115 protein-coding genes, 2 tRNA genes, 1 other RNA gene and 1 pseudogene (2 of these 119 only partly in view) are annotated in these 113476 nt (G+C 55.4%); 60 read left to right on the top strand and 59 right to left on the bottom strand.

Translation table 11 applies throughout. The features are described 5' to 3' along the window. From mlaC to murA, 4 genes are all read left to right on the top strand, one after another. Positions 1-78, top strand: the end of a protein-coding gene (gene mlaC, locus L370_RS17590) for a phospholipid-binding protein MlaC (protein ID WP_023333604.1). 558 nt of this gene lie to the left of the window's left edge; 78 of the gene's 636 nt are visible here — the last part of the coding sequence; its start codon lies off the left edge, out of view; it ends in the stop codon at positions 76-78. Continuing rightward, positions 78-371 carry a lipid asymmetry maintenance protein MlaB gene (mlaB, locus tag L370_RS17595; protein WP_023333603.1) on the top strand — a complete coding sequence of 98 codons (294 nt, stop codon included), beginning with the start codon at positions 78-80 and terminating at the stop codon, positions 369-371. The genes mlaC and mlaB overlap by 1 nt, the downstream gene beginning before the upstream one ends. Positions 372-497: 126 nt before the next feature. Then, positions 498-752 carry a BolA family iron metabolism protein IbaG gene (gene ibaG / locus L370_RS17600; protein ID WP_023333602.1) on the top strand — a complete coding sequence of 85 codons (255 nt, stop codon included), beginning with the start codon at positions 498-500 and terminating at the stop codon, positions 750-752. A 50-nt stretch (positions 753-802) separates the two neighbouring features. After that, a complete protein-coding gene (gene murA / locus L370_RS17605) occupies positions 803-2062 on the top strand; it encodes a UDP-N-acetylglucosamine 1-carboxyvinyltransferase (RefSeq protein WP_023333601.1) in 1260 nt (419 codons plus the stop codon). Between the two features lie 60 nt (positions 2063-2122). Here the strand turns inward: murA and sfsB are convergent, their stop codons facing one another. Further along, positions 2123-2410: a DNA-binding transcriptional regulator SfsB gene (sfsB, locus tag L370_RS17610; RefSeq protein ID WP_023333600.1), complete on the bottom strand. Its 288-nt coding sequence runs from the start codon at positions 2408-2410 to the stop codon at positions 2123-2125. Between the two features lie 229 nt (positions 2411-2639). Next, the gene (gene ispB, locus L370_RS17615) at positions 2640-3611 is read right to left on the bottom strand and encodes an octaprenyl diphosphate synthase (protein ID WP_023333599.1); all 972 of its coding nucleotides are present in this window, start codon (positions 3609-3611) and stop codon (positions 2640-2642) included. A 257-nt stretch (positions 3612-3868) separates the two neighbouring features. On the opposite strand from ispB, the gene rplU reads away from it, so the two are divergent. The 4 genes from rplU (at position 3869) to cgtA (ending at position 6709) form a co-directional block, all read left to right on the top strand. Then, positions 3869-4180: a 50S ribosomal protein L21 gene (gene rplU, locus L370_RS17620; RefSeq protein WP_003025032.1), complete on the top strand. Its 312-nt coding sequence runs from the start codon at positions 3869-3871 to the stop codon at positions 4178-4180. A 19-nt stretch (positions 4181-4199) separates the two neighbouring features. Further along, complete coding sequence (gene rpmA / locus L370_RS17625) at positions 4200-4457, top strand: 50S ribosomal protein L27 (protein ID WP_004385076.1); 258 nt, start codon at positions 4200-4202, stop codon at positions 4455-4457. A 95-nt stretch (positions 4458-4552) separates the two neighbouring features. Beyond that, positions 4553-5518: a DMT family transporter gene (locus L370_RS17630; protein ID WP_023333598.1), complete on the top strand. Its 966-nt coding sequence runs from the start codon at positions 4553-4555 to the stop codon at positions 5516-5518. Positions 5519-5533: 15 nt separating this feature from the next. Next, entirely contained in the window at positions 5534-6709 is a 1176-nt protein-coding gene (gene cgtA / locus L370_RS17635) for an Obg family GTPase CgtA (RefSeq protein ID WP_023333597.1), read from the top strand. A gap of 34 nt (positions 6710-6743) precedes the next feature. On the opposite strand, the gene pmrB is transcribed toward cgtA, so the two are convergent. From pmrB to dacB, 3 genes are read right to left on the bottom strand one after another with little or no spacing between them, the layout of a single operon-like run. Continuing rightward, the gene (gene pmrB / locus L370_RS17640; protein WP_023333596.1) at positions 6744-7787 is read right to left on the bottom strand and encodes a two-component system sensor histidine kinase PmrB; all 1044 of its coding nucleotides are present in this window, start codon (positions 7785-7787) and stop codon (positions 6744-6746) included. Continuing rightward, on the bottom strand, positions 7784-8446 hold the full coding sequence (gene pmrA, locus L370_RS17645) for a two-component system response regulator PmrA (protein WP_023333595.1): 663 nt from the start codon (positions 8444-8446) through the stop codon (positions 7784-7786). Before pmrA ends, pmrB begins: the two co-directional genes overlap by 4 nt. A 2-nt stretch (positions 8447-8448) precedes the next feature. Then, positions 8449-9882: a serine-type D-Ala-D-Ala carboxypeptidase gene (dacB, locus tag L370_RS17650; protein ID WP_023333594.1), complete on the bottom strand. Its 1434-nt coding sequence runs from the start codon at positions 9880-9882 to the stop codon at positions 8449-8451. A 228-nt stretch (positions 9883-10110) separates the two neighbouring features. Here dacB and greA point away from each other — a divergent pair, with 228 nt between their 5' ends. Continuing rightward, a complete protein-coding gene (gene greA / locus L370_RS17655) occupies positions 10111-10587 on the top strand; it encodes a transcription elongation factor GreA (RefSeq protein WP_014171793.1) in 477 nt (158 codons plus the stop codon). A 151-nt stretch (positions 10588-10738) separates the two neighbouring features. Here greA and yhbY read toward each other — a convergent pair whose 3' ends face one another. Then, entirely contained in the window at positions 10739-11032 is a 294-nt protein-coding gene (gene yhbY / locus L370_RS17660; protein WP_003861814.1) for a ribosome assembly RNA-binding protein YhbY, read from the bottom strand. A 127-nt stretch (positions 11033-11159) separates the two neighbouring features. Between yhbY and rlmE the strand changes: the two genes are divergently transcribed. The 6 genes from rlmE (at position 11160) to L370_RS17690 (ending at position 16752) form a co-directional block, all read left to right on the top strand. Next, positions 11160-11786: a 23S rRNA (uridine(2552)-2'-O)-methyltransferase RlmE gene (gene rlmE / locus L370_RS17665; protein WP_003861812.1), complete on the top strand. Its 627-nt coding sequence runs from the start codon at positions 11160-11162 to the stop codon at positions 11784-11786. A 102-nt stretch (positions 11787-11888) separates the two neighbouring features. Continuing rightward, a complete protein-coding gene (gene ftsH, locus L370_RS17670; RefSeq protein ID WP_010436002.1) occupies positions 11889-13823 on the top strand; it encodes an ATP-dependent zinc metalloprotease FtsH in 1935 nt (644 codons plus the stop codon). 98 nt (positions 13824-13921) lie between these two features. Further along, complete coding sequence (gene folP / locus L370_RS17675) at positions 13922-14770, top strand: dihydropteroate synthase (protein ID WP_023333592.1); 849 nt, start codon at positions 13922-13924, stop codon at positions 14768-14770. Continuing rightward, positions 14763-16100 (top strand): phosphoglucosamine mutase, encoded by a 1338-nt coding sequence (gene glmM / locus L370_RS17680; protein WP_023333591.1) that lies wholly within the window; start codon positions 14763-14765, stop codon positions 16098-16100. Before folP ends, glmM begins: the two co-directional genes overlap by 8 nt. A 223-nt stretch (positions 16101-16323) precedes the next feature. Next, complete coding sequence (gene secG / locus L370_RS17685; protein ID WP_023333590.1) at positions 16324-16656, top strand: preprotein translocase subunit SecG; 333 nt, start codon at positions 16324-16326, stop codon at positions 16654-16656. 9 nt (positions 16657-16665) lie between these two features. Continuing rightward, positions 16666-16752, top strand: a tRNA-Leu gene (locus tag L370_RS17690). Positions 16753-16903: 151 nt separating this feature from the next. Here L370_RS17690 and argG read toward each other — a convergent pair. Continuing rightward, entirely contained in the window at positions 16904-18250 is a 1347-nt protein-coding gene (argG, locus tag L370_RS17695) for an argininosuccinate synthase (protein WP_023309336.1), read from the bottom strand. Positions 18251-18537: 287 nt separating this feature from the next. Here argG and L370_RS17700 point away from each other — a divergent pair. The 12 genes from L370_RS17700 to mtr all read left to right on the top strand — a co-directional run bounded on the left by L370_RS17700 (position 18538) and on the right by mtr (position 32213). Next, a tRNA-Met gene (locus L370_RS17700) sits at positions 18538-18614 on the top strand. 207 nt (positions 18615-18821) lie between these two features. Next, positions 18822-19274 (top strand): ribosome maturation factor RimP, encoded by a 453-nt coding sequence (gene rimP, locus L370_RS17705; protein ID WP_032639709.1) that lies wholly within the window; start codon positions 18822-18824, stop codon positions 19272-19274. A gap of 28 nt (positions 19275-19302) precedes the next feature. Further along, the gene (nusA, locus tag L370_RS17710) at positions 19303-20805 is read left to right on the top strand and encodes a transcription termination factor NusA (protein WP_003861798.1); all 1503 of its coding nucleotides are present in this window, start codon (positions 19303-19305) and stop codon (positions 20803-20805) included. Between the two features lie 24 nt (positions 20806-20829). Continuing rightward, on the top strand, positions 20830-23517 hold the full coding sequence (gene infB / locus L370_RS17715; RefSeq protein ID WP_023333588.1) for a translation initiation factor IF-2: 2688 nt from the start codon (positions 20830-20832) through the stop codon (positions 23515-23517). Between the two features lie 89 nt (positions 23518-23606). After that, positions 23607-24011: a 30S ribosome-binding factor RbfA gene (gene rbfA, locus L370_RS17720; RefSeq protein ID WP_003024988.1), complete on the top strand. Its 405-nt coding sequence runs from the start codon at positions 23607-23609 to the stop codon at positions 24009-24011. Continuing rightward, positions 24011-24961, top strand: coding sequence for a tRNA pseudouridine(55) synthase TruB (gene truB, locus L370_RS17725; RefSeq protein ID WP_023333587.1), 951 nt, complete (start codon positions 24011-24013; stop codon positions 24959-24961). The genes rbfA and truB overlap by 1 nt, the downstream gene beginning before the upstream one ends. Before the next feature lie 154 nt (positions 24962-25115). Then, a complete protein-coding gene (gene rpsO / locus L370_RS17730) occupies positions 25116-25385 on the top strand; it encodes a 30S ribosomal protein S15 (RefSeq protein ID WP_003861789.1) in 270 nt (89 codons plus the stop codon). A 242-nt stretch (positions 25386-25627) separates the two neighbouring features. Then, positions 25628-27766 carry a polyribonucleotide nucleotidyltransferase gene (pnp, locus tag L370_RS17735; RefSeq protein ID WP_023309332.1) on the top strand — a complete coding sequence of 713 codons (2139 nt, stop codon included), beginning with the start codon at positions 25628-25630 and terminating at the stop codon, positions 27764-27766. A 108-nt stretch (positions 27767-27874) separates the two neighbouring features. Further along, complete coding sequence (gene nlpI, locus L370_RS17740; protein ID WP_023333586.1) at positions 27875-28759, top strand: lipoprotein NlpI; 885 nt, start codon at positions 27875-27877, stop codon at positions 28757-28759. A 107-nt stretch (positions 28760-28866) separates the two neighbouring features. Continuing rightward, positions 28867-28947, top strand: coding sequence for a protein YrbN (gene yrbN, locus L370_RS23355; protein ID WP_097397692.1), 81 nt, complete (start codon positions 28867-28869; stop codon positions 28945-28947). Beyond that, entirely contained in the window at positions 28940-30826 is a 1887-nt protein-coding gene (locus L370_RS17745; RefSeq protein WP_023333585.1) for a DEAD/DEAH family ATP-dependent RNA helicase, read from the top strand. Before yrbN ends, L370_RS17745 begins: the two co-directional genes overlap by 8 nt. A 142-nt stretch (positions 30827-30968) precedes the next feature. Next, positions 30969-32213, top strand: a complete 1245-nt coding sequence (gene mtr / locus L370_RS17750) for a tryptophan permease (RefSeq protein ID WP_023333584.1) — start codon at positions 30969-30971, stop codon at positions 32211-32213. 96 nt (positions 32214-32309) lie between these two features. On the opposite strand, the gene L370_RS17755 is transcribed toward mtr, so the two are convergent. The 3 genes from L370_RS17755 to L370_RS17765 form a co-directional block, all read right to left on the bottom strand. Then, positions 32310-33317 carry a luciferase-like monooxygenase gene (locus tag L370_RS17755; RefSeq protein ID WP_023333583.1) on the bottom strand — a complete coding sequence of 336 codons (1008 nt, stop codon included), beginning with the start codon at positions 33315-33317 and terminating at the stop codon, positions 32310-32312. A gap of 78 nt (positions 33318-33395) precedes the next feature. Further along, positions 33396-34274, bottom strand: a complete 879-nt coding sequence (locus L370_RS17760; protein ID WP_023333582.1) for a U32 family peptidase — start codon at positions 34272-34274, stop codon at positions 33396-33398. 7 nt (positions 34275-34281) lie between these two features. Further along, on the bottom strand, positions 34282-35277 hold the full coding sequence (locus L370_RS17765) for a ubiquinone anaerobic biosynthesis protein UbiU (RefSeq protein WP_023333581.1): 996 nt from the start codon (positions 35275-35277) through the stop codon (positions 34282-34284). Between the two features lie 211 nt (positions 35278-35488). Here L370_RS17765 and L370_RS17770 point away from each other — a divergent pair, with 211 nt between their 5' ends. Both L370_RS17770 and L370_RS17775 read left to right on the top strand, forming a co-directional pair. Then, a complete protein-coding gene (locus L370_RS17770; protein ID WP_023333580.1) occupies positions 35489-36013 on the top strand; it encodes a ubiquinone anaerobic biosynthesis accessory factor UbiT in 525 nt (174 codons plus the stop codon). Continuing rightward, entirely contained in the window at positions 36007-36510 is a 504-nt protein-coding gene (locus L370_RS17775; RefSeq protein WP_023333579.1) for a GNAT family N-acetyltransferase, read from the top strand. Before L370_RS17770 ends, L370_RS17775 begins: the two co-directional genes overlap by 7 nt. Here the strand turns inward: L370_RS17775 and L370_RS17780 are convergent. Further along, entirely contained in the window at positions 36497-36826 is a 330-nt protein-coding gene (locus L370_RS17780; protein WP_023333578.1) for a GIY-YIG nuclease family protein, read from the bottom strand. The genes L370_RS17775 and L370_RS17780 overlap by 14 nt on opposite strands. A gap of 14 nt (positions 36827-36840) precedes the next feature. Here L370_RS17780 and L370_RS17785 point away from each other — a divergent pair, with 14 nt between their 5' ends. Then, positions 36841-37275 carry a YhbP family protein gene (locus tag L370_RS17785; protein ID WP_023309322.1) on the top strand — a complete coding sequence of 145 codons (435 nt, stop codon included), beginning with the start codon at positions 36841-36843 and terminating at the stop codon, positions 37273-37275. On the opposite strand, the gene L370_RS17790 is transcribed toward L370_RS17785, so the two are convergent. Then, entirely contained in the window at positions 37255-37773 is a 519-nt protein-coding gene (locus tag L370_RS17790; protein WP_023333577.1) for a type 1 glutamine amidotransferase domain-containing protein, read from the bottom strand. The two genes, L370_RS17785 and L370_RS17790, sit on opposite strands and share 21 nt — an antisense overlap. A gap of 128 nt (positions 37774-37901) precedes the next feature. Between L370_RS17790 and L370_RS17795 the strand changes: the two genes are divergently transcribed. Both L370_RS17795 and L370_RS17800 read left to right on the top strand, forming a co-directional pair. Continuing rightward, positions 37902-38546 carry an NAD(P)H-binding protein gene (locus tag L370_RS17795; RefSeq protein ID WP_023333576.1) on the top strand — a complete coding sequence of 215 codons (645 nt, stop codon included), beginning with the start codon at positions 37902-37904 and terminating at the stop codon, positions 38544-38546. 40 nt (positions 38547-38586) lie between these two features. Beyond that, positions 38587-39624 (top strand): permease, encoded by a 1038-nt coding sequence (locus L370_RS17800; RefSeq protein WP_023333575.1) that lies wholly within the window; start codon positions 38587-38589, stop codon positions 39622-39624. A gap of 49 nt (positions 39625-39673) precedes the next feature. Here L370_RS17800 and dolP read toward each other — a convergent pair whose 3' ends face one another. Genes dolP through L370_RS17820 form a run of 4 tightly spaced genes read right to left on the bottom strand, consistent with a single transcriptional unit; the run spans position 39674 to position 43392 of the window. Then, the gene (gene dolP, locus L370_RS17805) at positions 39674-40249 is read right to left on the bottom strand and encodes a division/outer membrane stress-associated lipid-binding lipoprotein (RefSeq protein WP_023333574.1); all 576 of its coding nucleotides are present in this window, start codon (positions 40247-40249) and stop codon (positions 39674-39676) included. Positions 40250-40258: 9 nt separating this feature from the next. After that, positions 40259-40849, bottom strand: coding sequence for a DnaA initiator-associating protein DiaA (gene diaA, locus L370_RS17810; RefSeq protein ID WP_003861754.1), 591 nt, complete (start codon positions 40847-40849; stop codon positions 40259-40261). A gap of 21 nt (positions 40850-40870) precedes the next feature. After that, complete coding sequence (locus L370_RS17815) at positions 40871-41266, bottom strand: YraN family protein (protein ID WP_023333573.1); 396 nt, start codon at positions 41264-41266, stop codon at positions 40871-40873. Then, entirely contained in the window at positions 41224-43392 is a 2169-nt protein-coding gene (locus L370_RS17820; RefSeq protein ID WP_023333572.1) for a penicillin-binding protein activator, read from the bottom strand. Before L370_RS17820 ends, L370_RS17815 begins: the two co-directional genes overlap by 43 nt. 62 nt (positions 43393-43454) lie before the next feature. On the opposite strand from L370_RS17820, the gene rsmI reads away from it, so the two are divergent. Next, positions 43455-44318, top strand: a complete 864-nt coding sequence (gene rsmI, locus L370_RS17825) for a 16S rRNA (cytidine(1402)-2'-O)-methyltransferase (protein WP_023333571.1) — start codon at positions 43455-43457, stop codon at positions 44316-44318. A gap of 5 nt (positions 44319-44323) precedes the next feature. Then, on the top strand, positions 44324-45304 hold the full coding sequence (locus tag L370_RS17830) for a Fic family protein (protein WP_023333570.1): 981 nt from the start codon (positions 44324-44326) through the stop codon (positions 45302-45304). Positions 45305-45323: 19 nt separating this feature from the next. On the opposite strand, the gene L370_RS17835 is transcribed toward L370_RS17830, so the two are convergent. From L370_RS17835 to kbaZ, 11 genes are all read right to left on the bottom strand, one after another. Continuing rightward, positions 45324-47213 carry an alpha-galactosidase gene (locus tag L370_RS17835; protein ID WP_023333569.1) on the bottom strand — a complete coding sequence of 630 codons (1890 nt, stop codon included), beginning with the start codon at positions 47211-47213 and terminating at the stop codon, positions 45324-45326. Positions 47214-47228: 15 nt separating this feature from the next. Beyond that, positions 47229-48401, bottom strand: coding sequence for a MalY/PatB family protein (locus tag L370_RS17840; protein ID WP_023333568.1), 1173 nt, complete (start codon positions 48399-48401; stop codon positions 47229-47231). A 12-nt stretch (positions 48402-48413) separates the two neighbouring features. Continuing rightward, the gene (gene malX, locus L370_RS17845) at positions 48414-49985 is read right to left on the bottom strand and encodes a maltose/glucose-specific PTS transporter subunit IIBC (RefSeq protein WP_023333567.1); all 1572 of its coding nucleotides are present in this window, start codon (positions 49983-49985) and stop codon (positions 48414-48416) included. A 116-nt stretch (positions 49986-50101) separates the two neighbouring features. Further along, the gene (kbaY, locus tag L370_RS17850; protein ID WP_023333566.1) at positions 50102-50974 is read right to left on the bottom strand and encodes a tagatose-bisphosphate aldolase subunit KbaY; all 873 of its coding nucleotides are present in this window, start codon (positions 50972-50974) and stop codon (positions 50102-50104) included. A 12-nt stretch (positions 50975-50986) separates the two neighbouring features. Beyond that, complete coding sequence (locus tag L370_RS17855; RefSeq protein ID WP_023333565.1) at positions 50987-52135, bottom strand: SIS domain-containing protein; 1149 nt, start codon at positions 52133-52135, stop codon at positions 50987-50989. Positions 52136-52381: 246 nt separating this feature from the next. Further along, positions 52382-53515, bottom strand: a complete 1134-nt coding sequence (gene nagA / locus L370_RS17860; protein ID WP_023333564.1) for an N-acetylglucosamine-6-phosphate deacetylase — start codon at positions 53513-53515, stop codon at positions 52382-52384. Continuing rightward, entirely contained in the window at positions 53512-53946 is a 435-nt protein-coding gene (gene agaF, locus L370_RS17865) for a PTS galactosamine/N-acetylgalactosamine transporter subunit IIA (protein WP_023333563.1), read from the bottom strand. Before agaF ends, nagA begins: the two co-directional genes overlap by 4 nt. 16 nt (positions 53947-53962) lie before the next feature. Further along, complete coding sequence (gene agaE, locus L370_RS17870) at positions 53963-54841, bottom strand: PTS N-acetylgalactosamine transporter subunit IID (RefSeq protein ID WP_023333562.1); 879 nt, start codon at positions 54839-54841, stop codon at positions 53963-53965. Further along, positions 54831-55610, bottom strand: coding sequence for a PTS N-acetylgalactosamine transporter subunit IIC (gene agaW, locus L370_RS17875; protein ID WP_023309308.1), 780 nt, complete (start codon positions 55608-55610; stop codon positions 54831-54833). Before agaW ends, agaE begins: the two co-directional genes overlap by 11 nt. Before the next feature lie 10 nt (positions 55611-55620). Next, complete coding sequence (agaV, locus tag L370_RS17880; RefSeq protein WP_023333561.1) at positions 55621-56094, bottom strand: PTS N-acetylgalactosamine transporter subunit IIB; 474 nt, start codon at positions 56092-56094, stop codon at positions 55621-55623. Positions 56095-56115: 21 nt separating this feature from the next. Then, positions 56116-57423, bottom strand: coding sequence for a tagatose-bisphosphate aldolase subunit KbaZ (gene kbaZ / locus L370_RS17885; protein ID WP_032666676.1), 1308 nt, complete (start codon positions 57421-57423; stop codon positions 56116-56118). Between the two features lie 239 nt (positions 57424-57662). On the opposite strand from kbaZ, the gene L370_RS17890 reads away from it, so the two are divergent. Continuing rightward, complete coding sequence (locus L370_RS17890) at positions 57663-58472, top strand: DeoR family transcriptional regulator (RefSeq protein WP_023333559.1); 810 nt, start codon at positions 57663-57665, stop codon at positions 58470-58472. 56 nt (positions 58473-58528) lie between these two features. Here L370_RS17890 and garD read toward each other — a convergent pair whose 3' ends face one another. Beyond that, the gene (garD, locus tag L370_RS17895) at positions 58529-60100 is read right to left on the bottom strand and encodes a galactarate dehydratase (protein ID WP_023333558.1); all 1572 of its coding nucleotides are present in this window, start codon (positions 60098-60100) and stop codon (positions 58529-58531) included. Positions 60101-60474: 374 nt separating this feature from the next. Between garD and garL the strand changes: the two genes are divergently transcribed. The 12 genes from garL to L370_RS17940 all read left to right on the top strand — a co-directional run bounded on the left by garL (position 60475) and on the right by L370_RS17940 (position 73866). Beyond that, positions 60475-61245 carry a 2-dehydro-3-deoxyglucarate aldolase gene (gene garL / locus L370_RS17900; protein WP_023333557.1) on the top strand — a complete coding sequence of 257 codons (771 nt, stop codon included), beginning with the start codon at positions 60475-60477 and terminating at the stop codon, positions 61243-61245. Positions 61246-61265: 20 nt separating this feature from the next. Beyond that, entirely contained in the window at positions 61266-62156 is an 891-nt protein-coding gene (garR, locus tag L370_RS17905) for a 2-hydroxy-3-oxopropionate reductase (protein ID WP_023333556.1), read from the top strand. A gap of 59 nt (positions 62157-62215) precedes the next feature. Further along, an RNA gene (gene rnpB, locus L370_RS22340) (RNase P RNA component class A) lies at positions 62216-62592 on the top strand. Between the two features lie 647 nt (positions 62593-63239). Beyond that, a complete protein-coding gene (locus L370_RS0121780; RefSeq protein WP_050582362.1) occupies positions 63240-63758 on the top strand; it encodes a hypothetical protein in 519 nt (172 codons plus the stop codon). A gap of 10 nt (positions 63759-63768) precedes the next feature. After that, entirely contained in the window at positions 63769-65190 is a 1422-nt protein-coding gene (locus L370_RS0121775; RefSeq protein WP_023333554.1) for a PAAR domain-containing protein, read from the top strand. Further along, positions 65183-65587, top strand: coding sequence for a hypothetical protein (locus tag L370_RS17910; RefSeq protein ID WP_023333553.1), 405 nt, complete (start codon positions 65183-65185; stop codon positions 65585-65587). Before L370_RS0121775 ends, L370_RS17910 begins: the two co-directional genes overlap by 8 nt. A gap of 817 nt (positions 65588-66404) precedes the next feature. After that, a complete protein-coding gene (gene tdcA, locus L370_RS17915) occupies positions 66405-67325 on the top strand; it encodes a transcriptional regulator TdcA (protein ID WP_008501504.1) in 921 nt (306 codons plus the stop codon). 101 nt (positions 67326-67426) lie between these two features. Further along, the gene (tdcB, locus tag L370_RS17920) at positions 67427-68416 is read left to right on the top strand and encodes a bifunctional threonine ammonia-lyase/L-serine ammonia-lyase TdcB (RefSeq protein WP_023333552.1); all 990 of its coding nucleotides are present in this window, start codon (positions 67427-67429) and stop codon (positions 68414-68416) included. A gap of 9 nt (positions 68417-68425) precedes the next feature. Then, positions 68426-69757 (top strand): threonine/serine transporter TdcC, encoded by a 1332-nt coding sequence (gene tdcC, locus L370_RS17925; protein ID WP_023333551.1) that lies wholly within the window; start codon positions 68426-68428, stop codon positions 69755-69757. Between the two features lie 30 nt (positions 69758-69787). Then, complete coding sequence (gene tdcD, locus L370_RS17930) at positions 69788-70996, top strand: propionate kinase (protein WP_023333550.1); 1209 nt, start codon at positions 69788-69790, stop codon at positions 70994-70996. A 15-nt stretch (positions 70997-71011) separates the two neighbouring features. Further along, complete coding sequence (gene pflB / locus L370_RS17935) at positions 71012-73306, top strand: formate C-acetyltransferase (RefSeq protein ID WP_023333549.1); 2295 nt, start codon at positions 71012-71014, stop codon at positions 73304-73306. A 149-nt stretch (positions 73307-73455) separates the two neighbouring features. Beyond that, positions 73456-73866 carry a Spy/CpxP family protein refolding chaperone gene (locus L370_RS17940; protein ID WP_023333548.1) on the top strand — a complete coding sequence of 137 codons (411 nt, stop codon included), beginning with the start codon at positions 73456-73458 and terminating at the stop codon, positions 73864-73866. Between the two features lie 75 nt (positions 73867-73941). On the opposite strand, the gene L370_RS22515 is transcribed toward L370_RS17940, so the two are convergent. The 3 genes from L370_RS22515 to L370_RS0121770 all read right to left on the bottom strand — a co-directional run bounded on the left by L370_RS22515 (position 73942) and on the right by L370_RS0121770 (position 75218). Then, positions 73942-74379, bottom strand: a complete 438-nt coding sequence (locus L370_RS22515; RefSeq protein WP_255344041.1) for an Hcp family type VI secretion system effector — start codon at positions 74377-74379, stop codon at positions 73942-73944. Between the two features lie 69 nt (positions 74380-74448). Next, positions 74449-74766: a DUF1493 family protein gene (locus tag L370_RS17945; protein ID WP_023333547.1), complete on the bottom strand. Its 318-nt coding sequence runs from the start codon at positions 74764-74766 to the stop codon at positions 74449-74451. A gap of 2 nt (positions 74767-74768) precedes the next feature. Next, positions 74769-75218 (bottom strand): STM2901 family protein, encoded by a 450-nt coding sequence (locus tag L370_RS0121770; RefSeq protein ID WP_032666546.1) that lies wholly within the window; start codon positions 75216-75218, stop codon positions 74769-74771. A 349-nt stretch (positions 75219-75567) separates the two neighbouring features. Here L370_RS0121770 and L370_RS17950 point away from each other — a divergent pair, with 349 nt between their 5' ends. Together L370_RS17950 and L370_RS17955 are read left to right on the top strand one after the other, a co-directional pair. Continuing rightward, on the top strand, positions 75568-76899 hold the full coding sequence (locus L370_RS17950; protein WP_023333546.1) for an SLC5/6 family protein: 1332 nt from the start codon (positions 75568-75570) through the stop codon (positions 76897-76899). A gap of 20 nt (positions 76900-76919) precedes the next feature. Then, on the top strand, positions 76920-78224 hold the full coding sequence (locus tag L370_RS17955) for an L-cysteine desulfidase family protein (RefSeq protein WP_023333545.1): 1305 nt from the start codon (positions 76920-76922) through the stop codon (positions 78222-78224). Positions 78225-78305: 81 nt separating this feature from the next. On the opposite strand, the gene L370_RS17960 is transcribed toward L370_RS17955, so the two are convergent. Beyond that, positions 78306-79007, bottom strand: coding sequence for a pirin family protein (locus L370_RS17960; RefSeq protein WP_023333544.1), 702 nt, complete (start codon positions 79005-79007; stop codon positions 78306-78308). Between the two features lie 104 nt (positions 79008-79111). On the opposite strand from L370_RS17960, the gene L370_RS17965 reads away from it, so the two are divergent. Continuing rightward, positions 79112-80014 (top strand): LysR family transcriptional regulator, encoded by a 903-nt coding sequence (locus L370_RS17965; protein WP_023333543.1) that lies wholly within the window; start codon positions 79112-79114, stop codon positions 80012-80014. A 41-nt stretch (positions 80015-80055) separates the two neighbouring features. Here L370_RS17965 and L370_RS17970 read toward each other — a convergent pair whose 3' ends face one another. The 11 genes from L370_RS17970 to L370_RS18020 all read right to left on the bottom strand — a co-directional run bounded on the left by L370_RS17970 (position 80056) and on the right by L370_RS18020 (position 87549). Beyond that, positions 80056-80421 carry a DUF805 domain-containing protein gene (locus tag L370_RS17970; protein ID WP_023294635.1) on the bottom strand — a complete coding sequence of 122 codons (366 nt, stop codon included), beginning with the start codon at positions 80419-80421 and terminating at the stop codon, positions 80056-80058. A gap of 231 nt (positions 80422-80652) precedes the next feature. Further along, positions 80653-81639 (bottom strand): glutathione S-transferase family protein, encoded by a 987-nt coding sequence (locus tag L370_RS17975; protein WP_023333542.1) that lies wholly within the window; start codon positions 81637-81639, stop codon positions 80653-80655. Between the two features lie 71 nt (positions 81640-81710). Then, positions 81711-82103, bottom strand: coding sequence for a DoxX family protein (locus L370_RS17980; protein ID WP_023294633.1), 393 nt, complete (start codon positions 82101-82103; stop codon positions 81711-81713). 232 nt (positions 82104-82335) lie between these two features. Next, the gene (locus L370_RS17985; protein WP_023333541.1) at positions 82336-82632 is read right to left on the bottom strand and encodes a YqjK-like family protein; all 297 of its coding nucleotides are present in this window, start codon (positions 82630-82632) and stop codon (positions 82336-82338) included. A 2-nt stretch (positions 82633-82634) separates the two neighbouring features. Then, positions 82635-83027, bottom strand: coding sequence for a phage holin family protein (locus L370_RS17990; protein ID WP_023333540.1), 393 nt, complete (start codon positions 83025-83027; stop codon positions 82635-82637). 1 nt (position 83028) lies between these two features. Then, entirely contained in the window at positions 83029-83334 is a 306-nt protein-coding gene (locus L370_RS17995; protein WP_008503141.1) for an ElaB/YgaM/YqjD family protein, read from the bottom strand. Between the two features lie 31 nt (positions 83335-83365). Continuing rightward, positions 83366-83734 carry a DUF1090 domain-containing protein gene (locus L370_RS18000; RefSeq protein WP_008503142.1) on the bottom strand — a complete coding sequence of 123 codons (369 nt, stop codon included), beginning with the start codon at positions 83732-83734 and terminating at the stop codon, positions 83366-83368. Between the two features lie 142 nt (positions 83735-83876). After that, the gene (gene mzrA / locus L370_RS18005) at positions 83877-84260 is read right to left on the bottom strand and encodes an EnvZ/OmpR regulon moderator MzrA (RefSeq protein ID WP_023333539.1); all 384 of its coding nucleotides are present in this window, start codon (positions 84258-84260) and stop codon (positions 83877-83879) included. A gap of 2 nt (positions 84261-84262) precedes the next feature. Beyond that, entirely contained in the window at positions 84263-84925 is a 663-nt protein-coding gene (gene yqjA / locus L370_RS18010; protein ID WP_023309289.1) for a DedA family general envelope maintenance protein YqjA, read from the bottom strand. 344 nt (positions 84926-85269) lie between these two features. Further along, a complete protein-coding gene (gene exuR / locus L370_RS18015) occupies positions 85270-86046 on the bottom strand; it encodes a transcriptional regulator ExuR (protein WP_023333538.1) in 777 nt (258 codons plus the stop codon). A gap of 204 nt (positions 86047-86250) precedes the next feature. Then, positions 86251-87549: an MFS transporter gene (locus L370_RS18020; protein WP_023333537.1), complete on the bottom strand. Its 1299-nt coding sequence runs from the start codon at positions 87547-87549 to the stop codon at positions 86251-86253. Positions 87550-88024: 475 nt separating this feature from the next. Here L370_RS18020 and uxaC point away from each other — a divergent pair, with 475 nt between their 5' ends. Beyond that, a complete protein-coding gene (gene uxaC / locus L370_RS18025) occupies positions 88025-89437 on the top strand; it encodes a glucuronate isomerase (protein WP_023333536.1) in 1413 nt (470 codons plus the stop codon). Between the two features lie 17 nt (positions 89438-89454). Continuing rightward, positions 89455-90942 carry a UxaA family hydrolase gene (locus L370_RS18030; RefSeq protein WP_023333535.1) on the top strand — a complete coding sequence of 496 codons (1488 nt, stop codon included), beginning with the start codon at positions 89455-89457 and terminating at the stop codon, positions 90940-90942. Between the two features lie 85 nt (positions 90943-91027). Here L370_RS18030 and sstT read toward each other — a convergent pair whose 3' ends face one another. From sstT to L370_RS18050, 4 genes are all read right to left on the bottom strand, one after another. Next, the gene (gene sstT, locus L370_RS18035) at positions 91028-92269 is read right to left on the bottom strand and encodes a serine/threonine transporter SstT (protein ID WP_023333534.1); all 1242 of its coding nucleotides are present in this window, start codon (positions 92267-92269) and stop codon (positions 91028-91030) included. 210 nt (positions 92270-92479) lie between these two features. After that, on the bottom strand, positions 92480-93445 hold the full coding sequence (locus tag L370_RS18040; RefSeq protein ID WP_023333533.1) for a TerC family protein: 966 nt from the start codon (positions 93443-93445) through the stop codon (positions 92480-92482). Between the two features lie 251 nt (positions 93446-93696). After that, positions 93697-94695: a Gfo/Idh/MocA family protein gene (locus L370_RS18045; RefSeq protein ID WP_023333532.1), complete on the bottom strand. Its 999-nt coding sequence runs from the start codon at positions 94693-94695 to the stop codon at positions 93697-93699. A gap of 70 nt (positions 94696-94765) precedes the next feature. Next, positions 94766-95269: a YgjP-like metallopeptidase domain-containing protein gene (locus L370_RS18050; RefSeq protein ID WP_023333531.1), complete on the bottom strand. Its 504-nt coding sequence runs from the start codon at positions 95267-95269 to the stop codon at positions 94766-94768. An 83-nt stretch (positions 95270-95352) separates the two neighbouring features. Between L370_RS18050 and rlmG the strand changes: the two genes are divergently transcribed. Beyond that, the gene (gene rlmG, locus L370_RS18055; RefSeq protein WP_023333530.1) at positions 95353-96489 is read left to right on the top strand and encodes a 23S rRNA (guanine(1835)-N(2))-methyltransferase RlmG; all 1137 of its coding nucleotides are present in this window, start codon (positions 95353-95355) and stop codon (positions 96487-96489) included. Positions 96490-96627: 138 nt separating this feature from the next. Here the strand turns inward: rlmG and L370_RS18060 are convergent, their stop codons facing one another. From L370_RS18060 to lsrR, 3 genes are all read right to left on the bottom strand, one after another. Beyond that, positions 96628-98649: an NADPH-dependent 2,4-dienoyl-CoA reductase gene (locus tag L370_RS18060; RefSeq protein ID WP_023333529.1), complete on the bottom strand. Its 2022-nt coding sequence runs from the start codon at positions 98647-98649 to the stop codon at positions 96628-96630. A 185-nt stretch (positions 98650-98834) separates the two neighbouring features. Then, a complete protein-coding gene (lsrK, locus tag L370_RS18065) occupies positions 98835-100415 on the bottom strand; it encodes an autoinducer-2 kinase (RefSeq protein ID WP_023333528.1) in 1581 nt (526 codons plus the stop codon). Between the two features lie 33 nt (positions 100416-100448). Next, on the bottom strand, positions 100449-101420 hold the full coding sequence (gene lsrR / locus L370_RS18070; RefSeq protein WP_023333527.1) for a transcriptional regulator LsrR: 972 nt from the start codon (positions 101418-101420) through the stop codon (positions 100449-100451). Between the two features lie 215 nt (positions 101421-101635). Here lsrR and lsrA point away from each other — a divergent pair, with 215 nt between their 5' ends. Genes lsrA through lsrG form a run of 6 tightly spaced genes read left to right on the top strand, consistent with a single transcriptional unit; the run spans position 101636 to position 107321 of the window. Next, positions 101636-103123 (top strand): autoinducer 2 ABC transporter ATP-binding protein LsrA, encoded by a 1488-nt coding sequence (gene lsrA / locus L370_RS18075; protein WP_023333526.1) that lies wholly within the window; start codon positions 101636-101638, stop codon positions 103121-103123. Further along, positions 103120-104151, top strand: a complete 1032-nt coding sequence (lsrC, locus tag L370_RS18080; protein ID WP_023333525.1) for an autoinducer 2 ABC transporter permease LsrC — start codon at positions 103120-103122, stop codon at positions 104149-104151. Before lsrA ends, lsrC begins: the two co-directional genes overlap by 4 nt. Then, positions 104152-105129 carry an autoinducer 2 ABC transporter permease LsrD gene (gene lsrD / locus L370_RS18085; protein WP_023333524.1) on the top strand — a complete coding sequence of 326 codons (978 nt, stop codon included), beginning with the start codon at positions 104152-104154 and terminating at the stop codon, positions 105127-105129. Between the two features lies 1 nt (position 105130). Continuing rightward, positions 105131-106132, top strand: coding sequence for an autoinducer 2 ABC transporter substrate-binding protein LsrB (gene lsrB, locus L370_RS18090; RefSeq protein ID WP_023333523.1), 1002 nt, complete (start codon positions 105131-105133; stop codon positions 106130-106132). Positions 106133-106143: 11 nt separating this feature from the next. Further along, on the top strand, positions 106144-107031 hold the full coding sequence (gene lsrF, locus L370_RS18095) for a 3-hydroxy-5-phosphonooxypentane-2,4-dione thiolase (protein WP_023333522.1): 888 nt from the start codon (positions 106144-106146) through the stop codon (positions 107029-107031). After that, on the top strand, positions 107028-107321 hold the full coding sequence (lsrG, locus tag L370_RS18100) for a (4S)-4-hydroxy-5-phosphonooxypentane-2,3-dione isomerase (RefSeq protein WP_023333521.1): 294 nt from the start codon (positions 107028-107030) through the stop codon (positions 107319-107321). The genes lsrF and lsrG overlap by 4 nt, the downstream gene beginning before the upstream one ends. 91 nt (positions 107322-107412) lie before the next feature. Here the strand turns inward: lsrG and L370_RS18105 are convergent, their stop codons facing one another. The 5 genes and pseudogenes from L370_RS18105 to L370_RS0121765 all read right to left on the bottom strand — a co-directional run bounded on the left by L370_RS18105 (position 107413) and on the right by L370_RS0121765 (position 110875). After that, positions 107413-108261: a dihydrodipicolinate synthase family protein gene (locus tag L370_RS18105; protein ID WP_023333520.1), complete on the bottom strand. Its 849-nt coding sequence runs from the start codon at positions 108259-108261 to the stop codon at positions 107413-107415. After that, positions 108209-108401: pseudogene (locus tag L370_RS23800) on the bottom strand (hypothetical protein); the annotation flags it as partial. The gene L370_RS18105 and the pseudogene L370_RS23800, both read right to left, overlap by 53 nt. A gap of 170 nt (positions 108402-108571) precedes the next feature. After that, complete coding sequence (locus L370_RS18110; protein ID WP_023333519.1) at positions 108572-110020, bottom strand: alpha/beta hydrolase; 1449 nt, start codon at positions 110018-110020, stop codon at positions 108572-108574. A 123-nt stretch (positions 110021-110143) separates the two neighbouring features. After that, a complete protein-coding gene (locus L370_RS18115; RefSeq protein ID WP_023333518.1) occupies positions 110144-110437 on the bottom strand; it encodes a hypothetical protein in 294 nt (97 codons plus the stop codon). A 12-nt stretch (positions 110438-110449) separates the two neighbouring features. Then, the gene (locus L370_RS0121765) at positions 110450-110875 is read right to left on the bottom strand and encodes a hypothetical protein (protein WP_032666545.1); all 426 of its coding nucleotides are present in this window, start codon (positions 110873-110875) and stop codon (positions 110450-110452) included. Positions 110876-110955: 80 nt separating this feature from the next. Between L370_RS0121765 and L370_RS18120 the strand changes: the two genes are divergently transcribed. Then, positions 110956-111501 carry a YfaZ family outer membrane protein gene (locus tag L370_RS18120; protein WP_023333516.1) on the top strand — a complete coding sequence of 182 codons (546 nt, stop codon included), beginning with the start codon at positions 110956-110958 and terminating at the stop codon, positions 111499-111501. Positions 111502-111598: 97 nt separating this feature from the next. Here L370_RS18120 and pagP read toward each other — a convergent pair whose 3' ends face one another. From pagP to L370_RS18135, 4 genes are all read right to left on the bottom strand, one after another. Next, positions 111599-112240 carry a lipid IV(A) palmitoyltransferase PagP gene (gene pagP / locus L370_RS18125; protein WP_023333515.1) on the bottom strand — a complete coding sequence of 214 codons (642 nt, stop codon included), beginning with the start codon at positions 112238-112240 and terminating at the stop codon, positions 111599-111601. 167 nt (positions 112241-112407) lie between these two features. Further along, positions 112408-112776, bottom strand: a complete 369-nt coding sequence (locus tag L370_RS0121760) for an SHOCT domain-containing protein (RefSeq protein WP_032666544.1) — start codon at positions 112774-112776, stop codon at positions 112408-112410. A 145-nt stretch (positions 112777-112921) separates the two neighbouring features. Next, positions 112922-113392 carry an outer membrane lipoprotein gene (locus L370_RS18130; protein ID WP_023333514.1) on the bottom strand — a complete coding sequence of 157 codons (471 nt, stop codon included), beginning with the start codon at positions 113390-113392 and terminating at the stop codon, positions 112922-112924. Positions 113393-113404: 12 nt separating this feature from the next. Next, positions 113405-113476, bottom strand: the final stretch of a protein-coding gene (locus L370_RS18135; protein ID WP_023333513.1) for an arginine deiminase. 1188 nt of this gene lie beyond the right edge of the window; only the last 72 of its 1260 coding nucleotides appear in the window; the start codon falls outside the window, past its right edge; its stop codon occupies positions 113405-113407.

Here is a 113476-nt window from a genome sequence, read left to right as displayed (position 1 = left end):
ACCAAGGGCATCGATGGCCTGACCGCACAGCTGCAGTCTATCTCTCGCCAGAAAATTAGCCTGGATGAGAAGAAGTAATGTCACAGCAACTCAGCTGGTCGCGTGAAGGCGAGACATTAAAGCTGTCCGGTGAGCTGGATCAGGATCTGCTGAACCCACTGTGGGGCAAACGCCATGAAGCAATGCAGGGCGTGACGCTCATCGACTTAACCGACGTCACGCGGGTGGATACGGCGGGTGTTGCGCTGCTGGCCCATCTGGTTGCGGTAGGGAAAAAGCAGGGGGCTAGCGTCACGCTTCACGGCGCGAGCGATAATGTCGTGACCCTTGCGCAGCTCTACAATCTCCCTCAGGACGTACTGCCTCGTTAATATTTTCAGTGCGTTACTTCCGAAAGCCCTGACAGTTTCATCGTCGGGGCTTTTTGCTTGTTTAAGACAACGCCACTTTGCTCTAAGATGTTGGGCTTGTTTTCACTATCAGATGATTAAGAACCCATGGAAAATCATGAAATCCAGACAGTGCTGATGAATGCACTCTCCCTTCAGGAAGCCCACGTCTCTGGCGATGGCAGTCACTTCCAGGTTATTGCTGTGGGTGAGATGTTCGACGGTATGAGCCGTGTGAAGAAACAGCAGGCTGTGTACGCGCCGCTGATGGAATATATTGCGGATAACCGCATCCACGCCCTGTCGATTAAAGCGTTCACCCCGCAAGAATGGGCACGCGATCGCAAACTAAACGGTTTTTGAGCTGAGGGCGACAGGCCCGCAGCACGGTTGAATTTATAAGAGAGCACACAATGGATAAATTTCGTGTACAGGGGCCAACGCGTCTCCAGGGCGAAGTCACAATTTCTGGCGCGAAAAACGCCGCGCTGCCAATCCTCTTTGCTGCGCTGCTTGCGGAAGAGCCGGTAGAAATTCAGAACGTACCGAAGCTGAAAGATATCGATACCACCATGAAGTTGCTCACCCAGTTGGGCACGAAAGTCGAGCGTAACGGTTCCGTCTGGATCGACGCCAGCAAGGTGAATAACTTTTCAGCCCCATACGATCTGGTGAAAACCATGCGAGCATCCATCTGGGCGCTTGGCCCGCTGGTGGCGCGTTTTGGTCAGGGTCAGGTCTCTCTGCCGGGCGGCTGCGCCATCGGTGCGCGTCCGGTTGACCTGCACATCTTTGGTCTGGAGAAACTGGGCGCAGAGATCAAGCTGGAAGAAGGTTACGTTAAAGCGTCTGTTAATGGCCGTCTGAAAGGCGCGCACATTGTCATGGACAAAGTGAGCGTGGGCGCAACGGTCACCATTATGTCTGCAGCGACGCTGGCAGAAGGGACCACTGTTATCGAAAACGCCGCGCGCGAACCGGAAATTGTGGATACCGCCAACTTCCTCGTGGCGCTGGGGGCGAAGATCACCGGCCAGGGTACTGACCGTATCACCATCGAAGGCGTTGAGCGTCTGGGCGGTGGTGTCTATCGCGTACTGCCGGACCGTATCGAAACCGGTACCTTCCTGGTCGCTGCGGCGATCTCTGGCGGTAAGATTGTGTGTCGTAACGCGCAGCCTGATACCCTGGATGCGGTACTCGCGAAACTGCGCGATGCGGGTGCGGATATCGAAATCGGTGAAGACTGGATCAGTCTTGATATGCACGGTCAGCGTCCAAAAGCGGTCAATGTGCGTACGGCACCGCATCCGGCGTTCCCAACGGACATGCAGGCGCAGTTCACCTTGCTGAACCTGGTCGCAGAAGGGACTGGCTTCATCACTGAAACTATTTTCGAGAACCGCTTTATGCACGTACCGGAGCTGATCCGTATGGGTGCGCATGCTGAGATCGAAAGCAATACCGTGATTTGCCATGGCGTTGAGAAGCTGTCAGGTGCTCAGGTGATGGCAACCGATCTGCGTGCGTCTGCAAGCCTGGTGCTGGCGGGTTGTATCGCGGAAGGCACAACGATCGTGGATCGTATTTATCACATCGATCGTGGTTATGAGCGTATCGAGGATAAACTGCGCGCGCTGGGTGCCAATATCGAGCGTGTGAAGGGCGAGTAATCGTTCCGGCAGCCCCCTGCCAGCAATGACCGGGGGGTTGCTGTTCCCGTCAAAAAAACGTTATTCCTTTGGTTCTTTCTTTGCCTTTCTCTGGCGAATCATGCGCGTTCTGTCGATAAACTCATGGGTAATCGGATCGTGGTAACGCGAAGGCCAAATCACCCACGGATGCGTATCCAGCGCCGTCGCGATAATTAATTCTCCCTTGGGCCAGGGGCGGGTGAGGGCGTTTGCCAGTGTTGAAGAGCTCAGTCCATGGCGGCGGGACTCCGCTGCCAGCGAAGTGCCTCTTTTGCGCAGTGCGGCAATAATATCAGCCGTGTGCCAGTCGATAAATTTCGTATCCATAACGCTGTCCTTAAGTTCGGATTCACCTACGCCGTTTCCTCTGAAACGACGAGGTTACTATACCCATTTCAAACTCTTGTTCTAAAAAGTTCGCGTTACTTGAAGGGATATTCAGAATAAGACACGCCTTTATTCATGCGGTCTCTAAACCGATGAATTTACATGAACGCGGAATTTACAGGTGTGTACTGGAATCTCCCCGCTATGGTCGCGGGGAGACACAAAGGGATTAACGATCGCGCTGAACGGCGATGTGGGCAAGTCCAATCAGCGCCTCGCGCCATGGGCTGTCGGGAATGACCTGGAGAGCTTCGATGGCTTTGTCGGCTTCTTCTTCCGCACGCTGACGCGTCCATTCCAGCGAGCCGCAGATAGCCATGGTTTCCAGCACAGGTTCCAGAAGATGGCGGCCATTTCCCTGTTCGATCGCTTCACGGATCATTTTCGCCTGATCGGCCGTTCCGTTGCGCATGGCGTGAAGCAGCGGCAGGGTAGGTTTACCTTCGTTCAGGTCATCACCCACGTTTTTGCCGAGCGTCTCGCCGTCCGCACTGTAGTCCAGCAAATCATCAATCAGCTGGAATGCCGTACCCAGATAGCGGCCATAGTCCTGCAGGCCCTTTTCCTGTGCTTCGGTACAGCCAGCCAGAATGCCGGAACACTGGGCCGCCGCTTCAAACAGGCGCGCGGTTTTGCTGTAGATGACGCGCATATAGTTTTCTTCGGTGATGTCCGGGTCGTTGACGTTCATCAGCTGTAGCACTTCGCCTTCAGCAATAACGTTTACGGCTTCGGACATCACTTCCAGCACTTTCAGGGAGCCCAGGCTGGTCATCATCTGGAAGGCGCGGGTATAGATAAAATCCCCCACCAGTACGCTGGCTGCGTTCCCGAACGCGGCGTTTGCCGTGGCTTTGCCACGACGCATATCCGATTCATCCACCACATCGTCATGCAGAAGCGTCGCCGTGTGAATAAATTCGATGAGCGCTGCGATACTGATGTGAGCATTTCCCTGATAGCCAACGGCTCTGGCAGCCAGAATGGCGATCATCGGACGAATGCGTTTACCGCCGCCGCTAACGATGTAATAGCCCAACTGATTGATCAGCTGAACGTCAGAGTTGAGTTGCTCCAGGATTGCTGCATTCACACCCGCCATATCTTGCGCGGTTAACTCGTTGATTTTTTCTAAATTCATCGCAAAAGCCGGGCTTTTTATCCTGTTGATCCCATCTTCAATGGGGTAACGAAGGGTTTCGGTTTATCAATAGTAGTGCTGATTGTACTGAAAAAACGGCACAGATAAACGTTACCGTACGTGTTGTGTTTTTTTTCTTCATGTATTGACGGTAGCACTTGTCAAAGGCTCGCGTTTTGCGTAATATTCGCGCCCTATTGTGAATATTTATAGCGCACTCTGATTCATACGAGGACGTGCGCGGAAGCGGAGTTTATATGTACGCGGTTTTCCAAAGTGGTGGTAAACAACACCGAGTAAGCGAAGGTCAGACCGTTCGCCTGGAAAAGCTGGACATCGCAACTGGCGAATCTGTTGAGTTCGCAGAAGTTCTGATGATCGCAAACGGTGAAGAAGTCAAAATCGGCGTTCCTTTCGTTGATGGCGGCGTTATCAAAGCTGAAGTTGTTGCACACGGTCGTGGCGAGAAAGTTAAAATCGTTAAGTTTCGTCGTCGTAAGCACTACCGTAAGCAGCAGGGCCACCGTCAGTGGTTCACTGATGTGAAAATTACTGGCATCAGCGCCTAAGACCTGAGGAGAGATTTAAATGGCACATAAAAAGGCTGGCGGCTCCACACGTAACGGTCGCGATTCAGAAGCTAAACGCCTGGGCGTTAAGCGTTTCGGTGGCGAATCCGTTCTGGCGGGTAGCATCATCGTTCGTCAACGTGGTACCAAATTCCACGCTGGCAACAACGTAGGTTGCGGTCGTGACCACACTCTGTTTGCTAAAGCAGACGGTAAAGTGAAATTTGAAGTTAAAGGCCCGAACAACCGTAAATACATCAGCATCGTTGCTGAGTAAGGTTTTCTCGGTCCGGTAACGGATTAAAGCCCCGCAACGTGTTGCGGGGCTTTTTACATTGGAAACCCGGAAAATTTTCTGTAGGGAAAACGGGCATGAAGCAGCAGGCCGGCATGGGTATTCTCTTGGCGCTCACCACCGCAATGTGCTGGGGTGCGTTGCCAATTGCAATGAAGCAGGTACTGGAAGTGATGGAGCCGCCTACGGTGGTCTTTTATCGCTTTCTGATGGCAAGCATCGGCCTTGGGGCTATTCTGGCTATCAAAGGTAAGCTTCCTTCCTTGCGGCTCTTCCGTAAACCGCGCTGGCTGGTATTGCTGGCTATCGCGACGGGCGGTCTGTTCGGTAACTTCATCCTGTTCAGCTCTTCCCTGCAATATCTCAGCCCCACGGCGTCGCAGGTGATAGGTCAGCTTTCACCGGTGGGCATGATGGTCGCCAGCGTCTTTATCCTCAAGGAGAAGATGCGCGGTACGCAGATTATCGGGGCGAGTATGCTGTTGTGCGGTCTGGTGATGTTCTTCAACACCAGTCTGATAGAGATTTTTACCCGCCTGACGGATTACACATGGGGTGTCATTTTCGGTGTGGGGGCAGCAACGGTCTGGGTGAGCTATGGCGTCGCGCAAAAGGTGTTATTGCGTCGACTTGCCTCACAGCAGATCCTCTTTTTGCTGTACACTTTGTGTACAATAGCATTGCTGCCATTAGCAAAGCCGGGCGTGATTACCCAGCTTAGCGACTGGCAACTGGCGTGCCTCGTTTTTTGTGGGCTGAACACGCTGGTCGGTTATGGCGCGCTGGCCGAAGCGATGGCGCGCTGGCAGGCAGCACAGGTGAGCGCGTTAATTACGCTTACTCCGCTGTTTACGCTGTTATTTTCAGATTTGTTATCAATGGCCTGGCCCGATGTCTTCGTCAGACCGATGCTCAACCTGTTGGGTTATCTCGGTGCGTTTGTCGTGGTTGCGGGCGCGATGTATTCCGCCATTGGTCATCGTCTTTGGGGACGTTGGCGCAAAAATGAAGCGGTTGTAGTAGTCCCCCGCTCAGGCGAATGAGTTACGGAGAGTAAAATGAAGTTTGTTGATGAAGCGACGATCCTGGTCGTGGCTGGTGATGGCGGCAATGGTTGCGTGAGCTTCCGCCGTGAAAAGTATATCCCACGTGGCGGACCTGACGGCGGCGACGGTGGGGATGGTGGTGACGTGTGGCTGGAGGCGGATGAGAACCTCAACACGCTGATCGACTACCGTTTCGAAAAATCTTTCCGCGCTGAACGTGGTCAGAACGGCCAAAGCCGTGACTGTACCGGGAAACGCGGTAAGGACGTTACCATTAAGGTTCCGGTCGGTACCCGTGTAATTGACCAGGGGACCGGTGAAACCATGGGTGATATGACCAAACACGGTCAGCGCCTGATGGTGGCGAAAGGCGGCTGGCACGGTCTGGGTAACAGCCGTTTCAAATCTTCCGTTAACCGTACGCCGCGTCAGAAAACGATGGGTACGCCGGGCGATAAGCGCGATCTGCAGCTGGAGCTGATGCTTCTGGCAGACGTGGGCATGCTGGGTATGCCAAACGCCGGTAAATCGACGTTCATTCGCGCTGTTTCTGCGGCGAAACCAAAAGTGGCGGACTATCCGTTTACCACGCTGGTACCAAGCCTGGGCGTTGTCCGTATGGATAACGAGAAGAGCTTTGTGGTCGCCGATATTCCGGGTCTGATTGAAGGAGCTGCGGAAGGCGCGGGTCTGGGTATTCGTTTCTTGAAACACCTTGAGCGTTGCCGCGTGCTGCTGCACCTTATCGATATCGATCCTATCGACGGTTCCGATCCGGTTGAAAACGCCCGCATCATCATCGGTGAACTGGAAAAATACAGCGAAAAACTGGCGAATAAACCTCGCTGGCTGGTCTTCAACAAGATCGACCTGATGGACAAAGCCGAAGCGGAAGCAAAAGCGAAAGCCATTGCTGAAGCGATGGGTTGGGAAGATAAATACTACCTGATCTCTGCGGCAAGCCAGGTTGGCGTGAAAGATCTGTGCTGGGATGTAATGACCTTTATCATTGAGAACCCAATCGTTCAGGCGGAAGAAGCGAAACAGCCTGAAAAAGTCGAATTCATGTGGGATGACTACCACCGCCAGCAGCTTGAAGAGCTGGAAGCTGAAGAGGATGATGAAGACTGGGACGATGACTGGGATGAAGACGACGAAGAAGGCGTCGAGTTCATCTACAAGCACTAACATCTGTCCAAAGCCCCCATTATGGGGGCTTTTTTTATTCCAGCGTCGCAGGCAGCCAGCAGCTGGCGATTAAGCCGCCTTCAGCGCCATTCTCAAGCGTGAGCCTGCCGTGGTGGAGCTGGACGATGCGCTGCACGATGCTCAGGCCCAGACCGCTGCCTCCGTAGCGCTGGTCAAGACGGCGGAATGGCTCAGTAATTGACAGTCGGTGCGCTTCATCAATACCCGGACCTTGATCGATAACGCTGATCTGCGTTCCACCCTCGACCTCGGTTAATGTCACTGTAATCGTTGTCCCTGGTGGGCTGTAACGCCCGGCATTCTCAAGCAGGTTGCGCAGCATCAGGCGCAGGAGTACGGCATCTCCCTGTACCGTGAGTGCACTTTTAGCGGGCCAAATCACCTTATGCTCTTTGGCTTCATGTCCCAGGCCGAGAGGTTCAATGATATTTTCCGTCCAGCCCACGGTTTCGTAGTGGCCGCTCGCCATTGCCTGTCCGGCACGGGCCAGCATCAGCAGCTGTTCGACGGTATGCATGAGCTGATCGATACGGGTAATGAGCGTCGCGGCCTGTGGCGCGCCTGACTGCGCCATAAGCTCCAGATGGAGCCGAATACCGGCAAGAGGCGTTCGAAGCTCGTGTGCGGCGTCAGCGGTGAAGAGGCGCTCCTGCTGAATGGTATTGTCCAGCCGGGCGAGCAGCTGGTTCAGGGAGGTTGTCACCGCACCGATTTCTTCCATGTCGGAATACATGGGAAGCGGAGTTAAGTTATCCGCCGAACGGTTAGCCAGGCTGTCACGGAGTTTATTCAGCGGTCGGGTTATCCAGGTGACCGCCCAGAATGAAAACAGTAGCGTGAAACCGACCATCACCAGAGATGGGACCAGCAGCGAGGCAATCGCTTCGCGGATCTCTTTCTCAACGTGATTGTTGCGCGCTTTCGCCGACAGCGTTTCATTCACCAGAAAACCAATCTGCTCACGGCTTTCATGCCACAGCCAGATGACGCTTATCAGCTGGAAAAATAACAGAATGACCGCCAGCAGCACCATCAAACGCCGACGCATGCTGTTCATTTCTGGCTCTCCAGGCGATAGCCAACGCCACGGACGGTTTTGATTCTGTCCTTGCCGAGCTTGCGACGCAGGTTGTGAATGTGAACTTCGAGGGTATTCGACCCCGGATCGTCCTGCCAGGAGTAGATATCCTGCTGGAGCGTTTCTCTGTGCACCGTTTGCCCGCTGCGCATGATAAGACGCGTAAGCAAGGCGAACTCTTTTGGCGTCACCTCTACCGCCTGATCCTGGCGCAGTACCTGCTGGGTTTGCAGATTCAGCGTAATATCGCCGTCGGTCAGTAAGTTATCACTATGTCCCTGATAGCGGCGAATCAACGCTCGCACCCGAGCCTGCAGCTCCGCAAGCGCAAAAGGCTTCACCAGGTAATCATCTGCGCCTGCATCGAGGCCGGTTATGCGATCCTCAATGGCATCGCGAGCCGTCAGGATCAATACCGGGTTAGCGATACCGCGGCGTCGCCACTGGCTGAGCAGCGTGGCACCGTCTTTATCAGGTAAGCCCAAATCGAGGATCACCAGACTGTATTCGCCGCTCTGAATCAGGGAGTCCGCTTCCGCGGCGGTGCCGGCACAGTCGAGGGCATACCCTTCATTGGCCAGCCCCAGCGCCAGCCCTTCCTGCAATAACAGATCGTCTTCAACTATGAGTAGTTTCATCGCTAGTTATTCTGGTAGATGTCCTTATAAAGCCTGCTTTCGAAGCGAACAAGCGGAATACGACGATTGCGCTGGTCGGTCGGCTCGACGGCATAGCCGGAAAGATACTGCACGAATGCCATGCGTTGTCCGCTGGCGGTAGTGATAAAGCCTGCAAGGTTGTAAACCCCCTGCAGTGAGCCTGTTTTAGCGGATACTTTGCCATCCACGCCGGCAGCGTGAAGCCCGGCGCGGTACTGCAGCGAACCGTCATGCCCGGCCAGCGGCAGCATTGAAATAAAGTTTAGCTCAGTGTCGTGCTGTGCAATGTACTGAAGCACCTGCATCATCGTGGCTGGGGAGATCAAGTTATGTCGCGATAATCCGGAGCCATCGACGGCGATGGTATTACCCAGCTCGATCCCCGCCTGCTGGCGCAGGATCTGACGAACGGCGTCGGAACCCGCGCGCCAGGTTCCCGGCACGCCGAAACGCGCGTGGCCAATCATGCGAAAGACGGTGTCGGCAATCATGTTGTCAGACTTTTTCAACATGATTCGCAGTAGATCGTGCAGCGGCGGAGACTGTTTGCTGGCGATGACCGTGCCGGGCTGGTTGACCTGCGTCTGGCGAAGCAGCGTACCGGAGTAGGTGATTCCCGCTTGTTTCAGTTCATCTTTCAGAATGGCACCCGCATAGCTTGCACCATCCTGTATCGCAAAGGCCAGCGGCAGCGGATCGGCGCGCTGCGTCAGGCAGCCGGTAAGCGTGAAGCGGTTCAGATCGCCGGGCACGACGTCCAGCTCACAATATTGCGCATCCGGGGAACCTTTCGCCAGCGTGCGGACCTGGCTAAACATCGTGACCGGGTAGTAGGACGCTATGCGGATAAACGCTAAATCATCCGGCTTTGGCGCGCTGTAAAGCGAAACCGAGAAGCAGTTACGGTCGACAATCGCGGCGGCTGGCGGGGCGCTAAAGCACTGGGTCATGTCGTTCCACGGCCAGCCAGGCGCTTTATCGTGGCTGGCAAAGATGGAGGTGTCGATCAGCACATTGCCATCAATTTTCTGCACGCCAGATTTTTTCAGCACCGCAACCATATTGCGGATATCCTGACGCTTAAAGGTCGGATCGCCGCCAAAACGGGCGATAAGATCGCCTTTCAGTTCACCACCATCGACGTTACCCCTGGTCTCGAGTGTGGTCGTAAATCGGAAGTCCGGCCCGAGCTGGAGCAGGGCGGCGAGGGCAGTGATCACCTTTTGGGTACTGGCAGGCAGTGCCATCTGTTGACTATGATAGTCAATCTCGGGAGCCTGTGCGCCAACCTTCTGCACCATCAGGGCAAGGTTCGCGCCTGCGGGGAGCTGATTAATGTACTCATCAACATTCGCGGCCTGAGCCGTGAACGTTATACTGGTAGTCAATCCGATGATAAATCTGGAAAATCGCATAATCTCGCGCTAACAACCCGAAAACAAACCGTCATACTACGGTGCATGGCACTGCAAAGTAAACGATGACCCATAGTGAACTTCGCGGTAAAATGCATATCAAATTGAAAAATTGCTGCTGACCTGGGGCATTGCTCCCGGGTCCGTTTTCTTTTTGCTTCTTGTCCGCTTAGGGGGGCAGGAGCAGGGAACACTGCTCCCAACAGGAATGTTTAAGAGGTATAACAAATGCAAGCTATTCCGATGACCTTACGTGGTGCCGAAAAACTGCGCGAAGAGCTGGATTTCCTGAAATCCGTGCGTCGTCCTGAAATCATCGCCGCTATCGCGGATGCGCGCGAGCATGGCGACCTGAAAGAGAATGCTGAATACCACGCCGCGCGTGAACAGCAGGGCTTCTGTGAAGGGCGTATTAAAGATATCGAAGCAAAACTGTCCAATGCACAGGTTATCGATATCACCAAAATGCCTAACAACGGGCGTGTGATCTTTGGTTCTACGGTGACCGTACTGAACCTGGACAATGACGAAGAGCAGACCTATCGCATCGTGGGTGATGATGAAGCAGACTTCAAACAGAACCTGATTTCAGTGAATTCTCCGATTGCTCGCGGCCTGATTGGCAAAGAGCAGGACGATGTTGTCACCATCCGCACCCCTGGCGGTGAAGTGGAATACGAAATTATTAAGGTTGAATACCTGTAATTCGCTTCTCTACTAAGATGTTGATACATTGTAAAGAAAAGAAAAAGGCCGCATAGCGGCCTTTTATCAACTCAAGGAGCATGGCATTTTGCTCGCCTGCTGACAGAAATCCCTCGTTTCACACAGAAAATGTGTTTGATTCAGGATATCCTTAGCGTGGCAGCGAGATTTTACGCTCTTTAGATGGGCGGTAGAGCACCAGCGTTTTACCGATGACCTGTACATTACAGGCGCCGGTTTCGCGCACGATGGCTTCCACGATCAGGTTTTTAGTGTCTCTGTCTTCAGAGGCGATTTTCACCTTGATCAGCTCGTGGTGTTCCAGCGCTTGTTCAATCTCGGCGAGCACCCCTTCGGTCAAACCATTGTTGCCAAGCATCACTACAGGCTTGAGCGGATGTGCCAGACCTTTAAGGTGCTGTTTTTGTTTAGTACTCAGATTCATCGTATATTTTTGCTTACGTTGGGATTGAAAACGGTTCATTCTACCGCCATCTCCCTTATATCGCCAAATAGCTGCGTAGAAATTTACGTCAAAAGTAGGCAACGATGAACCCGGACGGAAAAGTTAAATGACAGGTAAAAAGCGTTCTGCCAGTTCCAGCCGCTGGCTTCAGGAACACTTTAGCGATAAATATGTTCAACAGGCACAGAAAAAGGGGTTGCGTTCCCGTGCCTGGTTTAAACTTGATGAAATACAGCAAAGTGACAAACTTTTTAAGCCGGGGATGACGGTTGTTGACCTCGGTGCGGCACCTGGCGGATGGTCTCAGTATGCGGTCACGCAGATCGGTGGAACGGGCCGAATCATCGCATGCGATCTTTTACCAATGGATCCCATCGTCGGTGTCGACTTCCTTCAGGGCGACTTTCGTGATGAATTAGTGCTGAAAGCGTTACTTGATCGTGTAGGTGACAGTAAGGTCCAGGTTGTCATGTCAGATATGGCACCAAATATGTGTGGAACACCGGCGGTGGATATCCCCCGCGCCATGTATCTGGTGGAGCTAGCGTTAGAAATGTGTCGTGATGTACTAGCGCCTGGTGGTAGTTTTGTTGTGAAGGTGTTTCAGGGCGAAGGTTTCGAGGAGTATCTTAAGGAAATTCGCTCCCTGTTTGCGAAGGTTAAAGTTCGTAAGCCGGACTCTTCCCGGGCCCGTTCCCGAGAAGTGTATATTGTAGCGACCGGGCGAAAATGATAACCGGTAGATTTCAGGCGAAAGTTTGAATGAAACTGGATATAGAGTATCCTGACGCTGTTTTTAACACAGTTGTAATGTGAGGTTAATCCCTTGAGTGACATGGCGAAAAACCTAATTCTCTGGCTGGTCATTGCCGTCGTGCTGATGTCAGTATTCCAGAGCTTTGGGCCCAGCGAGTCGAATGGCCGCAAGGTGGATTATTCTACCTTCCTGCAGGAGGTCAATCAGGACCAGGTTCGCGAAGCGCGTATCAACGGACGTGAGATCAACGTTACCAAGAAAGATAGTAACCGTTACACGACTTACATCCCGGTGAACGATCCTAAGCTGCTTGATAACCTTCTGACCAAAAACGTCAAGGTGGTTGGCGAGCCGCCAGAAGAACCAAGCCTGCTGGCTTCCATCTTCATTTCCTGGTTCCCGATGCTGCTTCTTATCGGCGTCTGGATCTTCTTTATGCGCCAGATGCAGGGCGGCGGTGGCAAAGGTGCCATGTCGTTCGGTAAGAGCAAGGCGCGTATGCTGACGGAAGACCAGATCAAGACCACGTTTGCTGACGTCGCCGGTTGTGACGAAGCGAAAGAAGAAGTGGGTGAACTGGTTGAATACCTGCGTGAACCGAGCCGTTTCCAGAAGCTGGGCGGTAAGATTCCGAAAGGCGTGCTGATGGTTGGCCCTCCGGGTACCGGTAAAACCCTGCTGGCGAAAGCCATCGCGGGTGAAGCGAAGGTACCGTTCTTTACTATTTCAGGTTCTGACTTCGTCGAAATGTTCGTGGGTGTCGGTGCATCTCGTGTGCGTGACATGTTCGAGCAGGCTAAGAAGGCAGCACCGTGCATTATCTTCATCGATGAAATCGACGCCGTAGGCCGCCAGCGTGGCGCAGGTCTGGGCGGTGGTCACGATGAACGTGAACAGACGCTGAACCAGATGCTGGTTGAGATGGACGGTTTCGAAGGTAACGAAGGTATCATCGTTATCGCGGCAACTAACCGTCCTGACGTACTGGACCCTGCGCTGCTGCGTCCAGGCCGTTTCGACCGTCAGGTTGTTGTGGGTCTGCCGGACGTTCGCGGTCGTGAACAGATTCTGAAAGTTCACATGCGTCGCGTACCGCTGGCGCCGGATATCGATGCGGCAATTATTGCGCGCGGTACCCCGGGCTTCTCCGGTGCGGACCTGGCGAACCTGGTCAACGAAGCTGCACTGTTTGCCGCTCGCGGTAACAAGCGCGTCGTATCAATGGTGGAGTTTGAGAAAGCGAAAGACAAAATCATGATGGGTGCGGAACGTCGCTCCATGGTGATGACGGAAGCGCAGAAAGAGTCCACGGCATACCACGAAGCGGGTCACGCGATTATCGGTCGCCTGGTGCCGGAACACGATCCGGTACATAAAGTGACGATTATTCCGCGCGGTCGTGCGCTGGGTGTGACCTTCTTCCTGCCTGAAGGCGACGCGATCAGCGCCAGCCGTCAGAAGCTGGAAAGTCAGATTTCTACCCTATACGGTGGTCGTCTGGCAGAAGAGATTATCTACGGTGTGGAACATGTTTCTACCGGTGCGTCTAACGACATCAAAGTCGCGACAAACCTGGCGCGTAACATGGTGACGCAGTGGGGCTTCTCCGACAAACTCGGTCCGCTGCTGTATGCAGAGGAAGAGGGGGAAGTCTTCCTGGGCCGTTCTGTGGCGAAAGCGAAGCATATGTCCGATGAGACGGCACGTATCATCGACCAGGAAGTAAAATCTCTGGTAGAGCGTAACTATGCTCGTGCTCGCCAGATCCTGAACGACAATATGGACATCCTGCATTCGATGAAAGATGCGCTCATGAAATATGAGACTATCGATGCACCGCAGATTGACGACCTTATGGCGCGCCGTGAAGTGCGTCCGCCAGCAGGCTGGGAAGACCCAGGCGCTTCCAATAATTCTGACAATAATGGCACCCCGCGTGCGCCGCGTCCGGTTGATGAACCGCGTACGCCAAACCCGGGTAATACCATGTCAGAACAGTTGGGCGATAAGTAAGTCACTGCTGTTGATGCGTTCGTTTTTACCTCAAACCCTGGAGCTTGCTCCGGGGTTTTTCATTTTTGTTTAATCAAATAGATATCAGGGATTTCGCCATGAAATTATTCGCTCAGGACACGCATCTCGATCTTTCACACCCCCATGTGATGGGGATCCTGAATGTTACCCCTGACTCCTTCTCTGACGGCGGCGCGCACAACACGCTTATCGAGGCGGTTAAGCACGCGAATTTAATGATTAATGCGGGTGCCACCATCATTGACGTTGGCGGCGAATCGACGCGTCCTGGTGCGGCGGACGTGTCTGTGGAAGAAGAGCTGGCGCGCGTGGTGCCGGTGGTTGAAGCTATCGCACAGCGGTTTGAAGTATGGATCTCCGTAGACACGTCCAAGCCTCAGGTGATTCGTGAAGTGGCGAGAGTGGGCGCTCACATTATTAATGATATTCGCTCACTCACTGAGCCTGGTGCACTTGAGGCCGCAGCAGAGACGGGGTTACCGGTATGCCTGATGCACATGCAGGGTCAGCCGAAAACCATGCAGGAAGCACCGAAGTACGACGATGTCTTTGCTGACGTGAATCGCTTCTTTATTGAGCATATCGCGCGCTGTGAACGTGCAGGTATCCCAAAAGAGAAATTGCTGCTCGACCCGGGGTTCGGTTTCGGTAAAAATCTCTCACATAATTATGCGTTACTTGCGCGCCTGTCGGAATTCCATCACTTTGGCCTGCCGCTGCTGGTGGGGATGTCGAGAAAGTCGATGATTGGGCAGTTGCTGAACGTGGGACCGAGCGAACGCCTGAGCGGTAGTCTGGCCTGCGCGGTGATTGCGGCGATGCAGGGCGCGCACATTATTCGTGTCCATGACGTAAAAGAAACAGTAGAAGCCATGCGTGTGGTGGAAGCCACACTGGCAGCGAAGGAAAACAAACGCTATGAGTAATCGTAAATATTTTGGTACCGACGGTATCCGTGGGCGCGTAGGCGATGCTCCCATCACCCCTGATTTTGTCCTGAAGCTCGGCTGGGCGGCTGGCAAGGTACTGGCGCGTCATGGCTCACGTAAAATTATCATCGGTAAAGACACCCGCATTTCCGGCTATATGCTGGAGTCTGCGCTGGAAGCGGGGCTGGCGGCTGCTGGACTTTCCGCTTCTTTTACTGGCCCAATGCCAACGCCTGCGGTTGCGTATCTGACGCGCACCTTCCGTGCGGAAGCGGGGATTGTCATCTCGGCTTCTCATAACCCGTTCTACGACAATGGCATTAAATTCTTCTCCATTGACGGCACCAAGCTGCCGGATGAGGTGGAAGAAGCCATTGAAGCTGAAATGGAAAAAGAGATCACCTGTGTTGATTCCGCAGAGCTGGGTAAAGCGAACCGTATCGTTGATGCGGCGGGTCGCTATATCGAATTCTGTAAAGGCACGTTCCCGAATGAGCTGAGCCTGGCTCACCTCAAAATTGTGGTGGACTGTGCTAATGGCGCGACCTATCACATCGCCCCGAATGTCTTCCGCGAGCTGGGTGCGAAAGTCATCACCATTGGCTGCGAGCCGGATGGTCTGAACATTAACGAGCAGGTGGGGGCAACTGACGTTCGTGCCCTGCAGGCGCGTGTTCTGGCAGAGAAAGCCGATCTGGGTATTGCGCTGGACGGCGACGGTGACCGCGTGATCATGGTCGACCACGAAGGTAACAAGGTCGACGGCGATCAGATCCTCTACATCATTGCACGTGAAGGTCTGCGTCAGGGCCAGCTGCGCGGTGGTGCGGTGGGTACGCTGATGAGTAACATGGGCCTGGAGCTGGCGCTGAAACAGCTCGGTATTCCGTTTGTCCGCGCGAAAGTGGGTGACCGCTATGTGCTGGAAAAACTGCAGGAGAAGGGCTGGCGTATCGGTGCGGAGAACTCAGGTCACGTGATCCTGCTCGATAAAACCACCACCGGTGACGGTATTGTGGCCGCGCTGCAGGTGGTTGCCGCGATGGCCCGCAACCATATGAGCCTGCACGATCTGTGCAGCGGGATGAAAATGTTCCCACAGATCCTGGTAAACGTACGTTTCACAGCCGGTAAAGGCGATCCGCTGGAAAATGAGAACGTGAAAGCGGTGATGGCTGACGTTGAAGCGGCGCTGGGTAATCGTGGACGCGTGCTGCTGCGTAAGTCCGGTACCGAACCGCTGATCCGCGTGATGGTGGAAGGTGAAGACGAAGCGCAGGTAACCGAGTTTGCGCACCGTATTGCGGATGCCGTGAAAGCTGCATAATCTTGCATGCTAAATGTTTAAAAAGGCGGCGTTTGCCGCCTTTGTTTTAAGCAATTAATGGCTTTTTGCTGTTTTTTTCCGCAGTTGATACAATGCGTCAAAAATGCCCTTGCGAAGGCCATTCGCTTTGGTTAGTATTCACACCCGCTTCAGTGGGAAACAAAAATCCTGCTAATTGGTCGAAGCATTGGTATGCGGCAAATCCGCAAGGAACAGGTTGATTATGTACGAAGCTCTTTTAGTTATTTTCCTTATTGTAGCCATCGCTCTCGTAGCGCTGATTATGCTGCAGCAAGGTAAAGGCGCTGATATGGGAGCCTCCTTCGGAGCAGGCGCTTCCGGTACGCTGTTTGGTTCAAGTGGTTCTGCGAACTTCATGACCCGTACAACGGCGATTCTGGCTACGCTGTTCTTCATCATCAGTCTGGTGCTTGGCAATATCAACAGCAACAAGACTAGCAAAGGAAGCGAGTGGGAAAATCTGAGCGCGCCAGCGAAAACTGAGCAGACTCAGCCAGCTGCACCGGCTAAGCCAACCAGCGATATCCCGCACTAAGTATTCTGTACCGAGGTGGTGGAATTGGTAGACACGCTACCTTGAGGTGGTAGTGCCCTAACGGGCTTGTGGGTTCGAGTCCCATCCTCGGTACCAATATTCCAGAAGAAAGACGTCGAAAGACGTCTTTTTTTCGTCTGTATATTGTGTGGTGGGCAAAATGGCGGGTGGCGCTGCGCTTACCCGTCCTACAAACACCAAACAAAAAAGGCGCCGGTAGGGCGCCTTTTGCATGACTTGCTGTCGATTATTTCTTATCGCTGTGTTCCAGGTTTTCAACCTGTGGCAGACCGTTACCGGAGTTCGCGGAGAGCAGGCCATTCTCAACATAGTTGAACAGCTTCTCGCGAGTATCGGTGATATCCAGGTTACGCATGGTCAGTTGGCCAATACGATCGTCCGGTGAGAACACGGATTCACCTTTCTCCATGGTCAGACGCTCTGCTTTATAGGTCAGGTTGTCCGACACGGTGTTCAGGATGGAGTAGTCGTTACCGCGACGCAGTTCCAGCGTCACTTCACCGGTGATCGCGCTTGCCACCCAACGCTGCAGCGCATCACGCAGCATCAGCGCCTGTGGATCGAACCAGCGGCCCTGATACAGCAGTTTACCCAGCTGACGGCCATGAGAGTGATACTGCTCAATGGTGTCTTCGTTGTGAATGCCGGTCAGCAGACGCTCGTAAGCGATGTGCAGCAGCGCCATACCCGGGGCTTCATAGATGCCACGGCTTTTCGCTTCGATGATACGGTTTTCAATCTGATCGCTCATGCCCAGACCGTGACGTCCGCCAATACGGTTAGCTTCCAGCATCAGCTCAACGTCGTCAGAGAAGGTTTTACCGTTCAGCGCAACCGGATGGCCGCGTTCGAAACGTACGGTCACTTCTTCAGCCTGGATTTTGACGTTCTCGTCCCAGAACTTCACGCCCATGATCGGGTTAACGATCTTCACGCTGGAGTTCAGGAACTCCAGATCTTTCGCTTCGTGCGTCGCACCCAGCATGTTGGAGTCGGTGGAGTAGGCTTTCTCAACGGACATCTTGTAGTCAAAACCGCAGGCAATCATAAACTCGGACATTTCATGACGGCCACCCAGCTCGTCGATGAAGTCGGTATCCAGCCACGGCTTATAGATCTGCAGTTCGGCATTGGTCAGCAGGCCATAACGATAGAAACGTTCGATATCGTTGCCTTTATAGGTACTGCCGTCACCCCAGATGTTGACGCCGTCTTCTTTCATCGCCGCAACCAGCATGGTGCCGGTGACCGCACGGCCCAGCGGGGTCGTGTTGAAATAGGTCAGGCCGCCGGTGGTGTTATGGAATGCACCACACTGAATAGCCGCGATACCTTCCGCGACCAGTTGCTTACGGCAGTCAATCAGGCGCGCGTTCTCAGCACCATACTCTTTAGCGCGACGAGGAATGGCATCATAGTCGTCCTCATCCGGCTGACCCAGGTTCGCAGTATAGGCATACGGAACCGCTCCCTTCTGGCGCATCCACAGCAGTGCAGCGCTGGTATCCAGGCCGCCTGAGAAAGCGATGCCAATACGTTGTCCTACCGGAAGATGCTTGAGAATCGTCGTCATAGAATAAAACCCTGCTTGATTGACTGATTAGAGACCGCTTTCGCTCTCTTGTGCATTTTTATGCAAAATAAGTGAGTATTCATTTAATCATCTTTTGGCGAAGACCGGAAGAGACTCGTGCGTTTTTTGTAAAAATTTTGGTCTGTTTGATCTGGCGGAAGTCGCCTTGACAGGTGGGGTCAACTATCAATATACTAAACGCCGATTTTACGTCCCGTCTTCGGTACCAAATCCCAGCATTATTTGCAAATTCTGTCCAAAACGCGTAGAATTTGCCACGTTTCAGGCGCGGGGTGGAGCAGCCTGGTAGCTCGTCGGGCTCATAACCCGAAGGTCGTCGGTTCAAATCCGGCCCCCGCAACCACTTTCCCATAAAGTTCTTTTTCAAATATACTGTGAAGACTTAGAGCCTTCGTAGCTGGATTTGAAAAAATTCTTTCGGAAAGTGCTCCAGGCCACAGTTGTGGCTATAGGGTTCAGTTATCTAAAGCCCCGATTTATCGGGGTTTTTTGTTATCTGACTACAGAATAACTGGGCTTTACGCCCTTTTTTTATGTCTTGGGGGTGGGCTTGTCCACATTAGAGCAAAAATTAACAGAGATGATTACTGCACCGGTCGAAGCACTGGGCTACGAACTGGTCGGCATCGAATTCGTTCGCGGCCGTACATCGACGCTGCGCATCTATATTGATAGTGAAGATGGCATCAATGTTGATGATTGTGCTGATGTCAGCCACCAGGTGAGTGCGGTTCTTGATGTTGAAGACCCGATTACCGTTGCGTACAACCTGGAAGTTTCCTCACCTGGCCTCGATCGCCCGATGTTCACGGCCGAGCACTATGTGCGCTTTACCGGTGAAGAAGTGGCTCTCGTTCTGCGTATGGCCGTACAGAACCGCCGTAAATGGCAGGGAATTATCAAAGCCGTTGATGGTGAAATGATCACGGTGACAGTCGACGGCAAAGATGAAGTGTTCGCGCTGAGTAATATCCAGAAGGCGAACCTGGTTCCCCACTTTTAACAGTCTGGATTGAGGTGAAAAGCCCGCGATGAACAAAGAAATTTTGGCTGTTGTTGAAGCCGTCTCCAATGAGAAATCACTGCCGCGTGAGAAGATTTTCGAAGCGCTGGAAAGTGCACTGGCTACAGCAACCAAGAAAAAATACGAACAAGAGATCGATGTTCGCGTAGAAATCGATCGTAAAAGCGGTGACTTCGATACATTCCGTCGTTGGGTAATCGTTGAAGAAGTGACCCAGCCGACCAAAGAGATCACGCTGGAAGCCGCCCGTTTTGAAGACGAAAGTCTGAACGTGGGCGATTACGTTGAAGATCAGATTGAATCTGTGACCTTCGACCGTATCACCACCCAGACCGCTAAACAGGTCATCGTGCAGAAAGTGCGCGAAGCCGAGCGCGCGCTGGTTGTCGATCAGTTCCGCGATCAGGAAGGCGAAATCATCACCGGCGTGGTGAAGAAAGTGAACCGCGACAACATCTCCCTGGAGATCAAATCCGAAGGGTTGCCGGGTAACGCTGAAGCCGTGATCCTGCGTGAAGATATGCTGCCGCGTGAAAACTTCCGTCCAGGCGACCGTATCCGCGGTGTTCTGTACGCCGTTCGCCCTGAAGCGCGCGGTGCGCAGCTGTTCGTGACCCGTTCTAAGCCAGAAATGCTGGTAGAACTGTTCCGTATCGAAGTACCGGAAATCGGTGAAGAAGTTATCGAGATTAAAGCGGCGGCTCGCGATCCGGGCTCCCGTGCGAAAATTGCGGTGAAAACCAACGACAAGCGTATCGACCCGGTCGGTGCTTGCGTCGGTATGCGCGGTGCGCGTGTCCAGGCAGTCTCTACTGAGCTGGGCGGCGAACGTATTGATATCGTTCTGTGGGATGACAACCCGGCGCAGTTCGTGATCAACGCAATGGCTCCAGCTGATGTGGCGTCTATCGTTGTTGACGAAGACAAACACACCATGGATATCGCTGTTGAAGCGGGCAACCTGGCGCAGGCAATCGGCCGTAACGGTCAGAACGTACGCCTGGCGTCACAGCTGAGCGGCTGGGAACTCAACGTTATGACCGTTGATGACCTGCAGGCTAAGCATCAGGCTGAAGCCCATGCGGCGATCGATACCTTCACTAAATACCTGGATATTGACGAAGACTTCGCCACTGTTCTGGTTGAAGAAGGTTTCTCTACGCTGGAAGAACTGGCCTATGTGCCAATGAAAGAGCTGCTGGAAATTGACGGTCTGGATGAACCAACCGTTGAAGCCCTGCGTGAACGCGCTAAAAACGCACTGACCACCCTGGCGCTGGCTCAGGAAGAAAGCCTTGGCGATAAGAAGCCGGCTGATGACCTGCTGAATCTGGAAGGTCTTGATCGTGCGATTGCGTTCAAGCTGGCTGCCCGTGGTGTTTGTACGCTGGAAGATCTCGCTGAGCAAGGCGTTGATGACCTGGCTGATATCGAAGGTTTAACCGACGAGAAAGCCGGCGAGCTCATCATGGCCGCACGTAATATTTGCTGGTTCGGCGACGAAGCGTAATAAACTGTAGCAGGAAGGAACAGCATGACTGATGTAACTGTAAAATCGCTGGCTGCTGAGATTCAGACCTCCGTGGACCGCCTGGTACAGCAATTTGCTGATGCAGGGATCCCGAAGTCCGCTGATGACTCGGTGACCGCGCAAGAAAAACAAACCTTGTTAACGCATTTGAACCGTGAACACGGTTCTACGCCTGACAAGTTAACGCTGCAGCGCAAAACGCGTAGCACGTTAAACATCCCTGGTACCGGTGGCAAAAGCAAATCGGTACAAATTGAAGTCCGCAAGACGCGCACCTTTGTAAAACGTGATCCGCAAGAGGCAGAACGCCTTGCCGCGGAAGAGCAGGCACAGCGTGAAGCGGAAGAACAAGCTCAGCGTGAGGCGGAAGCAACCGCCAAACGTGAAGCAGAATTAAAAGCTGAACGTGAGGCCGCAGAAAAAGCGAAACGCGACGCAAGTGATAAAGTGAAGCGTGACGCTGCGGAAAAAGACAAAGTGAGCAATCAACAGACAGACGAAATGACAAAAACCGCCCAGGCTGAAAAAGCCCGCCGTGAAAATGAAGCTGCCGAGCTGAAGCGTAAAGCGGAAGAAGAAGCCCGCCGTAAGCTGGAAGAAGAAGCTCGCCGCGTCGCAGAAGAAGCGCGCCGTATGGCAGAAGAAAACGAGAAGAACGGTGTGAATACCGCTGAACCGACTGAAGATACCAGCGATTATCACGTGACCACTTCTCAGCACGCGCGTCAGGCTGAAGACGACAACGACCGTGAAGTTGAAGGTGGTCGCGGCCGTACTCGCAGTACTAAAGCTGCGCGTCCAGCGAAAAAAGGCAATAAGCACGCTGAATCCAAAGCTGACCGTGAAGAAGCACGCGCTGCTGTTCGCGGCGGTAAAGGCGGTAAGCGTAAAGGTTCCGCTCTGCAGCAGGGCTTCCAGAAGCCGGCTCAGGCAGTTAACCGTGACGTCGTGATTGGCGAAACCATCACCGTTGGCGAACTGGCGAACAAGATGGCGGTTAAAGGCTCTCAGGTCATCAAAGCGATGATGAAGCTGGGCGCTATGGCAACCATCAACCAGGTCATCGATCAGGAAACCGCACAGCTGGTTGCTGAAGAGATGGGCCACAAAGTTATCCTGCGTCGTGAAAACGAGCTGGAAGAAGCAGTAATGAGCGACCGTGATACTGGCGCTGCGGCAGAACCGCGCGCACCAGTAGTGACCATCATGGGTCACGTTGACCATGGTAAAACCTCTCTGCTTGACTACATTCGCTCTACCAAGGTTGCCTCTGGTGAAGCGGGTGGCATTACCCAGCACATCGGTGCTTACCACGTAGAAACCGAAAACGGCATGATCACCTTCCTGGATACCCCAGGCCACGCAGCGTTTACCTCAATGCGTGCCCGTGGTGCTCAGGCGACGGATATCGTTGTCCTGGTTGTTGCTGCGGACGATGGCGTGATGCCTCAGACCATCGAAGCTATCCAGCACGCGAAAGCGGCGCAGGTGCCTCTGGTTGTTGCAGTCAACAAAATCGATAAGCCAGAAGCCGATCTGGACCGCGTGAAGAATGAACTGTCTCAGTACGGCGTTATGCCGGAAGAGTGGGGCGGTGAAGCGCAGTTCATCCCAGTATCTGCTAAAGCGGGTACCGGTATTGACGACCTGCTGAACGCGATCCTGCTGCAGGCTGAAGTACTGGAGCTGAAAGCGATCCGTAATGGTATGGCGAGCGGTGCGGTGATCGAATCCTTCCTGGATAAAGGACGTGGCCCGGTTGCTACCGTTCTGGTTCGTGAAGGTACGCTGCATAAAGGCGATATCGTTCTGTGTGGCTTCGAATACGGCCGCGTTCGTGCGATGCGTAACGAACTGGGTCAGGAAGTTCTGGAAGCGGGTCCGTCCATTCCAGTGGAAATCCTGGGTCTGTCCGGTGTTCCGGCTGCCGGTGACGAAGTGACCGTTGTGCGTGACGAGAAGAAAGCGCGTGAAGTGGCACTGTATCGTCAGGGCAAATTCCGTGAAGTTAAACTGGCTCGTCAGCAGAAATCTAAACTCGAGAACATGTTTGCCAACATGACCGAGGGCGAAGTTCACGAAGTGAACATCGTTCTGAAAGCTGACGTTCAGGGTTCTGTGGAAGCGATCTCCGACTCCTTGCTGAAACTGTCTACCGACGAAGTGAAAGTGAAGATCATCGGTTCTGGCGTAGGTGGTATCACCGAAACCGACGCGACCCTGGCTGCTGCGTCCAACGCTATCCTGGTCGGCTTCAACGTTCGTGCGGATGCATCTGCGCGTAAAGTGATTGAAGCTGAAAGCCTGGATCTGCGCTACTACTCCGTCATCTATAACCTGATCGACGAAGTGAAAGCAGCGATGAGCGGCATGCTGTCTCCTGAGCTGAAACAGCAGATCATCGGTCTGGCTGAAGTACGTGACGTGTTCAAATCACCGAAATTCGGTGCGATCGCGGGCTGTATGGTTACCGAAGGTAACATCAAGCGTCACAACCCAATCCGCGTACTGCGCGACAACGTGGTTATCTACGAAGGCGAGCTGGAATCCCTGCGCCGCTTCAAAGATGACGTTAACGAAGTTCGTAACGGCATGGAATGTGGTATCGGCGTGAAGAACTACAACGACGTTCGCGTTGGCGATATGATCGAAGTGTTCGAGATCATCGAAATTCAGCGTACCATCGCTTAATTACCGATTGTAAGCCGGGATCGCCTCGCGCCACCCGGCAATAATTTTAAAAGGGGCTTTTAGCCCCTTTTTTGTCTGGAGAATTTATTATGGCGAAAGAATTTGGTCGCCCTCAGCGCGTAGCGCAGGAAATGCAGAAAGAGATCGCACTCATTCTGCAACGTGAAATTAAAGACCCGCGTGTCGGCATGATGACCACCGTTTCCGGTGTCGAAATGTCCCGCGATTTGGCCTATGCAAAAGTGTTCGTCACTTTCCTGAACGATCAGGACGAAGCGGCAGTGAAAAACGGCATTAAAGCGCTGCAGGAAGCCTCAGGTTTCATCCGCTCTCTGCTTGGCAAAGCGATGCGCCTGCGTATCGTTCCTGAACTGACCTTCTTCTACGACAACTCGCTGGTCGAAGGTATGCGTATGTCCAACCTGGTGACCAGCGTGGTGAAACATGACGATGAGCGTCGTGTGAACCCAGCGGACGACAGCAAGGAGGACTGATGAGTCGTCCTCGTCGTCGTGGTCGCGACGTGCATGGTGTGCTGCTGCTGGATAAACCCCAGGGCGCATCCAGCAACGACGTGCTGCAAAAAGTTAAGCGTATTTATAACGCCAACCGTGCGGGCCATACGGGCGCGCTCGATCCGCTGGCAACCGGCATGCTGCCGGTCTGCCTGGGAGAGGCGACAAAGTTTTCCCAGTATCTGCTCGACTCCGATAAACGTTACCGCGTTATCGCTAAACTGGGCCAGCGCACGGATACCTCCGACGCGGATGGACAGGTGGTTGAAGAGCGCCCGGTGGCCTTCAGTGCAGAGCAGCTTGATGCGGCGCTGGAAAGCTTCCGTGGCGACACGATGCAGGTGCCGTCGATGTATTCGGCGCTGAAATATCAGGGCAAGAAGCTCTACGAATATGCGCGCCAGGGCATTGACGTCCCGCGTGAAGCCCGTCCGATAACCGTCTATGAGTTGCTGTTTATTCGCCATGAAGGCGATGAGCTGGAGCTGGAAGTGCACTGTTCGAAAGGGACCTATATTCGCACCATCATCGACGATCTCGGTGAAAAGCTGGGCTGCGGCGCGCATGTAATTTACCTGCGTCGTCTGGCGGTGAGCAAGTACCCGGTGGAGCGGATGGTAACCCTGGAACATCTGCGCGAGCTCGTAGAACAGGCGGAAGCACAGGGGATCGCGCCGGCAGATTTGTTGGATCCACTGCTGATGCCGATGGACAGTCCGGCAGCAGACTTCCCGGTTGTTAATCTTCCTTTAACATCGTCCGTTTACTTTAAGAACGGCAACCCGGTTCGTACGGCACAAGCGCCGCTGGAAGGACTGGTACGCGTGACCGAAGGTGACGAAGGGAAATTCATCGGTATGGGCGAAATGGATGGCGAAGGGCGCGTTGCGCCGCGTCGTCTGGTCGTCGAATATCCGGTCGACGCGTGACGGTGATAACGGCCCACCTTGCGATAAGCAGGGGAGACGAGTAGAATATCGCCGCTTAACGCCTGGTAAATTGTTTAACAATCTGCGGGGCGTACATGGGATTGCTGAATTAGAGATCGGCATCCTTACATTCTTTATACTTTGGAGTTTGAAAATGTCTCTAAGCGTTGAAGCTAAAGCTAAAATCGTTTCTGAGTTTGGTCGTGGTACTAACGACAGCGGTTCTACCGAAGTTCAGGTTGCACTGCTGACTGCACAGATTAACCACCTGCAGGGTCACTTTGCAGAGCACAAAAAAGATCACCACAGCCGTCGTGGTCTGCTGCGTATGGTTTCTCAGCGTCGTAAACTGCTCGACTACCTGAAACGTAAAGATGTTGCACGCTACACCGCGCTGATCGAGCGTCTGGGTCTGCGTCGCTAAGTCTTGCGAGTTTCAGAAAAGGGGGCCTGATGGCCCCTTTTTTCAACCAGACGGCAGCAATTCACTGGAAACTATTGTATTGTTGCTATAAATGATCTTCATTGCAGAGGTTCGCGCGGCTAATGAGAGGCTTCACCCATGGGGGTGTTGGTTGTCATTAGTCGCGAGGATGCGAAGAAGGTCGGGTTAAATCGACAGCACACCGGTGGTGTGCTGTCAAACATTTAAGAAAGGACAGAACTTTGCTGAATCCGATCGTTCGTAAATTCCAGTACGGTCAACATACCGTCACGCTGGAAACCGGCATGATGGCACGTCAGGCTACTGCTGCCGTTATGGTAAGCATGGATGACACTGCGGTATTCGTTACCGTTGTTGGCCAGAAAAAAGCTAAACCAGGTCAGGACTTCTTCCCGCTGACCGTTAACTACCAGGAGCGTACCTACGCTGCCGGTAAAATCCCGGGTGGTTTCTTCCGTCGTGAAGGCCGTCCAAGCGAAGGCGAAACCCTGATTGCGCGTCTGATTGACCGCCCGGTTCGTCCGCTGTTCCCGGAAGGCTTCGTTAACGAAGTACAGGTTATCGCGACCGTTGTTTCCGTTAACCCACAGGTTAACCCGGACATCGTTGCGATGATCGGCGCATCCGCTGCCCTGTCACTGTCTGGTATTCCATTCAATGGCCCAATCGGTGCCGCGCGCGTTGGCTACATCAACGACCAGTACGTGCTGAACCCAACTCAGGAAGAGCTGAAAGAAAGTAAGCTGGACCTGGTTGTAGCGGGTACTGAAGCCGCTGTGCTGATGGTTGAATCCGAAGCTGAACTGCTGAGCGAAGACCAGATGCTGGGCGCTGTGGTATTTGGCCACGACCAGCAGCAGATCGTTATCCAGAACATCAACGACCTGGTGAAAGAAGCCGGTAAACCACGTTGGGACTGGCAGCCAGAAGCGGCAAACGACGCGCTGAACGCACGCGTTGCAGCCCTGGCAGAATCTCGTCTGAGCGATGCATACCGCATCACTGACAAACAGGAGCGTTACGCTCAGGTTGACGTGATCAAGTCTGAAACTATCGCGACGCTGGTTGCTGAAGACGAAGCGCTGGACGCTAACGAACTGAGCGACATCCTGCACGCTATCGAGAAAAACGTTGTTCGTAGCCGCGTACTGGCAGGCGAGCCGCGTATTGATGGCCGTGAAAAAGACATGATCCGTGGTCTGGATGTGCGTACTGGCGTTCTGCCACGTACTCACGGTTCCGCGCTGTTCACCCGTGGCGAAACGCAGGCGCTGGTTACCGCGACCCTGGGTACGGCACGTGACGCACAGATCATCGACGAACTGATGGGCGAGCGCACCGACAGCTTCCTGTTCCACTACAACTTCCCTCCGTACTCCGTAGGCGAAACCGGTATGGTTGGCTCGCCGAAGCGTCGTGAAATTGGTCACGGTCGTCTGGCGAAGCGCGGCGTGCTGGCAGTCATGCCAGAAGCAGACAAATTCCCGTACACCGTACGTGTGGTGTCTGAAATCACCGAATCCAACGGTTCTTCTTCCATGGCTTCCGTGTGTGGTGCCTCTCTGGCGCTGATGGATGCAGGCGTGCCAATCAAAGCCGCCGTTGCGGGTATCGCAATGGGTCTGGTGAAAGAAGGCGACAACTTCGTTGTTCTGTCTGACATTCTGGGTGACGAAGACCACCTGGGCGATATGGACTTCAAAGTAGCGGGTTCCCGCGAAGGTATCTCTGCGCTGCAGATGGATATCAAAATTGAAGGTATCACCAAAGAGATCATGCAGGTTGCCCTGAACCAGGCTAAAGGTGCGCGTCTGCACATCCTGGGCGTGATGGAACAGGCGATTAACGCGCCGCGTGGCGACATTTCTCAGTTCGCTCCGCGTATCCACACCATCAAGATCAATCCAGACAAGATCAAAGATGTTATCGGTAAGGGCGGTTCCGTAATCCGTGCGCTGACCGAAGAGACTGGCACCACGATCGAAATCGAAGATGACGGTACTGTGAAGATCGCAGCAACCGACGGCGAGAAAGCGAAATTCGCGATCCGCCGCATCGAAGAAATCACTGCAGAGATCGAAGTGGGCCGCGTCTACGCAGGTAAAGTGACCCGTATCGTTGACTTTGGCGCGTTCGTTGCCATCGGTGGCGGTAAAGAAGGTCTGGTTCACATCTCTCAGATCGCTGACAAGCGCGTTGAGAAAGTGACCGATTACCTGCAGATGGGTCAGGAAGTACCGGTTAAAGTTCTGGAAGTTGATCGCCAGGGCCGTATCCGTCTGAGCATTAAAGAAGCAACCGAGCAGTCTCAGCCAGCTGCTGCGCCAGAAGCACAGGCAGCAGAACAGCAAGGCGAGTAAGTTGCCATTTGCCCTCCGCTTTGCGGAGGGCCTATTATCAGGCAGGACGCCTTGTTAAGCCGCCGGGGGACAGGACGTTCATCCAATAGTTGTCTTCGGGAGTGGGAAATGAAGCCTTTTTTGCGCTGGTGTTTCGTTGCGACAGCTTTAACGCTGGCAGGATGCAGCAACTCTGCCTGGCGTAAGAGCGAAGTCCTCGCAGTGCCATTGCAACCGACTTTGCAGCAGGAAGTGATTCTGGCACGCATGGAACAAATACTTGCCAGTCGGGCTTTAACCGATGAAGAACGCGCACAGCTTTTATATGAGCGCGGAGTGTTGTATGATAGTCTCGGTCTGAGGGCATTGGCGCGAAATGATTTTTCACAAGCGCTGGCTATCCGACCTGATATGCCTGAAGTATTCAATTACTTAGGCATTTATTTAACGCAGGCAGGCAATTTTGATGCTGCCTATGAAGCGTTTGATTCTGTACTTGAGCTTGATCCAACTTACAACTACGCGCACTTGAATCGCGGTATCGCATTGTATTACGGCGGTCGTGATAAGTTAGCGCAAGATGATCTGCTGGCGTTTTATCAAGACGATCCTAATGATCCTTTCCGTAGCCTGTGGCTTTACATCGTTGAGCGGAAGCTCGATGAGAAGCAGGCAAAAGAGGCACTAAAACAGCGCTTCGATAAATCGGACAAGGAACAGTGGGGATGGAACATTGTCGAGTTCTACCTGGGCAACATTAGCGAAGCAACGCTGATGGAACGCCTCAAGGCGGACGCAACGGATAACACCTCGCTCGCTGAGCATCTCAGTGAAACCAACTTCTATTTAGGTAAGTACTACCTAAGTCTGGGGGATATGGACAGCGCTACGGCACTGTTCAAATTAGCGGTTGCTAACAACGTACACAACTTCGTTGAGCACCGTTATGCATTGTTGGAATTATCGCTCTTGGGCCAGGAGCAAGACGACCTGGCAGAATCGGACCAGCAATAGCTGACGACATAAACATCAGCCCGTAATCTTTTGATTGCCATCACCTTCACTGGTGAGGGCGTTGTTGTTCGTCAATACACCTACTTTGAGCCGGTTCACACTTTTCAATGAAAATTGCTAATCATTTTCACGATGAGCTAAGTAGACTGGCCGCCATTAATATCGAGGCACTTGTACTACATGGCTGAATTCGAAACCACTTTTGCAGATCTGGGCCTGAAGGCTCCTATCCTTGAAGCCCTTAACGATCTGGGTTACGAAAAACCATCTCCGATCCAGGCTGAGTGTATCCCACACCTGCTCTCTGGTCGTGACGTGCTGGGCATGGCCCAGACTGGTAGCGGTAAAACTGCAGCATTCTCGCTGCCGCTGCTGAACAACATTGATCCGGACCTGCGTGCACCGCAGATCCTCGTCCTGGCTCCAACCCGTGAACTGGCTGTTCAGGTTGCAGAAGCCATGACGGAATTCTCTAAACATATGCGCGGCGTAAACGTGGTAGCCCTGTACGGCGGCCAGCGTTATGACGTGCAGTTACGCGCCCTGCGCCAGGGTCCACAGATTGTTGTCGGTACGCCGGGCCGTCTGCTGGATCACCTGAAGCGCGGTACTCTGGACCTCTCTAAACTGAGCGGTCTGGTACTGGATGAAGCAGATGAAATGCTGCGTATGGGCTTCATCGAAGACGTCGAAACCATCATGGCGCAGATCCCGGACGGTCACCAGACCGCGCTGTTCTCTGCCACCATGCCAGAAGCGATTCGTCGTATCACCAAACGCTTCATGAAAGATCCTCAGGAAGTGCGTATTCAGTCCAGCGTAACTACTCGCCCGGACATCAGCCAGAGCTACTGGTCTGTGTACGGCATGCGCAAAAACGAAGCGCTGGTACGTTTCCTGGAAGCGGAAGATTTTGATGCGGCGATTATCTTCGTTCGTACCAAAAACGCGACCCTGGAAGTGGCTGAAGCCCTGGAGCGTAGCGGCTACAACAGCGCAGCGCTGAACGGCGACATGAACCAGGCCCTGCGTGAGCAGACTCTGGAACGTCTGAAAGATGGTCGTCTGGATATCCTGATTGCAACCGACGTGGCAGCACGTGGTCTGGACGTTGAGCGTATCAGCCTGGTTGTGAACTACGACATCCCGATGGATTCCGAGTCTTACGTTCACCGTATCGGCCGTACCGGTCGTGCGGGCCGTGCTGGCCGCGCGCTGCTGTTCGTTGAGAACCGCGAGCGTCGTCTGCTGCGTAACATTGAACGCACCATGAAGCTGACCATTCCAGAAGCTGACCTGCCAAACGCAGATCTGCTGGGTAAACGCCGTCTGGAAAAATTCGCCGCGAAAGTACAGCAGCAGCTGGAAAGCAGCGATCTGGATCAGTACCGTGCGCTGCTGTCGCAGATTCAGCCTACCGCTGAAGGCGAAGAGCTGGACATGGAAACCCTGGCTGCAGCACTGCTGAAAATGGCTCAGGGCGAACGTAGCCTGATCGTGCCACCAGATGCACCGATGCGTCCTAAGCGTGAATTCCGTGACCGTGACGATCGCTTCGAACGTCGTGGCGACCGTAATGACCGTGGCCCACGTGGTGACCGTCCAGAGCGTGGTGGTGAAGACCGTCCACGTCGTGAACGTCGTGACGCGGGTGATATGGAACTGTACCGCATTGAAGTGGGCCGTGATGATGGCGTTGAAGTTCGTCACATCGTTGGCGCGATCGCTAACGAAGGCGACATCAGCAGCCGTTACATTGGTAACATCAAGCTGTTCGCATCCCACTCTACCATCGAGCTGCCAAAAGGCATGCCGGGCGAAGTGCTGCAGCACTTTACGCGTACCCGCATCCTGAACAAGCCGATGAACATGCAGCTGATGGGCGATGCACAGCCACGTCCTGACCGCGGTGGTGAACGTCGTGGCGGTGGTCGCAGCTTCGGTGGCGAACGTCGTGAAGGTGGTCGTAGCGAAGGTCGTGGTGAACCACGTCGTTTCTCCGGCGAGCGCCGTGAAAGCCGTGGCCCACGTCGTGACGAAGGCACCAGCCGTCGCCGTGACGCGTAAGCCTTACGCAACTGACGTAAAGTAAAATATACAGCCCCGATACACGCTATCGGGGCTTTTTTTATTTCTTTTGTACTCTTGTACTGGTACAGTGCGTCACATTAAAATGCAGAACCGCATGATTGACTGGAGAAAAGGCTGTATGGCGACACTAACCACCACCCAAACGTCACCTTCGCTGCTTGGCGGCGTGGTGATTATCGGCGGAACCATCATTGGTGCCGGGATGTTTTCCCTGCCAGTGGTCATGTCCGGTGCGTGGTTTTTCTGGTCGCTGGCCGCACTGGTTTTTACCTGGTTCTGTATGCTCCATTCCGGGCTGATGATCCTTGAGGCGAACCTGAACTACCGCATTGGCTCCAGCTTCGACACCATTACCAAAGATCTGCTGGGTAAAGGCTGGAACCTGGTGAACGGGCTATCCATCGCGTTTGTACTCTATATCCTGACCTACGCGTACATTTCAGCGAGTGGCTCGATTCTGCATCACACCTTCTCGGAGATGTCGCTGAACGTTCCGGCGCGTCTGGCGGGGCTGTGTTTTGCGCTGGCTGTGGCGTTTATCGTCTGGATGAGTACCAAAGCGGTGAGCCGCATGACGGCGATCGTATTAGGCGCTAAGGTCATCACTTTTTTCCTGACCTTTGGCAGCCTGCTGGGGCACGTGACGCCCGCCACGCTGTTTAACGTCGCCGAAGTGAATACCTCCTACACGCCGTACCTGCTGATGACGCTGCCGTTCTGTCTGGCGTCGTTCGGTTACCACGGTAACGTGCCGAGCCTGATGAAGTACTACGGCAAAGATCCCCGCACCATTGTAAAGTGTCTGGTCTACGGCACGCTGCTGGCGCTGGGTCTGTATGTGATTTGGCTGCTGGGGACGATGGGCAACATCCCGCGCCCGGAATTTATCGGCATTGCCCAGAAGGGCGGTAACATCGACGTGCTGGTGCAGGCGCTGAGCGGCGTGCTGAACAGCCGCAGCCTGGATCTGCTTCTGGTTATCTTCTCTAACTTTGCGGTGGCGAGCTCTTTCCTCGGCGTAACCCTGGGTCTGTTTGACTACCTGGCGGATCTGTTTGGCTTTGATGATTCTGCGATGGGGCGCTTCAAAACCGCGCTGCTGACCTTCCTGCCGCCGATTGTGGGCGGTCTGCTGTGGCCGAACGGCTTCCTGTACGCCATCGGCTATGCCGGCCTGGCGGCGACCATCTGGGCGGCAATTGTGCCGGCGCTGCTGGCACGTAAATCACGTAAACGCTTTGGCAGCCCGAAATTCCGCGTCTGGGGCGGCAAGCCGATGATTGTACTGATTCTGGTATTTGGTGCTGGCAATGCCCTGGTACACGTGCTGTCGAGTTTTAACCTGCTGCCTGTTTACCATTAAACCGTGCGGCCTGATCCCCTCACCCCGCCCCTCTCCCGAAGGGAGAGGGAGAAAACCGTAGGCCGGGCAAGGCGAAGCCGCCACCCGGCAAAAAGGCTACCCCACCAACTCTTCTTTCACCTGCATCGCCAAATCAAACGAATGCAAACGCGCCTGGTGATCGAAAATCTGGCCGTTAACCATAATCTCATCCGCCTGCGTTTCGCGCAGCACCGCCTCCAGCCCGTGACGCACTTTTGCCTTATCGCCTACCAGCGACATACTCAGCGCCTGCTGAACGCCATACTGTTCTGAGGCTGACCACAGCTGATGCATATTCTCCACCGGCGGCGGAAGCTGGCCCGTCTCACCGCGACGCAGCTTCACAAACGCCTGCTGCACGGAGGTAAACAGGAATTCCGCGTCGCGGTTGCTGTCGGCGGCAATGATGTTGATACATACCATCGCGTACGGCTTCTCCAGACGCTCGGACGGTTTGAAGTTCGTGCGGTAAAGATGCAGCGCCTGATGCAGCATATCCGGCGCGAAGTGCGAGGCGAACGCAAAGGGCAGCCCCAGCTGCGCGGCAAGCTGTGCGCTGTAGAGGCTTGAGCCCAGCAGCCAAACCGGGATCTTCTCACCGTAGCCCGGTACCGGGCGAACGTGCGGGTTCGGATCGCGCGCGTCGAACCAGTCCACCAGCTCGGCCACGTCGCGCGGGAAGTTGTCGATATCGCCGCTCATATGGCGACGCAGGGCACGCATCGTCGGCTGGTCGCTGCCCGGCGCACGACCAAGGCCCAAATCAATGCGCCCCGGATAGAGGGTATTCAGGGTGCCAAACTGCTCGGCAATCACCAGCGGGGCGTGGTTTGGCAGCATCACGCCGCCGGAGCCCAGGTGCAGGGTAGTGGTATTAGCTGCCAGATAGCCAATCAGTACCGAGGTGGCGGCGCTGGCGATGCCCACCATGTTGTGGTGCTCGGCCAGCCAGTAGCGGTGATAGCCACGCTTTTCGGCCAGCTTAGCCAGATCCAGCGAGTGCGAAAAGGCTTCTCTTGCCGAGGCGCCTTGTGGGATCGGCGCCAGATCCAGCACCGAAAACGGAATGGTTTTGTCAGTCATAACAGCTCACTTTGTCGACGGTGAATCTTTAATACTGCATTAAAAAATGATAACCGTTGTTAACAAAGTGAGCCTTTTTTACGCCTGCAACTCCAGCCCGGCGAGACGCTTCCAGTAGCCATTGCAGTCGCTGTTTGCCGTCAGCGGCAGCGGAGCGGCTCCGTTTTCGTTGGCGCGGAAGGCGTCCAGCATCGCGAACACGCCGGTATCGAGCGGCGACAGCCGAACCATATCTACCAGCCCCTCCATCGACGCCAGCTCGTTGCCGAGGTTATAGACATAGCCGCTCATGGTCTGAATGCCGTTGAGGACAAACACCTGCTGATTCTCCTGCGACAGCATGCTGCGCCCGTTCGGGTACTTAATGCAGCAGGTTTCACACTCGTCTTTCGGGCGGTCTTCCGAGCGCGCGGTAAAGCAGCGGGCGGAGTAGGCCAGCGGCAGATGGCCGTAGCTCAGTACTTCCACTTCAAACTGATTGCGTATGCCCAGCTCGTCGCACTGGTTAAGCAGGTTAGCCAGCCAGTCGCGGGAGAGTTCTACCGGCATGCACCAGCGCGTCATCCCCTGTTTGAGCAGCAGGCGCAAGGTCACGGCGTTATAGCAGTTCAGGGCATGGCCCGCGACAAACGGCAGCCTGCGTTCGGCGCACATGTTTACCACGCCGAGATCGCTCGCTTCCAGCAGGAATTCGCCGTTTTCGACGTAGCGCTTCAGCTCGCCCAGTTCGGAAGACGCCTGCACCAGCGCGAGCGTCGAGAGCACCACCTGCTTGCCGCTGCCGGCCAGGCTTTTCGCCATATCCAGCCAGTCGCCCACCTTGGTGGCGCGGCGCTTGCTGCACACCGCTTCACCGAGGTAAATCACATCGGCGCTGCTGGTGGCGGCCTGTTGGTAAAAATCTTCCAGCGTCTCTTTTGGCCAGTAGTAGAGCACCGGTCCTAATGAATATTTCATGATGATCTCACTGCCATTTACGGTGATACGCGCCAAGCGTGGTTTGCGTGCCTTCGGACATCGACCCGAGCGTCTCCATCCAGGCCTGCTGTGGAGCGTAGTTCTGCGGATCCGCCATGCAGCGGTCGATGGCCTGACGCCATACTTTCGCCACCTGGCTCACGTAGGCCGGGCTGCGTTGGCGACCCTCGATTTTCACCGAGGCAATATTGGCCGCCAGCAGTTCCGGCAGCAGTTCCAGCGTGTTGAGGCTGGTTGGCTCCTCCAGTGCGTGGTAGCGCTCGCCGTCGACCAGATAGCGGCCTTTACACAAGGTTGGATAACCGGCGTTTTCACCGTCCTTGTAGCGGTCAATCAGCACCTCATTCAGGCGAGACTCCAGCCCCTGCGGCGTTTGCTGCCAGCGAACAAAGCGGGCAGGGGAGCAGGCCCCGACGGTATTCGGCGATTCACCGGTTAAATAAGAGGAAAGATAGCAACGGCCTTCGGCCATGATGCACAGGCTGCCAAAGGCAAAAACCTCCAGCGGTACTGGCGTGACGCGCGCGAGTTGCTTAACCTGATGAATAGAGAGCACGCGCGGCAGCACCACGCGGGCCACGTCAAAGTGCTGATGGTAAAAACGCACGGCCTCTTCGTTGGTGGCAGATGCCTGAACAGAGACGTGGCGCTCAATATGGGGATAGCGTTCTGCCGCATACTCAAGCATGGCGAGGTCGGCCAGGATCAGCGCATCGGCACCCAGCTGTGCTGCCATATCCACCGCGCGCTGCCAGCGGGCATAGCCGTCAGGATGAGCAAAGGTATTGATGGCGATATGCAGCTTGCGGCGGTGCTGGTGAACGAAGTTAACGGCTTCCTGAAGCTTTTTCTCCGTAAAGTTGAGGCCAGCAAAATGGCGGGCGTTGGTGTCATCTTTCAGCCCGATATAGACCGCATCGGCCCCATTTTCGATGGCCGCCTTAAGCGCCGGAAGATTTCCGGCAGGGCAGAGCAGCTCCATAATTTATCCTGATGTAGTCGATCGCAAAATTGTTAACGAGCTGGGATTTTAATTAACCCATACGCGACAATTTTTGATTTAAGGCAGCTAATGGCGTATTGATGGCACCAATAATGAGGTACGGCTGACGACGGTTTGTTGATTTACGCCGCTATGTTGCGCTTCGGATATGGCAAAATAGCAGGACTATAGATATCAGGGAGTAAAGCTCGTGCTGGATAAACTGCGTTCACGTCTCGTACAATTTGGTCCATCAATGCTGAGCGTGCCGGTCAAGCTGGCGCCGTTCGCGCTTAAACGCCAGGTGCTGGAGCAGGTCCTGAGCTGGCAGTTCCGCCAGGCGCTGCAGGACGGCGAGCTGGAATTCCTCGAAGGCCGCTGGTTAAGCATTGAAGTGCGTGACATCGGGCTGCGCTGGTTTACCTCCGTTGAGAATGACCAGCTGATCGTACGCGAATCCGCCGAGGCGGATGTGAGTTTTAGCGCCAACGCCAGCGATCTGCTGATGATCGCCGCGCGCAAGCAGGATCCGGATACGCTCTTCTTCCAGCGCCGTCTGGTGATTGAAGGCGACACGGAGCTGGGCCTGTACGTTAAGAATTTAATGGATGCCATTGAGCTGGAGCAGATGCCGAAAGCGCTGCGCGTGATGTTAATGCAAATGGCAGATTTCGTTGAGGCCGGGCTGAAAACCCCGCCGGACGGTAAACACACTTCAGTAGGTGAGCCATGCTGATTCGAGTCGAAATTGGGATTGATGCGCCGGGGATCGATGCGTTGTTACGCCGCGCCTTTGCGAGCGATGCCGAAGCCCAACTGGTCCACGGCCTTCGCGAAGACGGCCTGATTACGCTGGGGCTGGTTGCCACCGATGACGAAGGTCAGGTGGTGGGCTATGTTGCCTTCAGTCCGGTCATCGTTCAGGGCGAAGAGCTGCAGTGGGTAGGCATGGCGCCGCTGGCGGTAGATGAAAGCTATCGCGGGCAAGGTCTGGCGCGCCAGCTGGTCTATGAAGGGCTGGATTCGCTCAATGAGTTTGGTTATGCGGCCGTTGTCACGCTGGGCGATCCGGCGTTCTATGGCCGATTGGGCTTTGAGCAGGCCGCGCATTACGATCTGCGCTGCCGCTGGCCGGGTACAGAATCCGCTTTCCAGGTCCATCGTCTGGCGGACGACGCGCTCAACGGCGTGCATGGCCTGGTCGAGTACCACGACCATTTCAATCGCTTTTAATCAGGCTCTCGCGTAGCGCCTCAAAGGAGCCGTCTCCGGTCACGAGGCGCTCTTTCTGGCGCTTCGTCAGCTGTTTGATGCGGTATTCCAGCCTGAGCGCCAGCGAACGGTCGCCGACGGGCGCTGAGAAGGCGAGCTGTAATTCCCCTTTCCCCCGCAGCGCCTTTGCCCCTTTTCCCGTTTGATGTTGTAAAAAACGCCGCGCTACATCGGTGGTGATCCCGGTGTAGAGGGCGTTATCAGAGGTTCGGACAAGATAGAGAAACCAGCACACGGTAAACGGATTCAGTATGTTAAGGTGAACGCACCATAGCATGAGAGAGAACGAAAATGGAAACACTGGCCGCCATTAACCGCTGGCTGGCGAAGCAGCATGTTGTCACCTGGTGCGTCTATGACGAGGGTGAGATGTGGTGCGCAAATGCGTTTTACTACTACGATCCTGAGCGCGTGGCTTTTTATGTCATGAGTGAAGACAAAACGCGTCACGCGCAGATGACCGGACAGCAGGCAAAGGTGGCGGGCACGGTAAACGGCCAGCCGAAAACGGTCGCGCTGATCCGCGGCGTGCAGTTCAAAGGGGAGATCCGTCGTCTGGATGGTGAAGAGAGCGACGCGCGCCGTAAGCTCTACACGCGCCGCTTTCCGGTAGCCGCTGCGCTAAAAGCCCCGGTGTGGGAAATCCGCCTCGATGAGCTGAAATTTACCGACAACACCCTGGGCTTTGGCAAGAAGCTTCACTGGTTACGCGCCGAGCAGGCGTAGCGCTTCGCGGTTAAACGCCGGGAGATCGTCCGGGGTTCGGCTGGTGATCAGCTGGTCTTTGTCGTTAACCACCTCCTGATCGTAAAACTCGGCCCCCGCATTTTTCAGATCGATGACGATCGGCTTCACGGCGGTAAGCTTACGCCCGCGGACCACTTCTGCGCTGATGAGCAGCTGCGGGCCGTGGCAGATGGCAAAGACCGGTTTGCCGGTGGAGACAAAATCCCGGGTGAAGGTCACGAAGCGCTCGTCCCCGCGCAGGGAATCCGGGGAATGGCCGCCGGGTAACAGCAGAGCGTCGAAATCTGAGGGGCTCACGTTATCAATGGTCTCGTCGATGGTCACGGTCGCCTCGCCCTTATGGCCTGTCACCGTTTTGCCCGCCTCTTTCTCAATGGTAATGACCTCATGTCCCGCTTTGCGGAACGCCTCTGCTGGAGAGGTGAATTCTGAATCTTCAAACTCGTCGGTAATCAAGACTGCGATTTTCTTGCCCATGCTTCCTCCGTTGTTTTGGCTTCAGACTGATTTTTCTCCGCTTGTGGTAAATACTTACCTGTAACAGACTTCTAAGTGTGGTCGACGACGCTGAGTTCGCAAACGGACAATTCTGTAAAGGGGATAAGATGAGTCAGGTATTGATTACGGGTGCTACCGGGTTAGTGGGCGATCATCTGCTGCGGCTGCTGATTCAGGATCGCCGCGTGAACTATATCGCTGCCCCGACGCGTCGACCGCTGGCAGATTTATCTGGCGTCTTTAATCCGCACGATCCTCAGCTGACGGACGCGCTGGCGCAGGTCCAGGATCCTATTGATATCGCCTTTTGCTGTCTGGGCACCACGCGGCGGGAGGCGGGCAGCAAAGAGGCATTTATCCACGCCGACTATACGCTGGTGGTGGATACCGCACTCACGGCGAAAAAGCGGGGGGCCAAACATTTTCTGGTGGTCAGCGCGCTGGGTGCCAGTGCCGGATCGCCTTTCTTCTACAACCAGGTGAAGGGCAAGATGGAGGATGCGCTGATTGCGCAGAAATGGGAGCAGCTGACGATTGTGCGCCCGTCGATGCTGATAGGCCACCGGGACGAACGCCGATTTAACGAGTCGATACTGGCCCCGCTGTTTCGCATTCTTCCCGGCAACTGGAAATCCATCGAGGCGCGGGACGTCGCCCGCGCGATGTTAAAAGAGGGGCTGGCCCCGTCGAAAGCGGGCGTTAACATTATCCCCTCGGCAAAACTGCGTGAAATCGCGCAGGGCGAGGCGTAAACTCCCCCGGCTAATAACCTAATACTCTCCGGGGAATGCTATGACTGGTCAGTCTTCATCTCAGGCGGCAACACCTGTTCAGTGGTGGAAGCCCGCACTCTTCTTTCTCGTGGTCATTGTTGGCCTCTGGTACGTGAAATGGCAGCCGTACTACGGCAAAGCCTTCACCGCCGCCGAAACGCACAGCATCGGTAAATCTATTCTCGCGCAGGCTGATTCCAGCCCGCTGCAGGCGGCGTGGGACTACGCCATGGTCTACTTCCTTGCCGTCTGGAAAGCCGCCGTCTTAGGTGTGATCCTGGGCTCGCTGATTCAGGTGCTTATCCCCCGCAACTGGCTGGTGAAAACCCTCGGGCAGCCGCGCTTTCAGGGCACGCTACTGGGAACGGTTTTCTCCCTGCCGGGCATGATGTGCTCCTGCTGTGCCGCGCCCGTGGCCGTAGGGATGCGCCGTCAGCGCGTGTCGATGGGCGGCGCGCTGGCGTTCTGGATGGGGAACCCGCTGCTTAACCCGGCAACGCTGGTGTTTATGGGCTTTGTGCTGGGCTGGTATTTCGCGTTTATCCGCCTGGTCGCCGGGCTGCTGACCGTGCTGGTGGTGGCGACGCTGGTGCAAAAACTGGTTAAGGATACTGCCGCAGAACCCGCAGCCGTTGAGCTGGACGTCAGCGAGCCGCAGGGTGGCTTCTTTGCGCGCTGGGGCAGGGCGCTATGGCAGCTTTTCTGGAGCACTATCCCGGTCTATATCCTGGCGGTACTGGTTCTGGGGGCGGCGCGCGTCTTGCTCTTCCCGCATGCGGATGGCGCTATCGATAACACGCTGATGTGGGTCATTGCGATGGCCGTTGCAGGCTGTCTGTTTGTGATCCCAACGGCGGCGGAGATCCCGATTGTTCAGACCATGATGCTGGCCGGCATGGGCACCGCGCCGGCGCTGGCGCTGCTGATTACGCTGCCGGCGATCAGCCTGCCGTCGCTGATTATGCTGCGTAAGTCATTCCCGGCGAAAGCGCTCTGGCTGACCGCGGGGCTGGTGGCGTTGAGCGGGGTGATGGTGGGAAGTATTGCGTTGATGTAAAAAAAGCCCGGTGGCGCTAGCGCTTACCGGGCCTACAGTCAGGTGTGGCTTACTTAATGTAAGTAAACGCGGTGGTGACGTGCTTCACGCCGCTCACCCGGCTGGCGATATCGGCCGCCGCTTTCCCTTCACGGTCGGTCACCAGGCCCAGCAGGAACACTTCGCCGTTTTCAGTCGTCACTTTCACGTTGGATGATTTCACCTGGTCCGAACCCAGCAGCTGGGAACGCACTTTGGTGGTGATCCAGGTATCGGAAGAGGCGTCACCCAGGCCAATTGGCTTGCCCTGACGTACTTCGTTAAACACCTCTGTGGTCCCTTCGACGCCCATCGCAATCTGTTTCGCGCGAGAGGCGAGCTCCATATTCGGCGCCTGGCCTGCCAGCAGCACTTTGCCCTGATAAGCCGTTACGTTGATACGCGCTTCTTTCTTGATTTGTTCGTCTTTCGACAGCGCACTGTTGACGCGCAGCTCCAGCGTACCGTCATCCACCTGTGTACCCACAGTGCGCGGATCGGTTGCCGCCTTGGTGCCTACCGCTGCGGTACCCACAACGGCCGCAGCGATACATCCCTGAAGCAGTAATGCAGACATAAGGACTGCGAGGGTCGATAAAGCCTTCATAAGAACTCCTTAATCATCCTGGTGAGGGAAAAGCGTGTTATCGATCAAATCACATAAGCAGTTCACCGTGAGCATATGCATTTCCTGAATACGTGCGCTCCGGTGAGAAGGAATGCGGATTTCCACATCCTGCGGCCCAAGCAGACCCGCCAGCTCACCCCCGTCATAGCCGGTTAAGGCCACGATGGTCATGTCGCGGGTGACGGCGGCTTCAACGGCTTTGACAATGTCCCGGCTATTCCCGCGCGTGGAGATGGCCAGCAGCACATCTCCGGCGTGACCCAGGGCTCGCACCTGCTTTGCGTAAATTTCGTCATGCAGACGATCGTTAGCAATCGCCGTTAAGACCACATTATCGGTATTAAGTGCAATGGCGGGTAAACTCGGGCGTTCTGTTTCAAAGCGATTGATCATGCTGGCAGCAAAATGCTGTGCGTTGGCGGCTGACGTGCCGTTGCCACAACAGAGGATTTTGTTGCCATTTAGCAGGGATTGCACCAGCGTCATTGCGGCACGCGAGATAGCATCCGGAAGGGCTTCCGCCGCGGCAATCTGAGTCTGGATGCTTTCTGTGAAGCACACTTTAATTCTTTCGAGCACGTTATCCCTTTTAAATCTTAATTATGCGTCTTCGCCAAAAGCGTTTTTAAGCCATTCGATCTCATTTCCGGTGAAGGCTATCACATCGAACCGGCAATCCACAGTATCAAAGCTCCCATTATGGCGGGCAAGCCACAAGTGGGCAGTCTGTAATAATTTATGTTGTTTGGCGAGCGTCACGCTGGCGGCAGCACCGCCAAAACGGGAGGACTGTCGAAAGCGGACTTCTACAAACACGATGACCTGACCGTCTTTCATGATCAGGTCGATTTCGCCGCCGCGCCCGCGGACGTTAGCGGCGATAAAGCGCAGTCCATTGCCTTCAAGCCAGCGACGCGCCTTTAACTCCCACGCATCGCCGGTCTCTTTACGGCTTAACTGGCCGGGACGATTTGCCCCTGCTGGTATTTGAGCCATGATAACTTCCTGTTGATCACGCAGTCCTGGGTTGCGGTCAGATCGCCGGTGTTGCCGTTAAGCTCAAAGCCCGGCACCTGACGCATCTGGGTAAAGTGGTTCGCCAGCGCCCATGCATCGACACCCATCGCATACAGACGCGCCAGCGAATAATCGTTACGTACGGTACTCAGCGCCTGCTGCATCAGCGCCGGGTTGCTGCCTGCCAGCATCGGGATTTCGCTGTACTGCAGACCGTCCATTTCCAGACGGAAATCCGGGCCTGCGGTGCCCTGCGCGCTGCGTGAGCTGGCGTAGAGCGTTGCGCCGCTCTGGCTGCCGTTACGCATCGCGATCATCGGTTTGATAAAGGCGATCTCCTGCGGTGTGGCAACGATATAGGCCGCATCCACTTTACCGCCACCGCTAATCTGCGCGTCGGTAGGCGGGGCAGGGATCGTCAGGCCGCCAATCGTCACGCTCTGCTGCTGTGGCAGGCTTGCGGTGACAGGGCTGCCGTTAAGCGCGATACCCGCTCCGCCGTTTACGCCCGCGCGCAGTTCAGAGACGGAACCGAATTTCTGCTGCAGCACCACGCCGCCGCCGAGCTTCTGCCACTCGTCGGCAAAGGCATTGGCCACGCGATCGCCCAGCGCGCTGCGCGGGATGAGCAGCAGCGGAGCCTGCTTACCCTGCTCGTGAATATGACGCGCCGCATCGCGGGCTTCATCTTCAGGGGAAAGCGCGAAATAGCAAATATTGGCCCGGTTCTGAACCTGCTCAGGCTGGTTGAGCGCCAGCACGTTCAGCGTGGTATTGCTCTTCATCAGCTCTTCCACATTGTTTTTCAGCAGCGGACCGACAACGATGCTCGCCCCGTCCTGCTGAACCTGCGCCAGAACCTGGTCAAGCGGCTGCGAGCTGGTGTCGTAGATTTTCAACTCAGCGCCCGGGTTGGCGCTGGTGGTTGCCACGGCCTGCGGCTGCGCAGCAGGTTGGGCTGCGGGTTGTGCAGGCTGCGGTTGAGGCTGTTCTGCTGTTGCGTCAGGCGCTGGCGCTGGCGCTGCTTGCGTCTCGGTCGGAGCCTGAGTAGCAGGTGCTGTAGTAGCCGGTGCTGGTGAAGCCGGAGGCGTCGTCGGCGCCGTCACCGGGTTTTGCATCGTACCCTGCGCCGGCGCTTGCGCCGTAGTCAGGTCGCTGGTCTCTGCGGCGGACGGGCTGACAACATCATTTACGTTAGCCGCCTGAGCCGCCTGGGCGGGAACCGCACTGCCGGTTACCGACGTCGTGCCGTTTTTCGCTGCTTCAAAGCCCTGCTGAATAGTTCGGCCAAACACCGCCGCCTGGCCGTTGAGCGGCAGAAGCAGGGCTATTTTGCTGGTGGACGCTGGCTTAAAGTTCTGCACGTTCACCAACTGGGTTGGCAGCATTTTCGCACCCGGGTTTTGCGGGTAGCGCGTCTGCCAGTCCGTAATACCGGCCTTCAGCATCTTTGGATCGCTGCGGTTGTTAAACCACATCTGCTGCAGATCCAGCCAGCCCTGCAGGACGTTTTCATCGGCGTTGATGACCAGCGCCTGCGCTTGTTCCTGGGTCATAGAGGCAAGCGCTTGCCAGGTGGCATCGATATTTTTCTGCTTATCGGCACCGCCAAGCAGCGGCTCTTGCGCGATGAGGGCGCGGAGCAGCGTCAGGGAAGGGCGCCCCTGCTCAGCGGTAATGCCCGCCTGCCAGAAGCGAGCCTGCTGATTTTTATCCAGCGCGCTCACGTCGATGTCACCGAGGATCTTCTTCGCGGAGGCGTAATCTTTCAGCGCGACTTTCAGCTCGGCAGAGAGAAGACTCTGCTCACGACGCTGGACATCGTTAAGATCTTTCGGCAACTGGTTAAACAGTTCGGCAGCCTGCGGGGTTTTACCCTCTTTCAGCAGTGCACGAATGGCGAGTAATTGCCAGTTGGTCTTGGTATCATTTGAACTCTGCGACATTTGTTGCAGATAAAAGCCAGAATCAGCCTGAGCAGAACCCTGAAGATGGGCGGTGCTCTGGTCAGGTGCCTGGGTGCCACAGCCTGCAAAGATCAGGGCTGCCAGCAGAAGCGGCACGCTGCGCGTGGCTTTTTTTCGAAGAAACGTTAACGGTACCATACTGTATCCAGTGATTTTTTTTACGCAATGCTCAATATTAAATCGGCAATACGGACGAAACAATGAAACAACACGAAACGGCAGATAATTCTCAAGGCCAGCTTTATATTGTACCTACTCCTATCGGGAATTTGTCTGATATTACCCAACGTGCGCTCACCGTACTGCAAGCTGTTGATTTAATTGCTGCTGAAGATACCCGCCACACCGGACTACTGCTGCAACATTTCGCGATTAACGCCCGTTTGTTTGCTCTGCACGATCACAATGAGCAACAAAAAGCCGAAACGCTGGTGGCGAAGCTGAAAGAGGGGCAGAACATTGCGCTGGTCTCCGATGCCGGTACGCCGCTGATCAACGATCCTGGCTATCACCTGGTGCGTACCTGTCGCGAAGCCGGTATTCGCGTTGTGCCACTGCCGGGGCCGTGCGCCGCAATTGCTGCGCTGAGCGCCGCGGGTCTGCCGTCGGACCGTTTCTGCTATGAAGGCTTCCTGCCAGCCAAATCCAAAGGTCGTCGCGACGTGTTAAAAGACCTGGAAGCGGAACCGCGCACCCTTATTTTTTACGAATCCACGCACCGCCTGCTGGAAAGCCTGGAAGACATGGCGACCGTCTGGGGAGAAGCCCGCTACGTGGTGCTGGCGCGCGAGCTGACCAAAACTTGGGAGACTATCCACGGCGCGCCGGTGGGTGAACTGCTGGCTTGGGTGAAAGAAGATGAAAACCGCCGCAAGGGCGAAATGGTGCTGATTGTCGAAGGGCATAAAGCGCAGGAAGACGCGCTGCCTGCCGACGCGCTGCGCACGCTGGCGCTGCTGCAGGCGGAACTGCCGCTGAAGAAAGCGGCGGCATTAGCGGCGGAGATCCACGGCGTGAAAAAAAATGCGCTGTATAAGCATGCGCTGGAGCAGCAGGGGGAGTAATCCAGATGAGCCGCTATCAGCCTCCGTTCACCATCACACCCTTTATCCTCAATCAGGTGGTTGAGATTGGTGAGCTATTGGGGCACTGGGCGGCACATTCAGGTAGAGCTTCGCCACTTCTCCGTAAAGAGAACCGTATTCGAACCATTCAGGCCTCGCTGGCCATTGAGCATAACTCGCTGACGACAGGGCAGGTGACGGCAATCATGGATGGCAAACGCGTGCTTGCACCTGAAAAAGATATTCAGGAAGTACGTAATGCTATCCTGGCATATGAAAAATTGCCCGAATGGAAGCCCTGGAAGCTCAATGACTTACTCAGCGCGCACCGATTATTGATGATGGGTCTGGTCGATCATCCCGGAAAGCTCAGAAATGGGGACGTAGGGGTGTACCGTGGAAACCAGTTAGTCCACATGGCTCCGCCTGCCTCGCAGATGAACCGCCTTATCGACGATCTTCTTTCCTGGCTTAAGCAAACCGATCTTCACCCGCTGATTGCCAGCTCGGTATTTCATTACGAGTTTGAGTTTATTCATCCCTTTTCGGATGGAAATGGCCGCATGGGGCGGCTGTGGCAAACGCTGATCTTAACCCAGTGGCGTGCAGAGCTTGCATGGCTGCCCGTTGAGACACTCATTCACTTCCAGCAAGCGCGCTATTACCAGATTTTAGGACAATGCGATCGGGCCAGTGATTGCACGGCATTCGTGGCGTTTATGCTGCAAAATTTGGCCGAAGCTTTGCGGGAAAGCATCGATATGACATCCATTATGTCGGAAAAAGTGTCGGAAGAAATGTCGGAAAAGGAAAACACTATCCTTGAGCTTCTTACCGTTCAACCGCAAATGACTGCGGTGATGTTGGCCTCTGTATTGGGCGTGACTTCCCGCACCGCGGAACGCTATCTCCATTCTTTGCAAACAAAAGGTAAATTAAAACGCCTGGGGGCAAGGAAAGGGGGAAGCTGGCAGGTTATGGCTTAACCTGCCAGCCGAACACTTTTTATTTTCCTGGCACCGCCTCAAACACCAGCGTTTCCAGCGGCTGCAGCGTAATCACCACCGCGTTTTTATACTCCTCCGGTACGGTTGAATTACTGCCGTACACCGCTTTCAGACTAAACTGCGCCGCGTTTCCCGTCGGGATTTCGAAATCTTTCGCCAAATCCAGGTAGTAGCTCTGCGGCTTATCCGACGGGTTACGCAAGCCGAGAATCGCTTTGTCCTTGCTCCAGGATGCCCAGCCGTAAACCTGCAGCGCGGTTGGATCGCCACCAATCCAGTGCGTATCTACCAGCACGCTGGCGTTATCCCGGGACCACTTCGCCGCCTGCGCAAGGGTATCCCACTTCGCCTTGTTCAGCATTGAAGGGGTGATATACAGCTCCTGCAGCTGCGTGCCGGTCGCGAAGTAGCTCCAGACCTGATCGGCAAAATCGCTGTCCGTTTGTACTTTCTCCAGTCCGTAATAGGCATTTTCCGCGCTGACGATCCCGTGGTACATCAGCGAGTTCAGCGGGAACAGCGGGCCTTTACGCACGATGGAGCGGTATGTTTCCGCATCGCGGTAGGTCATCCACTGCTGCACCGGCGTGCCGGGGCCGTACAGGTTGATGTCATCCCCCTGGCGCCAGATTGAATCAGCGTAGAATAGCCAGGACGGGCTGGCGTTGGTACCGGTCGTCAGGTTGATAAACAGATTCGGGTTGGCGCTGCGCATGTTATGCAGCAGAGCGATAGAGGCGTCAAAATCCGAGGCGAACGGGCTGCCTTTAATGTGTGAGTTGGCATTACCCATGCCGTCCAGCTTGAATGAGGTAATGTGTTCGTTTTTGATAAGCTTAACGATCTGCTCATTGAAGTTCTTAAAGTAGTTCGGCCCTGACAGCGCCAGCTTTCCATCGACGGTTTCGAACCCATACTCTTTTGCATGCGAGACGCGCACGTCGCGCGGTTTGTTATATCCGCCCCACGGCGAGAGCCACAGTCCGACCGAGCTGTGCAGGCTGTCGGCTTTTTCCCGTACCTTGCCAAAACCGTTGCTGAATGCCGGGCCAAACAGCCAGCGCCCGGTAAGGTCGTCCCAGCCGTCATCCAGCAGGAAGGCGTCCAGCGCCACGCCGCGCCCGGAAATAAACTCTTTATTCCACTCGTCCATCCGTCTCAGCACATCCTGCTCGGTGTACGGATTGAAAAAGCCGATATCCATCCAGCTGTTGTAGTGCAGGTAAGGCTTGTACGGCCGCGGACGCACGGCATCAATAAACTGGTTCACGCTGCGGCGCAGCTGGCTGATTTCCGGGAAGGTGCCGAACCAGGTGGTAAAGCTGACCGGCGACTCTGGCTGGATCGGCGTTTTCAGCTCTACGTTGAGATTGGTGGTCGCCTCATAGGCGTACGTGTTAACGATGGGCTTGTCCGGCAAAATAAAGAATGAATCAGCCACGATCGGCGAGCTATTGATCGCGCCGTCAACATAGGGCGCCTGAGACTGCTTTTTCGTCGGGAAGAAGGTAATTTTCGCCACCTCTCGCGGCTGGCCGACTGCGGCAACGGTGTAGTCGATGCTAGCGTATTTTCCCTTCACCAGGTTCAGCTTCACCGTCACGTTAAAGTCCGGATGGGTAAAGTCAATGACAATCACGTGGTCCTGCTTTTCGACGTGCTTAATGGTGAAATCCGCGGTGTGGATTTTTGTCTCGTCCGGCAGCGTCAGAAAAAACAGCTCCTGCGGCGTGAGTGGATGGTTTGCCTTATTGTCCTTAACCACTACCGTTGAGTTTGCATCATCAAACGACAGAGCGATATTGTCGTTATTGAGCGCGTAGTTGGCGGCCAGAGCACTATGAGAAACAGAGAGAGCCAGCAGCGAGAGAGTGAGCACTTTTTTCATCGGTTAAGATCCTAATCAGTAATGCTTCAGCATTCGGTTGATGGATTGTTCCAGCCAGTAGCGCTGGGTGCCGAAGTTAATCCGCAGGTAGTTTTCGCCGTTTTGCACGTAGTGGCTGCCGTCTTCAATCACGACACCGGCCTGTTGGGCGAAATGTTGGGTCAACTCTGTGGCGCTGCGGTCGTCGGCGCTTACGTCTATCCAGGCCAGATACGATGATTCCGGGTTCATCATCTTCCACGCCGGGAAGTGGGTCTGAATAGCGTCCGCAAGGTAGCGGGCGTTCCCTTGCAGATACCCGTTCAGCGCGTCGAGCCACGGCAGACCGTGCTGGTAGGCGAGAATAATCCCCCATACGCCGAACATATTGGGTGAGGTAATCGAGTTCTTTTCAAGCTGCTGGCGGAAGCGCTGGCGTAGCGAATCGTCCGGGATCATGGAGTAGGACGTTTTCAGCCCGCCCAGGTTGAAGGCTTTATTTGGCGACGTCAGCACGATCAGGTTGTCCAGTGCGGCACAGCCCGAGGTCAGACAGCTGACGAATGTGCCGTCCAGAATGTGCTCAGCGTGAACCTCATCGACAACCAGAATCGTGCCGTAGCGTTTACAGAGATCGGAGACCTGGCGTATCTCATCCGCGCGCCAGATCCTGCCCGAGGGGTTATGCGGCGAGCAGAAGAACCACAGTTTTGGACGGTGGGTTTTGAGCTGATCTTCAATCAGATTAAAATCCAGCTGATAGCGGTTATCCTTCACGCACAGCGGGTTGGCAAGCACCCGAACGCCCTGGCGCTGCGCCGCCATCGCAAACGGATCGTAGACCGGCGTGTTCATCATCACGCTGTCGCCAGGCGAGCAGAACGCCTGGACCGTGTAATGCAGCGTGGAGACGGTGCCGTAGGTCAGCGTGATCCACGACTTCTCCACCTCAACCTGATGACGCGTGCGCTGGAAGGTCATCACCGCGTCGTAAAATTCGTCGAAGCACCAGGTATAGCCAAAGGTGCCGTGCTCAACGATGCGCTGGAAGCCTTCAATAACCGCCGGCGGTGAGGTGAAGTCCATATCTGCGATCCACAGCGGGATAAACCCCTGCGGGACATCACCAAAGCGTGAGCAGACAAACGCATGATCCCATTTACGGCACTTATCGCTTTTACGCTCGATGATTTTGTCGAAATCAAACACAACAACCCCCTGTTAGATTAAGGCTTCAATGCCGGTTTTGACGCTCTGCACCTGCGGACCGATGATCACCTGAACGCTGTGAGCATCCAGCACCACCACCGACAGGGCGCCCGCCGCTTTCAGCGCCTGCTGATCGATAAGCCCCATCTCCTTCACGACCAGGCGCAAGCGGGTGATGCAGTTGTCGAGCGACTCGATGTTCTCTTTGCCGCCGAGCGCGCGCAGGATAAGCCCGTGATCGTATTTCGATTTCCCACGCGCGCGGGTGTTGGCTTCGACGGCCTGCTGCGCACCCTGCGCGTCCACTTCACGTCCCGGCGTCTTGATATCGTGTTTGAGGATGTACCAGCGGAAGACGAAGAAGTAGATGGCAAACCAGGCGATACCGACCGGGAACAGCAGATACCATTTGGTCGACATCCCCTGCATCACGCCGAAGATCAGCAGATCCAGGATCCCGCCGTCGGTGTTGCCGATGGTTACCCCCAGCAGCGCCATCACCATCAGCGCCAGGCCAGACATCACGATATGGAAGGCGTAAAGCGCGGGGGCAATAAACAGGAACAGAAACTCAATCGGTTCTGAAATACCGGTGACGACGGAAACCAGCACGCCGGAAAGCAGCAGCCCCTTAATCACCGGGCGGTTTTCCGGGCGCGCGGTGCGGTAGATGGCGTACGCCACGGCAGGCAGGCCAAAGATAAAGGTCGGCATAAAGCCTTGCGACAGAAACGCGGTAACGTGCGGGCTAAACGGCAGTCCGGCTTTCAGCTCGGCGTAGAAGATATTCAGCGCGCCGGCCACTTCATGACCGTTGACCATCTCAATGCCGCCTGCCGGCGTGAAGCGCACCATCGCCAGCAGAATATGGTGCAGACCAAAGGGTTTAAGCAGCAGCACGCCTACGCCGTACAGGAACGGTCCGAAAACGCTGGTGCTCTGGATGATATGGCCAATTCCGGCAATCCCCAGCGCGACGTATTCCCACAGCAGCGGGATAAACAGCCCGACCAGCGACAGCGTGAGGGCAGTAATGATGGGCACAAAACGAATGCCGCTAAAGAAGGCAAAGGCGTCATGCAGCACCGTGTCCTGAAAACGCTCGTGCAGAAAGTAAGTGATCACCCCTACCACGATGCCGCCCAGCACGCCCATCTCCAGGGTCTGGATCCCCAGCACGATCGATTGTCCTACCTGTCTCATGGTGGCGGCGTCGGCAAGCTGGTGGGTGGCGGTCAGGTAGTAGTTGATGCTCATGTTCATCAGCATATAGCCAACAAACCCGGCAAAGGCGCCCACGGCCTTGTTGCGTTTGGCAAGACCCATCGGGATCGCCATGGCAAACATCAGCGGCAGATAGGTAAAGGCGAACCCGCCCACCATGGCGATAAAGCCAAAGGTCAGCTGCGTTAACTCACCGCCCAGAAAGGGAAAGCTTTTAATAGTAGAAGGGCTGGTGACGGAGCTACCGATACCCAGCAGCAACCCCATAAAGGCCAGCAGAGAGACCGGGAACATAAACGTCTTTCCCAGGCTTTGGAAAAATTCCCACGCTTTCGATTTAAACGACTTTTCCTGTGTCATGTAGGGACTCCTCGGATTTTTAGGATAATGGAAGGCGCTGTCCGGCTTAAGGACGCGCCTTCATATTTGCGAGGCTTATAGTTATTTTTTAGGTATTGACGTAATGCGCGATGGGATCAGGCTTCGGCAGGAAGCAGGAGCCGGTTTGCCGAGCCGCAAACGGCGATCTTGCTTCTGACCACCTCTTTCATGGCGTCCATGCCGACCCGCATGTAGAAGCGCGGATCGTTGCCCTGCGGGTTTTCGGCAAACCAGGCTTTAACCGCGTCAGAGAAGGCGATTTTCAGCTCGGTGGCCACGTTGACTTTGCACACGCCCAGCTCGATGGTGCGGCGAACAAACTCATCCGGCACATCGCTCGCGCCGTGCAGCACCAGCGGCACGGTGACCACTTCGCGGATTTCCGCCAGCCGCTGGAAGTCAATTTTCGGGCGTTTGGTATACAGGCCGTGCGCGGTGCCGACGGCGACGGCAAGGCTATCGACGCCGGTCAGTTCGACGAAGCGTTTCGCCTCCTGCGGATCGGTGAGGAACGCGCTTTCGGCGTCCACGCTCATGTCATCTTCCACGCCGCCCAGGCGGCCCAGCTCGGCTTCGACGCTGCAGTCGTTGAGGTGGCAGAAATCGACCACCGACTTCACCAGCTTCACGTTTTGTTCAAACGGATAGTGGCTGCCGTCGATCATCGCGCTGCGCACGCCCGCGTTCACCTTGCGGCGAATATCGTCCAGCGATTCGTGGTGATCGAGGTGCAGCGCCAGCGGCATGTCGTAGGTGTGGGAGTATGCGCTGCACAGGGCGTAGATCTCTTCCAGCGCAATATGCTTAAAGGTGCCCGGCGTGCCCGCGAGGATCACCGGCGATCGCATTTCGCTGCACGCTTCGAGGATCGCCTGGATCGTCTCCGCGTTGTGGATGTTGAACGCCGGCACCGCGTAGCCTTTTGCCTGCGCGTCCTGCAGAAGATATTTCGTTGAGATAATACTCATATTAAGATCCTCTTAAGCCTGCCACGGATGAATAACAACGCCCTGCACCACGCGGTTGACCGTCCCGCTGGCGGATGGCGTATCGGGCGTATTGCCCACGCTGAGGGACTGGGACAGCGCAAAGACCTGGGCATACATCAGGAAGCAGAACGCCTGTTCCATATCGATAAACGGGCGGGAAGGCGGCAGCAGGATGTGCGGACCCGCTTCAATAACCGGATCGTTCTCAGCGGCGATGGCGACGACGCGCAGGGCCTGGCGATCGCGGCGCAGCTCGGCCAGCAGATCCAGATCGTACTGACGCGTATACGGATGGCTGGAGATAAACACCACCACCAGCGTTTCGCTATCAACCAGAGACTTAGGTCCGTGACGGAAGCCCGTCGGGGAATCGTAAAACGCCGCCAGCTTGCCCGCCGTCAGCTCCAGCACCTTCAGCGCCGATTCGCGCGCCGCGCCCTGCAGGCCGCCGCTTCCCAGATACACGATCCGTTTCCATGGCTCGCTGCCAAAGACGCCGTGGCTGAAATCACCGAGCGTAGTGAGGATCGCCTGACAGCGATCTGCCACGTCGCGGAAGGTGTGGCTATTGATCGTTTCCGGCGCGAACACCGCCAGACAGCTTGCCATCATGGTGGTAATGCTGCTGGTCATCGCGAACCCGCGATCGTGCGTTTCGGCAGGCATCAGCAGGGCACAGGCGTTATCGCTGTCGACGGCGTTCTGGTACAGGCTCCCCGCCTCGTTACAGGTAATCGACAGGTGGTAGCACTCCGGCACGAACTGGTTTGCCAGCTCGACGGCCGCGACGCTTTCCGGGCTGTTGCCGGAGCGGGCAAACGAAATCAGCAGCAGCGGATGCGCAGGGCTGAAGTAGTCCATCGGGTTTGTGACCAGATCGGTTGTCGGGACGGCAGTGAAGTTTTTTCCGGTGTAGCTCGAAAGCCATGGCGCAATGATATCGCCGATAAAGGCGGACGTGCCCGCGCCGGTCAGGACGATCCGCAGATCGTCCTTGCGCAGCAGCGGCGTCAGGAAACTGTCGATCGAAGCACGCAGGTTATCAATATTGTTGAGCGAGCGGATCCAGCTGGCAGGCTGCTGGCGGATCTCTTCCTCGGTCCAGGTGCCGGTTGTGGCGGCGGTAGTGGTTTGTGGCATAACTCAGTCCTTAGTCGTGTGAATTCCACATCAGACGCTGGCAATCGTGTCGCTATCTTTCGTTTCGTTTCACTTGTTCTCTTAAGCAGTTAAATAAAATCTATAGAAAAGAAATCGAAACTTCAATGGGAGAAAAGAAATAAAACGAAAAGTGTGATCGTGAAAGGAAAGGGAAAATTTAAGGAAAGGAAAAGAAAGGCCTTACGATCGGGTGCCGTAAGGCCAACAGGAGACACAATGAAAGGGCTAAAGGGGGAGAACCTGGCCCTGAATCCAGATCTGCTGGAGGTGTAAACCCCCGTCCAGCGCAATGATATTGGCGCGTTTACCCCGGGCTAAGGATCCGAGCTGACCGTCAATGCCCAGCAGCCGGGCAGGGTGCAGCGAGGCCATATGGATAGCGTCTTCGGCGGTTACGCCCGCATGCTCCACCATATTCCTGACCGCGGCATCCAGCGACAGCGTGCTGCCCGCCAGCCCGCCGGAGCCGGTTCGAACCACGCCGTTTTGCATTGAGACCTCTTCACCACAGAGCGTATACCGTCCGTCCGGCATACCTGCCGCCTGCATGGCATCGGTAATCAGCACCACGCGATCCTTCGCACAGCAGCAGCATAAGCGCATCGCTCCCGGATGGACGTGGTGCCCGTCGGCAATCAGCTCCAGCCACGCCCGTTTGTCCGTCAGCCCTGCGCCGACCATGCCGGGCTCTCTGTGATGCAGCCCCGTCATGCCGTTGTAGCAGTGAACCAGCCCATCGGCACCCGCATCAAACGCGGCGAGAGTTTGCCGGTACGTGGCAGCGCTGTGGCCCAGCATCACGCGTATACCGCGCTGTTTAAGATGGTGAATCGCCTGCAGCGCGCCGGGCTTTTCTGGCGCGAGCGCCACTACCCGCAGCGTGCTCTGTGAAACGTCAACCAGCCTGTCCAGCTCGGCGATATCCAGCTCCCGGAACAGCTCCGGCGGATGCGCCCCTTTGTTCTGCGGCGTAAAGTACGGTCCTTCCAGATAACTGCCCAGGACCTGCGCGCCGGGTCCGCCGGACTGACTGCGCCGGGCGATACGCATCAGCGCGGCGTAAATACTTTCCAGCGGCGCGGTCACGGTGGTGGGCAGAAATGCGCCCACGCCTTCGCGGGCTTTATGCATCGCCAGAGTGTCCAGCACGCCGGGCGCATCATCCATGACGTCCACGCCCGCACCGCCGTGGACGTGCGTATCGATATAGGCCGGGCAAAGCAGCTCCGCATCGCGCGTCGTAACGCCCGCCGGGATGGGTTCAATCGCTGCAACCGCGCCGTTTTCAATGCGTAGCTGGTGGTCGTCCAGCCAGCCCTGTTCGGTAAGGATCCGTCGTGCGCGCAGCACCTGGCTCATATCCCTTCCTCGGCAGGGGCTTCCTCGCGACAGCGCCCCAGCTCGTCCACCAGGCTCGTCAGGCCGCGGTGTCCGCACTCCAGCGCCTGCAGACGAAACGCTTCGCTGCTTAATCCGTCGCGCTCCAGCACCATCTCCAGCAGCAGCTGCAGGTTGGTGCCGGTGATCACTTCGCTGCCCGGCCTTTGCATCGCGAGCGTTGACGCCACGCGAAACGGCGTGCCGCCGAGCAGGTCGGTGAGAAACACAATATCGTGCTGCGCATCAAGTTCGCTCACCGCCTGCTCAAGCTGAGCGGTCAGCCGCGCGGTGGTGGAGGTTTCCGGGAAATCGATGGCGATAAACTGCGGCTGCTCGCCGAGGATCTGCTTCATCGCCTGCTCAAGCCCGCTGGCAAACCCGCCGTGACCCGTCAAAATAATGCCTAACATCGCAACCTCTTTGCTTTTACAGGAAGTGACAGAATTTACCGACAACGCCCAGCAGCACGGTGATACCGATTAGCCGCAGCGGGCTCCAGCCGCGGCGAACCAGCCAGAACATCGTCAGGGTGTAGACCAGCGGCAGGAACGCGGGCATCAGCTTGTCGATGACGTCGGCCTGCAGTTTGACGACCGCATCACCCGCCTTGATTTCCAGCGTGGTATTGAGGCGGACGTAGGTTGCCACCAGCGCGCCGATCACCGTCATCCCGACGATAGACGCCGCGTGGCCGACCTTTTTGGTGTTGGCTTTAATCAGCGGAATGGCCGCGACGCCCATCCGGTAAGCGTAGTGTGCCAGGCCAAAACGCAGGCCGAGGTGTACCACGTTAAACAGCACGATAAAGACCACCGCGCCCAGAATCGAACCCTGCAGCGCCAGGCTGGCACCAATACCGCCGCAGATGGGCAGCAGGGTCAGCCAGAACATGGCGTCGCCAATACCGCCAAGCGGCGCGCCGACGGCAATTTTAGTGCTCTGGATGCTGTTCACATCCTGCTTGGATCGCTCCATCGCCAGAATGATGCCGATAACAAAGGTCACCAGGAACGGGTGGGTGTTAAAGAAGCCCATATGGCCTTTCATCGCCCGCGCCAGGTCCCGCTTGTTGGTGTGGATCTTTTTCAACGCGGGCAGCAGCCCGTACAGCCAGCCGGAGGCCTGCATACGTTCGTAGTTAAACGAGGCCTGCAGCAGCATGGAACGCCAGGCCACGTGGTTGATATCCTTTTTCGTCAGCTCGGCACCGATGTTCTGGTCTTCGTAGACGTTTTCATTCACGCCGGTCAGCAGCGTCTCTTCGCTTTCAGACACGCCCGGCAGGGTGGTGTGGTTAGATGCCATCTTCGAATTCCTCTTTCTGAGCGGCGGGAGCCGTCGGTTCAGGTGATTTACGCATCAGGTCGATCAGCGCCATGGCCAGCGCGGCTGCCGCAATCGCCAGCACCGGAAGCTTGAGCCAGGCGGCGGCGACAAAGCCAATAATGAAGTAAGGGATGTAGACGTTTTTCATCATGATCTTCAGCAGCACGGCGAAGCCGATGGCTGGCATGATGCCGCCCGCGACGCCGAGGCCGTCAATCAGACGCGCTGGCAGAACGTCAATGGCGGTTTTCGCATGTTCCGCACCGAAGTAGATCGGCAGGAACGCGCACAGAAAATAGAAGATGCCGAGCGCCAGCAATGCCAGATAGTTAACCCGTTCAATACCGTTTGTATCTGCATTGGCCGCCATGCGATCGCAGCGTGACATGACGCCGGACATCACCGAGAAGAGGAACGTAATCCCCATCTGAACCGCAACGGCAAACGGCACGGCGACGCCAACCGCAACTTCTGGCTTCACGCCGGTGCTGATGGCAAATGCGGTACCCACGATGGTGCCGATAATGACGTTCGGCGGCTGGGCACCGGCGAGCGGGGCCAGCCCCATCCAGACCAGCTCTAACGTACCGCCGGTCAAAATGCCGGTGTGCAGATCGCCCAGAATCAGGCCGACCAGCGGCCCGAGGACCACCGGGCGGTGCATGTGCGTTAACCCGTTAAACATATCCAGACCGGCGATAAAGGCGAGTATGCCCAACCCCAGCGCCTGCAACAGACTGATTTCCATTGTGAATCCCTCAGAGCAGTTTAAAGAGATCCAAAGCAGTTTCTGTCGGAACGCCCTGAACGAAGCATTCCACTCCGGCCGCTTTCAGGCCGTTGAACGCGGCGATATCGTTCGCGTCGACAGAGACCGTTTTGGCAATTTGTTGTTTGCCACTGGCGTAGTGCATGTTTCCGACGTTAATACGGGTGATGGGCACGCCGCCCTCAACCAGCTTCAAAAAATCGGCGGGTGATTTGCAGACCAGCAGGATTTTCTGGCGGTCAGCGGCGCGGTGAATGTTGTCGATCACTTTTTGCAGCGACCAGAAGCGCACGGCGATCCCTTCCGCGAGCACCATTTCCATCAGGTTCTGTTGAACCGGATCCTCTGCGACCTCATCGTTAGCGACCAGCACCAGGTTTGCCCCCGCAAACCCCACCCACTGTACGCCCACCTGACCGTGGATCAGGCGTTCGTCGATGCGGCATAAAACAATGTTTGGCATAGCGTTTTCCTCATTTTTTAATTATGCGTTTTGAGTCGTTACGCCTTCGCAGGCGGCGTGGTACTGCTGGAGTATGTCCTGAATGTGGTCGATGATGAGTTCCCGTGGCGTTGACTTGAGAGCGCCCTCGCGAACTTTGCCGTACTGCAACGGCAGGTACTGGCTGATCAGCGGCAGAGGAATAGGCTCGTCTGCCAGGTTACGCACCAGCCGTTCAAAGGCGTTGTCGATCTGGCTGTCCGGCCAGTAGTAGCGCACGCGGTCAGAGTAGCTGTAGCCGCGCGCCAGGCGACGCGCGTTGCCGTCACCGTGGTAATGGCTTTGCCAGTATTCCGGGCGATCGAGCATGACGTTTTCCAGCACGTGACGCAGGCCCGAGCTGGCTTTTGCCGGCAGCAGTTCCTCTTCTATGGCGGCCAGCGAGAACAGCGCTTCGCGCAGGGCGAAGGTCAGGGCGGGGCCAACTTTCAGAATCGCAAAGTGATCGTTGACCAGCTGACGCAGCGCCTGCGGCGTCTGGTAGTCGGTGGAGTGGGCTTCAAACACCAGCGTATCGTAGGCTTCAACCATTTTGCTCAGGGCAACGGCTTTCTGCGGCTGATAGTCGCAGACGTGCGCGTGGTCGAACTCCACGCCAGGCTGGACCACCAGACCAATAATGCGCGGCCAGATGTCGCTTAATCCTTCCTTTTCGAACGCGTGACGATGCGCTTCAAGCGTCGCGCGCGTCGCGTCTGGCGTGGTGACCTCAAGCTCGGTGAGCGTGTCGTGCGCGCCACCCGGCACCGGAACCTCCGTGCCGATAACGTAGACCAGATCGGATTCACCAAACTGCTCGCGACAGGTCGCTTCGGCGATCTTCGCCAGGTGTGCGGCGCGTGCGGCAACGATCGCATCGTTCAGGGGAACGGGGTCGTCCTCGCAGGACATGCTGCAGTCGAGGTGGATCTTTTTGAATCCGGCAGAGACATAACTTTTGATCAGATCGTCTGCATTGGCCATCGCCTGTTCCGCAGGGAGATTTTGCCAGCGGTTGGGGCCTAAATGATCGCCGCCGAGGATCAGCTGTGACGTCGGGAAGCCGAGCGACTCGGCCAGCTGGCAGACAAATCCGTGAAAATCCGCAGGCGTCATGCCGGTATAGCCGCCAAACTGATCCACCTGGTTGGAGGTGGCCTCGATCAGCAGCGGCGACTGATGCGAATGCGCGTAACGAATGGCAGCTTCAAGTACCAGCGGATGTGCGGAACAGACGGCATAGATCCCGTTTGCATTCCCTCGTTTATGGTGTTCCACCATTTCTGTCAGATGTTTCACTTTCCTCTCCATTTCGGATGGTAATGACACTTTTCTTTCGTTTTGTTTCATTTAATCCTGCATCATGGTGATATAAAAATAAAACGAAAGATAATGGTTTTCCGATCTGTTTCACAAAAGAAACATAATGAAAGGTTTCAGCGCAGGTTAAGCGAATGTCCGGCGGGCTTTCAGGGCTTGCATTCCCCCAAAAGAAAGGCGTTAATAGGCAAAACGAAATAAAACGAAAGTGTTTTTACTAAGGAGCTCGCATGGGCAGCACCGATCCATCCGCAGAAAAGCGCATCACCGGCACCAGTGAAAGGCGAGAGCAGATCATTCAGCGGTTGCGGGCGCAGGGAAGCGTGCAGGTTAACGATCTGTCTCATCTGTACGGCGTATCGACGGTGACGATCCGCAACGACCTGGCGTTCCTGGAGAAGCAGGGCATTGCCGTTCGCGCTTACGGTGGGGCATTGATTTGCGAAGGCACCATGCCGGGCGCTGAGCCTTCCGTGGAGGATAAAAGCTCGCTGAATACGGCGGTGAAGCGCAGCATCGCGCAGGCCGCTGCTGCGCTGGTCAAACCCGGGCACCGTATTATTCTGGACTCCGGCACCACAACGTTTGAAATCGCCCGTATGCTGCGACAGCATACGGATGTCATTGCCATGACCAATGGGATGAACGTGGCGAATGCGCTGCTGGAGGCGGAAGGCGTTGAGCTGCTGATGACCGGCGGGCACCTGCGCCGCCAGTCGCAATCCTTCTACGGCGACCAGGCGGAGCAGTCCTTACAGAATTATCACTTCGATCTGCTGTTCCTGGGCGTTGACGCCATCGATCTCGATCGCGGTGTGAGCACGCATAACGAAGACGAGGCCCGCCTGAACCGCCGGATGTGTGAAGTTGCAGAGCGTATTATCGTCGTGACCGACTCCAGCAAGTTTGACCGCTCCAGCCTGCATAAAATCATTGATACGCAGCGGATTGATATGATTATCGTCGACGAGGGGATCCCGACGGAGAGTCTGGACGGGTTGCGTAAAAGCGGGATCGAAGTGGTGTTGGTGAAGGGGTAGTTTCTCTCCTCACCCTAACCCTCTCCCCTATGGGGAGAGGAAAGGGTTAGGGGCAATCACGTCACCGGTGCCGGGTTGAACACCGCAAGCTGGTTATGCAGCCCCCATTGGTCAGAAAAGGTTTTCTTCCGCCCGCTCGCCACGTCCAGAATGAAGTGGAACAGTTTCCAGCCCACGTCCTCAATGCTCTCTTCCCCGGTGGCGATGGTGCCCGCGTTGATGTCCATTAAGTCATACCAGCGGTTTGCCAGCTCGGTGCGGGTCGCCATCTTGATCACCGGCACCGCCATCAGGCCGTACGGCGTGCCGCGCCCGGTGGTGAAGACCTGTACCGTAATGCCGGATGCCACCTGCTGCGTGCCGCAGACGAAGTCGCTGGCCGGCGTTGCCGCGTAAATCAGGCCGCGCTTCGTCGGGCGCTGGCCTGGAGAGAGCACTTCTGCAATGGCGCTCTGGCCGGATTTCGCAATAGAGCCAAGGGCTTTTTCCACCACGTTTGCCAGGCCGCCTTTTTTGTTGCCCGGAGACGGGTTGGCGCTGCGGTCGGTTTTGCCCATATCAAGATAGCTATCGTACCAGGCCATCTCCTCAAGCAGGCGCTTGCCGACATCTTCATTAACGGCGCGTGGCGTAAGCAGATGGATGGCGTCACGCACTTCGGTCACCTCGGAGAACATCACCGTGGCGCCGCAGCGAACAAGCAGGTCGGACGCAAAACCCACCGCCGGGTTGGCCGTCACGCCGGAGAAGGCATCGCTGCCGCCGCACTGGGTGCCCACGACCAGATCCGAGGCCGGGCACGTTTCGCGCTGGCGGCGGTTGAGTTTGTCGAGATGGCGCTCTGCCACCTGCAGAATATCGTCGACCATTGAGCGGAACCCAACGTGGCGTTCGTCCTGCAGGCGCACGATGCTGGCCTCGTCTGCCGGAATGGCTTTCATATCTTCGGTGCCCTGCAGCAGGCGCTCGGGCTGCAATTTTTCACACCCCAGACCGATGACCATCACCTCGCCGCCAAAATTCGGGTTCAGGGCGATGTTGTGAATGGTACGGATCGGCACTACGGCAGCGGGTGCATTAATCGCCACGCCGCAGCCGTAGAGGTGGTTCAGACCCACTACGCCATCCACGTTCGGGTATTTTGGCAGCAGATCGCGCTCGATGATTTTCACCACATAATCCACTACGCCCGCCACGCAGTGCACGCTGGTGGTAATGCCGAGTAGATTTTTGGTGCCAACGCTGCCGTCCGCGTTGCGGTAGCCTTCGAAGGTATAGCCCTCCAGCGGAGGAAGCGGTTCCGGCACGCGGGTCGCCAGCGGAAGCGTATTCAGCGGCGGCGCTTTTGGCAGTTCAACCAGCGACTCTTCAATCCAGCTTCCCTGCGGGATAGCGCGGACGGCATAGCCAATAATTTCACCATAGCGCACGATTTCGCTATTAGCAGGGATATCCACCAGCGCCACCTTATGCCCCTGCGGAATATGCTCAATCAATTCCAGCCCGTCCGGGAAGCGGGTTCCCGCTTTTAAGCCGTTGTCGTTGACAATAATCGCCACGTTATCGGTGTCATGTACTTTTATATAAAACGCCGTCGGCGATGCCTGTCGAATTTCAATGTCGGCCATTGTTCACTATTCTCCAGCAAAGTGTCTGATAATAAATTCAGCCAATTTTCTAATGGTAGAAATAAATACGCGGCTTTCAGAAATAAAGCATGGCAGCATAGGGGATATGAAAATGTGATCGCGATCGCTCCCGAACCGGCAATCCCTGATTCTGTGCATTAGCGCCCAGTGCCTTGTGCATATGCAAAAGATTTTATCAAAATGTACCGCAATGCTTGAGCATTACAACAATGTGTAGTCGTGGATTGCGTCTTATACTGAATGACGATTTTATAACGCCAAAATACGTCAGAATAATAAATATAATGCTGGCGCGGTGTCTGAATAAATAAAATGATACTGAAAAAGGCTGCGGAATAAAAAAGGTAAATACGATGAGTAACGATATCTTCCCGAATAAATTTAAAGCGGCTCTCGCGGCGCACCAGATTCAGATTGGCTGTTGGTCCGCGCTGGCAAACCCGATCAGCACCGAAGTGCTGGGTCTGGCCGGTTTCGACTGGCTGGTGCTGGACGGCGAACATGCGCCGAACGATATCAGCACGTTCATTCCGCAGCTGATGGCGTTAAAAGGCAGCCCCAGCGCCCCGGTGGTGCGCGTACCCACCAACGAGCCGGTGATTATCAAGCGTCTGCTGGATATCGGTTTCTACAACTTCCTGATCCCGTTTGTGGAGACGGAAGAACAAGCGGCACTGGCCGTTGCGTCAACGCGCTATCCGCCAGAAGGGATCCGCGGCGTTTCGGTTTCGCATCGCGCCAATATGTTTGGCACCGTGCCGGACTACTTCGCGCAGGCCAATAGCAACATCACCATTCTGGTTCAGATCGAGAGCCAGCAGGGCGTTGATAACGTTGACGCGATTGCAGCCACAAACGGCGTGGACGGTATCTTCGTCGGCCCAAGCGATCTGGCTGCTGCCTTTGGCCATCTGGGTAACGCCAGCCACCCTGACGTGCAGCGCGCGATCCAGCACATCTTTGCCCGCGCCAAAGCACACGGCAAACCGTGCGGGATTCTGGCGCCGGTTGAGGCTGACGCTCGTCGCTATCTGGAATGGGGAGCCACGTTTGTTGCCGTCGGCAGCGACCTCGGCGTATTCCGCTCGGCCACGCAGAAATTAGCGGACGCTTTTAAAAAATGACCATCATTGAGGAAAAAACTATGACGCTGAAAGTGGGTTTTATTGGCCTGGGGATCATGGGTAAACCAATGAGTAAGAACCTCATTAAAGCGGGTTACTCACTGGTGGTATCCGATCATAATTCGCAGGCCGTGGCGGAGGTGATGGCGGCGGGTGCAGAAACGGCCACCACCGCTAAAGCCATTGCCGAGCAGTGCGATGTTATCATCACCATGCTGCCAAACTCCCCGCATGTTAAAGAGGTTGCGCTGGGTGAAAACGGCATTATCGACGGTGCGAAGCCGGGCCTGGTACTGATCGATATGAGCTCTATTGCGCCGCTCGCAAGCCGTGAAATCAGCGAGGCGTTAAAAGCGAAGGGCGTCGATATGCTGGATGCGCCGGTCAGCGGCGGTGAGCCGAAAGCGATCGACGGCACGCTGTCGGTGATGGTCGGCGGTGATAAAGCCGTTTTCGATAGATTTTACGACCTGATGAAAGCCATGGCGGGCTCCGTGGTGCATACCGGGGGCATCGGGGCGGGTAACGTGACCAAGCTGGCCAACCAGGTGATTGTGGCGCTGAACATTGCCGCCATGTCCGAAGCGCTGACGCTGGCAACCAAAGCGGGCGTCAATCCGGATCTGGTCTATCAGGCCATTCGCGGTGGTCTGGCGGGCAGCACCGTGCTGGATGCCAAAGCGCCGATGGTCATGGATCGTAATTTCAAACCCGGTTTCCGCATCGACCTGCATATCAAAGATCTGGCGAACGCGCTGGATACGTCACACGGCGTGGGCGCACAGCTGCCGCTGACCGCGGCGGTCATGGAGATGATGCAGGCGCTGCGTGCCGATGGTCTGGGCACGGCCGATCACAGCGCGATTGCATGCTACTACGAGAAACTGGCGAAGGTGGAAGTGGCGCGTTAATCACGCCTTGCCCACACCTTAGGGTGACAGCGGCGCGCAAACCCTCTATACTGCGCGCCGAAGCTGACCAGACAGTCGCCGCTTCGTCGTCGTCCCTTTCGGGGGAGACGGGCGGAGGGGAGGAAAGTCCGGGCTCCATAGGGCAGGGTGCCAGGTAACGCCTGGGGGGGAAACCCACGACCAGTGCAACAGAGAGCAAACCGCCGATGGCCCGCGCAAGCGGGATCAGGTAAGGGTGAAAGGGTGCGGTAAGAGCGCACCGCGCGGCTGGTAACAGTCCGTGGCACGGTAAACTCCACCCGGAGCAAGGCCAAATAGGGGTTCACATGGTACGGCCCGTACTGAACCCGGGTAGGCTGCTTGAGCCAGTGAGCGATTGCTGGCCTAGATGAATGACTGTCCACGACAGAACCCGGCTTATCGGTCAGCTTCAACTTCTTCCAAAACAATACGTTGGTGTGTCTCGGGCCTTCACAGGCGAAAATGTGACACATACTGTGATACAAACGAGGCACACCAACGGCTGTTCCATAACCCAATATCCTAAAGCATGGCAATCGCTACAGCCTTCATTTCAGCCCCCCGTCAGGCGGCCTTTTTCGTGCATCTCTGGGCTGCGATTCAGCCAGTAGAGCAAGATTTATATCTTCCCGTCTCCCTATGTTCATTTCATTTGTAAAATCGTCCAGGCTTGAGCCAGCCCTACTATTGGATATTGTTCAGAAAAGGAGGAAATTCGAACAAAAATACATCGATGATTATTTACTCAGCATTCAGACCGCCTTCTATGCCGCAGCAAAAAATCCCCTCAAACGTGCGTAGTACCTTGCGAAAGTCAGGTTCGCTAGCTGATGAAAAATATAATGTGTTTGAATTTGGGTACCTGCGTCATCAGGTCGAAACATTGTCCATACAGCAAAAGCTTCAATATTTCACAATCCGAATGAAATAACAGAAAATATTCGCCGAGTGAATTATTTAAAACGGTATTTCAATTTGTGTGGAAACCGCTTTCGGGGGCATGGGGGTTATTTGTACAATGAATGCTGGATACAGCCAAATTCACAGCAAGCAGAGGGATTTATGCAGCAGTATACCAATGAACTTACTCCAGAGATTCTGGCTTTTTTTGATAAACCAGCTTTCAGTAATGAGCAACTTTCCGGAATGACGGAGGAATGGCAGGAGTTACTTGCTAAACAGCAAGCAGACTTGAAACAGCATCCAGTTATTGAGTTCTACCGCATCGCGGTTGAAGGAAGCCTGACTCGTGACGGCGGCATACTCAAAACCGCAACTGCTACTACGGAAGTGGAGATCAGCAACGGTCAAAAACTGCGAGTAGCTCAAACTCTGGATACTGTTGTTTATCCCGATGGCACAGAAGCGGCAATAATCAGTGGCGCAGGAGACGCTGGGCATAATGGCAGTGGTCAAAGCGTTGCGCTTGTTGGCAGTCGCCTCAGCAATGGTGATGAAATAATAAGCACGCCACAAGGCACAACAATACTGGTGCTTCGCCTTGGCATCCCAGCAGCTAAAGGATTTCTTGTTGAGCATTTCGAAGTAGAAAAAGTATCTGAAACAGAGCTGACTCATTGAGGGATTGCTCATGGTTACGCAAAGAACGCTTGCAAAGCTGGGTAATAAAACGAGGTACGGGCACATTGTTTCCGCCTCATCAACTATTTTTGATGAAGACCACAATCCATTGGTGAGGGCTGGTGATAAAGCATGGTGTGATGTTTGCAAAGGTGCTTTTGAAATCAATGCAACCTATACCGGCCTCCTCGAAGATGGTCTTATCGCGGGTGATGGTGATCTGGTTTTATGCCACTGCAAAGATAACTTTGTGATCGCTGTATCTGGTTTTACAGGTGAACGTCATCCGGGAATAATGACCGCTAAACCAACAACCTTTGGAATAGCCCCGGAACAACAAACTCAGCAAGAGCCAGAACAACATGCCCAGACAGCTAAAAAGAAACGCACTGGTGTAGATGCTGGTTTTTGCGTAGTCCCTAGACATTCGACAACCGAAACTTTCGAAAGCATCCTGTTTGCTGGCGGTCAGCCAGAAGGAACCCGAGAACTTTACCGATCACTTAACGGCGCGGGTAAGGAATACAAAGCAGGATCTATTCTGCTGGTGGTTGACCCTGATAAACAGGACAGCGAACAAATTGCACATATGCAAGCCGCGAAAGCGCGAGTGGATGCAGCGTTAGCTCCTCTTTCCATTCAGCAAGCCAACTTTCTCTACAAGCACAAAGACACCATTGAGATGTTCGCTGCTGCTGCCAGTACGGCGAGCGATACTTATGGATACTCAGGACAAGCAACCGAAGCCGCGAAAGGGTATTTCGAACAGGTAGAAATAATCCTTGTCGAGATCGAGAAAACCTACAAGAACCAGTACATCACCAGCGGCACACTGATCGGTGAACAATTCTTTGTTGAGCGCAGTCGCCTGTTCGGGCAACTCGATAGCGTGCTGAAGATGTTCATGAAGCATCGTTTCATGTTCAATGAATACACCGACCTCAAAAGCGCCCTCGGCCTTTCCAGCCGTTCAATCACCCACCGCTGGAATGAAACAGGCATTAGCGATATAGAGGGTTACGCCACCCATATCGAGAAGCTGGCGAAGTACGTCAAGTGGATGGAAACAGCCGGGAAGATCGGCATTGGTCTGTCTGCCTTTGATACTGCCGCAAAGATCACCGAAGCCTGCACTGTAGGCCGAGATTGTGCGAAAACGTCGTTTACCTCCATTGGGGAATTTGCAGGTAGCTTAGCTGGGGGGGCTTTGGCAAGTAGAATTCTCCAGGGAAGCGCAGCAAGTTCAATCTGTGCAGTAGTGCTGGGTGCTGCAACCATTGAAGCTGCTGGTGCTGGAGCACTACTTTGTACGATTGGGGTTAGTGGGGGGATAGCATACGGAACTGATAAAGCTCTAAGCGAATTGTCCGGTGCTACTGGCGAGTTCATTGGGGAAAAACTAGGCCTTTATGAGGTAACCAGCAATGATTGATATAAAAATGATTTTTATAATAATTATGCTTATAGGCTTATTATTCTTGGCAGCCAGCGTCATAGCCTCACTTCTGAACAGGAAGAGATTTAAGGAGATCTGCCTGCTATACAAAGAGAAATTCGGCAGCCTTCCCGATGCGGTACTACTGTTCGAGAACGTTAACTCACTTTACTTCAAGGGCGCATACGGCATAAAAACGCAGTTTATAATCATGCCGCTATTGTGGAATAAAAGCTCAATACTGACCAAAAATGATGATAAAGACTTCATCCGGGGATTACCAAAAAGGATTATCAGACCTTTCTATGTAGAAGCATTTCTTGGTCTGATTAGTATAGTATTTTTTGTTATTGCTGGGATTTTGATGCTGGCAATAAAACACGGTTGGGTGTGAAAGGCGCGTCCATTGTAGAGCTTTACTCTGTCACACGGAGTGAGATACAGTCTGCGGCACAAGGCAACCCCAGCGCCGCAGATGCCTGACGTATGGTTGAACGAAGCCGCCTTATCGGTCAGCTTCAACTTCTTAGAAAACCCCGCTTCGGCGGGGTTTTTGCTCTCTGGGGTTGTAGACCAGGTTAAGCGCAGCGCCATCCAGCATCGGACAAACGACATCAATTCTCATATTTGCGACATTAAGCACATTTCACTATTTTTATCCCCGCAGTATCGCTCCTGTATCTGTAGACGATCGCCATCACAAAATTTCACGCTAAAAAACACACGATTTTTAGTATTGATAATTTGTTGTGAATGTTACCGTTATGATCGCAAAACTTTTCTCGTTTGATATGCAAATATTGAAATCTAATACATTTCGTCCGTGAATATGTGACGTATTCCACTCTTTCCCGCAAGCCTTAAAATTCACGTCGTAAAAAATTGATAATTTGAAAGGATGTTTCAAACAAATAGCGGTTATTTATTGGCCTTTAATTGCCTGAAATATCGTCTTTATTGATTTTTTCCGGACGGTAAAATTTATCCGGGTTATCGCCATAAAATAAATTTATTACCGCTATTTTTGTTGATCAATATCAGCGTAGTAGCATATTTATACTGTGGTATATATTTGATAAATATAGGTTTTATTGGGTTTTTGATGTATGGATTAAGGGGCCTGGAAAGCAAATTGTGAGTAACAGCACATACCCCTTCAAACATTATTGAGTAGAATTCACCCCGTCATCGGGAAATAAGCGCAGAATATTATGAACACTATTATTCTACCGAAAACACAGCACCTCGTGGTATTTCAGGAAGTCATTAAAAGTGGCTCCATAGGTTCTGCAGCAAGACAGCTGGGCCTGACGCAGCCCGCCGTCAGCAAAATCATCAGCGATATCGAATCCTACTTCGGCGTGGAAGTGATGGTGCGTAAAAACACCGGCGTAAAACTCACTGCCGCGGGCCAGGTTCTGCTCTCGTACTCTGAGTCGATCACCCGCGAAATGAAAAACATGGTGAGTGAGATTAATAGCCTGAGTTTCAGTACCGTTATGGACGTCTCCTTTGGTTACCCGTCGCTGATCGGCTTTACCTTCCTGTCTGAGATGATCAAAAAATTTAAGGAAGTGTTCCCGAAAGCGCGCGTCTCGATGTATGAAGCCCAGCTCTCTTCTTTCCTTCCGGCCATCCGCGACGGTCGTCTGGATTTCGCTATCGGCACGCTGAGTGATGAAATGCTGCTGCAGGATCTGCACGTCGAACCGCTGTTTGAGTCCGAGTTTGTGCTGGTCGCCAGCAAAACGCGAACGTGCACCGGCCCGACGACACTGGCATCGCTCACGCACGAGCAGTGGGTGATGCCGCAAACCGATATGGGCTACTACAAAGAACTTCTGACCACCCTGCAAGACAACCACATCAGTATCGAAAACATCGTCCAGACCGATTCCGTCGTCACCATTTATAACCTTGTCCTGAATGCCGATTATCTGACGGTCATTCCCCGCGACATGATTGCACCGTTCGGTTCTGACCAGTTTATTGTGCTGCCAGTGGAAGATGAATTACCCGTGGCGCGTTATGCCGCCGTGTGGTCAAAAAATTACAGGATTAAAAAATCGGCGTCAGTATTAGTTGAGCTGGCAAAACAATATTCGTCGATGAATATCGAAAGACGACGATGAATAATTAGCACCCATTTTAAAAACACCCAGAGCGTTAACATGTTAACGCGCTGATACCCTGACTTTGCCTGAAAAGAATGAATTATTATAACGAGGATATTATGCATATTACCTACGATCTCCCGGTAACGATTGAAGATATTCAGGACGCCAGAAAACGACTGGCAGGAAAAATATATAAAACCGGCATGCCACGCTCGAATTATCTCAGCGAACGCTGTAAGGGCGAAATATTCCTGAAGTTTGAGAATATGCAGCGTACCGGCTCGTTTAAGATCCGCGGCGCGTTTAACAAGTTAAGCTCGCTGACCGACGCTGAAAAACGCAAGGGCGTTGTCGCCTGCTCCGCGGGGAACCACGCGCAGGGGGTGTCCCTCTCCTGCGCCATGCTCGGCATCGACGGCAAAGTGGTGATGCCGATGGGCGCGCCGAAATCCAAGGTTGCCGCCACGCGCGACTACTCCGCCGAAGTGGTGCTGCACGGCGAGAACTTCAACGACACCATCGCTAAGGTCAGCGAAATCGTCGAGATGGAAGGGCGTATTTTTATTCCCCCTTACGACGATGCCAAAGTCATTGCTGGGCAGGGCACCATCGGCCTGGAAATTCTTGAAGATTTATACGACGTGGATAACGTCATTGTGCCTATCGGCGGCGGCGGATTAATTGCCGGGATTGCCACGGCGATTAAATCCATCAATCCGACCATTAATATTATCGGCGTGCAGTCAGAGAATGTTCACGGCATGGCGGCGTCTTATCAGGCCGGAGAAATAATGAGCCATCGCGTTACCGGCACGCTGGCCGACGGCTGTGACGTTTCTCGCCCCGGTAATTTACCGTTCGAAATTGTTCGCGAGCTGGTTGATGACATTGTGCTGGTCAGCGAAGACAACATTCGCGGCAGCATGATCGCGCTTATTCAGCGAAATAAAGTGGTGACGGAAGGCGCGGGTGCGCTGGCCTGTGCCGCGTTATTAAGCGGCAAGCTCGACCACTATATTCAGGGTCGTAAAACCGTCTGCATTATTTCCGGCGGCAATATCGACCTCTCTCGTGTTTCCCAAATTACCGGCTTCGTTGACGCATAAAGGTGACCTATGAGCAACACAGAAAGCATTATCGTTGGCCAGACAAAAACGTCCTCCTGGCGTAAGTCTGATACCACCTGGACGCTTGGCCTGTTTGGTACCGCCATTGGCGCAGGCGTCCTGTTCTTCCCCATCCGCGCAGGCTTTGGTGGATTGATCCCTATCCTGCTGATGCTGGTTCTCGCGTTCCCGATTGCGTTTTACTGCCACCGCGCGCTGGCGCGTTTGTGCCTGTCCGGCAGCAACGTTTCCGGCAACATCACCGAAACGGTGGAAGAGCACTTTGGTAAGACCGGCGGAGTGGTGATCACGTTCCTCTACTTCTTCGCCATTTGCCCGCTGCTGTGGATTTACGGCGTCACCATTACCAACACCTTTATGACCTTCTGGGAAAACCAGCTCCAGCTGCCCGCGCTGAACCGCGGCGTGGTGGCGCTGTTCCTGCTGCTGCTGATGGCCTTTGTTATCTGGTTTGGTAAAGACCTGATGGTGAAGGTCATGAGCTTCCTGGTGTTCCCGTTTATCGCCAGCCTGGTGCTGATTTCCCTGTCGCTGATCCCTTACTGGAACTCGGCGGTGATCGACCAGGTCAACCTGAGCGATATCGCCTTCACCGGTCATGACGGCATTCTGGTCACGGTGTGGCTGGGTATCTCCATCATGGTCTTCTCCTTCAACTTCTCGCCTATCGTCTCCTCGTTTGTGGTCTCCAAGCGCGAAGAGTATGAGCCAGAGTTCGGTAAAGAATTTACCGAGCAGAAATGTTCCAAAATCATCGGTCGCGCCAGCCTGCTGATGGTGGCCGTGGTGATGTTCTTCGCCTTTAGCTGCCTGTTTACGCTCTCTCCGCAGAACATGGCGGACGCCAAGGCGCAGAACATTCCGGTGCTCTCCTACCTGGCGAACCACTTTGCGTCAATGTCCGGAACCAAATCGACGTTCGCGACGGTACTGGAATACGGTGCCTCTATCATCGCGCTGGTGGCTATCTTCAAATCTTTCTTCGGGCACTACCTCGGCACGCTGGAAGGGCTGAACGGCCTGATCCTCAAGTTCGGCTACAAGGGCGATAAGAAGAAAGTCTCTGTCGGCAAGCTGAACACCATCAGCATGGTGTTCATCATGGGCTCCACCTGGGTTGTGGCCTACGCCAACCCGAACATTCTGGACCTTATTGAAGCCATGGGTGCGCCAATCATCGCCTCTCTGCTGTGCCTGCTGCCGATGTACGCCATCCGCAAGGCGCCTGCGCTGGCGAAATACAAAGGGCGTACCGAGAACATCTTCGTTACCGCGGTCGGCCTGCTGACCATTCTGAATATCGTTTACAAACTGTTCTAACCCATTGCTCAGGAAGAGCGGAGTCACATGATGATTGAGTTTCCGGTTGTACTGGTTATTAACTGCGGATCGTCCTCTGTTAAGTTTTCGGTGCTCGACGCCAGCAGCTGCGATCCCCTGATGACGGGCATTGCGGACGGCATCAACACCGAGAAGGCCTTTATTTCCGTGAACGGGGGTGAGCCGGCCAGACTGGCTCACCAGGACTACGAAGGGGCGCTGGCTGCCATCGCCCTGGAGCTGGAGAAACGTAACCTGATGAGCAGCGTGGCCTTAATTGGCCACCGCATTGCGCACGGTGGCGACCTCTTCAGCGAGTCGACCCTGATCACGGAAGAGGTGATTGCGCAGATCCGCCAGGTCTCCCCGCTGGCGCCGCTGCATAACTACGCCAACCTGAACGGCGTGGAAGCGGCAGAGCGTCTGTTCCCGGGCGTGCAGCAGGTGGCGGTATTTGATACCAGCTTCCACCAGACGCTGCCGCCGCACGCGTATCTGTACGGTCTGCCGTACCGCTATTTTGAAGCGCTGGGCGTGCGCCGCTACGGCTTCCACGGGACCTCTCACCGTTACGTTGCCGCGCAGGCGCATACGCTTCTCGGGCTGTCCCCCGATGACAGCGGCCTGGTGATTGCCCATCTCGGCAACGGGGCGTCCATCTGCGCGGTGCGCAACGGCGAAAGCGTCGATACCTCGATGGGGATGACGCCGCTGGAAGGGCTGGTGATGGGCACGCGCTGCGGCGACGTGGACTTCGGTGCGATGGCGTGGATTGCCCAGCAGACCGGGCAGTCGTTCGAGGATCTGGAGCGCGTGGTCAATAAAGAGTCCGGGCTGCTGGGGATCTCCGGCATCTCCTCCGATTTACGCACGCTGGAGAAAGCCTGGCACGAAGGCAATGAGCGGGCACAGCTGGCAATACACACCTTTGTTCACCGCATTGTGCGACATATCGCCGGACACGCGGCGTCGCTGCACCGCCTGGATGGGGTGGTCTTTACCGGCGGCATTGGCGAAAACTCGAAGCTTGTCCGCGCGCTGGTGGCGGAACGCCTGAAGGTGTTTGGCATCATCCTCGACGATGCCAAAAATGCCCTGCCGGGCAGCGCGGGTGAGCGCGTCATTAGCACCCAGTCGTCCCGCGTGGCCTGCGCGGTTATCCCTACCAACGAAGAAAAAATGATCGCGCTGGACGCCCTCCGTCTTGGGAAGGTTACTCCGGCCGCGGCTTACGCCTGATAAAGCGAGAAACACATGAAAGTAACAATCGATACGGGCGTCGCGCCCTACAGCGATGCATGGGCCGGGTTTCGCGGTGAAGAATGGAAAAACGCCGTCAACGTCCGCGATTTTATTCAGCATAACTACACCCCTTATGAAGGCGATGAAGCTTTCCTCGCGCAGGCGACGCCAGCAACGACGGCGCTGTGGCAGAAGGTAATGGTCGGCATTCGCCAGGAGAACGCCACCCACGCCCCGGTGGATTTTGACACTAACATTGCCACCACCATTACGGCCCACGGGCCGGGCTATATCGACCAGGATCTGGAGACGATCGTCGGTCTGCAAACCGATAAGCCGCTCAAGCGCGCCCTGCATCCGTACGGCGGGATCAACATGATCCGCAGCTCGTTCGAAGCCTATGGCCGGGAGATGGATCCGCAGTTCGAATACCTGTTTACCGACCTGCGCAAAACCCACAACCAGGGCGTATTTGACGTCTACTCCCCGGAGATGATGCGCTGCCGTAAATCCGGCGTGCTGACCGGTCTGCCGGACGGCTACGGGCGCGGGCGCATCATCGGCGACTATCGCCGCGTGGCGCTGTACGGCATCGCTTATCTGGTGCGCGAGCGTGAACTCCAGTTTACGGATCTGCAGGGCAGGCTGGAGCGCGGTGACGATCTGGAGGCCACGATCCGCCTGCGTGAAGAGCTGGCGGAGCACAAGCGCGCGCTGCTGCAGATCCAGCAGATGGCGGCGAACTATGGCTTTGATATCTCGCGCCCGGCGATGAACGCCCGGGAGGCGGTGCAGTGGGTCTATTTTGCCTACCTTGCCGCGGTGAAATCCCAGAACGGCGGGGCGATGTCGCTGGGGCGCACGGCCTCGTTCCTCGATATCTACATTGAACGCGACATGCAGGCGGGGCGCCTGAACGAAGTCCAGGCGCAGGAGCTGATCGACCACTTCATCATGAAGATCCGCATGGTGCGCTTCCTGCGGACGCCGGAATTCGACACGCTCTTCTCCGGCGATCCGATCTGGGCGACGGAAGTGATCGGCGGCATGGGGCTGGACGGGCGCACGCTGGTGACCAAAAACAGCTTCCGCTATCTGCACACGCTGCACACCATGGGGCCTGCGCCGGAGCCGAACCTGACGATCCTCTGGTCTGAACAGCTGCCGATCGCGTTCAAGAAATACGCCGCGCAGGTGTCGATCGTCACCTCTTCGTTGCAGTATGAGAACGACGATCTTATGCGTGCGGACTTCAACAGCGACGACTACGCCATTGCCTGCTGCGTCAGCCCGATGGTGATCGGCAAGCAGATGCAGTTCTTTGGCGCGCGCGCCAACCTCGCCAAAACGCTGCTGTACGCGATCAACGGCGGGGTGGACGAGAAGCTGAAGATCCAGGTCGGCCCGAAAACCGAGCTGCTGCTGGACGACGTGTTGGATTACGACACCGTGATGGCGAGCCTCGATCACTTTATGGACTGGCTGGCGGTGCAGTACATCAGCGCCCTGAATCTCATTCACTATATGCATGATAAGTACAGCTACGAAGCCTCTCTGATGGCGCTGCACGACCGGGACGTCTATCGCACCATGGCCTGCGGCATTGCCGGACTGTCGGTAGCCGCGGATTCCCTGTCGGCCATTAAATACGCCACGGTGAAGCCGGTGCGCGACCATACCGGACTGGCGGTCGATTTCGTGATTGAAGGGGACTATCCGCAGTACGGCAACAACGACGACCGCGTGGACAGCATCGCCTGCGACCTGGTGGAGCGCTTTATGAAGAAAATTCAGGCGTTGCCAACCTACCGCAACGCGGTGCCAACCCAGTCGATCCTGACCATCACCTCCAACGTGGTTTACGGGCAGAAGACCGGGAACACGCCGGACGGACGCCGCGGCGGCACGCCGTTTGCGCCAGGCGCGAACCCGATGCACGGTCGCGACAGAAAAGGGGCTGTGGCCTCGCTAACGTCGGTCGCCAAGCTGCCGTTCACCTATGCGAAAGACGGGATCTCCTACACCTTCTCCATCGTGCCGCAGGCGCTGGGCAAGGACGAGCTGGTACGCAAAACCAACCTGGTGGGGCTGCTGGACGGGTACTTCCATCACGAAGCGTCCATTGAGGGCGGGCAGCATCTGAACGTCAACGTCATGAACCGGGAAATGCTCCTCGATGCCATTGCGCATCCCGAGAATTACCCGAACCTGACGATCCGCGTTTCAGGCTATGCGGTGCGGTTTAACGCCCTGACGCGCGAGCAGCAGCAGGATGTGATTTCGCGAACGTTTACCCAATCTATCTAAAAGTGAGTTCTCATGCCCCCTCAACGCAGGGGGCATTTTTTTGCCCGCTAAACATACAAAATTGTTTATATAATTACTCACACATATTCATCCGCTCTTGAAAAACAATACGCCTGCTTTTCCCTATAACAGCATGTAAGGACAGTAAGATGATGAAAATGACCCGTATTGCGCTGGTCGCCGCCGCGCTGGCAGTGTGCAGTTTTACGGCACAGGCCGCGAACGTTGAGGCAGCTCCGTCTCCCTCGCAGGATCCGCTGGTACAGCACCTGAAGCTCAGCAATGAGCAGGTTAAGAAGATTGAAGATCTGCACAAGCAGCTGGAACAAAATGTCAGCAAGATCCCGATGACGGGCGTGAAGGACGGCGCGCTGATCGACATGTTCCAGGCGGGGAAATGGGATGAAAGCACGGTGAAAAGCCAGCTTGCAGCCTTCAGCAAAATTGAAGAGCAGACCCGTTATTACCGCGTGAAATATTACTTCGACGTCAGCCAGGTGTTAACACCGGAACAGCGCAAACAGATTAGAACGGATATGGCTAACGCGCTGGCTGAGTAATCCTGAAATCATTCATTAGAAATGAGACCTCACAGAATCGCTTTAAATAGATTCTGTGAGGAATGATCCTGACTTTCATGCTGATGCCCGTTCATTCCAGGCATCAGAGAATTGAATATTCCCGTCGCAATAGGTCCAGGTCGCTTTTTCGTAGCGCAATTGAATAGATTCAAGGTGGCCAGTACCAGGACAGTGACGAGTATCGTTAACAATTGGGGAGATAGAGACAACTTTCACACTGTCCAGCTCAGTTTTAAAATATTCTACCTCCAGACCTGCATCATTAATTCGGTAATATCTAATCTCAACTTTCTTAAGGTTTTGTCCTGTCGCTACCGCCTTATAAAGATAGGGAGATGAGCTATCAATTTCCTTCTCGAACAGGAAAGGCGCGTGTTTCCTCGTTCCGGTTAATCTTCCGGAGAGTGGATCGGTTGGAATAGTTAAATTATGGGTTAAACCTCTAATTTCAACACTACCTTCACGATCCTGAACATCACATGAACCTTTAATGAGTTAGCCACCGTCGTCATAGAACCAAATGTGAACAGGTACGGCCATTATAAAAACTCCTTCTATAAATCAATCGTGTATCCATTTACCTGCTTTTACCGCCTCGGCAAACATTCTTACCGTTAATGGCTTTGATATTTTCTTAACCGGTTCTTTAGTAAACCATTTTCTGAAAAACCAGGTTTGAGTCCAGGGGAAATAATTTTCAGTGTTAACTTCGATAAGATATTCTTTTTCGAATCTTTCAATCGCATATACGATATCATCCAGATCGGTGTAATCCTGTAAAACATCATCTATCTCAAGCGGGATTCGCTTGCCCGTAAATGTTCCTTGTTCTGGTAAATTGTCCATGAAGAATTTTAAAACATCAGTTTCATTGTTCATCTTCACCAAATCCGGTCTTTTGGGTGAGCAATCGTATTATAGCGTGAGAGCGTTTTGTAACTTATCACTGCAACATCTTCAGCAAGTAGGGTTATCCCTAGTGCAGGTATCCATCGGCCAATGAACGCACCTAAGTTTTTGGTATACATTGGTTTTCTGTATTTAAAGCTTGCAAGTGTAATTGTAGGTAGACGGTGTGGCAGCTGTACATTCAGTAGATCTCGCAGGTATTTAGATGCCACAGATGTGCCTATTGTAGCCGTTTCTGGCTTTGTTCTGGTTTCAAGTATCGGTAAACCAAGAATCATAGTGGCCATCATTACAACATCCTTTAATCCGCCGAACTGTTCATCGGTAGCATCCAGAAAAATCCAAAAAAATAACTCAGACGCAGAGATGTTACATACACCTTTATAAAAATAGGTTCCATTGAGCTCTTCAACGGTGTCCATAGTATAACCATAGTCTTTGCGTTGTTTGCTGAAATGTCATCCTATAAAAAACAAAGGGCTGAGAGTAGGGTATTCATCTTTATAAATTCTGAAATATTCTCGTTTTAATGATGAAATAATTTTTGATCTGCATCACTTTTAGGAAATATTATCTGTTTTTTATGGTTTTATAGAATTTATTACTCTTAACACAGAAAAGCCTTATAAAAGTTGTGACTTTTTTCTCCCTCGCTCCGGATATGATTTTCACACATCAACAATAACCACCTGCTGCTCTCTGAATCGCAATCGCTGGCGATCGGAAACCTATAAAAACAACTGTTTACCCTACAAAATAAGCGAGTGCCCAATGGATACGGCAACAAACAGCAGTGTGATTGTGAGTGATTCCCCTGCGGCAAGGCGGGCGGGAATGAGCGAAAGCGAGTGGCGAGAGGCGATTAAATTCGACAGCACCGACACGGGCTGGGTCATCATGAGTATTGGGATGGCTATCGGCGCGGGGATAGTTTTTCTCCCCGTGCAGGTCGGATTAATGGGGCTGTGGGTATTTTTGCTCTCATCAATAATCGGCTATCCGGCCATGTATTTATTCCAGCGTCTGTTTATTAATACGCTGGCGGAATCACCGGAGTGCAAAGATTACCCGAGCGTGATTAGCGGTTATCTGGGAAAGAACTGGGGCATCTTATTAGGCGCGCTCTATTTCGTGATGCTGGTGATCTGGATGTTTGTCTATTCCACGGCCATCACCAACGACAGCGCCTCGTATTTGCACACCTTCGGCGTGACCGACGGTTTGTTATCAGATAATCCGTTTTACGGTTTATGCCTGATCTGCATTCTGGTGGCCATTTCGTCGCGCGGTGAAAAGCTGCTGTTTAAAGTCTCCAGCCTAATGGTGCTGACCAAATTATTCGTGGTAGCCGCGCTGGGGCTGTCGATGATTGGGCTCTGGCATCTGGCCAACGTGGGCATGCTGCCGCCTGCGGGGTTGTTGATTAAAAACGCCATCATTACGCTGCCCTTTACCTTAACCTCCATTCTGTTTATTCAGACCTTAAGCCCGATGGTGATCTCATACCGTTCACGGGAAAAATCGGTGAAGGTGGCGCGTCACAAGGCGCTGCGGGCGATGAATATTGCCTTCGGCATCCTGTTTGTGACGGTCTTTTTCTACGCCGTCTCCTTCACGCTGGCGATGGGACACGACGAGGCGGTGAAAGCCTACGAGCAGAATATCTCTGCCCTGGCGATTGCGGCGCAGTTTATCAGCGGTGACGGTGCGGGCTGGGTCAAAATCGTCAGCGTGATCCTCAATATCTTCGCTGTGATGACCGCGTTCTTCGGCGTCTATCTCGGCTTTCGCGAGGCGACGCAGGGTATCGTCATGAACATCCTGCGCCGCAGAATGCCGGCTGAGAAAATCAGTGAAAACGCCGTCCAGCGCGGGATTATGCTGTTCGCTATCCTGCTGGCCTGGAGCGCGATCGTGTTAAACGCGCCGGTACTGAGCTTCACCTCCATTTGCAGCCCTATCTTCGGCATAGTGGGCTGCCTGATCCCAGCATGGCTGGTCTATAAGGTGCCGGCCTTGCATAAATATAAAGGCGTATCGCTGGTGATTATCGTCATCACCGGACTGCTGCTTTGTGTTTCTCCTTTCCTCGCATTCTCCTGAGGGCAATTAAGGTCGTAACGATGTTTAAGCAAACTCATCCTTTATGGAATCAATTTATTCGCGCGGTGCAGGAAGAAGTGAAGCCTGCCCTTGGGTGCACCGAACCCGTGTCTCTGGCGCTGGCCTGCGCGATGGCCGCAGACCTTCTGCCGGGGGAGGTCACGCAAATAGAGGCGTGGGTATCGCCGAACCTGATGAAAAACGGGCTGGGCGTAACGGTGCCGGGCACCGGCATGGTCGGGTTACCCATTGCGGCGGCGCTGGGTGCGATTGGCGGTAACGCCAACGCCGGACTGGAGGTGTTGAAAGATGTCACCGCCGATGCGCTGATACGCGCCAAAGCCCTGCTTGAGGCGGGGCTGGTGCAGGTCAAACTGCAGGCACCGTGCGATGAGATCCTTTACTCGCGCGCCCGCGTTCATGCCGGGGATCTCTCGGCAATGGTGACCATCTCTGGCGGACATACGCGGGTAGTGGAGGTGGTTTGTCAGGGCGAAACGCGCTTTACGCTTGACGATCATCAGTGCCAGACGAAAGACGATCCGCTGGCGGTACTCTCAACTACCACGCTGTCGCAAATCCTGGAATTTGTCGAGCAGGTGCCGTTTGAGGCGATCCGCTTTATCCTGCAGGCACGGCGGCTGAACGATGCGCTCTCCCGCGAAGGTTTGCGTGGCAACTGGGGGCTGCACATTGGCGCAACGCTCAGTAAGCAGCGCGCGCGCGGATGGATGGCGCGGGATCTGGGGTCAGATATTGTCATTCGTACCAGCGCAGCCTCAGATGCCCGGATGGGCGGTGCGACGCTGCCGGCGATGAGCAATTCGGGCTCTGGCAATCAGGGGATTGCCGCCACTATGCCGGTGGTGGTCGTGGCTGAACACGTTCAGGCTGACGACGAACGGCTGGCGCGGGCGCTGATGCTGTCACATCTTTCGGCTATCTATATCCACGTCCAGCTTCCGCGGCTGTCGGCGCTGTGTGCGGCGACAACGGCAGCGATGGGTGCTGCCGCGGGGATGGCGTGGCTGATGGGCGGTTCTTACCAGACCATTTCAATGGCGATAGGCAGTATGATCGGTGACGTCAGCGGGATGATCTGCGACGGGGCGTCTAACAGCTGCGCCCTGAAGGTCTCAACCAGCGTCAGTAGCGCCTGGAAAGCGGTGATGATGGCACTGGATGACTCTGCCGTAACGGGCAACGAGGGGATTGTGGCGCACGATGTGGAGCAGTCGATCGCAAACCTGTGCGCGCTGGCGTGCCGCTCAATGCAGGAAACGGACCGGCAGATTATTGAGATTATGGCGAGTAAGGTGTTGTGATTTAATCCAACCGGTTACCCCTCACCCTAACCCTCTCCCACAGGGAGAGGGAACCGATCGAGCGAGGGGGGCGTGTTTATCTTAAACCGGCAAATCAATCAGCAGCGCGCGCAGCGGCGTATCCGCCACCAGGGTGATATTCGCTTCATCACGAATAAACGCCCCGTCGCCGCAGGTGAGCGCTTCTTTCTCTTCCGTGTGCGTTACCGCATGCACCGTACCGTGAATAGACTGCAAATAGGCGCGCGGACCATGAAGCTGGAAGCTCGCCTGTTCACCTTTCTTCAGCTCGATATGGTGCAGCCACACCTGCTGACGCAGCTGCAGACTCTCTTTACTGCCGTCCGGCGATGCAATCAGCTGCTGCTTATCGCCCGTTAAATCTAACTTCTGTACCAGCGGATTTTCCCGCTCAGGGCAGGCGTCCAGCCACAGCTGCATGCGGGTCAGCGTTTTGTCTTTGCTGAGGTTATGCTCGCTGTAGCTGATGCCCGGCTGCGTGGAAATTAACAGCGCTTCGCCAGCCTTTGCCTGGACATGATTGCCCTCGCTATCGCGGTATTCTGCCTCGCCTTCCAGGATCAGGTTCAGGATATCGACTTTCGGGTACGTACGCGGCTGGAAGGAGGCGCCCGGGGCGAGCACTTCCTGGTTCAACACGCGCAGTGAAGCGTAACCGAGGAGTTTAGGGTCAAAGTAGTGTCCAAAGGAAAAGGTGTAGCGGGCCTGCAGCCAACCGAAATCGGCTTGTCCGCACTGTTTAGCTGTTCTTGTCGTAATCATAAACTTGACCTCTCTTTACACTAAAACAATGGTAAAGGTATGGACGCTGCATTGTTAGCCAGATATTCTGCCCGGTATGTTCAAATTTCCTGAATGAGAACGAGATGGCTAAAGAGAGAGCATTGACGCTTGAGGCGCTTCGCGTCATGGACGCGATTGACCGGCGCGGCAGTTTTGCGGCGGCGGCAGACGAGCTGGGGCGCGTTCCGTCTGCGCTAAGCTACACCATGCAGAAGCTGGAAGAAGAGCTGGACGTGGTGCTGTTTGACCGCTCCGGTCATCGAACAAAATTCACCAACGTCGGACGGATGCTGCTGGAGCGCGGCCGCGTGCTGCTGGAAGCGGCGGATAAGCTCACGACGGACGCCGAAGCGCTGGCGCGCGGCTGGGAAACCCATCTGACGTTAGTTACGGAAGCGCTGGTGCCGACTGAAGCGCTGTTCCCGCTGGTAGACCGCCTGGCGGCGAAGGCCAATACCCAGCTGTCGATTATTACCGAGGTGCTGGCAGGCGCGTGGGAACGTCTGGAGACGGGCAGGGCGGATATCGTCATTGCGCCGGACATGCACTTCCGTTCATCATCGGAAATCAACTCGCGCAAGCTTTACAGCGTGATGAACGTCTACGTTGCCGCACCCAATCACCCGATTCACCAGGAGCCGGAGCCGCTCTCTGAAGTGACGCGCGTGAAGTATCGCGGCGTGGCGGTAGCGGATACCGCGCGCGAGCGTCCGGTGCTGACGGTGCAGCTGCTGGATAAGCAGCCTCGTCTGACGGTGACCTCGCTGGAAGATAAACGGCAGGCGCTGCTGGCCGGTCTCGGCGTGGCAACGATGCCTTATCCGTTTGTGGAAAAAGACATTGCGGAAGGACGGCTGCGCGTTGTCAGCCCGGAATATAGCCACGAGGTGGATATCATTATGGCATGGCGTCGCGACAGCATGGGCGAAGCCAAATCGTGGTGTCTGCGCGAAATACCCAAACTCTTCGCCCACCACAATAAATAAACGAGTAGGCCCGGTAAGCGTAAGCGCCACCGGGCGTTATTTTATGCGCCGATTTTCGGATCCGGACCAAAGCGGTTTTCACCTGGGGTGCCGCTCTGACAGTTGAAGATCAAAATAACGATCCAGCCGACAATCGGGATCAACAGCAGCAGTAACCACCACGCCGAACGATCGGTGTCGTGCAGTCGACGGAACAGCACCGCCCATGATGGCAGCAGGACTAACAGGCCATAAATGGTGGTCAGCACGCCTTCACCGCCAGCCCGCTCCCAGCCAAGAATTTTATCCACAATACCCAGCACCATGATGAGGATGAAGTTCACCAGAACGAACATCCAGTACTCTTTACGGCGGGCACGGCCACCAAATCCAATGTAGTTGCGCAGTACTTTTAAATACCAGTCCATTTTCCTTGCCTCATTAGTCAGTCAATCACTTGTTTTCTAAGCGATCGAGGTAAGGATAGATGGAGATTGTGAATTAAAAAAGGGCATTTACCCGTCATACTTCAAGTTGCCTGGGCGTTGGCTTTCCTCGCTCACCCCAGTCACGTACTTATGTACGCTCCTGGGGATTCGCTGCGTCGCCGCCTTCATGCAACTTGAATTATTTAGGGTATTGATTGATGCCCTCAATATTTATCCAAAACGGACGTCGCGCCCGTGAGGTTCATCGAGATCCTGCCACGGCCCAATGGAGATAATGCCCGTCGGGTTGATGGTTTTGTGGCTGCGGAAATAGTGGGTGCGAATATGGTCGAAGTCGACCGTGTCGGCAATACCCGGCATCTGGTAGATGTCGCGCAGAAAACCGTGCAGGTTCAGGTAGTCGCTGATGCGGTGTTTGTCGCACTTGAAGTGGGTGACGTAAACCGGATCGAAGCGGATAAGCGTGGTCCACAGGCGGATATCCGCTTCCGTCAGGCGATCGCCCGTCAGATAGCGATGCTGGCCGAGGATCTGCTCCAGACGCTCCAGCGATTCAAACACCTTTCCAACCGCTTCGTCATACGCTTCCTGGCTGGTGGCGAAACCGGCCTTGTAGACGCCGTTGTTGACGTTGTCGTAAATCCAGCCGTTCAGCTCATCAATCTTATCGCGCAGCTCAACCGGGTAGTAATCCCCGGCGCGGGCGCCGTGCGCGTCAAACGCGGTATTGAACATGCGGATGATTTCCGCAGACTCATTGCTGACAATCGTCTGGTTTTTCTTGTCCCACAGCACCGGCACGGTAACGCGCCCGGTGTAGTGCGGATCGGCGCGCAGATAGAGCTGGTAAAGGAAATCGTGATGATACAGCTCATCACCCGTCGCGGCCGGGAAATTGCTGTCAAACGTCCAGCCGTTTTCGAGCATCAGCGGGTTGACCACCGAAACCGGAATTAACGATTCGAGACCTTTAAGTTTGCGCACAATCAGCGTGCGGTGCGCCCACGGACAGGCAAGCGAAACATAAAGATGATAACGGTCTTTCTCGGCTGCGAAGCCGCCTTCGCCACTCGGGCCGGGCGCACCGTCGGCGGTCAGCCAGTTGCGGAAGGCCGAAACTGAGCGCTTGAAGCGACCTCCGGTGGATTTGGTGTCATACCAGACATCCTGCCATACGCCGTCTACGAGTTGTCCCATTTTTTCTCCTCCGTCAGATAGCAAAAGCGAGGAGATGTCTCCTCGCTTTGTGTTCATTCAGTATAGCGTGCTTACCACTTCTTATTCAGAACGCGGTCGATGCTGTATGCGCCTGGGCCAGTGACGGCCAGCAGCAGGAAGCCACCCGCGATGGTCAGGTTTTTCATGAACATCAGGGAGTTCACGCCTTCCGCAAAGTTGCTGTGGAAGATAAACGCCGTCAGCAGGGTGAAGCCTGCGGTAAACAGCGCGGTAGTGCGGGTCAGGAAGCCGAACAGTACCGCCAGGCCGCCGCCGAACTCAAGAAGAATGGTCAGCGGCAGCAGGAACCCCGGAACGCCCATGGCTTCCATATACTGCTGGGTACCCGCATAACCGGTGATTTTTCCCCAACCTGCCACGATGAACAGAATTGGCATCAGAATACGCGCGACCAGTACACCAACATCTTCTAATTTTTTCATTTTACTCTCCAGGAAACCACATCAGCGGCTGAACATTATTTGTCTGCAATTCCGGGTAGATACCGCGTCGTTGCTGTCGATGGAGAGGATAATAAACGGGGCGGGTGACAATTGTTAGCAAGGAAAACTGTCAATCTTCTTCAAAGATATTGAGTAAGGAAGGGGGGCGACTTTGCCGGGTGGCGCTGCGCTTACCCGGCCTACGATTGCATGTAGGTCGGGTAAGGCGTAGCTAGCGTAATTGCTGCTGACGGATCGTGGCTTTTACCAGACGCCAGGCGCTCCAGGCGCCGAATCCACGACGAGCCCAGCGGATGAGCATATTCGGATGACGAACGGACCAGATTGCCATCACGCTGCTGCCGACCAGCGCCCACGAACGCAGGCTCAGGACGGTATTCCAGCCCCGGTCAAACCGTCGCGTCGCGTCAATCCAGTCGCGACGACTGGCAGACAGATCCAGCCGTTGCTGCTGGATCTGGCTTAACAGGTACGCTTTTCGCTTTTGACGTTCGGCTTTATCGCTCACGGCTAGTCATCCTCCAGCAGAGCGCGATCGTTCGCCAGCTCCTGACGCGTATGGCGCAGGAATGTGGACTTGCGCGCTTTACGCAGCGTCCAGATACCGCCTATCAACGCGGCGACCAGCAGAACGACGGTGGTGGCAATCATCGCGTTAAGACGATACTGCGGGTCAATGGCCCAGATGATTAACACCATCAGGCTCATCAGACCAAACGCGGCGAAAAGCATGGTCAGCCCAAGCATCAGCAGCATCTGGAAGAGGTTGGCTTTCTCCTCTTCCAGCTCGACCACTGCGAGCCGGACGCGCGTTTCGGCAATCCCGACCAGCGTCGTTAAAATACGCTGGCCGATGCCGAGGACGTTGTTAGCAGGCCCTTGTGCGTGACGAGGATCTTCCATATCAGCGACGCGTCAGAAGGACACCCAGTACCACACCCACTGCGGCACCAATTCCTACACCCGTCCATGGATTATCACGCACATATTCGTCCGCGCGGGCAGCCGCTTCGCGGGTCTGTTTCGCCAGTGCATCACCGGTTTCACCCAGGCGATAGCGGCTCTCTTTCAGCGCCTGCTCCGCCTTGCTGCGCAGTTTGCTGACCTCTTCTTTTGACTTGTCAGCAGAGGAGTTCAGCACCTCTTCAAGGGTATCGGCCAGGGATTTCAGTTCAGCGCGCAGATGTTCAGACGTCGTATCTTTTGACATGATTCTCTCTCCTGTTGAGATTTCCGTTAACTCAATAATCGCGAGCTTCCAGCGCTTTCAGATCATCCTGCGCTTCTTTCAACTTCTTCTCGCGCTTAGCAATTTTTTCCGCATCTCCTTTCTCTTTCGCTTCCTGCAGGTCGCGACGGCGCTCGGCTATCTCGTCCTTCTGTTCAGCGATTTTCTTCTGGTGGTCGGCACGAAGCTTGCTGTCTGAACAGTTCGCTTTCACTTCGCTCAGCGCTTTTTTAAGACCATCAACACGGTGCTGATTGTTATGCTTTTCGGCATAACCGATCTCACGCTGAATATCCTGTTCTTTCTCCTGACAGAGAGAGTTTGCGAAGGATGCTGTGCTTAAAGAAAAAAGGGCCAGAGCCAGAGTCATGCGGAATTTCATTATCGAAACCTTCCATTGTGTGGCGGCATAAGCCGCTATCCAAACTTATGCGGAGTACGTTGAGGGGTGCTCCGCGTACTTAAGCATAGTAAGTAAACGGGGGATTCACCAAAGTGAGTGAAAAGATTCGGAATCCTGGAAGTTATCCAAACCGATGCGACGTATCGCGAATCAATGACAGCCAGGCTGCAGGCTGGCTATCATCTTCCTGCTGGGCAATGATATACCCGTGCGGCAGCGTACGGTCGAGAACCACTTTCGCCGCGGCACTTTGCGCACGGGAATCAAACTTGATCAGTAAAACATCGTCCTGCGGGGTAATGCTCTTAAAGCGGATCCCGTTCGCATCCAGATGATGCCAGACAGAAAAACCGTCAGGCACGCTCGCACCCTGGTTTACCGGGCGGATGGCCAGCGTCGATTCCTGATGCGAAAGCGCGCTCCATGCCAGCAGCATGGCGCTGAGTACCACCAGCGTAACCACGGCAAAGGCAAAACGGCGCAGAGCGAGCGGTGAGATTGCCATCGTCAGCCTCTGGCTCCGTATTTCTTTTTCCACAGGACAACCAGTGAGCCAATCAGGCCGAAGACCAGCAGAACCACAGGCAGCAGCATCAGGCAAGACATCAGCTGGTCTTCATATTTCATAAAGACCGGCGTTTTGCCCAGCGCATAGCCGAGCGTCGTCAGAATAAGGACCCATAACAGGCCGCTCATCCAGTTAAAGAACTGGAAGCGGGCGCTGCTCAACCCTGACAGGCCGGCAATGGTCGGCAACAGGGTGCGGACGAAGGCGATAAAGCGGCCAATCAGCAGCGCGGAAAGCCCGTGCTTGTGGAAAAGGTGGTGCGCCCGCTGGTGATAATGGGCAGGCAGGTGCGAGAGCCAGTTCTGGACGATCCGGGTATTGCCCAGCCATCTTCCCTGGATGTAGCTCACCCAGCAGCCGAGGCTGGCCGCCACGGTCAGCAATAAAATGGTGTGTGGAAACGCCATCGCGCCTTTGGCACACAGCACGCCGACAAGCACCAGCAAACTGTCACCGGGCAGGAAGGCAGCAGGCAGCAAACCGTTCTCAAGGAACAGGATCATAAACAAGACGAAATAGAGCATGCCAATCATGGAGGGGTTGGCCAGCGTTTCAAAATCCTGCGCCCAAAGGGCATGCAGTAGTTGGGTCAAAAGTTCCATTCAGTGTTCCTGGAAATCGGTTAACGTCACGCCTGTTATCCGGGACAAACAGCACGGCGACATTGTTGTGATTTCATTATGGTCGCTCGCGGACACATTGCGGTGTGGCCAACACTGTTCCCTGTTAATTGGCTGGTTAGCAAGCACTAACTTACAAAATAAGGAATTGAATCCAATTGTAACAAAGCCCAACGTTCTGCGTCACAGAATTTGCAGGGGTGAGTTGATTTTGGCGTAAGCCCAGGAAGTGAGCGAGGGGATTTACAAAGGCTGACACTATATATGTTTTGCTTACCCATGTAAGCCGGAAGGCGCAACGTAGCGCCTGCCAGCAGAAAGGTCATCTATTTTACGGCACTGGATGCCGTATCGAGATGAACAACGGGATTATCGGCAAAAAGATAGCGGTCAGCGTTAAATTCGAAGTCATCGCTGGTTTCGTTGAACAGCATCTGCTTCGTGTTTTCCAGGTGTTGCCACATCGCCAGCTTAGCGGCATGCGGATCTTTACGAATCAGCGCCTTAAGAATTTGGTCGTGATCGTCACACCAGTTGTCGACGGTGCGGGAATCAATATGGTCGTGCAGTTTTTTCCAGTACGGGTTGTGAACGCGCTGAGTCCACATTTTTTCAACGATTGCCGCCAGGGCCGTATTTTGGGTTGCCAGGGCGACCTGAACGTGGAACTGCAGGTCCCACTCTGAATCGCGGAAACATTTTTCCTTACGGGCATTCTCCTGGATCTCCATCAGCTTCATGATGTCCTGCTTGGTCACCTGCGTCGCCGCAAACTCAGCAATATTGCTTTCGATCAGCTGGCGGGCCTGGAGCAGCTCAAACGGACCATAGCTGGCGAATTCCAGACTTTCGTCGGCGACGGGAGAGTGTTTCGGCAGATTAGAAATCACGTGAATGCCGGAGCCTTTGCGTACCTCAACGTAGCCTTCCACTTCCAGCATGATGATCGCTTCACGCACCACGGTGCGGCTGACGCTTTTTTCATCCGCGATAAAGCGCTCGGCGGGAAGTTTATCACCGACAAGATAGACCCCTTGCTCGATGCGATCTTTCAGCTCCGCAGCAAGTTGTTGATATAAACGACGTGGTTCGGTGATTTCCATATGCGCTCCAGGCAGGGTACGGCAGATGATTTGTTATACCACTTTTGCGTGCCACTCTCCAGATTTTGCCATTAAAAAAGCCGCCCGGAGGCGGCTTTTGAGAAGATGTTGCCGGGTGGCGCTGCGCTTACCCGGCCTACGATTTTATTGGGTTTTGTAGGCCGGGTCAGGCGAAGCCGCCACCCGGCTCCCGGCACAACAATGCTAACTCTGCGTGGCCGGTTTCCCGAGGGACTCTTTCGCCAGCTCCTCTGCCGATTTGCTTTTCAGCACCGTCCAGATAACCACCGCACCCATCAGGTCGAAGATCGCCAGCACCGCGAACAGCGGGCTGAAGCCGATGGTATCCGCCAGCGCGCCGACCACCAGTGCGAACATCGTACTCGCGGTCCAGGCGGCCATGCCGGTCAGGCCGTTGGCGGTTGCCACTTCGTTACGACCAAAGACGTCAGACGAGAGCGTAATCAGCGCGCCGGACAGGGACTGGTGCGCAAAGCCACCGATGCACAGCAGGGCAATGGCGACGTACGGGCTGGTGAACAGGCCGATCATACCTGGGCCGATCATCAGCAGTGCGCCCATGGTGACGACCATCTTACGGGAAACAATCAGGTTCACCCCAAACCAGCGCTGGAACAGCGGTGGCAGGTAGCCGCCCACGATACAGCCCAGGTCAGCGAACAGCATTGGCATCCAGGCGAACATCGCGATCTCTTTCAGGTTAAAGCCGTAGACTTTAAACATGAACAGGGGGATCCACGCGTTAAAGGTACCCCAGGCCGGTTCAGCCAGGAAACGCGGCAGGGCGATCCCCCAGAACTGACGGGTGCCGAGAATCTGCCAGACGGTCATTTTTTTGCCGTTGTTGGTCTGATGCTGCGCTTCCTGTCCGCCAATGATGTATTCGCGTTCTTCTTCGGAGAGCTTTTTCTGATCGCGCGGGTGTTTGTAGAAAATCAGCCACGCCATCGCCCAGGCAAAGCTCAGCACGCCCGAGATGATGAACGCCATCTGCCAGCTGTGCATCACGATAGCCCACACCACCAGCGGCGGTGCAATCATTGCCCCGATGGACGAGCCCACGTTGAAGTAGCCAACCGCAATGGAGCGCTCTTTTGCCGGGAACCACTCGGAGCTGGCCTTCAGGCCCGCGGGGATCATCGCGGCTTCAGCCGCACCGACCGCACCACGCGCAAGCGCCAGTCCACCCCAGCTGCCTGCCAGCGCGGTTGCGCCGCAGAACACCGCCCAGGCGATGGCGAAGAAGGCATAACCGATTTTGGTACCGAGAATATCCAGCACATAGCCAGCAACAGGCTGCATGATGGTATACGCCGCGGAATAGGCGGCAATGATGTAGGAGTATTGCTGCGTGGAGATATGCAGCTCTTCCATCAACGTTGGCGCAGCTGCTGCCACGGTGTTACGCGTCAGGTAGCCCAGCACGGTGCCTAACGTCACCAGTGCGATCATATACCAACGTAACCCTTTAATTTTACGCATCTAAAACCTCATCGTTATGTTATTTCCGCGCCAGAGCACGGCAACCTCTCAACCGTTTCCGGGAGCAGTTGTGTAACGGGAGGGGCGTAGCCGGGAGCATGTCCCGGAACGGCCCGAACCTTGCCATAAGTAAGCGTGCATAAGTCGGTATCCGTACCGTTAAACCCGATGTCTCTCTCACCGGTAATGCATTCCGTCGGCTTATAGTTTGCGACGGCGAAAAGATAACTTGTCATACAACTTCAAAAGGTGAGTGACATCACAAATGTATGATTCTTTGTGGGGACATTAATCGTCGCGCGTAAAGCCAGTACTGGCGCGGGTTGCAGGAGGGTTTACGCCATCGAGGGTAATTTATTTGTTGGCGTTTATTGATCTCACTCACGAAAAAAGCTTCGGTTGGTGGAAATTGGTGTGATAACTTTGCAGCATATGAGCATACGCTTTCTGCGCTCCCGTAATGAGGAAGACGATAATGACGCCGTTTATGACCGAAGATTTTTTGTTAGATACCGAATTTGCTCGCCGCCTGTATCACGACTACGCAAAAGACCAGCCGATTTTCGACTACCACTGCCATTTACCGCCGCAGCAGGTTGCCGAAAATTATCGCTTCAAAAACCTGTATGACATCTGGCTGAAGGGTGACCACTACAAATGGCGTGCCATGCGCACTAACGGCGTCGCCGAGCGCCTGTGTACCGGCGATGCGACCGACCGCGAGAAGTTTGACGCCTGGGCGGCGACCGTTCCGCACACCATCGGCAACCCGCTCTACCACTGGACGCATCTTGAGCTTCGCCGCCCGTTTGGCATCACCGGCAAACTGCTCTCCCCAACGACCGGCGATGAAATCTGGGAACGCTGTAATGCGCTGCTGGCGCAGGATAACTTCTCCGCGCGCGGCATCATGAAGCAGATGAACGTGAAGATGGTCGGCACCACCGACGATCCTGTCGATTCGCTCGAGCATCACGCCGTCGTTGCGAAAGACACCTCTTTCGACATTAAAGTGCTGCCAAGCTGGCGCCCGGATAAAGCCTTCAACATTGAGCAGGCCACCTTCACCGACTACATGGCGAAGCTGGCAGAAGTGTCGGATACCGACATCCGTCGTTTCGCTGACCTGCAAACCGCGCTGACCAAACGCCTGGATCACTTCGCGGCGCACGGCTGTAAAGTGTCTGACCACGCGCTGGACGTGGTGCTGTTTGCGGAGTCAAACGAAGCCGAGCTGGACAGCATTCTGGCGCGTCGTCTCTCCGGCGAAGGCTTGAGCGAGCACGACGTGGCGCAGTTTAAAACGGCGGTGCTGGTGTTCCTCGGCGCGGAATACGCGCGTCGCGGCTGGGTACAGCAGTACCATATCGGCGCGCTGCGCAATAACAACCAGCGTCAGTTCAAACTGATCGGTGCGGATGTGGGCTTTGACTCCATCAACGACCGTCCGCTGGCGGAAGAGCTGTCTAAGCTGCTGAGCAAACAGAACGAACAAAACCTGCTGCCCAAAACCATCCTGTACTGCCTGAACCCGCGCGATAACGAAGTGCTGGGTACCATGGTCGGCAACTTCCAGGGCGAAGGGATGCCGGGCAAGATGCAGTTCGGTTCCGGCTGGTGGTTTAACGATCAGAAAGACGGCATGGAGCGTCAAATGACGCAGCTGGCGCAGCTGGGTCTGCTGAGCCGCTTTGTCGGCATGCTGACGGACAGCCGCAGCTTCCTGTCCTATACCCGTCATGAATATTTCCGCCGCATTCTGTGCCAGATGATTGGCCGCTGGGTACACGCAGGCGAAGCGCCAGCGGATATCCAGCTGCTGGGCGAAATGGTGAAAAACATCTGCTTTAACAATGCGCGTGACTACTTCGCCATTGAACTGAACTAAGGCCGTTTGAGGTTGATATGCAATACATCAAAATCCATTCGCTGGATAACGTGGCCGTCGCGCTGGCTGATTTGACCGAAGGAATGAACGTCACGTTCGACGGCCAGTCGGTCACGTTGCGCCAGGCTATTGGGCGTGGACACAAATTTGCCCTGATCCCCATTGCGAAAGGGGAGAACGTGGTGAAGTACGGTTTGCCCATCGGCCATGCGCTGGCGGATATTGCGCCGGGTGAATACATTCACTCACACAATACCCGCACCAATCTGAGCGATCTGGACGAGTACAGCTATCAACCTGATTTACCTGCGGAAGCGATGCAGGCGGCGGATCGTGAGGTGCAGATTTACCGTCGCGCCAGCGGCGAGGTGGGGATCCGCAACGAGCTGTGGATCCTCCCGACCGTCGGCTGCGTGAACGGGATTGCGCGCCAGATTCAGACGCGCTTCCTGAAAGAGACTAATGATGCCGAAGGTACGGACGGCGTGCATTTGTTCAGCCACACCTACGGCTGCTCCCAGCTGGGTGACGACCACATTAACACCCGCACCATGCTGCAAAACATGGTGCGTCACCCAAACGCGGGGGCGGTGCTGGTGATCGGCCTGGGCTGCGAGAATAATCAGGTGGACGCCTTCCGCGAGACGCTGGGTGAGTTTGACCCTGAGCGCGTGCATTTTATGGTGTGTCAGCATCAGGACGACGAAGTGGAAGCGGGCATTGAACAGCTTCATCAGTTGTACGACGTGATGCGCCACGACCGGCGCGAGCCGGGCAAGCTGAGCGAGCTGAAGTTTGGGCTGGAGTGCGGCGGGTCTGATGGCCTGTCCGGCATTACCGCCAACCCAATGCTGGGCCGCTTCTCGGACTACGTGATCGCCAACGGTGGCACGACGGTGCTGACCGAAGTGCCGGAAATGTTCGGCGCGGAACGTATTCTGATGAGCCACTGCCGCGACGAAGAGACGTTTGAGAAGACCGTCACCATGGTGAACGACTTCAAACAGTACTTCATCGCCCACAACCAGCCGATTTATGAGAACCCGTCGCCGGGCAACAAAGCGGGCGGGATCACCACGCTGGAAGAGAAATCTCTCGGCTGCACCCAGAAAGCAGGCGCGAGCCAGGTGGTCGATGTGCTGCGCTACGGCGAGCGCCTGAAAACCCACGGTTTGAACCTGCTGAGCGCACCGGGCAACGATGCGGTCGCCACCAGCGCGCTGGCGGGTGCCGGCTGCCATATGGTGCTGTTCAGCACCGGTCGCGGCACGCCGTACGGCGGTTTTGTGCCGACGGTAAAAATCGCCACCAACAGCGAGCTGGCGGCAAAGAAAAAGCACTGGATCGATTTTGATGCGGGTCAGCTGATACACGGCAAAGGGATGCCTGAATTGCTGATGGAGTTTGTGGACACTATCGTGGAATTTGCCAACGGTAAGCAGACCTGCAACGAGAAGAACGACTTCCGCGAGCTGGCGATTTTTAAGAGTGGTGTGACGCTGTAAGTTTTTTGTCGGGTGGCGCTGCGCTTACCCGACCTACTAAACCCTGTAGGCCCGGTAAGGCGTAGCCGCCACCGGGCTTTTCTTTTTAACCTCGCAGGGCGTTCTTCGCTAAACGCGCGTCTTCCGCCTGACAGGCCGCTGCGGTAAACAGCACGTCGGTAGAGGAGTTCAGTGCGGTCTCGCAGGAGTCCTGCAGCACGCCGATGATAAAGCCGACGGCCACCACCTGCATCGCGATCTCGTTCGGGATACCAAACATATTACACGCCAGCGGGATCAGCAGCAGAGAACCGCCCGCCACGCCGGATGCGCCACAGGCACACAGCGACGCCACCACGCTCAACAGCAATGCGGTTGGCAGATCCACCGGAATACCCAGCGTATGTACCGCCGCCAGGGTCAGCACGGTGATGGTGATCGCCGCGCCCGCCATGTTCACGGTTGCACCCAGCGGGATCGACACGGAGTAGGTATCGCGGTCCAGGTTCAGCTTCTCTGCCAGCGCCATGTTCACCGGAATGTTCGCCGCCGAGCTGCGGGTGAAGAAGGCATAAACGCCGCTTTCACGCAGGCAGGTCAGCACCAGCGGATACGGGTTGCGGCGGATCTGCCAGAACACCAGCAGCGGGTTGATCACCAGCGCCACCAGCAGCATACAGCCGACCAGCACAACCAGCAGCTGCGCGTAGCCCCACAGCGCGTCGAAACCGGTGGTTGCCAGCGTAGAAGAAACCAGACCAAAGATCCCGATTGGTGCAAAGCGAATCACCAGCTTCACCATAAAGGTCACAGCGTTGGACACATCGTTGACCAGGTTTTTCGTGGTGTCGTTACCGTGACGCAGCGCGAAGCCCAGACCAATCGCCCATACCAGGATGCCGATGTAGTTCGCGTTCATCAGCGCGGTGATGGGGTTAGAGACCATGCTCATCAGCAGGCCGCGCAGCACTTCGACAATGCCGGACGGCGGGGTGATATCACCGGCCGCGCTGGTCAGGTGCAGCGTGGACGGGAACAGGAAGCTAAACACCACAGCCGTTAAGGCAGCCGAGAAGGTTCCCAGCAGATACAGGAACAGAATAGGGCGAATGTTGGTTTTTTGTCCGTGCTGGTGGTTGGAAATCGACGCCATGACCAGCATCAGAACCAGTACCGGTGCGACGGCCTTCAGCGCGCCAACGAAAAGGGTGCCGAGAAGCCCTGTCGCTTCCGCTGCAGGTTTTGACACCATCGCCAGCAGAATACCCAGAACCAGCCCGACCAGAATTTGTTTTACGAGGCTGCCCTGCGCCAGGCGCGCGAACAGACCGCTTGATTGTGTGCTCATACGTTATTCCTGAGTGAAATTGCGTTCCATCCTGGATGTGCTCTTAGTCACATTTATGTCCGGATGTAAGTATTTGTTTGCCTGGTTGAGTATCAGGGAAAGCAGCGAAAGGCGGAAGCGTAAAATGCTGGATTTTACGTGGTGCATCATGTTTTTTAACTATTGCTTAACGAAAATGCCCGGTAGCGCAGCGCCGCCGGGCAAAACGCATTAAGCCTGCTGCTTCTTATCGTGCTGGCGGTTAACCCAGGTATTGATAATCAGCGTCACGATCAGAATGCCAAACACCACGCCGAGCGAAATGGCGATCGGGATATGGTAGAAATCAACGATCAGCATCTTGATACCGATAAACACCAGAATGACCGACAGACCGTACTTCAGCATCGAGAAGCGCTCCGCCGCGCCCGCCAGCAGGAAGTACATCGCACGCAGGCCGAGGATGGCGAACAGGTTAGACGTCAGAACGATGAACGGGTCGGTGGTCACCGCGAAGATCGCCGGAATGCTGTCCACCGCGAAAATCACGTCGCTCAGCTCAACCAGAATCAGCACCAGCAGCAGCGGAGTGGCAAACAGCAGGCCGTTCTTGCGCACGAAGAAGTGCTCGCTCTCAATCTTGTCGGTCATGCGCAGATGGCCGCGGATCCACTTCACCAGAGGGCGATCGCCAATCGCGGAGCCGTCCTCTTTCGCCAGCGCCATTTTGACCCCGGTGAACAGCAGGAACGCGCCGAATACATACAGCAGCCATTCGAACTGGGTGATTAGCCAGCTGCCGGCGAAGATCATAATGGTACGCAGAACAATGGCACCCAGCACGCCGTAAACCAGCACGCGGCGCTGCAGGGCAGCAGGCACGGCAAAGTAGCTGAACAGCATCAGCCAGACGAAGACGTTATCGACCGCCAGGGCCTTTTCAATCAGATAACCGGTGAGGAAGGCGAGCGCCTGAGGATCGGCCACCGCGCGGCCTTCGGTCGAGGCCAGATACCACCAGAAGGCGGCACAGAACAGCAGGGAGAGGGTGACCCACACCAGAGACCAGGCCGCAGCCTGTTTGATGCTCATACCGTGTGCGCCGCGACGCCCCTGCAAAAAGAGGTCGATCGCCAGCATGATGAGCACGACAACCGCGAATCCGCCCCACAACATTGGAGTGCCGACAGAATGCATACTATTTTCCTTACACATAAAAAACAAAAACGGCCATGGTCAGAAGACGATAGCCGTTAGCTTTTTATGCATAGACCTCGCCTTCCGGCAAGGTCTCACTTACAACCACGAAGGTTGCCCGGCGACCGGATGCGGTATTGCACGCATCGTAATGACGATCCACCGACGAAGAAGTTACTCCCCTTTGCAGGTAACAAAATATGTCAGACCATCAGTTTCGTCAATGGTCTGCGCCGTTTCATTACACAGCTTTACGCGATCGCTTCCGCACTGACGTCGTCTGCCGGGAACACCACGCCGGTCTGGCGGCGGATCTCCGTTTGCAGCTTCGCCGTGGTGCGGCTCACCGCGAGGCCAGGGTGATTCACTTCGTTGTCTTCCACCAGGCGGGCGAAGACCTCTGCCTCATAGAGCATAGTGTTAATATGCTGAGGCTGCGTCAGCTCCTGCGCTTTGCCGCCGCGCGGCACAAAGCTCACCTTCTGGCATTCCGAGATCTTCTCGATAACCAGCGAGCCCGCTTCGCCCTGAATTTCGCTCGGCAGCACGGAATCGCTCACCTTGGAGTGCTGCAGCGTAACGCTGAAATCACCGTAGTCCAGCACCACCAGGCCGTGCGCATCCACGCCGCTCTCCAGCAGGCTGGCGGTGGCCGTTACGCCGTGCGGTTCGCCCCATAGCGCCACGGCGGAGGCCAGGCAGTAGAAGCCGATATCCATAATCGAGCCGTTCGAGAAGGCCGGGTTAAAGGTGTTCGGGTTCTCGCCGTCCAGGTAGCGCTGGTAGCGCGACGAGTACTGGCAGTAGTTGATAAAGGCTTTACGCACTTTGCCAATTTTCGGCAGGGACTGCTGTAGCAGCAGGAAATTCGGCAGGCTGGCGGTTTTGAACGCCTCGAACAGCACCACCTGATTTTCGCGGGCAAGCGCAATGGCCGCTTCCACTTCCTGGATGTTTGACGCCAGCGGCTTCTCGCAAATCACATGCTTTTTGTGGCTGAGGAACAGCTTCGTTTGCGGGAAGTGCAGGGAGTTCGGGCTGGCAATATACACCGCGTCTATGGCGTCGCTTTGCGCCATCTCATCAAGAGAAGTGAAGAGGTGCTCAACGAGGTAGTCGTTAGCAAAACTCTGCGCCTGCTCAAGGCTGCGGGAATAGACTGAGGTAAGTTTAAGTTTGCCGGTTTCGTGGGCGGCGTCGACGAACTGGCGTGTGATCCAGTTCGTACCAATGACTGCGAAACGTATCATAAACGTTTACGTACTCCGTAGCGGGGAACCTTTAGCCACTGTAGCACGTCATCATGACAATTCGCGTGCGCTATTCCGCATTACCATTTAACGATAAATGCGTAAGCCACAGGCGGGTATCAAACTCCAGCTGGTGGTACTGCGGCTCCATGTGGCAGCACAGGGAGTAGAACGCTTTGTCGTGCTCTTTCTCTTTCAGGTGCGCCAGCTCATGCACCACGATCATCCGCAGAAAGGCTTCCGGCGCGTTACGGAACACCGTCGCGACGCGGATTTCGGCCTTCGCTTTTAGCTTGCCGCCCTGCACGCGGGAGATGGCGGTGTGCAGGCCGAGCGCGTTTTTCAGCACGTGGATCTTGTTGTCGTACATCACCTTGTTGATCGGCGGCGCGCTCTTCAGATACCGGCTTTTCAGATCCTGCGTATACTGCCAGAGGGCCTTATCGGTCGCGAAATCGTGCGTGCCGGGATAGCGTTTTTCCAGCACTGCGCCGAGCTTCTGCTCGGCAATCAGGCTGCGAACCTGAGTCAGTAAATGCTCCGGATAACCCTGGAGATAAGTAAGTTGGTTCATCAAAAGCCCAAATTTATGCGAAAACGGGTATACTCACGCACCCTTTTCAGGGATACGCCAAATTTTACCATTCAGGAGGGCCGATGAGCCACTTAGACAACGGTTTCCGTTCACTCAACCTTAAACGTTTCCCGGAAACGGACGACGTTAACCCGCTCATGGCGTGGGAAGCGGCGGATGAATATCTGCTGCAGCAGTTGGATGAGACTGAAATCCGCGGCCCGGTTTTGATCCTGAATGACGCGTTTGGCGCGCTGGGCTGCGCCCTGGCGGAGCACACGCCTTACAGCATCGGCGATTCCTACCTGAGCGAGCTGGCGACGCGTGAAAACCTGCGCCATAACGACATCGAAGAGTCCAGCGTGAAGTTCCTCGACAGCACTGCGGACTACCCGCAGGCGCCGGGCGTGGTGCTGATTAAAGTGCCAAAAACCATGGCGCTGCTGGAGCAGCAGCTTCGCGCACTGCGTAAGGTCGTGACGCCTGAAACGCGCATTATCGCGGGTGCCAAAGCGCGCGATATTCACACCTCGACGCTGGAGCTGTTCGAGAAAGTCCTCGGCCCGACCACCACGACGCTGGCCTGGAAAAAAGCGCGCCTGATCAACTGCACCTTCAGCGCGCCGGAGCTGGCCGACGCGCCAGAAACGCTGAGCTGGAAGCTGGAAGGGACCGACTGGACCATCCACAACCATGCGAACGTCTTCTCCCGCACCGGGCTGGATATCGGGGCGCGTTTCTTCATGGAACATCTGCCGGAAAATCTGGAAGGTGAGATTGTCGATCTGGGCTGCGGTAACGGGGTGATTGGCCTGACGCTGCTGGCGAAGAACCCGGACGCCAGCGTGGTGTTCAGCGACGAATCGCCAATGGCGGTGGCCTCCAGCCGTCTGAACGTGGAAACCAACATGCCGGAAGCGCTGGACCGCTGCGAGTTTATGATCAACAACGCGCTGTCTGGCGTTGAGCCGTTCCGCTTTAACGCCGTGTTCTGCAACCCGCCGTTCCACCAGAAGCACGCCCTGACGGATAACGTCGCGTGGGAGATGTTCCACCACGCGCGCCGCTGCCTGAAAATCAACGGCGAGCTGTACATCGTGGCGAACCGCCACCTGGACTACTTCCACAAGCTGAAGAAGATTTTCGGCAACTGCGTCACCATTGCGACCAACAATAAGTTTGTGGTGCTGAAAGCGGTGAAGCTGGGTCGTCGTCGTTAAGATTGTTTTGCATGGCGGCGCTTCGCTTGCAAAGGCCTACCTAGTGTGCGGTCTGATGCCCGGTGGCGCTGCGCTTACCGGGCCTACAACGGCCTCGAACCCGTAGGCCCGGTAAGCGCAGCGCCACCGGGCAATGTTCTAGATCTCCAGAGCTAATTTTGTCCCCTGCGCAATTGCCCGCCGCGCGTCCAGCTCCATCGCCACGTCGCATCCGCCAATCAAATGCACCGTTTTACCGGCTTCGCGCAGCGGATCCGCCAGATCGCGCTTCGGCTCCTGCCCGGCACATAAAATGACATGATCCACGCGCAGCAGCTGCTGTTCGCCGCCGATCGTGACTTGCAGCCCCTCGTCGTCGATCTTCTGGTAGCTGACCGCCGGGATCATCTTCACCCCGCGTGAGAGCAGGGTGGCGCGGTGGATCCAGCCCGTGGTTTTGCCCAGCCCTTCGCCCGGCTTGCTGGCCTTACGCTGGAGCATCACGATCTGGCGCGGGCTTTTCGGCAGTTGCGGCCCCTCCGGGCGTAGCCCGCCGGACTGGCTCAGGCTGGTGTCGATACCCCATTCCACGCAAAACTCGGCGATGTTCTGGCTGGTGGCTTCGCCCGGCTGGCTTAAGTACATCGCGGTATCAAAACCGATCCCGCCGCAGCCGATAATCGCCACCTTCTCGCCGACCGGCGCTTTGTCGCGCAAAACGTCCAGATAGCTCAACACCTTCGGATTATCGATACCCTCGATAGCAGGCAGGCGCGGTACGATCCCGCTCGCGAGGATCACCTCGTCGAAATCGATCAGATCCGCCGCGCTGACAAACTGGTTAAGCCGCAGATCGACGCCTGTAAGATCGATCATCCGGCGGTAATAGCGCAGCGTTTCATAGAACTCCTCTTTGCCGGGGATCTGCTTGGCGATATTAAACTGCCCGCCAATCTCCGCCAGCGCATCAAACAGCGTTACGCTGTGCCCGCGCGAGGCGGCATTCACCGCAAACGCCAGCCCCGCCGGGCCAGCGCCCACCACGGCCAGGCGTTTTTTATTGACCGCCGGAACGACCGGCATTTTGGTTTCATGGCAGGCGCGCGGATTCACGAGACAGGAGGTGACCTTGCCGACGAAGATCTGATCCAGACAGGCCTGGTTACAGCCGATGCAGGTGTTGATCTCATCCGCACGGCCGCTTTGCGCTTTGGAGAGCAGTTCGGCATCCGCGAGGAACGGACGCGCCATCGACACCATATCGGCATCGCCGCGTGAAATCACATCGTCCGCCACCTGCGGGTCGTTAATGCGGTTAGTGGTCACCAGCGGAACAGACACTTTGCCCTTCAGCCTGCGCGTTACCCAACTGAACGCCGCGCGCGGCACCGGCGTGGCGATGGTCGGGATGCGCGCCTCGTGCCAGCCAATTCCGGTGTTGATAATCGTGGCGCCTGCGGCTTCAATCGCCTGCGCCAGCTGCACGGTTTCGTCGAACGTGCCGCCGCCCTCCACCAGGTCGAGCATCGACAGGCGGAAGACGATAATAAAGTCCGCGCCCGCACGTTCGCGCACCGCGCGCACCACCTCCACGGCAAAGCGCATCCGGCGGGCATAGTCGCCGCCCCATTCGTCGTCGCGCTGGTTGGTGCGGGCGGCGAGGAATTCGTTGATCAGGTAGCCTTCCGAGCCCATTACCTCAACGCCGTCGTAGCCCGCCTCGCGCGCCAGCGCCGCGCAGCGGGCGAAGTCGTCAATCAGCGCCAGGATCTCGTCGTGGGTGAGGGCGTGAGGTTTAAAGCGGTTAATCGGCGCCTGTAGAGCCGACGGCGCGACCAGGTTCGGCTGATAGCTGTAGCGTCCGGTGTGCAGGATTTGCAGGGCGATTTTGCCGCCCTCGCGGTGGACCGCATCGGTCACAATGCGGTGGTGCGGCAGCTGTGACGCATCGTTCAGGACCGCGCCGCCCTCCATGCCTACGCCGGAAGGCGCTGGGGCCACGCCGCCGGTGACAATCAGTGCCACCCCATGGCGGGCGCGCTCGGCATAGAAAGCTGCCAGACGCTCGGCCCCGTCCTGATGCTCCTCCAGCCCGGTGTGCATCGAGCCCATCAACACGCGGTTTTTGAGTGTGGTGAACCCCAGATCGATAGGGGCGAATAACGACGGGTAGCGGCTCATAGTCTCTTCCAGTGTAAAATTATTGTTATGTGGTCGGATGAGTTACTAATTTAGCCAGCGGCAGCGGAAAGGTAAAAGCGGGATCGAATGATTGTGATAGATCTCAAAGAACTTCCCCGGTGGCGCTGCGCTTACCGGGGCTACAAAACCGTAGGCCGGATAAGCGCAGCGCCATCCGGCGTTATTTACGGCGCCGCTGCCCGTACTAACCCCGGGGCCTGCCACATCGACGTCGTCAGCCCGCTGTCCACCAGCCCAAGCTGGTCGGCGTACACCGCCTGCCATTTCTGCATCATGCCGTCGTACAGCTCGCGGTGCTGCGGGTTCGGCGTGAACTCGCGGCTCCACTTCACCAGCCTCTCGCCCGTCGAGGCCATATCCGCGAACAGCCCCGCGCCAGCACCTGCCGCAATGGCGCAGCCGAGCGCGGTCGCCTCTTTCACTTCGGGCACGCGCACCGGCAGCCCGGTGACGTCGCTTAATATCTGGCTCCAGAGGGCGCCTTTGGCCCCGCCGCCCGCAAACACCAGGCTCTCAAACGTCACGCCGGAGAAACGCGAAATCTGCGCCAGGTTGCAGGCCGAGACGATCGCGGCGTTCTCCTCCAGGGCGCGGAACAGCGTCGCTTTGTTGCACTTTTCCGGGTCGATGGTGAGGTTAATAAACGACGGCGCGGCGTGGTACCACTGCTTAAAATGCATCGCGTCGGAGAAGATCGGCATCACGCCGTGGGAGCCCGCCGGGACGCGGCTCGCCATCTCTTCCAGCAGGGAATAGGTGTCCATCCCCATCCGCTCGGCAATCAGCTTTTCCTCGGCGCAGAAGGCGTCGCGGAACCAGCGCATGGTCAGCCCGGTAAAGAAGCTGATCGACTCCGCCTGCGCCATGCCGGGAATAACGTGCGGGTTCACGCGGATGTTCATGTCGGGGTCGGTGCGCACCTGCGGCAGGTTCACCACCTGCTGCCAAAAGGTACCGCCCAGCACCGCCGTTTGCCCGGCGCGCACCACGCCCAGCCCCAGGCAGCCCAGCTGCACGTCGCCGCCGCCCATCACCACCGGCGTGCCTTCGCGCAGGCCGCTCTGCTGCGCGGCCTGTCTGGTAATCGCCCCCAGCACGGTGCCGGTCTCTTTCACCGGGGAGAGGATATCGGCGCGCAGCCCGGCCATGTCGAGCAGCGCCGGACGCCAGTCGCGGGAGAAGAGATCCAGCATGCCGGTGGTGCCCGCGTTAGACGGATCAACCGCCAGCTCGCCCGAGAGCTTCGCCGCCAGCCAGTCGCTGATCATGGTGATGGTGGCGGCCTTGCGGTAAATATCCGGGCGATGGTGCGCCAGCCACAGCAGGCGCGGCATGGCGCTCAGCGCTAGCGTCTGGCCGGAAACGTCATACACTTCGGATTCAAAACGGTCGTCGTGGATCTCTTTGAGTTCGGCCACCTCGCGGCTGGCGCGGGCGTCGACGTTGGCGCAGGCCCAGATGGCCTCGCCGTTGCGGTCATACAGCACGATCCCTTCGCGCATGGAGCAGCAGGCGACGGACTGAATATCCGCCGCGCTCAGGCGCGCGCGCTCCAGCGCCTGATAAATACACCGGCAGGCCAGCCGCCAGTTGGTCTCGAGGTCGAACTCCATCGACCCCGGCACGTTCTCCACGCTCAGGTGCTTCCACTCGGCCTGGCCGACGGCAATCTGGTTGCCCTGTAAATCGAAAATCACGGCGCGAACGCTGCCTGTCCCTGCATCTAACGCTAAAAGGTAACTCATGAGCTTGCCTCATTGTTAGCGCAGGGCAGACTCTTATCCGGCCAGAGCCAGCACCGCGCGGGCTGTCGTCTCCTCCGTCACCAGGCCATTGATACGGCGACCTTTCAGTGCGGCATAAATCGCATCGGCTTTCTCTTCCCCTCCGGCCACGCCAACGATGGTGGGCAGCTGCGCCAGTTCATCGAGCGTGACGCCCAGTAATTCTTTGTGGATCTCCAGCTCCGCGACGCATTCGCCCTCTGCATTGAGGAAATAGCCGAGAATGTCGCCGACCGCCCCTTTGCGGGCGTACATCAGCTGTTCACCTTCGCTGATATAGCCGGAGCGCAGTATCGTGGCGTCACGGCGCTGGTTCACCGAACCAATGCCGACTACCGCCACGTCGGCAGCGGTGGCGGCGAGGATCACGTCCCGCACGCTGGTTTCACGTTTTAAGATCCCGGCCACCTCGGCGGATGACACGCGAAGCGGGGCGGGGATCATGCTCACGCTGCAGGCCGCGTCCAGCTGGCCGATACCGGTCATGTACGGTCCGACGCCGCCGGAGAGCGTCACCAGGCGGATCTGCTGCGAGCTGATAAAGCCGCTCAGGTGCTGCAGGCTGCTCATGGTGGTTTCACCAAACCCCACCGCCAGCAGCTGGCCGGGCTCCAGTACGCCCATCAGCGACTGCGCCGCGCCAATGCCGAGCCGCACGTTCATCGGCGGCGTATTTAACGCGGGCATCACGCGCACCAGCTTCAGGCCAAAGCGCTGCTGGAGCTCGGTCTCCAGCGCCAGGCAGCCCTCGTAGCGGGAGTTGATCTGCACGCGGATCACCCCGGACTGACGGCCCTTCTCCAGCAGGCGAGAAATCTTCAGGCGCGGCAGCCCGAGCCGCTCGCCGATGTCGTTCTGGGTTAATCCGTCGTGGTAATAGCACCAGGCCACGCGCGCCACGAGTTCCTCTTCCGCCAGTGCCAGCCCGGCAAACCGTCCTTCTTCCGCAGTGCGTTTATCGCTCATAGTTGAACTCTTATAAAAATTTAGATCATATGTTCGTGATGGCGCGAAGGGAAAGTGTGAGCCACGCGACAAAACGGATCTTTTCGATCGTTTCTGGTTTATCTGAATCTCAATCGATAAAACTGTGATCCCTGCACGGTTGTAAATATAGTTCACCGTCTACGCTTTTGAACATTATTAAATCTAAAAATCATTTGTTCAATAGCGGAGCGATGATGACACCACTTCTCGACGCGCGAAATATCAGCAAGCAGTTCTCAGGCGTGCCGGTTCTGAAAGGCATTGATTTCACGCTGCTTGCGGGCCAGGTGCACGCGCTGATGGGCGGAAACGGCGCGGGAAAATCGACGCTAATGAAGATCATCGCCGGGGTGGAAACGCCGGACAGCGGTGAACTTTCCGTCGAGGGGCAGTCATATGCGCGGCTCACGCCCGTGCAGGCGCACAGGCTAGGCATTTACCTGGTGCCGCAGGAGCCGCTGCTGTTCCCCAACCTGACGGTGCGGGAAAACATCCTGTTCCGCCTGCCGCGCGAGCGCGATCGGGAAAAGCGCCTGGCGGAGAAGCTCCAGCAGCTCCAGTGCCAGCTTAACCTCGACGCCACCGCCAGCACCCTGGAGGTGGCGGACCAGCAGATGGTGGAGATCCTGCGTGGATTAATGCGCAACGCCAGGATCCTGATCCTCGACGAACCCACGGCCTCCCTCACGCCGGGCGAAACCGAGCGGCTGTTTCGCCAGATCCGCGCCCTGCAGGCGCTCGGCGTCGGGATTGTCTTTATCTCGCACAAGCTGCCGGAAATTCGCCAGCTGTCGAGCCACGTCTCGGTGATGCGCGACGGCGCGGTGGTGCTGAGCGGCGAAACCGCGCAGTTTGACGATAATGCCCTAATTGCTGCCATGACGCCGGTGAGCCGGGAGAAATCCCTCAGCGATACGCAAAAGCTGTGGCTGGCGCTGCCGGGCAACCGCCGCACCCAGGCCCAGGATTTCCCGGTGCTGCGGGTGGACGATCTCACCGGGGAGGGGTTTATCGATCTCAGCCTTGAGATCTACGCCGGGGAGATCGTCGGCCTGGCCGGGCTGGTGGGATCCGGGCGCACTGAGTTTGCGGAAACGCTCTACGGCCTGCGGCCTGTGCGCGGCGGGCGGATCTGGCTGGAAAACCAGGAGATCACCGCAGATCCGGTCAGTTCACGTCTGGACAAAGGGCTGGTCTACCTGCCGGAAGACAGGCAGGTTTCCGGCCTGTTCCTCGACGCGCCGATCCGCTGGAACACCGTGGCACTGAACGAGCCTTCAATTTGGCAGCAGCGCAAGCGGGAGTCTGCGGTGGTGGAGCGCTATCACCGGGCGCTGGGGATCAAGCTCAACCATGCGGATCAAACCGTGCGCACGCTCTCCGGCGGCAACCAGCAGAAGGTGCTGCTGGCGCGCTGCCTGGAGGCCAACCCTTTACTGCTGATCGTCGATGAACCGACGCGCGGGGTGGACGTCTCGGCGCGCGCGGATATCTACCAGCTGATAAAAAGCGTGGCGGCACAGAACGTGGCGGTGCTGATGATCTCAAGCGATCTCGACGAGTTTCCCGGCCTTGCGGACCGGGTGCTGGTGATGCATCAGGGCGTGCTCAGCGGCGAGCTGCCGCGCCACGCCGTCAGCCTCGACAAGATGATGGCGCTGGCGTTCGGAGGGCAATCATGAAGACCTTACTCAAAAACCGCGAGCTGAGCGCGTTTCTCGCCATTCTGGCGCTGTTCGCCGTGCTGGTGGCGCTGAATCCGTCCTACCTGAGTTTACAGACGCTGGGGATGATCTTCTCCAGCGCGCAGATCCTGATCCTGCTGGCCATCGGCGCAGCGCTGGTAATGCTGACCCGCAATATTGACGTGTCCGTTGGCTCCATCGTCGGGCTGTCCGCCATCGCCGTCGGTGTGGCGCTTAATAGCGGCTACAGCCTGCCCGTTTCCATTCTCTTCGCGCTGTCTATTGGCGCGCTGGCCGGGGCGTTCAACGGGTTTCTGGTGGTGGGGCTGCGCATTCCGGCGATTGTCGCCACCCTCGGCACGCTGGGGCTGTACCGCGGGGCGATGCTGCTCTGGACGGGCGGGAAGTGGATTGAAGGACTGCCGCCAGCGCTGAAATCTCTCTCTGAGCCTGCCGCCGTCGGCATATCGCCGCTCGGCATGCTGGTATTAATTATCGCCGTCGTTGGCGCATGGACGCTGTCGCGTACCGCTTTCGGGCGTGATTTCTACGCGGTGGGGGATAACCTCGCCGCCGCGCGCCAGCTGGGCGTGGCGGTGAACCGCACGCGAATGCTCGCCTTTACCCTGAACGGCATGCTGGCGGCCTGCGCCGGGATCGTCTTTGCCGCGCAGATTGGCTTTGTGCCCAACCAGACCGGCAGCGGGCTGGAGATGAAGGCCATCGCCGCCTGCGTGCTCGGCGGCATTTCGCTGCTGGGCGGCACGGGCACGCTGGTTGGCGCGCTGCTCGGGGCCTTCTTCCTGACGCAAATCGATACCGTGCTGGTGCTGTTCAGGCTCCCGGCGTGGTGGAACGACTTTATCGCCGGGCTGGTGCTGCTGGGCGTGCTGGTACTCGACGGACGTCTGCGCCAGGCGCTGGCGCGCCACCAGCGGGCGCTAAAGTACGGCCGCTTCCAGCCGGGCAACAGAGGGGGAAAGCACGTCACCCCTTTTCCAAAACGCAAAAAAGAGGTGGCGTAAATGAGGCTTAACTGGGAAAGCGCGCTGCTCATTTTACTGGTGCTGGAGATCCTGCTCTTTGGCGCCATCAACCCGCGCATGCTCGATATCAATATGCTGCTGTTCAGCACCAGCGACTTCATCTGCATCGGCATTGTGGCGCTGCCGCTCACGCTGGTCATCATCAGCGGCGGAATCGATATCTCTCTCGGCTCGACCATCGGCCTGTGCGCCATCGCGCTGGGCGTGATGATGCAGGCGGGGTGGCCGATGGCGGTCGCCGTTCCATTGACGCTGCTGCTCGGCCTGCTGTGCGGATTATTTAATGCCGCGCTTATTCACTACACCGGCATCAGCCCGTTGGTGATCACCCTTGGCACGCTCTACCTCTACGGCGGCGGCGCGCTGCTGCTCTCCGGCATGGCGGGCGCGACGGGCTACGAGGGGATCGGCGGCTTCCCGGACAGCTTCACGGCGTTCGCTAACCTCACGGTGTTTGGCCTGCCGATCCCATTGGTCCTGTTCGCGGTAATCACCGTCTTCTTCTGGCTGATTACCCATCGCGGGCGCTTTGGTCGTCACCTGTTTTTAATCGGCCAGAATCCTCGCGCGGCGCGCTATGCGGCGCTGTCGGTGAACGGCATGCCCTACGCGCTGTACGGCCTGGTGGGCGTAGCCTCGGCGGTTGCCGCGCTGGTGATGGTCTCCTATTTCGGCTCGGCGCGTTCGGATTTGGGGCGCGATCTGCTGATGCCCGCGCTCACCGCCGCCGTGCTCGGCGGCGCCAATATCTACGGCGGGTCAGGTTCGGTTGTCGGTACGGCGCTGGCAGCGCTGCTGGTGGGCTACCTGCAGCAGGGTTTACAGATGGTCGGCATCCCTAACCAGGTGTCGAGCGCGCTGTCAGGGGCGCTGCTGGTTGTGGTGGTGATGGGACGTTCGCTGAGTCTGCACCGCGAGTGGGTGCGTTCTCTCTTTAGAAAACTATCCGGAGCGTAAGATGAAAACAAAACTGTTCGTCCTGGCAATGGCCCTCAGCTTCGCCTCGGCGCAGGCGGCGGACCGCATTGCCTTTATCCCGAAACTGGTAGGCGTGGGCTTCTTCACCAGCGGCGGCAACGGCGCGAAAGAGGCGGGGAAAGATCTCGGCGTGGACGTGACCTACGACGGCCCGACCGAGCCGAGCGTCTCCGGCCAGGTGCAGCTGATCAATAACTTCGTCAACCAGGGCTATAACGCCATCATCGTCTCCGCCGTGTCACCGGACGGCCTCTGCCCGGCGCTGAAGCGCGCGATGCAGCGCGGCGTCAAGGTCCTGACCTGGGATTCCGACACCAAGCCGGAGTGCCGCAGCATCTACATCAACCAGGGTACGCCGGAACAGCTGGGCGGTCTGCTGGTGGAGATGGCGGGCAAACAGGTCACCAAACCGAATGCGAAGGTAGCGTTCTTCTACTCCAGCCCGACCGTCACCGACCAGAACCAGTGGGTGAAAGAGGCGAAGGCCAAAATCGAGAAAGACCATCCTCAGTGGCAGGTCGTCACCACGCAGTTTGGCTATAACGATGCCACCAAATCCCTGCAAACCGCCGAAGGGATCTTAAAAGCGTATCCGGATCTGGATGCCATCATCGCGCCGGACGCCAACGCGCTTCCAGCCGCCGCGCAGGCGGCAGAAAACCTGAAGCGGGAAGGGGTGGCGATTGTCGGCTTCAGCACGCCGAACGTGATGCGCCCGTACGTTGAGCGGGGCACGGTGAAGGCCTTTGGCCTGTGGGATGTCGTACAACAGGGCAAAATTGCGGTCAATGTCGCCGATCGCCTGCTGAAAAAAGGCGATCTTAACGTGGGCGACAGCGTGGACGTAAAAAACATCGGGGCGCTGAAGGTCGAGCCGAACAGCGTGCAGGGCTACCAGTATGAGGCGAAGGGCAACGGCATCGTGCTGCTGCCGGAGCGCGTGGTGTTCACCAAAGAGAACATCAGCAAATACGATTTCTGACGGGGGAGCAAATGGCTGATTTAGACGACATCAAAGACGGTAAGGATTTTGGCATCGGCACGCCGCAGCAGAATGTGCCTTACACCCTGAAGGGCTGCGGCTCGCTGGACTGGGGCATGCAGTCCAGGCTTTCGCGCATCTTCAACCCGCAGAGCAACCGCACGGTGATGCTGGCCTTTGACCACGGCTACTTTCAGGGGCCGACCACCGGCCTTGAGCGTATCGATCTCTCTATCGCGCCGCTGTTTGGTGAAACCGACGTGCTGATGTGCACCCGCGGCATCCTCAGGAGCCAGGTGCCAGCCGCGACGAACAAACCGGTGGTGCTGCGCGCCTCCGGCGGTAACTCGATTCTGGGCGAGCTGTCGAACGAGTGCGTGGCGGTGGCGATGGAGGACGCGCTGCGCCTGAACGTCTGCGCGGTGGCGGCGCAGGTGTACATTGGCAGCGAGTTCGAGCACCAGTCGATCAACAACATCATCAAGCTTGTCGATGCGGGCGCGCGCTACGGCATGCCGACGCTGGCGGTGACGGGCGTCGGCAAGGAGATGGCGCGCGATGCGCGCTATTTCTCGCTGGCAAGCCGCATCGCCGCCGAAATGGGGGCGCAGTTCGTCAAAACCTACTACGTGGACGAGGGCTTTGAAAAAGTGACCGCCAGCTGCCCGGTGCCGATCGTCATCGCCGGGGGCAAAAAGCTGCCGGAGCACGAGGCGCTGGAGATGTGCTGGCGCGCGATCGACCAGGGCGCGTCCGGCGTGGACATGGGGCGCAATATCTTCCAGTCCAGCGCGCCGCTCGCCATGCTGAAGGCGGTGAAAAAAGTGGTTCACGAGAACTGGAACGCCCGCGATGCGTTCCAGTTCTGGCAGGAAGAGAAACAGGGAGAAGCAAAATGAACGTGACGCTGGTTGAAATCAACATCAAGCCCGAGCGGGTGGACGAGTTTCTGGAGGTGTTTCGCGCCAACCACGAGGGGGCAATCAAGGAGCCGGGAAACCTGCGCTTTGACGTATTGCAGGACCCGCGCGTGAAAACCCGGTTCTTTATCTACGAGGCCTATAAAGACGAGGAGGCGGTGCTGGCGCATAAGCAAACCCCGCACTACCTGGCGTGCGTGGATAGGCTTGAAGAGCTGATGTCGGAGCCGCGCAAGAAACGCAGTTTTGTGGGATTGTTGCCGGAATAGCGGATTTGCCCGGTGGCGCTGCGCTTACCGGGCCTACGGGTGGCGGGACGGTGCGGTAGGCCGGGTAAGCGCTAGCGCCACCCGGCGTTGTTCAGGCCAGCACCAGATCCGCAAGTATCGCAGCAAGCGCTTCGCGCGGCTCACCCTTAAGAGCCTGAAGCGGGAAGGGGAGCGCGGGTGTTTCAACTTTCCCCAGCATCTCTGCCGCTGCCGCTACCACCCGTAAGCTGCCGTATCGACGGAACAATTCCCATAGCGGCTCCAGCCGCTCGGATTGTACCGCCTCTTTTGAACGGGCAATCGCCAGCGCTGCTTGCGGAAACAGCCCGCCAACCACCGAGTACCAGACGTCAAACCCGGCCTGCAGGGCGGAGGCCGCTCGCCAGTCACCGGCGATGCCCAGCGTGACGGTATCAGGAAGACGAGCGCGTACCTGCGACAGGTCCTCCGGCACGCGGCCAAGCTTTATGGACCCTATATTCGGCAAGGCCGCGGCGGCAAATAACAGTTCATCGCTAAACGAAAAACCAGTCGTGGCGGGATTATCGTAAATGCACAGCGGTACGGAGAGCTGGCGGGTCACCGTTTCATAGAGATGAAACACTTCGTCTTCCGTTAATCGCTGGTACGACACGGGTGCCAGCAGCACGCCGGAGACTCCTGCCGATTGCGCGTCGTCAGCCAGACGTAGAATATCGTCCAGCCGTAATGCGCCGATGCTGACGATGACCGGAATGTCATCAGCATGCGCCACCGCGCAGCGTGCGATCCGGCCGCGTTCTTCAACGGTCAAATAGGCATAGCTTCCCGTTGAGCCCAAAATGCCCAGTGAATCCACGCCAGCGTCGACAGCGGGGCGCAGAAGATTGATGAATGCGTGCTCGTCAAACGTCCCCTCTCTCAGGGGCGTTAACGGAAACGCGCTTAACCCGTGAAACATCGTGTTGTCCTTCTTTGAAAGTATCAAACGGCTCACTGCCGTCGGCCAGCGAGCCAGAATAAGCAGCGAGATTTCACCGCCAACCAGAATGACGTATCGAAGACTCATCGCGCGGAAATATCCACCACCGGATTCAGGGGAGCCGTTCACTTCGCCAGGACACGGGAATGGGACAATCAAGTTATTGCATGTGAACGAGGGCTTATCAACTCTGACGGTCGATGAGACGATGGCAGAGTTTCACCGGTAACAACCGCCCGGTGGCGTGTAGCGTCCGGGCCTACAAAAACACAGCCTGGGCTCCGCTTTTTTAATTTATTACGCCCGCGATCCTATCCATCAGGTAGGGAAAGAAGGGATTTGACGTGATACGCATTAAGGAGTCCATATCCGCGAGCAAAACAGCACGCTCGCCTCTTACTCTTAAAATTCCAAGGCTGAGCCCATAGCGATTCGGTTCATACGGTTCACTTCCATATAAGGAATCATGTACAGGAAAAGGGAGAGCAACATGTGATAAAGAAAAAACATCTCGCGGATACAGCAGGTTAAGTGGCTGAACGTCTGCTGTTGTTGTGTGTGCTAAGTGTGTCGAAGCCACCATCTTCATGCTCTCTGAAGAGGCGTTTTTGACAATAGTCGTCGTAAAGGTACGCTCTGGCGTTGCCAGCAAATGCGATAGCGCACGATCGGAAGAGTGACGAAAGAGTGCACGAAAATTGACCGCGCGATTAATATCAAATAAAACCAGTTCGCTACCGTTATCCGGTAGGTTTTGATGAAGAACATCCAATACTGCTCTGGTGCTGACCGTGGAATCCAGAACGGATTGAAACGTTAGTACGTGAGGAAATTCTTTCCAGCGCGAACTTGAATTGCGCCGGTTAAGCTCGCGTTTTAATGACTCGGTAAGTAGATAAGCCTGGCGTGCGCCATTCACGGGAAAAGAATTATATTTAAAAGGATTAAATTCGGGGACCAGACCTAACCATGCCGCACGAGAAAAGGCCGGGAGAAAGGCCGTCCATTCGGCCATTCCCGAAAAGCGAGCAAAGCGACTTACCCCTATCATGGGGGAAATAAGGACTATTTGTTGTGGCTTCCTCAAACTACTGTCGTCAAGGGCGTCGAGGGCATATTTCATGGCCAGTGCCCCACCATTGGAAAAGCCAACAATATGCAGAGGCGTACCGGCATTTGTCATTTTCGTCGCCTCGCGTACGGCAAGGCGTGTTGCAGCCAGCCAGTCCTGCCATTTAACATCCGTTAAAGCCCCTGGTACGGTGCCATGGGCAGGTAAACGGATCCCGATTGCGACAAATCCTGCTTGTTGATACAGCCGGGCAATATGCTGCAAACTGTATGGGGAGTCCGTTAGCCCGTGCAATAACACGACTGCACCTCTCGGTTCCGTCTTTGTCCGCATGATGTAGGATCGATTCCAGTCCGTGGGAAGATTATCTGGATACACCGGGCTTAACGAGTTATAACGATTTAAACTCGTTGTATCATGATCGGCTTGCTTCATGACGACATGCTTATGGACCTCCATAAAGAGGGTGTTTTCGGCATTGATATAATCATCCCAGTCGGCTCGATCGATATCTTTTTCACGCAATTCATTCGGGACATACGTATGCCATGGCTGGAGTTCACCGCTACGCTGAACCCAATAAAACAGGCCTATCATTACGCAAATCATGACGCCAACCAAAATAAATATAAAACGCTTTATTAGAATTAAAGTTTTCTTGCGCATGATTTCTCTAAGCTATGGATAGTATGCAATATGGTTATAACTAAACCAGATACCTGCCGTCATTTTTTAAGAGACAGCATGGTTAACTTTGGGTGCATATTACAGTGTTTGGCGTTGCATCATTTATGCTTTTATCCATTGTACAATCAGTAATGAGTTAATGGCGAAATTGATATGGGCGACTATTGATAACATAATAAGAAGTGCGGCTAAAAATAACACTTTTAAATTGAGTGTGCGTCTTTTTTTTAAGTTTTCATCTAGCCATACCATATTTCTTATTTTGTTTTTTTGATATAAGTACATTACTCCCATAGATAAATATAAAACAGGTATGATAATGCTTGCAGAATTTATCTGCAACAAAAGTAATTCACTGCCAATTAATGCAAAAAGCCATGAGATAAATAGTAGCATGATTTCCTCCCCTCAGCTTTTTTTGTTGCTAATATAAAACCAAATCATAAACAGGACATCTAAAAACAACCAAACCCCACCCAGCAGCAAAACGTGCGTGACGGCTCCGGGCCAGAATAAGACTCCAGTTGGTGATACTGAAAATAAATCTTGTCCCCACAATGTGCGTGCCACAACCATGAATAGTGGCAGTAATAACAGATTGAACAGAAAAAGATATCGGATAAAGCTTGGATTTTTTTGGCGTTGGATATTCTCTGCCGGAAACATGCTTCCCTCTCTGGTTTCATTGAAAATAAGGACGTATTCTATTCTGGGAAGATAGATGGATTCTAAACGTACTTCATTTTTATAGAGTACACCCAAGACCAAAAGGTTATTGATGAATGGCAACCCAGCAGATTGGTATCTCTTCTTTGTTTGAACTTCATATAACATCTTCACCTAAAGTAAGTCACCAGTAGGCCCCTGAGAAAGGCTCTGACTTCCATTTTTTAATGTAGATTAGGTGATAATTGATGTTTAAAAAAACACTTACGGTAGTGGCAATTCTTTCAACTCTTTCTGTCAGCGCTAATGCTGCTGAAATTGGTGCCCAGTTAGGTACACAGCATACGGAGTTAAATGCACTGATAGCGCCAGAGCAGACCGGCATTTTTTATACTGCGAACTGGGCGAATAACTATAATGATGGCCGTAATTCAGGCGGTGTTGGCCTGGGCTATCAGGTATCTTTGGGGAAAGCCGATCTTTACGCTGGCGCCAAAGCCATCTATCTGGCGCCTAAAAAAGGCGATAACGGGTTTGCGGCACCTATTGGTGGCGGCTTACGTCTGCATTTTAGCAATGAACTTTATGCATACGGTGAAGGTTACACGGCGCCGCGCGGCCTGAACAATGCCGTAGAAAATTATGTTGAGGTTGATACAGGATTGGCCTGGCAGGTACAAGATTCAGTGAAACTCAAAGCAGGTTACCGTCATATTAGCGTCCATGGTAAATCCAGCACACCGAATCACACTTTGCTTGATGGCGCTTACCTGGGGGCCTCACTTAAATTCTAAAAAAGACTCACCGCGAGCGATAGGCTCGCGGTGAGTTATTGCATTTTCCACCTTCAGAAACGTGAATCCCTCTCAATTAGCACCTGTGAGTACGCATTTACAGGTTATAGCGTAACCATCCGAAAAGTACATTTCCATTATTATACGTGCCTGGAATATAGGTGAACTGAAAATTCACTTTTTTATAACTTACCGAAAAAAGCGGGAATACCATAGGCAAAGGGATATAGTTACCCATATCTTTACGCGCCGTTATCCCGGCGGTAACCCCTAACCCAAACCTGAACTCTTTTTGTTGGTCTGGATACCATCCCTTCTCCCATGCATAACCTGTCACCGGTTGCCATTCATTATGTGAGTCTTTAAATACCATCCCATAGATTGCACTCCAGTTGCCCTCGCTATGGTGACGAGAAATACCAACCCCAGCGCCCCAGGGCATTTCGTTATAGCGGTCTGTTTTTTCTTTATCGTACATGAAACGGTTATGCCAGCTAATAAAAGGAAGATAGATATCGTGACTGTCATAATCTGTCCACGTTAGCGTGATGTCGGAAACGATTTTGCTTCTCCAGTTCGCTGCATTATCATTTAAATGAGTCTGGCTATACGCTCGCGAGGCAAAAAAAAGCAGCCCACACCATAGTGCAACTGAGCAAGTTATCAAAAATAAATGATAAATCCCGCCAATAAAATAGATTTTTTCCTTATAATGTTTCCAGGGTGAGGCGCTTTTCATCGCGAACGCTCCAGTTGATATGGTTAAGTAAAAACTAATTGTTTAAATGATGGTTAAGCTGAGCTATTTAATAAACCTTTGAAATAGGTGTTAGCTGCTTTAGAGATGGTTAATTGACTAAAAACAACTGACTAAGGCAGATTTTTACTCCCCTTAGCCAGTTCAATTTAATTAATGGCTTTTTTCTTAAGGGTTTCGAATTCCTCTTGATTAATAACTCCTTGCTCCAGCAGTTTTTTTGCATCCCATATTTGCTCCGCTGGTGATTTACATAAAGTTGCAGCATTGGTATCCAGTCGGTAAGCACGTTGTCTTTTTGCCATTCCTTTTCCTCTCAGAATGAGATAAAAAATTGAGGTGATTAGGGGAATGAAAAGCAAAAGTATTATCCATAATGACTTAAAAAAGCCATTCAATGTATTATCACGAAATAAATCAGTAACTATCTGGAAAATAACAAACAAATAAGCAACGAAAAAGAATAATGAAAAAACAGTTGCTGCCATATTCCAGAATTGCAATAAATGAGTGGTCATGATGTGCCCTTTAAAAATTATACATGGTCATGAGGTAAAAAAGATTGATAAGATATTGATAAAAACCTAAAAAAACCTGCCGCAAAATATATTCATGCTGAGTTAAAGTACATTAATCCTGTTGTGGCAGGTCTGATAAAGTGATTTAGCGAGCTGGAGAAATAGTTACCTGACCGCGATGGGAGGTGATATTCACACGTTGCCCTACGACAAATTCTCCTTCACGGGCTGGCTGTACTGTGACGAATTCTGGACCATTATCAGGACGAATAAAGAGTTCCACAGCATTATTTCGCGCCATTCCACGTTGTATTGACTGTCCTGCCATCGCACCCGCAACGGTACCACCCGCTGTCGCTAACAGACGGCCGCTTCCGCCGCCAATAGCATTACCAGCAGCACCGCCAATCAAAGCCCCCCCGACCGTACCGGCAGCGCTGTTTCCAGTGTCGCTTTGGATGGTAATATTTCTGACTCCTGTTATTGTGCCATGTGAAAGCGCCATAACCTGACCGGAAAGCGCAGCACTCGCATGATTGGCAGAACCTACGGGCTTTTCCGCACAGCCAACCAATGTAAACAATCCGACGAAAATAAAAACACAGCGTTTAAACATCTTTATTCCTTATTAATAATCAACAGCATCACGAATTAATGGACAAGTCATACAGTGGCCGCCGCCGCGTCCACGGCCTAATTC

Origin of the sequence: Enterobacter sp. MGH 24 (assembly GCF_000493015.1) — a bacterium.
In the GTDB taxonomy this organism is placed as follows: domain Bacteria; phylum Pseudomonadota; class Gammaproteobacteria; order Enterobacterales; family Enterobacteriaceae; genus Enterobacter.
The sequence above is the reverse complement of the archived record's forward strand: the minus strand, read 5'-3'. Positions and strand labels throughout refer to the sequence as shown.

Bases quoted from the DNA above. Each gene is read 5' to 3' on its own strand.
- mlaB (WP_023333603.1), top strand. From the start codon at position 78: ATGTCACAGCAACTCAGCTGGTCGCGTGAAGGCGAGACATTAAAGCTG.
- ibaG (WP_023333602.1), top strand. From the start codon at position 498: ATGGAAAATCATGAAATCCAGACAGTGCTGATGAATGCACTCTCCCTT.
- murA (WP_023333601.1), top strand. From the start codon at position 803: ATGGATAAATTTCGTGTACAGGGGCCAACGCGTCTCCAGGGCGAAGTC.
- sfsB (WP_023333600.1), bottom strand. From the start codon at position 2,410: ATGGATACGAAATTTATCGACTGGCACACGGCTGATATTATTGCCGCA.
- ispB (WP_023333599.1), bottom strand. From the start codon at position 3,611: ATGAATTTAGAAAAAATCAACGAGTTAACCGCGCAAGATATGGCGGGT.
- rplU (WP_003025032.1), top strand. From the start codon at position 3,869: ATGTACGCGGTTTTCCAAAGTGGTGGTAAACAACACCGAGTAAGCGAA.
- rpmA (WP_004385076.1), top strand. From the start codon at position 4,200: ATGGCACATAAAAAGGCTGGCGGCTCCACACGTAACGGTCGCGATTCA.
- L370_RS17630 (WP_023333598.1), top strand. From the start codon at position 4,553: ATGAAGCAGCAGGCCGGCATGGGTATTCTCTTGGCGCTCACCACCGCA.
- cgtA (WP_023333597.1), top strand. From the start codon at position 5,534: ATGAAGTTTGTTGATGAAGCGACGATCCTGGTCGTGGCTGGTGATGGC.
- pmrB (WP_023333596.1), bottom strand. From the start codon at position 7,787: ATGAACAGCATGCGTCGGCGTTTGATGGTGCTGCTGGCGGTCATTCTG.
- pmrA (WP_023333595.1), bottom strand. From the start codon at position 8,446: ATGAAACTACTCATAGTTGAAGACGATCTGTTATTGCAGGAAGGGCTG.
- dacB (WP_023333594.1), bottom strand. From the start codon at position 9,882: ATGCGATTTTCCAGATTTATCATCGGATTGACTACCAGTATAACGTTC.
- greA (WP_014171793.1), top strand. From the start codon at position 10,111: ATGCAAGCTATTCCGATGACCTTACGTGGTGCCGAAAAACTGCGCGAA.
- yhbY (WP_003861814.1), bottom strand. From the start codon at position 11,032: ATGAATCTGAGTACTAAACAAAAACAGCACCTTAAAGGTCTGGCACAT.
- rlmE (WP_003861812.1), top strand. From the start codon at position 11,160: ATGACAGGTAAAAAGCGTTCTGCCAGTTCCAGCCGCTGGCTTCAGGAA.
- ftsH (WP_010436002.1), top strand. From the start codon at position 11,889: ATGGCGAAAAACCTAATTCTCTGGCTGGTCATTGCCGTCGTGCTGATG.
- folP (WP_023333592.1), top strand. From the start codon at position 13,922: ATGAAATTATTCGCTCAGGACACGCATCTCGATCTTTCACACCCCCAT.
- glmM (WP_023333591.1), top strand. From the start codon at position 14,763: ATGAGTAATCGTAAATATTTTGGTACCGACGGTATCCGTGGGCGCGTA.
- secG (WP_023333590.1), top strand. From the start codon at position 16,324: ATGTACGAAGCTCTTTTAGTTATTTTCCTTATTGTAGCCATCGCTCTC.
- argG (WP_023309336.1), bottom strand. From the start codon at position 18,250: ATGACGACGATTCTCAAGCATCTTCCGGTAGGACAACGTATTGGCATC.
- nusA (WP_003861798.1), top strand. From the start codon at position 19,303: ATGAACAAAGAAATTTTGGCTGTTGTTGAAGCCGTCTCCAATGAGAAA.
- infB (WP_023333588.1), top strand. From the start codon at position 20,830: ATGACTGATGTAACTGTAAAATCGCTGGCTGCTGAGATTCAGACCTCC.
- rbfA (WP_003024988.1), top strand. From the start codon at position 23,607: ATGGCGAAAGAATTTGGTCGCCCTCAGCGCGTAGCGCAGGAAATGCAG.
- truB (WP_023333587.1), top strand. From the start codon at position 24,011: ATGAGTCGTCCTCGTCGTCGTGGTCGCGACGTGCATGGTGTGCTGCTG.
- rpsO (WP_003861789.1), top strand. From the start codon at position 25,116: ATGTCTCTAAGCGTTGAAGCTAAAGCTAAAATCGTTTCTGAGTTTGGT.
- nlpI (WP_023333586.1), top strand. From the start codon at position 27,875: ATGAAGCCTTTTTTGCGCTGGTGTTTCGTTGCGACAGCTTTAACGCTG.
- yrbN (WP_097397692.1), top strand. From the start codon at position 28,867: ATGAAAATTGCTAATCATTTTCACGATGAGCTAAGTAGACTGGCCGCC.
- L370_RS17745 (WP_023333585.1), top strand. From the start codon at position 28,940: ATGGCTGAATTCGAAACCACTTTTGCAGATCTGGGCCTGAAGGCTCCT.
- mtr (WP_023333584.1), top strand. From the start codon at position 30,969: ATGGCGACACTAACCACCACCCAAACGTCACCTTCGCTGCTTGGCGGC.
- L370_RS17755 (WP_023333583.1), bottom strand. From the start codon at position 33,317: ATGACTGACAAAACCATTCCGTTTTCGGTGCTGGATCTGGCGCCGATC.
- L370_RS17760 (WP_023333582.1), bottom strand. From the start codon at position 34,274: ATGAAATATTCATTAGGACCGGTGCTCTACTACTGGCCAAAAGAGACG.
- L370_RS17765 (WP_023333581.1), bottom strand. From the start codon at position 35,277: ATGGAGCTGCTCTGCCCTGCCGGAAATCTTCCGGCGCTTAAGGCGGCC.
- L370_RS17775 (WP_023333579.1), top strand. From the start codon at position 36,007: ATGCTGATTCGAGTCGAAATTGGGATTGATGCGCCGGGGATCGATGCG.
- L370_RS17780 (WP_023333578.1), bottom strand. From the start codon at position 36,826: ATGCTATGGTGCGTTCACCTTAACATACTGAATCCGTTTACCGTGTGC.
- L370_RS17785 (WP_023309322.1), top strand. From the start codon at position 36,841: ATGGAAACACTGGCCGCCATTAACCGCTGGCTGGCGAAGCAGCATGTT.
- L370_RS17790 (WP_023333577.1), bottom strand. From the start codon at position 37,773: ATGGGCAAGAAAATCGCAGTCTTGATTACCGACGAGTTTGAAGATTCA.
- L370_RS17795 (WP_023333576.1), top strand. From the start codon at position 37,902: ATGAGTCAGGTATTGATTACGGGTGCTACCGGGTTAGTGGGCGATCAT.
- L370_RS17800 (WP_023333575.1), top strand. From the start codon at position 38,587: ATGACTGGTCAGTCTTCATCTCAGGCGGCAACACCTGTTCAGTGGTGG.
- dolP (WP_023333574.1), bottom strand. From the start codon at position 40,249: ATGAAGGCTTTATCGACCCTCGCAGTCCTTATGTCTGCATTACTGCTT.
- L370_RS17815 (WP_023333573.1), bottom strand. From the start codon at position 41,266: ATGGCTCAAATACCAGCAGGGGCAAATCGTCCCGGCCAGTTAAGCCGT.
- L370_RS17820 (WP_023333572.1), bottom strand. From the start codon at position 43,392: ATGGTACCGTTAACGTTTCTTCGAAAAAAAGCCACGCGCAGCGTGCCG.
- rsmI (WP_023333571.1), top strand. From the start codon at position 43,455: ATGAAACAACACGAAACGGCAGATAATTCTCAAGGCCAGCTTTATATT.
- L370_RS17830 (WP_023333570.1), top strand. From the start codon at position 44,324: ATGAGCCGCTATCAGCCTCCGTTCACCATCACACCCTTTATCCTCAAT.
- L370_RS17835 (WP_023333569.1), bottom strand. From the start codon at position 47,213: ATGAAAAAAGTGCTCACTCTCTCGCTGCTGGCTCTCTCTGTTTCTCAT.
- malX (WP_023333567.1), bottom strand. From the start codon at position 49,985: ATGACACAGGAAAAGTCGTTTAAATCGAAAGCGTGGGAATTTTTCCAA.
- kbaY (WP_023333566.1), bottom strand. From the start codon at position 50,974: ATGAGTATTATCTCAACGAAATATCTTCTGCAGGACGCGCAGGCAAAA.
- L370_RS17855 (WP_023333565.1), bottom strand. From the start codon at position 52,135: ATGCCACAAACCACTACCGCCGCCACAACCGGCACCTGGACCGAGGAA.
- nagA (WP_023333564.1), bottom strand. From the start codon at position 53,515: ATGAGCCAGGTGCTGCGCGCACGACGGATCCTTACCGAACAGGGCTGG.
- agaF (WP_023333563.1), bottom strand. From the start codon at position 53,946: ATGTTAGGCATTATTTTGACGGGTCACGGCGGGTTTGCCAGCGGGCTT.
- agaE (WP_023333562.1), bottom strand. From the start codon at position 54,841: ATGGCATCTAACCACACCACCCTGCCGGGCGTGTCTGAAAGCGAAGAG.
- agaW (WP_023309308.1), bottom strand. From the start codon at position 55,610: ATGGAAATCAGTCTGTTGCAGGCGCTGGGGTTGGGCATACTCGCCTTT.
- agaV (WP_023333561.1), bottom strand. From the start codon at position 56,094: ATGCCAAACATTGTTTTATGCCGCATCGACGAACGCCTGATCCACGGT.
- kbaZ (WP_032666676.1), bottom strand. From the start codon at position 57,423: ATGGAGAGGAAAGTGAAACATCTGACAGAAATGGTGGAACACCATAAA.
- L370_RS17890 (WP_023333559.1), top strand. From the start codon at position 57,663: ATGGGCAGCACCGATCCATCCGCAGAAAAGCGCATCACCGGCACCAGT.
- garD (WP_023333558.1), bottom strand. From the start codon at position 60,100: ATGGCCGACATTGAAATTCGACAGGCATCGCCGACGGCGTTTTATATA.
- garL (WP_023333557.1), top strand. From the start codon at position 60,475: ATGAGTAACGATATCTTCCCGAATAAATTTAAAGCGGCTCTCGCGGCG.
- garR (WP_023333556.1), top strand. From the start codon at position 61,266: ATGACGCTGAAAGTGGGTTTTATTGGCCTGGGGATCATGGGTAAACCA.
- L370_RS0121780 (WP_050582362.1), top strand. From the start codon at position 63,240: ATGCAGCAGTATACCAATGAACTTACTCCAGAGATTCTGGCTTTTTTT.
- L370_RS0121775 (WP_023333554.1), top strand. From the start codon at position 63,769: ATGGTTACGCAAAGAACGCTTGCAAAGCTGGGTAATAAAACGAGGTAC.
- L370_RS17910 (WP_023333553.1), top strand. From the start codon at position 65,183: ATGATTGATATAAAAATGATTTTTATAATAATTATGCTTATAGGCTTA.
- tdcA (WP_008501504.1), top strand. From the start codon at position 66,405: ATGAACACTATTATTCTACCGAAAACACAGCACCTCGTGGTATTTCAG.
- tdcB (WP_023333552.1), top strand. From the start codon at position 67,427: ATGCATATTACCTACGATCTCCCGGTAACGATTGAAGATATTCAGGAC.
- tdcC (WP_023333551.1), top strand. From the start codon at position 68,426: ATGAGCAACACAGAAAGCATTATCGTTGGCCAGACAAAAACGTCCTCC.
- tdcD (WP_023333550.1), top strand. From the start codon at position 69,788: ATGATTGAGTTTCCGGTTGTACTGGTTATTAACTGCGGATCGTCCTCT.
- pflB (WP_023333549.1), top strand. From the start codon at position 71,012: ATGAAAGTAACAATCGATACGGGCGTCGCGCCCTACAGCGATGCATGG.
- L370_RS17940 (WP_023333548.1), top strand. From the start codon at position 73,456: ATGATGAAAATGACCCGTATTGCGCTGGTCGCCGCCGCGCTGGCAGTG.
- L370_RS17945 (WP_023333547.1), bottom strand. From the start codon at position 74,766: ATGAACAATGAAACTGATGTTTTAAAATTCTTCATGGACAATTTACCA.
- L370_RS0121770 (WP_032666546.1), bottom strand. From the start codon at position 75,218: ATGGACACCGTTGAAGAGCTCAATGGAACCTATTTTTATAAAGGTGTA.
- L370_RS17950 (WP_023333546.1), top strand. From the start codon at position 75,568: ATGGATACGGCAACAAACAGCAGTGTGATTGTGAGTGATTCCCCTGCG.
- L370_RS17955 (WP_023333545.1), top strand. From the start codon at position 76,920: ATGTTTAAGCAAACTCATCCTTTATGGAATCAATTTATTCGCGCGGTG.
- L370_RS17960 (WP_023333544.1), bottom strand. From the start codon at position 79,007: ATGATTACGACAAGAACAGCTAAACAGTGCGGACAAGCCGATTTCGGT.
- L370_RS17965 (WP_023333543.1), top strand. From the start codon at position 79,112: ATGGCTAAAGAGAGAGCATTGACGCTTGAGGCGCTTCGCGTCATGGAC.
- L370_RS17970 (WP_023294635.1), bottom strand. From the start codon at position 80,421: ATGGACTGGTATTTAAAAGTACTGCGCAACTACATTGGATTTGGTGGC.
- L370_RS17975 (WP_023333542.1), bottom strand. From the start codon at position 81,639: ATGGGACAACTCGTAGACGGCGTATGGCAGGATGTCTGGTATGACACC.
- L370_RS17980 (WP_023294633.1), bottom strand. From the start codon at position 82,103: ATGAAAAAATTAGAAGATGTTGGTGTACTGGTCGCGCGTATTCTGATG.
- L370_RS17990 (WP_023333540.1), bottom strand. From the start codon at position 83,027: ATGGAAGATCCTCGTCACGCACAAGGGCCTGCTAACAACGTCCTCGGC.
- L370_RS17995 (WP_008503141.1), bottom strand. From the start codon at position 83,334: ATGTCAAAAGATACGACGTCTGAACATCTGCGCGCTGAACTGAAATCC.
- L370_RS18000 (WP_008503142.1), bottom strand. From the start codon at position 83,734: ATGAAATTCCGCATGACTCTGGCTCTGGCCCTTTTTTCTTTAAGCACA.
- mzrA (WP_023333539.1), bottom strand. From the start codon at position 84,260: ATGGCAATCTCACCGCTCGCTCTGCGCCGTTTTGCCTTTGCCGTGGTT.
- yqjA (WP_023309289.1), bottom strand. From the start codon at position 84,925: ATGGAACTTTTGACCCAACTACTGCATGCCCTTTGGGCGCAGGATTTT.
- exuR (WP_023333538.1), bottom strand. From the start codon at position 86,046: ATGGAAATCACCGAACCACGTCGTTTATATCAACAACTTGCTGCGGAG.
- L370_RS18020 (WP_023333537.1), bottom strand. From the start codon at position 87,549: ATGCGTAAAATTAAAGGGTTACGTTGGTATATGATCGCACTGGTGACG.
- uxaC (WP_023333536.1), top strand. From the start codon at position 88,025: ATGACGCCGTTTATGACCGAAGATTTTTTGTTAGATACCGAATTTGCT.
- L370_RS18030 (WP_023333535.1), top strand. From the start codon at position 89,455: ATGCAATACATCAAAATCCATTCGCTGGATAACGTGGCCGTCGCGCTG.
- sstT (WP_023333534.1), bottom strand. From the start codon at position 92,269: ATGAGCACACAATCAAGCGGTCTGTTCGCGCGCCTGGCGCAGGGCAGC.
- L370_RS18040 (WP_023333533.1), bottom strand. From the start codon at position 93,445: ATGCATTCTGTCGGCACTCCAATGTTGTGGGGCGGATTCGCGGTTGTC.
- L370_RS18045 (WP_023333532.1), bottom strand. From the start codon at position 94,695: ATGATACGTTTCGCAGTCATTGGTACGAACTGGATCACACGCCAGTTC.
- L370_RS18050 (WP_023333531.1), bottom strand. From the start codon at position 95,269: ATGAACCAACTTACTTATCTCCAGGGTTATCCGGAGCATTTACTGACT.
- rlmG (WP_023333530.1), top strand. From the start codon at position 95,353: ATGAGCCACTTAGACAACGGTTTCCGTTCACTCAACCTTAAACGTTTC.
- L370_RS18060 (WP_023333529.1), bottom strand. From the start codon at position 98,649: ATGAGCCGCTACCCGTCGTTATTCGCCCCTATCGATCTGGGGTTCACC.
- lsrK (WP_023333528.1), bottom strand. From the start codon at position 100,415: ATGAGTTACCTTTTAGCGTTAGATGCAGGGACAGGCAGCGTTCGCGCC.
- lsrR (WP_023333527.1), bottom strand. From the start codon at position 101,420: ATGAGCGATAAACGCACTGCGGAAGAAGGACGGTTTGCCGGGCTGGCA.
- lsrA (WP_023333526.1), top strand. From the start codon at position 101,636: ATGACACCACTTCTCGACGCGCGAAATATCAGCAAGCAGTTCTCAGGC.
- lsrC (WP_023333525.1), top strand. From the start codon at position 103,120: ATGAAGACCTTACTCAAAAACCGCGAGCTGAGCGCGTTTCTCGCCATT.
- lsrD (WP_023333524.1), top strand. From the start codon at position 104,152: ATGAGGCTTAACTGGGAAAGCGCGCTGCTCATTTTACTGGTGCTGGAG.
- lsrB (WP_023333523.1), top strand. From the start codon at position 105,131: ATGAAAACAAAACTGTTCGTCCTGGCAATGGCCCTCAGCTTCGCCTCG.
- lsrF (WP_023333522.1), top strand. From the start codon at position 106,144: ATGGCTGATTTAGACGACATCAAAGACGGTAAGGATTTTGGCATCGGC.
- lsrG (WP_023333521.1), top strand. From the start codon at position 107,028: ATGAACGTGACGCTGGTTGAAATCAACATCAAGCCCGAGCGGGTGGAC.
- L370_RS18105 (WP_023333520.1), bottom strand. From the start codon at position 108,261: ATGTTTCACGGGTTAAGCGCGTTTCCGTTAACGCCCCTGAGAGAGGGG.
- L370_RS18110 (WP_023333519.1), bottom strand. From the start codon at position 110,020: ATGCGCAAGAAAACTTTAATTCTAATAAAGCGTTTTATATTTATTTTG.
- L370_RS18115 (WP_023333518.1), bottom strand. From the start codon at position 110,437: ATGCTACTATTTATCTCATGGCTTTTTGCATTAATTGGCAGTGAATTA.
- L370_RS0121765 (WP_032666545.1), bottom strand. From the start codon at position 110,875: ATGTTATATGAAGTTCAAACAAAGAAGAGATACCAATCTGCTGGGTTG.
- L370_RS18120 (WP_023333516.1), top strand. From the start codon at position 110,956: ATGTTTAAAAAAACACTTACGGTAGTGGCAATTCTTTCAACTCTTTCT.
- pagP (WP_023333515.1), bottom strand. From the start codon at position 112,240: ATGAAAAGCGCCTCACCCTGGAAACATTATAAGGAAAAAATCTATTTT.
- L370_RS0121760 (WP_032666544.1), bottom strand. From the start codon at position 112,776: ATGACCACTCATTTATTGCAATTCTGGAATATGGCAGCAACTGTTTTT.
- L370_RS18130 (WP_023333514.1), bottom strand. From the start codon at position 113,392: ATGTTTAAACGCTGTGTTTTTATTTTCGTCGGATTGTTTACATTGGTT.